This is a genomic window from Pseudomonas sp. DWP2-2 (assembly GCF_049897065.1).
GTDB classification, from domain to species: Bacteria; Pseudomonadota; Gammaproteobacteria; order Pseudomonadales; family Pseudomonadaceae; genus Aquipseudomonas; species Aquipseudomonas paracarnis.
In genome coordinates, this window is sequence record NZ_JAFCVN010000003.1 from 228,197 (window position 1) to 343,539 (window position 115,343).

Annotated in this window: 100 protein-coding genes, 2 tRNA genes and 4 pseudogenes (2 of these 106 running past the window's edge); 58 read left to right on the plus strand and 48 right to left on the minus strand. The window is 59.7% G+C overall.

Annotated elements, in window-relative coordinates; all coding sequences use genetic code 11:
• A protein-coding gene (locus ACP7CZ_RS08530; protein WP_198790446.1) for a B12-binding domain-containing radical SAM protein crosses the window boundary here: on the plus strand, nt 1-229 show its end. The gene continues 1,574 nt to the left of window position 1, outside the view; only the last 229 of its 1,803 coding nucleotides appear in the window; its start codon lies beyond the left edge, outside the window; it ends in the stop codon at nt 227-229.
• 634 nt (nt 230-863) lie between these two features.
• Here the strand turns inward: ACP7CZ_RS08530 and ACP7CZ_RS08535 are convergent.
• Nucleotides 864-939 (minus strand) — tRNA-Thr (locus tag ACP7CZ_RS08535).
• Nucleotides 940-1,267: 328 nt separating this feature from the next.
• On the opposite strand from ACP7CZ_RS08535, the gene bcsQ reads away from it, so the two are divergent.
• Nucleotides 1,268-2,164: a cellulose biosynthesis protein BcsQ gene (gene bcsQ / locus ACP7CZ_RS08540; RefSeq protein ID WP_054896622.1), complete on the plus strand. Its 897-nt coding sequence runs from the start codon at nt 1,268-1,270 to the stop codon at nt 2,162-2,164.
• A gap of 241 nt (nt 2,165-2,405) precedes the next feature.
• On the opposite strand, the gene ACP7CZ_RS08545 is transcribed toward bcsQ, so the two are convergent.
• The 5 genes from ACP7CZ_RS08545 to ACP7CZ_RS08565 form a co-directional block, all read right to left on the minus strand.
• Nucleotides 2,406-3,593 (minus strand): methyltransferase, encoded by a 1,188-nt coding sequence (locus tag ACP7CZ_RS08545; RefSeq protein ID WP_294172853.1) that lies wholly within the window; start codon nt 3,591-3,593, stop codon nt 2,406-2,408.
• Nucleotides 3,574-4,263, minus strand: a complete 690-nt coding sequence (locus tag ACP7CZ_RS08550) for an ABC transporter permease (RefSeq protein ID WP_032803763.1) — start codon at nt 4,261-4,263, stop codon at nt 3,574-3,576. Before ACP7CZ_RS08550 ends, ACP7CZ_RS08545 begins: the two co-directional genes overlap by 20 nt.
• Before the next feature lie 38 nt (nt 4,264-4,301).
• Nucleotides 4,302-4,997, minus strand: coding sequence for an ABC transporter permease (locus tag ACP7CZ_RS08555; protein ID WP_005783890.1), 696 nt, complete (start codon nt 4,995-4,997; stop codon nt 4,302-4,304).
• Between the two features lie 74 nt (nt 4,998-5,071).
• Nucleotides 5,072-5,824 carry an ABC transporter substrate-binding protein gene (locus ACP7CZ_RS08560; protein WP_014716503.1) on the minus strand — a complete coding sequence of 251 codons (753 nt, stop codon included), beginning with the start codon at nt 5,822-5,824 and terminating at the stop codon, nt 5,072-5,074.
• 13 nt (nt 5,825-5,837) lie between these two features.
• A complete protein-coding gene (locus ACP7CZ_RS08565) occupies nt 5,838-6,611 on the minus strand; it encodes an ABC transporter ATP-binding protein (RefSeq protein ID WP_010213906.1) in 774 nt (257 codons plus the stop codon).
• 555 nt (nt 6,612-7,166) lie between these two features.
• On the opposite strand from ACP7CZ_RS08565, the gene gabP reads away from it, so the two are divergent.
• The gene (gene gabP, locus ACP7CZ_RS08570) at nt 7,167-8,558 is read left to right on the plus strand and encodes a GABA permease (protein WP_034125525.1); all 1,392 of its coding nucleotides are present in this window, start codon (nt 7,167-7,169) and stop codon (nt 8,556-8,558) included.
• A gap of 311 nt (nt 8,559-8,869) precedes the next feature.
• On the opposite strand, the gene ACP7CZ_RS08575 is transcribed toward gabP, so the two are convergent.
• Nucleotides 8,870-9,283, minus strand: a complete 414-nt coding sequence (locus ACP7CZ_RS08575; protein WP_034125526.1) for a hypothetical protein — start codon at nt 9,281-9,283, stop codon at nt 8,870-8,872.
• A 158-nt stretch (nt 9,284-9,441) separates the two neighbouring features.
• On the opposite strand from ACP7CZ_RS08575, the gene ACP7CZ_RS08580 reads away from it, so the two are divergent.
• Complete coding sequence (locus ACP7CZ_RS08580; protein WP_054919524.1) at nt 9,442-10,407, plus strand: arsenic resistance protein; 966 nt, start codon at nt 9,442-9,444, stop codon at nt 10,405-10,407.
• 87 nt (nt 10,408-10,494) lie between these two features.
• On the plus strand, nt 10,495-12,102 hold the full coding sequence (locus ACP7CZ_RS08585; protein ID WP_054919522.1) for an ArnT family glycosyltransferase: 1,608 nt from the start codon (nt 10,495-10,497) through the stop codon (nt 12,100-12,102).
• 36 nt (nt 12,103-12,138) lie between these two features.
• On the opposite strand, the gene ACP7CZ_RS08590 is transcribed toward ACP7CZ_RS08585, so the two are convergent.
• The 5 genes from ACP7CZ_RS08590 to ACP7CZ_RS08610 all read right to left on the minus strand — a co-directional run bounded on the left by ACP7CZ_RS08590 (nt 12,139) and on the right by ACP7CZ_RS08610 (nt 16,711).
• Entirely contained in the window at nt 12,139-12,810 is a 672-nt protein-coding gene (locus ACP7CZ_RS08590) for a hypothetical protein (protein ID WP_034125529.1), read from the minus strand.
• 172 nt (nt 12,811-12,982) lie between these two features.
• Nucleotides 12,983-13,058: transfer RNA gene (locus ACP7CZ_RS08595), tRNA-Phe, on the minus strand.
• Between the two features lie 103 nt (nt 13,059-13,161).
• Nucleotides 13,162-13,434, minus strand: coding sequence for an oxidative damage protection protein (locus tag ACP7CZ_RS08600; protein WP_034125530.1), 273 nt, complete (start codon nt 13,432-13,434; stop codon nt 13,162-13,164).
• Nucleotides 13,431-14,498: an A/G-specific adenine glycosylase gene (gene mutY, locus ACP7CZ_RS08605; protein WP_034125531.1), complete on the minus strand. Its 1,068-nt coding sequence runs from the start codon at nt 14,496-14,498 to the stop codon at nt 13,431-13,433. The genes ACP7CZ_RS08600 and mutY overlap by 4 nt, the downstream gene beginning before the upstream one ends.
• Nucleotides 14,495-16,711: an AsmA family protein gene (locus tag ACP7CZ_RS08610; RefSeq protein WP_072445788.1), complete on the minus strand. Its 2,217-nt coding sequence runs from the start codon at nt 16,709-16,711 to the stop codon at nt 14,495-14,497. Before ACP7CZ_RS08610 ends, mutY begins: the two co-directional genes overlap by 4 nt.
• 326 nt (nt 16,712-17,037) lie before the next feature.
• Between ACP7CZ_RS08610 and ACP7CZ_RS08615 the strand changes: the two genes are divergently transcribed.
• From ACP7CZ_RS08615 to ACP7CZ_RS08645, 7 genes are all read left to right on the plus strand, one after another.
• Complete coding sequence (locus ACP7CZ_RS08615; RefSeq protein WP_019819976.1) at nt 17,038-18,699, plus strand: OFA family MFS transporter; 1,662 nt, start codon at nt 17,038-17,040, stop codon at nt 18,697-18,699.
• A gap of 276 nt (nt 18,700-18,975) precedes the next feature.
• Complete coding sequence (gene hisB, locus ACP7CZ_RS08620) at nt 18,976-19,572, plus strand: imidazoleglycerol-phosphate dehydratase HisB (protein WP_003187781.1); 597 nt, start codon at nt 18,976-18,978, stop codon at nt 19,570-19,572.
• Nucleotides 19,572-20,210 carry an imidazole glycerol phosphate synthase subunit HisH gene (gene hisH, locus ACP7CZ_RS08625; protein WP_054897551.1) on the plus strand — a complete coding sequence of 213 codons (639 nt, stop codon included), beginning with the start codon at nt 19,572-19,574 and terminating at the stop codon, nt 20,208-20,210. The genes hisB and hisH overlap by 1 nt, the downstream gene beginning before the upstream one ends.
• Nucleotides 20,211-20,468, plus strand: coding sequence for a DUF2164 domain-containing protein (locus ACP7CZ_RS08630; protein ID WP_032894032.1), 258 nt, complete (start codon nt 20,211-20,213; stop codon nt 20,466-20,468). It begins immediately after the preceding gene.
• 39 nt (nt 20,469-20,507) lie between these two features.
• Nucleotides 20,508-21,245 (plus strand): 1-(5-phosphoribosyl)-5-[(5-phosphoribosylamino)methylideneamino]imidazole-4-carboxamide isomerase, encoded by a 738-nt coding sequence (gene hisA, locus ACP7CZ_RS08635; protein WP_032894030.1) that lies wholly within the window; start codon nt 20,508-20,510, stop codon nt 21,243-21,245.
• 9 nt (nt 21,246-21,254) lie between these two features.
• Nucleotides 21,255-22,025: an imidazole glycerol phosphate synthase subunit HisF gene (gene hisF, locus ACP7CZ_RS08640; RefSeq protein ID WP_003187786.1), complete on the plus strand. Its 771-nt coding sequence runs from the start codon at nt 21,255-21,257 to the stop codon at nt 22,023-22,025.
• Between the two features lie 66 nt (nt 22,026-22,091).
• Nucleotides 22,092-22,847: a substrate-binding periplasmic protein gene (locus ACP7CZ_RS08645; protein ID WP_294172803.1), complete on the plus strand. Its 756-nt coding sequence runs from the start codon at nt 22,092-22,094 to the stop codon at nt 22,845-22,847.
• Between the two features lie 110 nt (nt 22,848-22,957).
• Here the strand turns inward: ACP7CZ_RS08645 and ACP7CZ_RS08650 are convergent, their stop codons facing one another.
• The 4 genes from ACP7CZ_RS08650 to gpmI form a co-directional block, all read right to left on the minus strand.
• Complete coding sequence (locus ACP7CZ_RS08650) at nt 22,958-23,731, minus strand: divergent polysaccharide deacetylase family protein (RefSeq protein WP_054897548.1); 774 nt, start codon at nt 23,729-23,731, stop codon at nt 22,958-22,960.
• Between the two features lie 2 nt (nt 23,732-23,733).
• Nucleotides 23,734-25,047: a S41 family peptidase gene (locus ACP7CZ_RS08655; protein ID WP_034125537.1), complete on the minus strand. Its 1,314-nt coding sequence runs from the start codon at nt 25,045-25,047 to the stop codon at nt 23,734-23,736.
• A 30-nt stretch (nt 25,048-25,077) separates the two neighbouring features.
• Nucleotides 25,078-26,373: a murein hydrolase activator EnvC family protein gene (locus tag ACP7CZ_RS08660; RefSeq protein ID WP_294172795.1), complete on the minus strand. Its 1,296-nt coding sequence runs from the start codon at nt 26,371-26,373 to the stop codon at nt 25,078-25,080.
• Nucleotides 26,374-26,631: 258 nt separating this feature from the next.
• Nucleotides 26,632-28,158: a 2,3-bisphosphoglycerate-independent phosphoglycerate mutase gene (gene gpmI / locus ACP7CZ_RS08665; protein ID WP_262020031.1), complete on the minus strand. Its 1,527-nt coding sequence runs from the start codon at nt 28,156-28,158 to the stop codon at nt 26,632-26,634.
• 151 nt (nt 28,159-28,309) lie between these two features.
• Here gpmI and ACP7CZ_RS08670 point away from each other — a divergent pair, with 151 nt between their 5' ends.
• Genes ACP7CZ_RS08670 through secB form a run of 3 tightly spaced genes read left to right on the plus strand, consistent with a single transcriptional unit; the run spans nt 28,310 to nt 29,500 of the window.
• Entirely contained in the window at nt 28,310-28,723 is a 414-nt protein-coding gene (locus ACP7CZ_RS08670; protein ID WP_032901811.1) for a rhodanese-like domain-containing protein, read from the plus strand.
• Between the two features lies 1 nt (nt 28,724).
• Nucleotides 28,725-28,979, plus strand: coding sequence for a glutaredoxin 3 (gene grxC, locus ACP7CZ_RS08675; RefSeq protein ID WP_003171118.1), 255 nt, complete (start codon nt 28,725-28,727; stop codon nt 28,977-28,979).
• A gap of 41 nt (nt 28,980-29,020) precedes the next feature.
• Nucleotides 29,021-29,500 (plus strand): protein-export chaperone SecB, encoded by a 480-nt coding sequence (gene secB, locus ACP7CZ_RS08680; protein ID WP_032894017.1) that lies wholly within the window; start codon nt 29,021-29,023, stop codon nt 29,498-29,500.
• A 158-nt stretch (nt 29,501-29,658) separates the two neighbouring features.
• Here secB and ACP7CZ_RS08685 read toward each other — a convergent pair whose 3' ends face one another.
• Entirely contained in the window at nt 29,659-30,114 is a 456-nt protein-coding gene (locus ACP7CZ_RS08685) for a tRNA (cytidine(34)-2'-O)-methyltransferase (RefSeq protein ID WP_003171120.1), read from the minus strand.
• Here ACP7CZ_RS08685 and ACP7CZ_RS08690 point away from each other — a divergent pair.
• Complete coding sequence (locus tag ACP7CZ_RS08690; RefSeq protein ID WP_127880503.1) at nt 30,113-30,553, plus strand: hypothetical protein; 441 nt, start codon at nt 30,113-30,115, stop codon at nt 30,551-30,553. The genes ACP7CZ_RS08685 and ACP7CZ_RS08690 overlap by 2 nt on opposite strands.
• 445 nt (nt 30,554-30,998) lie before the next feature.
• Here the strand turns inward: ACP7CZ_RS08690 and ntrC are convergent, their stop codons facing one another.
• From ntrC to ACP7CZ_RS08725, 7 genes are all read right to left on the minus strand, one after another.
• Entirely contained in the window at nt 30,999-32,435 is a 1,437-nt protein-coding gene (gene ntrC, locus ACP7CZ_RS08695; protein ID WP_003187806.1) for a nitrogen regulation protein NR(I), read from the minus strand.
• Nucleotides 32,432-33,517: a nitrogen regulation protein NR(II) gene (gene glnL, locus ACP7CZ_RS08700; RefSeq protein WP_014716523.1), complete on the minus strand. Its 1,086-nt coding sequence runs from the start codon at nt 33,515-33,517 to the stop codon at nt 32,432-32,434. The genes ntrC and glnL overlap by 4 nt, the downstream gene beginning before the upstream one ends.
• Before the next feature lie 385 nt (nt 33,518-33,902).
• The gene (locus ACP7CZ_RS08705) at nt 33,903-34,439 is read right to left on the minus strand and encodes a chorismate mutase (protein WP_294172706.1); all 537 of its coding nucleotides are present in this window, start codon (nt 34,437-34,439) and stop codon (nt 33,903-33,905) included.
• 275 nt (nt 34,440-34,714) lie between these two features.
• Nucleotides 34,715-35,884 (minus strand): DNA cytosine methyltransferase, encoded by a 1,170-nt coding sequence (locus ACP7CZ_RS08710; protein ID WP_294172703.1) that lies wholly within the window; start codon nt 35,882-35,884, stop codon nt 34,715-34,717.
• 10 nt (nt 35,885-35,894) lie between these two features.
• A complete protein-coding gene (locus tag ACP7CZ_RS08715; protein WP_294172701.1) occupies nt 35,895-37,490 on the minus strand; it encodes a DUF262 domain-containing protein in 1,596 nt (531 codons plus the stop codon).
• Nucleotides 37,487-38,461, minus strand: coding sequence for a hypothetical protein (locus tag ACP7CZ_RS08720; protein WP_294172699.1), 975 nt, complete (start codon nt 38,459-38,461; stop codon nt 37,487-37,489). The genes ACP7CZ_RS08715 and ACP7CZ_RS08720 overlap by 4 nt, the downstream gene beginning before the upstream one ends.
• 1 nt (nt 38,462) lies before the next feature.
• Nucleotides 38,463-39,761: an AAA family ATPase gene (locus ACP7CZ_RS08725; protein ID WP_294172697.1), complete on the minus strand. Its 1,299-nt coding sequence runs from the start codon at nt 39,759-39,761 to the stop codon at nt 38,463-38,465.
• Nucleotides 39,762-40,792: 1,031 nt separating this feature from the next.
• Here ACP7CZ_RS08725 and ACP7CZ_RS08730 point away from each other — a divergent pair.
• Complete coding sequence (locus ACP7CZ_RS08730; RefSeq protein WP_294172694.1) at nt 40,793-41,029, plus strand: DUF6124 family protein; 237 nt, start codon at nt 40,793-40,795, stop codon at nt 41,027-41,029.
• 73 nt (nt 41,030-41,102) lie between these two features.
• Here ACP7CZ_RS08730 and glnA read toward each other — a convergent pair whose 3' ends face one another.
• On the minus strand, nt 41,103-42,509 hold the full coding sequence (gene glnA / locus ACP7CZ_RS08735) for a type I glutamate--ammonia ligase (protein ID WP_003187811.1): 1,407 nt from the start codon (nt 42,507-42,509) through the stop codon (nt 41,103-41,105).
• A 334-nt stretch (nt 42,510-42,843) separates the two neighbouring features.
• On the opposite strand from glnA, the gene thiI reads away from it, so the two are divergent.
• Together thiI and typA are read left to right on the plus strand one after the other, a co-directional pair.
• Nucleotides 42,844-44,298, plus strand: coding sequence for a tRNA uracil 4-sulfurtransferase ThiI (gene thiI / locus ACP7CZ_RS08740; protein ID WP_054897542.1), 1,455 nt, complete (start codon nt 42,844-42,846; stop codon nt 44,296-44,298).
• Between the two features lie 139 nt (nt 44,299-44,437).
• On the plus strand, nt 44,438-46,258 hold the full coding sequence (gene typA, locus ACP7CZ_RS08745) for a translational GTPase TypA (RefSeq protein ID WP_014716526.1): 1,821 nt from the start codon (nt 44,438-44,440) through the stop codon (nt 46,256-46,258).
• Between the two features lie 197 nt (nt 46,259-46,455).
• Here typA and ACP7CZ_RS08750 read toward each other — a convergent pair whose 3' ends face one another.
• Entirely contained in the window at nt 46,456-46,890 is a 435-nt protein-coding gene (locus ACP7CZ_RS08750; RefSeq protein WP_054897541.1) for a YkgJ family cysteine cluster protein, read from the minus strand.
• Between the two features lie 237 nt (nt 46,891-47,127).
• Here ACP7CZ_RS08750 and ACP7CZ_RS08755 point away from each other — a divergent pair, with 237 nt between their 5' ends.
• From ACP7CZ_RS08755 to ACP7CZ_RS08770, 4 genes are all read left to right on the plus strand, one after another.
• Nucleotides 47,128-49,578 (plus strand): glycogen/starch/alpha-glucan phosphorylase, encoded by a 2,451-nt coding sequence (locus tag ACP7CZ_RS08755; RefSeq protein WP_034125542.1) that lies wholly within the window; start codon nt 47,128-47,130, stop codon nt 49,576-49,578.
• 229 nt (nt 49,579-49,807) lie between these two features.
• Nucleotides 49,808-50,818, plus strand: a complete 1,011-nt coding sequence (locus ACP7CZ_RS08760) for a class 1 fructose-bisphosphatase (RefSeq protein ID WP_003187818.1) — start codon at nt 49,808-49,810, stop codon at nt 50,816-50,818.
• Nucleotides 50,819-50,994: 176 nt separating this feature from the next.
• Nucleotides 50,995-51,249, plus strand: coding sequence for a hypothetical protein (locus tag ACP7CZ_RS08765; RefSeq protein ID WP_003187823.1), 255 nt, complete (start codon nt 50,995-50,997; stop codon nt 51,247-51,249).
• Nucleotides 51,250-51,279: 30 nt separating this feature from the next.
• Entirely contained in the window at nt 51,280-51,849 is a 570-nt protein-coding gene (locus tag ACP7CZ_RS08770) for a lipocalin family protein (RefSeq protein ID WP_034117302.1), read from the plus strand.
• A gap of 125 nt (nt 51,850-51,974) precedes the next feature.
• Here the strand turns inward: ACP7CZ_RS08770 and ACP7CZ_RS08775 are convergent, their stop codons facing one another.
• Nucleotides 51,975-53,339: a formimidoylglutamate deiminase gene (locus ACP7CZ_RS08775; protein ID WP_054897540.1), complete on the minus strand. Its 1,365-nt coding sequence runs from the start codon at nt 53,337-53,339 to the stop codon at nt 51,975-51,977.
• A 147-nt stretch (nt 53,340-53,486) separates the two neighbouring features.
• On the opposite strand from ACP7CZ_RS08775, the gene hutC reads away from it, so the two are divergent.
• From hutC to ACP7CZ_RS08880, 21 genes and pseudogenes are all read left to right on the plus strand, one after another.
• Entirely contained in the window at nt 53,487-54,197 is a 711-nt protein-coding gene (gene hutC / locus ACP7CZ_RS08780) for a histidine utilization repressor (RefSeq protein WP_230182974.1), read from the plus strand.
• Nucleotides 54,194-54,754, plus strand: coding sequence for a HutD/Ves family protein (locus tag ACP7CZ_RS08785; protein WP_294172632.1), 561 nt, complete (start codon nt 54,194-54,196; stop codon nt 54,752-54,754). The genes hutC and ACP7CZ_RS08785 overlap by 4 nt, the downstream gene beginning before the upstream one ends.
• A gap of 388 nt (nt 54,755-55,142) precedes the next feature.
• The gene (gene hutU / locus ACP7CZ_RS08790; RefSeq protein WP_054897538.1) at nt 55,143-56,813 is read left to right on the plus strand and encodes a urocanate hydratase; all 1,671 of its coding nucleotides are present in this window, start codon (nt 55,143-55,145) and stop codon (nt 56,811-56,813) included.
• A gap of 177 nt (nt 56,814-56,990) precedes the next feature.
• A complete protein-coding gene (locus ACP7CZ_RS08795) occupies nt 56,991-58,436 on the plus strand; it encodes a purine-cytosine permease family protein (RefSeq protein WP_034125547.1) in 1,446 nt (481 codons plus the stop codon).
• Between the two features lie 69 nt (nt 58,437-58,505).
• Nucleotides 58,506-59,471 carry an ABC transporter substrate-binding protein gene (locus ACP7CZ_RS08800; protein WP_054897537.1) on the plus strand — a complete coding sequence of 322 codons (966 nt, stop codon included), beginning with the start codon at nt 58,506-58,508 and terminating at the stop codon, nt 59,469-59,471.
• A 71-nt stretch (nt 59,472-59,542) separates the two neighbouring features.
• Entirely contained in the window at nt 59,543-60,394 is an 852-nt protein-coding gene (locus ACP7CZ_RS08805) for an ABC transporter permease (RefSeq protein ID WP_003187838.1), read from the plus strand.
• Nucleotides 60,391-61,215, plus strand: a complete 825-nt coding sequence (locus ACP7CZ_RS08810) for a quaternary amine ABC transporter ATP-binding protein (protein WP_054897536.1) — start codon at nt 60,391-60,393, stop codon at nt 61,213-61,215. Before ACP7CZ_RS08805 ends, ACP7CZ_RS08810 begins: the two co-directional genes overlap by 4 nt.
• 148 nt (nt 61,216-61,363) lie before the next feature.
• Nucleotides 61,364-62,872 carry a histidine ammonia-lyase gene (gene hutH, locus ACP7CZ_RS08815; RefSeq protein ID WP_054897558.1) on the plus strand — a complete coding sequence of 503 codons (1,509 nt, stop codon included), beginning with the start codon at nt 61,364-61,366 and terminating at the stop codon, nt 62,870-62,872.
• A 26-nt stretch (nt 62,873-62,898) separates the two neighbouring features.
• On the plus strand, nt 62,899-64,437 hold the full coding sequence (hutH, locus tag ACP7CZ_RS08820) for a histidine ammonia-lyase (RefSeq protein ID WP_089042090.1): 1,539 nt from the start codon (nt 62,899-62,901) through the stop codon (nt 64,435-64,437).
• A 164-nt stretch (nt 64,438-64,601) separates the two neighbouring features.
• On the plus strand, nt 64,602-66,011 hold the full coding sequence (locus tag ACP7CZ_RS08825) for an amino acid permease (protein ID WP_034125549.1): 1,410 nt from the start codon (nt 64,602-64,604) through the stop codon (nt 66,009-66,011).
• 15 nt (nt 66,012-66,026) lie between these two features.
• Entirely contained in the window at nt 66,027-67,232 is a 1,206-nt protein-coding gene (gene hutI, locus ACP7CZ_RS08830; RefSeq protein ID WP_294172608.1) for an imidazolonepropionase, read from the plus strand.
• A 12-nt stretch (nt 67,233-67,244) separates the two neighbouring features.
• Complete coding sequence (gene hutG / locus ACP7CZ_RS08835) at nt 67,245-68,045, plus strand: N-formylglutamate deformylase (protein WP_186526753.1); 801 nt, start codon at nt 67,245-67,247, stop codon at nt 68,043-68,045.
• Nucleotides 68,046-68,183: 138 nt separating this feature from the next.
• A pseudogene (locus tag ACP7CZ_RS08840) lies at nt 68,184-68,303 on the plus strand (alpha/beta hydrolase); the annotation flags it as partial.
• 103 nt (nt 68,304-68,406) lie between these two features.
• Complete coding sequence (pip, locus tag ACP7CZ_RS08845) at nt 68,407-69,378, plus strand: prolyl aminopeptidase (RefSeq protein ID WP_034125552.1); 972 nt, start codon at nt 68,407-68,409, stop codon at nt 69,376-69,378.
• Nucleotides 69,375-69,812 carry a D-aminoacyl-tRNA deacylase gene (dtd, locus tag ACP7CZ_RS08850; protein ID WP_034125553.1) on the plus strand — a complete coding sequence of 146 codons (438 nt, stop codon included), beginning with the start codon at nt 69,375-69,377 and terminating at the stop codon, nt 69,810-69,812. The genes pip and dtd overlap by 4 nt, the downstream gene beginning before the upstream one ends.
• A 267-nt stretch (nt 69,813-70,079) precedes the next feature.
• Nucleotides 70,080-71,816: a glucan biosynthesis protein G gene (locus ACP7CZ_RS08855; protein WP_034125862.1), complete on the plus strand. Its 1,737-nt coding sequence runs from the start codon at nt 70,080-70,082 to the stop codon at nt 71,814-71,816.
• Nucleotides 71,809-74,387, plus strand: a pseudogene (gene mdoH, locus ACP7CZ_RS08860) (glucans biosynthesis glucosyltransferase MdoH); the annotation flags it as partial. The gene ACP7CZ_RS08855 and the pseudogene mdoH, both read left to right, overlap by 8 nt.
• A 179-nt stretch (nt 74,388-74,566) precedes the next feature.
• On the plus strand, nt 74,567-75,367 hold the full coding sequence (locus tag ACP7CZ_RS08865) for a transporter substrate-binding domain-containing protein (protein ID WP_034125555.1): 801 nt from the start codon (nt 74,567-74,569) through the stop codon (nt 75,365-75,367).
• 219 nt (nt 75,368-75,586) lie between these two features.
• On the plus strand, nt 75,587-76,384 hold the full coding sequence (locus ACP7CZ_RS08870; RefSeq protein WP_032901820.1) for a transporter substrate-binding domain-containing protein: 798 nt from the start codon (nt 75,587-75,589) through the stop codon (nt 76,382-76,384).
• A gap of 130 nt (nt 76,385-76,514) precedes the next feature.
• Complete coding sequence (locus ACP7CZ_RS08875; protein WP_054897532.1) at nt 76,515-77,474, plus strand: amino acid ABC transporter permease; 960 nt, start codon at nt 76,515-76,517, stop codon at nt 77,472-77,474.
• Nucleotides 77,467-78,201: an amino acid ABC transporter ATP-binding protein gene (locus tag ACP7CZ_RS08880; protein WP_034125863.1), complete on the plus strand. Its 735-nt coding sequence runs from the start codon at nt 77,467-77,469 to the stop codon at nt 78,199-78,201. Before ACP7CZ_RS08875 ends, ACP7CZ_RS08880 begins: the two co-directional genes overlap by 8 nt.
• A gap of 109 nt (nt 78,202-78,310) precedes the next feature.
• On the opposite strand, the gene ACP7CZ_RS08885 is transcribed toward ACP7CZ_RS08880, so the two are convergent.
• The 12 genes and pseudogenes from ACP7CZ_RS08885 to ubiE form a co-directional block, all read right to left on the minus strand.
• Nucleotides 78,311-80,218 (minus strand): methyl-accepting chemotaxis protein, encoded by a 1,908-nt coding sequence (locus ACP7CZ_RS08885; protein WP_198861721.1) that lies wholly within the window; start codon nt 80,216-80,218, stop codon nt 78,311-78,313.
• Nucleotides 80,219-80,353: 135 nt separating this feature from the next.
• Complete coding sequence (locus tag ACP7CZ_RS08890) at nt 80,354-81,226, minus strand: methyl-accepting chemotaxis protein (protein WP_370694792.1); 873 nt, start codon at nt 81,224-81,226, stop codon at nt 80,354-80,356.
• Nucleotides 81,212-82,270: pseudogene (locus ACP7CZ_RS08895) on the minus strand (methyl-accepting chemotaxis protein); the annotation flags it as partial. The pseudogene ACP7CZ_RS08895 and the gene ACP7CZ_RS08890, both read right to left, overlap by 15 nt.
• A 223-nt stretch (nt 82,271-82,493) precedes the next feature.
• Nucleotides 82,494-83,201 (minus strand): 16S rRNA (uracil(1498)-N(3))-methyltransferase, encoded by a 708-nt coding sequence (locus ACP7CZ_RS08900; protein WP_054897530.1) that lies wholly within the window; start codon nt 83,199-83,201, stop codon nt 82,494-82,496.
• The gene (gene tatC / locus ACP7CZ_RS08905; RefSeq protein ID WP_034125559.1) at nt 83,198-83,989 is read right to left on the minus strand and encodes a twin-arginine translocase subunit TatC; all 792 of its coding nucleotides are present in this window, start codon (nt 83,987-83,989) and stop codon (nt 83,198-83,200) included. Before tatC ends, ACP7CZ_RS08900 begins: the two co-directional genes overlap by 4 nt.
• The gene (gene tatB, locus ACP7CZ_RS08910; RefSeq protein WP_054897529.1) at nt 83,986-84,393 is read right to left on the minus strand and encodes a Sec-independent protein translocase protein TatB; all 408 of its coding nucleotides are present in this window, start codon (nt 84,391-84,393) and stop codon (nt 83,986-83,988) included. The genes tatC and tatB overlap by 4 nt, the downstream gene beginning before the upstream one ends.
• A gap of 10 nt (nt 84,394-84,403) precedes the next feature.
• Entirely contained in the window at nt 84,404-84,682 is a 279-nt protein-coding gene (locus ACP7CZ_RS08915) for a twin-arginine translocase TatA/TatE family subunit (RefSeq protein ID WP_003187877.1), read from the minus strand.
• A 26-nt stretch (nt 84,683-84,708) separates the two neighbouring features.
• The gene (locus ACP7CZ_RS08920; RefSeq protein WP_003187881.1) at nt 84,709-85,041 is read right to left on the minus strand and encodes a phosphoribosyl-ATP diphosphatase; all 333 of its coding nucleotides are present in this window, start codon (nt 85,039-85,041) and stop codon (nt 84,709-84,711) included.
• A 2-nt stretch (nt 85,042-85,043) separates the two neighbouring features.
• Nucleotides 85,044-85,436 (minus strand): phosphoribosyl-AMP cyclohydrolase, encoded by a 393-nt coding sequence (hisI, locus tag ACP7CZ_RS08925; RefSeq protein WP_003187884.1) that lies wholly within the window; start codon nt 85,434-85,436, stop codon nt 85,044-85,046.
• A 41-nt stretch (nt 85,437-85,477) separates the two neighbouring features.
• Complete coding sequence (ubiB, locus tag ACP7CZ_RS08930; RefSeq protein WP_019820016.1) at nt 85,478-87,082, minus strand: ubiquinone biosynthesis regulatory protein kinase UbiB; 1,605 nt, start codon at nt 87,080-87,082, stop codon at nt 85,478-85,480.
• Nucleotides 87,079-87,702 carry a ubiquinone biosynthesis accessory factor UbiJ gene (locus tag ACP7CZ_RS08935; RefSeq protein WP_034125561.1) on the minus strand — a complete coding sequence of 208 codons (624 nt, stop codon included), beginning with the start codon at nt 87,700-87,702 and terminating at the stop codon, nt 87,079-87,081. The genes ubiB and ACP7CZ_RS08935 overlap by 4 nt, the downstream gene beginning before the upstream one ends.
• Entirely contained in the window at nt 87,702-88,472 is a 771-nt protein-coding gene (gene ubiE / locus ACP7CZ_RS08940) for a bifunctional demethylmenaquinone methyltransferase/2-methoxy-6-polyprenyl-1,4-benzoquinol methylase UbiE (RefSeq protein WP_003171186.1), read from the minus strand. Before ubiE ends, ACP7CZ_RS08935 begins: the two co-directional genes overlap by 1 nt.
• 145 nt (nt 88,473-88,617) lie before the next feature.
• On the opposite strand from ubiE, the gene ACP7CZ_RS08945 reads away from it, so the two are divergent.
• The 3 genes from ACP7CZ_RS08945 to ACP7CZ_RS08955 all read left to right on the plus strand — a co-directional run bounded on the left by ACP7CZ_RS08945 (nt 88,618) and on the right by ACP7CZ_RS08955 (nt 90,368).
• The gene (locus tag ACP7CZ_RS08945; protein WP_034125562.1) at nt 88,618-88,893 is read left to right on the plus strand and encodes a polyhydroxyalkanoic acid system family protein; all 276 of its coding nucleotides are present in this window, start codon (nt 88,618-88,620) and stop codon (nt 88,891-88,893) included.
• A gap of 104 nt (nt 88,894-88,997) precedes the next feature.
• Complete coding sequence (locus tag ACP7CZ_RS08950; protein ID WP_032893974.1) at nt 88,998-89,420, plus strand: phasin family protein; 423 nt, start codon at nt 88,998-89,000, stop codon at nt 89,418-89,420.
• Between the two features lie 12 nt (nt 89,421-89,432).
• Nucleotides 89,433-90,368 (plus strand): phasin family protein, encoded by a 936-nt coding sequence (locus ACP7CZ_RS08955; RefSeq protein ID WP_044270701.1) that lies wholly within the window; start codon nt 89,433-89,435, stop codon nt 90,366-90,368.
• 173 nt (nt 90,369-90,541) lie between these two features.
• Here the strand turns inward: ACP7CZ_RS08955 and ACP7CZ_RS08960 are convergent, their stop codons facing one another.
• The 8 genes from ACP7CZ_RS08960 to ACP7CZ_RS08995 all read right to left on the minus strand — a co-directional run bounded on the left by ACP7CZ_RS08960 (nt 90,542) and on the right by ACP7CZ_RS08995 (nt 100,647).
• A complete protein-coding gene (locus tag ACP7CZ_RS08960; protein ID WP_294183852.1) occupies nt 90,542-91,162 on the minus strand; it encodes a TetR/AcrR family transcriptional regulator in 621 nt (206 codons plus the stop codon).
• A gap of 28 nt (nt 91,163-91,190) precedes the next feature.
• Nucleotides 91,191-92,870: a class II poly(R)-hydroxyalkanoic acid synthase gene (phaC, locus tag ACP7CZ_RS08965; protein ID WP_294183854.1), complete on the minus strand. Its 1,680-nt coding sequence runs from the start codon at nt 92,868-92,870 to the stop codon at nt 91,191-91,193.
• 249 nt (nt 92,871-93,119) lie between these two features.
• A complete protein-coding gene (locus ACP7CZ_RS08970) occupies nt 93,120-93,497 on the minus strand; it encodes a gamma-butyrobetaine hydroxylase-like domain-containing protein (RefSeq protein WP_054919456.1) in 378 nt (125 codons plus the stop codon).
• 160 nt (nt 93,498-93,657) lie between these two features.
• Nucleotides 93,658-94,995 (minus strand): ATP-dependent protease ATPase subunit HslU, encoded by a 1,338-nt coding sequence (gene hslU / locus ACP7CZ_RS08975; RefSeq protein WP_259038128.1) that lies wholly within the window; start codon nt 94,993-94,995, stop codon nt 93,658-93,660.
• Nucleotides 94,996-95,032: 37 nt separating this feature from the next.
• A complete protein-coding gene (gene hslV, locus ACP7CZ_RS08980; RefSeq protein WP_003171209.1) occupies nt 95,033-95,563 on the minus strand; it encodes an ATP-dependent protease subunit HslV in 531 nt (176 codons plus the stop codon).
• Between the two features lie 220 nt (nt 95,564-95,783).
• Complete coding sequence (locus ACP7CZ_RS08985) at nt 95,784-96,485, minus strand: SPOR domain-containing protein (protein WP_003187899.1); 702 nt, start codon at nt 96,483-96,485, stop codon at nt 95,784-95,786.
• A gap of 1 nt (nt 96,486) precedes the next feature.
• Nucleotides 96,487-98,223 (minus strand): arginine--tRNA ligase, encoded by a 1,737-nt coding sequence (gene argS, locus ACP7CZ_RS08990; RefSeq protein WP_014716573.1) that lies wholly within the window; start codon nt 98,221-98,223, stop codon nt 96,487-96,489.
• Nucleotides 98,224-98,427: 204 nt separating this feature from the next.
• A complete protein-coding gene (locus ACP7CZ_RS08995) occupies nt 98,428-100,647 on the minus strand; it encodes a primosomal protein N' (RefSeq protein WP_034125571.1) in 2,220 nt (739 codons plus the stop codon).
• 338 nt (nt 100,648-100,985) lie between these two features.
• Here ACP7CZ_RS08995 and rpmE point away from each other — a divergent pair, with 338 nt between their 5' ends.
• The 3 genes from rpmE (at nt 100,986) to ACP7CZ_RS09010 (ending at nt 103,491) form a co-directional block, all read left to right on the plus strand.
• A complete protein-coding gene (rpmE, locus tag ACP7CZ_RS09000) occupies nt 100,986-101,219 on the plus strand; it encodes a 50S ribosomal protein L31 (protein WP_005784030.1) in 234 nt (77 codons plus the stop codon).
• A 14-nt stretch (nt 101,220-101,233) separates the two neighbouring features.
• On the plus strand, nt 101,234-102,040 hold the full coding sequence (locus tag ACP7CZ_RS09005; RefSeq protein ID WP_197900279.1) for a thermonuclease family protein: 807 nt from the start codon (nt 101,234-101,236) through the stop codon (nt 102,038-102,040).
• A 182-nt stretch (nt 102,041-102,222) separates the two neighbouring features.
• Nucleotides 102,223-103,491 carry a malic enzyme-like NAD(P)-binding protein gene (locus ACP7CZ_RS09010; protein WP_005784034.1) on the plus strand — a complete coding sequence of 423 codons (1,269 nt, stop codon included), beginning with the start codon at nt 102,223-102,225 and terminating at the stop codon, nt 103,489-103,491.
• 212 nt (nt 103,492-103,703) lie between these two features.
• On the opposite strand, the gene ACP7CZ_RS09015 is transcribed toward ACP7CZ_RS09010, so the two are convergent.
• Nucleotides 103,704-106,166: a penicillin-binding protein 1A gene (locus ACP7CZ_RS09015; RefSeq protein WP_371262626.1), complete on the minus strand. Its 2,463-nt coding sequence runs from the start codon at nt 106,164-106,166 to the stop codon at nt 103,704-103,706.
• Between the two features lie 233 nt (nt 106,167-106,399).
• On the opposite strand from ACP7CZ_RS09015, the gene pilM reads away from it, so the two are divergent.
• The 8 genes and pseudogenes from pilM to gltB form a co-directional block, all read left to right on the plus strand.
• Nucleotides 106,400-107,056, plus strand: coding sequence for a type IV pilus biogenesis protein PilM (gene pilM, locus ACP7CZ_RS09020; RefSeq protein ID WP_034125864.1), 657 nt, complete (start codon nt 106,400-106,402; stop codon nt 107,054-107,056).
• Nucleotides 107,053-107,604, plus strand: coding sequence for a PilN domain-containing protein (locus ACP7CZ_RS09025; RefSeq protein ID WP_127880489.1), 552 nt, complete (start codon nt 107,053-107,055; stop codon nt 107,602-107,604). The genes pilM and ACP7CZ_RS09025 overlap by 4 nt, the downstream gene beginning before the upstream one ends.
• Entirely contained in the window at nt 107,601-108,572 is a 972-nt protein-coding gene (locus ACP7CZ_RS09030) for a pilus assembly protein PilP (RefSeq protein ID WP_294183907.1), read from the plus strand. The genes ACP7CZ_RS09025 and ACP7CZ_RS09030 overlap by 4 nt, the downstream gene beginning before the upstream one ends.
• A 138-nt stretch (nt 108,573-108,710) precedes the next feature.
• A pseudogene (locus ACP7CZ_RS09035) lies at nt 108,711-109,967 on the plus strand (type IV pilus secretin PilQ); the annotation flags it as partial.
• A 4-nt stretch (nt 109,968-109,971) separates the two neighbouring features.
• Entirely contained in the window at nt 109,972-110,490 is a 519-nt protein-coding gene (gene aroK, locus ACP7CZ_RS09040; protein ID WP_003187914.1) for a shikimate kinase AroK, read from the plus strand.
• A gap of 126 nt (nt 110,491-110,616) precedes the next feature.
• Nucleotides 110,617-111,717: a 3-dehydroquinate synthase gene (gene aroB, locus ACP7CZ_RS09045; protein WP_034125577.1), complete on the plus strand. Its 1,101-nt coding sequence runs from the start codon at nt 110,617-110,619 to the stop codon at nt 111,715-111,717.
• Between the two features lie 9 nt (nt 111,718-111,726).
• Nucleotides 111,727-113,304 (plus strand): SPOR domain-containing protein, encoded by a 1,578-nt coding sequence (locus ACP7CZ_RS09050; RefSeq protein ID WP_054896205.1) that lies wholly within the window; start codon nt 111,727-111,729, stop codon nt 113,302-113,304.
• Between the two features lie 352 nt (nt 113,305-113,656).
• Nucleotides 113,657-115,343 carry the start of a glutamate synthase large subunit gene (gene gltB, locus ACP7CZ_RS09055; protein ID WP_294183916.1) on the plus strand. Its footprint extends 2,759 nt past the window's final position, so 1,687 of the gene's 4,446 nt are visible here — the first part of the coding sequence; it begins with the start codon at nt 113,657-113,659; the stop codon falls past the right edge of the window.

Here is a 115,343-nt window from a genome sequence, read left to right on the forward strand (position 1 = left end):
CCCGTTTATCGTGACCCCGATTCCGGGCACCGAGATGTGGGCATACCAACAGCAGTATGTGGTCCGTCACTACGACAATGGCTGGTCTCACGAAAAAGCCACCATGGCCACCGAGCAATGGAGTGCCGAGGACATCGAAAAAGCCCGTATGGAATTGCTGGTACGCGCCAATGGTGCTGATCGGGTGCGGGAAATGGTGCGGCGCGGAACGTGGCCAGTGGATGTCTGATTTTTTACACAGCCCTACTCGTTCAATGACTTCGAGCGAGTAGCCAAACAACCTCACACGTCAATTGAGCCACTTACACCATCAGCCTGCTTCTGACCGGTTTTTGACCTTCATCTATAGGTTGAATTTTCCTAAGCGAAGAGTGAGCAAATGCGCGGTCAGTAGCCAGTAATAGCGCGTCGATTCAGCATGCTGGTTCACGTGACGGTTTAGAAACCATGCGAGATGCTTTCGCTGCCAGGTCCATGGATTATCTTCGTGCAAGCGATTAGAGATCTCCGCTTGAATGGTCTTTGCTTGGCGTAGGTGACGTTCGCGAATGGCATGCGACCCGGTGAGAAGATCCGCCAGGAACAGCGCCATGTCGAATGTTTTGCTCGTGCTCGATCATCGTTATAAGCCGATACCACGTCGAGACGACCATGCCCCAGTTCGTCGCTGATTTGTGTGCAGGCCTGCTGATGAAGGATGGGCGGGCAGGGCGGACGATTGCCCGTGAAAATCGAGGTGGTTTTCGGCTGGTATCCATAAGATTTTGGCGGAATCCGACGGAATGTCAAAACGAAAAAACCCGCCAGAAGGCGGGTTTTTCGGGGGTTCCAGAGATTTTGAAAGCTTTCTTTGGAACCTTGTATGGTGCCGGCACCAGGAGTCGAACCCGGGACCTACTGATTACAAGTCAGTTGCTCTACCAACTGAGCTATACCGGCGTGTTAGGGCGACGATTATAGCGATTGGAAAGGTTCTGTAAACCCCTGAATTCTGACTATTTTTGCAAAGTCTGAGGTTTCTTGCGATCAGGCTGTCTTGGGCACGTTTTCACAGGTTGCAAGCCTGTGGAAAACACACGCTGAAAAAGCCATTAAATTGACTATCTACCGTCCATCTAAAAACCCGAGCATAAAAACAGCAAAATAATGACACTTCAAACCCTTTGTCACAGAATGCCCCCAACAAGGGCGCCTATAAAAAGACCTGCGGCAAGTGCCCGCACTTGCTGACCTTCACGTCTTTAAGCTGCGTCGTGAGGAGCAGGCTATGAGCCTAAGCAAAGAAATTCTGGCGTTGTTTGGCAAAGACGTTACCCATGATGCCGACGGCATCAATGCAAGAATGCACTTTTTCGGCAGTGTTCCTGACGAAAGTATTTACCAACAGCCCCTCAATGCCCCGGAGCTGCGCCCTAAAATAGTGGCGTTGGTGTCTATCAATGGCGGTGTGGGCCGCAGCACGCTGGTCACGGCCTTGAGCAGTGGGTTGCAGCGCCTGGGCGAGTCGGTGGTGGCGCTGGACCTGGACCCGCAGAATGCCTTGCATCATCACTTTGGGGTCAGTTCCACCTTGCCCGGAATCGGCCGCACCAGTCTGGAGCATGGGCAATGGGCGCCCTTGCAGCAGTTGGGCTTTGCCGGTTGCCAGGTGATGACGTTCGGCGATATCGATATCCAGCAGCAGGAAAGCCTCGAGCGCTGGCTCAAGCAGGAGCCCGGTTGGCTGGCGCAGCGTCTTGGGTGCCTGGGGCTCAGCGAGCGGCACACGGTGATCATCGATACGCCCGCGGGTAATAACGTCTATTTCCATCAAGCGTTGAGCGTTGCCGATGTGGTGCTGGTCATCGTGCAGGCGGACGCTGCTTGCCTTGGGACCCTGGATCATCTGGACCTGCTGCTCGCTCCGCACCTTGAGGGCGAGCGCCCGCCGGTTGTGCAGGTGGTGATTAACCAGGTGGATGAGAGCAACCCCTTCAGCCTGGACATGGTCGAGGCGTTCAAGCATCGCTTGGGCAAAGAGCCGTTGGAAGTTCATCGCGATATGGCCATCAATGAGGCGTTGGCCTACTCATCCGACCCACTGGATAACGTGGCGAAACGGCTGGCCAGTGATGATATCAACGAGGTTTGCCTGTGGCTGAAGGCGCCAAAACAGACCGCATAAAGCGCCCGTTATTCGCGTGGCGCCAGATGCTTATGCACAATCGGTTGGTAACGGGTGTCACGAAACAGCCATTTTGTGCAGCAGTTCTCAGCACGCGGCAACTGCCTGTTTTGTGTGCACTTTATTTTGTGAACAAAAAATAACCAGGCCAGCTTTGGGTGTGAAGTGCCGATATCTAGGGCCTCTGCAAAGTATTCATCAACAGAGTTATCCACAGGGCGTTTGTAGGATTTTTTGCCCTTTATTCGCGCTCGGCCAGCACCATCAGGTTGCGAGGGGTCAACGATGGTTCGCAGAAGCTGCCGACCTCGACGTTGTAGCCCTGTTCCACCATGAACAGTGCCCGGTCCAATACCAACCACAGTTCCAATGGGCGTCGAAACAAGCCTCTCACTAACTCAAGGTTGCGCACCTCTGCCAGGCGTTGCCAGCCGTGGGCTTCCAGGGCTGGCCAGTTCTGCTCGCCTGTGGATAAGCCCTTGAGGCTTGCCAGTTCCTGGCAATAGTCGGCAAAGGGTTTATCCAGCCAACTGGCGGGCAGGGAAGGTGTTGGCAGGTAGTCGTCGCAGCCACGCAGTTGCCGTTGCAGTTGGTCAAAGCCCAGGCGGCGGGCCATGGAGGTGTCCCGTTGTTGGCGTACACGGTTGCCGGCGGTGACGGTTTCGCTCAGTGGCAGGCCCAGGTCCTCAATCGACAGTTGCAGCAGTGAGGCGCGCCCGGCGGCGGAGAGGGCTTGATAACGGTCGGCGGTGATGCGGTTGTAGCAGCAGGGCGCCAGGGCCAGTTGTTTGCAGCCGGCGGCGCTGGCCAGTTGTAGCAGGCGCACATGCAGGTCGCCGCAGGCATGCAGGGCGACCGGCGTGTGTTCGGGCTGGATCGCGACATCCGCCATCACGTCTTGCAGATGATGGGTTGCGGGCAGGCCGTGGCGATCACTCAAGGCTTGGCCGGAGGCGATCAGGGCGGGGTCGTATTCCAGGCAGGTCAGCTGTTGGCCGGGTTGCAGCAGGCGGCGGCCTAGGTGGCCTTTGCCGGCGCACCAGTCCAGCCAGTGGGCAGGCGTTTGGGTAAAGGTCAGCGCGGCGCCGAAGGCTTCGATCTGTTGCCATTTGCGCCCTGGCACGTCGACATTCAAACGATGGCGAGCGGGCTCAAGGGTGTGCGTGGGTAACTTATCCACAGTAGCGAGGCGCAGCGCGTGAGCGGCCAGCTGTGGAAAAGGTGTGGGCGCGGGCAGGTCGTGGGGTTGGTTGTGACTGGCTTCAGCTTCGGCCAGCGAACGCTTGCGCAGCCACTGGGATAACTCGGGATGCTCGGTTTCCCAGGGCAACTGCAACTGAGTAAAGGGCCGTGGTCGCCACAGCCCTTGGTGTTCGGTCAGGAACGCATCCAGTGCCTGGAAGCGTGCCTCAACGTCCTTGGCATGCATCGACGCGCAGCCATTTTTCCAGCAGTTTGAAGCCGCGCACCAGCACGTAGGCCATCAGCAGGTAGAACAACCCTGCGGCGAAGAAAATCTCCACCGGCAGGTAAGTGCGGGCAATGATGGTGCGCGCCATGCCGGTCAGTTCCAGCAGGGTCACGGTACTGGCCAAGGCGCTGGCCTTGAGCATCAGGATCACTTCGTTGCTGTAGGCCGGCAGGCCGATGCGCGAGGCGCGTGGCAGGATGATGTAGAACAGCGTCTTGGGCTTTGACATGCCCAGGGCCCGCGCCGCTTCGATCTCGCCCGGCGGAATGGCCTGGATCGCACCGCGCAGGATCTCGGCAATGTAGGCGGCGGTGTGCAGGGTCATGGTGGCGGTGGCGCACCAGAACGGGTCTCGCAGGTACGGCCACATGAAGCTGTTGCGCACGGCGTCGAATTGCGCCAGGCCGTAATACACCAGGAACAACTGCACCAGCAGCGGCGTGCCACGGAAGAAGAAAATGTAGCCGTAGGGCAGGGCGCTCACGTACCAGCGGCGCGAAGAGCGGGCGATGCCCAGAGGGATCGCCAGCAGCAGGCCGGCGATCACGGCGATTGCCACCAGCTCCAGGGTCAGGGTTGCGCCCTGGGCCAACTTCGGCAGCCACTTGATGATCACTGCCCAGTTCAGGCCCAGGTCAAAGTGCGATAGCCAGCTGTAGTCGCCGCTCATTGGGTGCTCCTTGCAAAGCCGCGGGCGGCGCGTTTTTCCAGGAAGTGCATGCTGGTCATCGCCAGTACTGTCAGGCCCAGGTACATGAAGGCGGCGACCATGAAGAAGGTGAAGGGTTGCTTGGTCACGGTCACGCCGATCTGCGCGTGGCGCATGATTTCTTCCAGACCGATCACCGACACCAGCGCGGTGTCTTTCATCAGGATCATGAACAGGTTACCCAGGCCCGGCAGGGCGATGCGCCACATCTGCGGCATGATCAGCCGGGTGAAAATCCGAAACTTCGACAGCCCCAACGCCACACCGGCTTCGCGGTGGCCCTTGGGAATGGCGAGGATCGCGCCGCGGAACACTTCCGTTGCATAGGCGCCGAAGCACAGGCCCAGGGCGATGACGCCGGCGGCGAAGGCACTCAGCGACAGGTCGGGGTTGCCGAAGAACTCACCGAGCGCACGCATCAGGTTGACGGTGCCAAAGTAAATCAGCAGCACCCACAGTAATTCGGGAATACCGCGAACGATGGTCGAATACGCACCGCCCAGCCATTGCAGTGGCTTGTACGGGGAGGTCTTGGCCAAGGCGCCGGCAAGGCCGAGCACCAGCCCCAGGCACAGGGCCGTGAGCGCCAGTTTGACGGTCATCAGCGCGCCGGCGGCAAGGGCCGGGCCGAATCCGTAGAGATCGAAATTCATGGTGTTTTCATATCGCGGCAGGCATTGCTAAAAGCCAGCGCGCTCGCAGGAGCGCGCCGGGCAGGCCGTTCAGATCATTCGATGCTGAACGGGAAGTACTTGTCGTTGATCTTCTTGTAGGTGCCGTCTGCCTTGATCTCTGCCAGGGCTTTGTTCAGGCGCTCGCGCAGCGGGTCGCCTTTGCGTACGGCGATACCAATCTTGTCGCTTTCTACCACCGGGTCGCCTTTGAATTCATAGGCCGAACCGTCTTTGCTCTTGAGCCATTCGTACTGCACGTACTTGTCAGCCAGGATGCCGTCGAGGCGACCGGAGGTCAGGTCGAGGTAGGCGTTTTCCTGCGTGTCGTAGAGCTTGGCTTCGGTGTCCGGCAGCTTGTCTTCCAGATAGGTACCGGCCAGCGTTGCGCGCTGTGCACCGATCACCTTGCCTTTGAGGTAAGTGGCGTCGGTCTTGAAATCCGCAGTGGCTTTGGGCGCAATGAACTGCAGCTTGTTGGAATAGTACGGGTCGGTGAAGTCCACCGCCTGCTTGCGCTCGTCGGTGATCGACAGCGAAGACACCAGGAAGTCGAACTTCTTGGCGTTCAGGGCAGGGATGATGCCGTCCCAGTCGGACACATACACTTCGCACTTCTCGACTTTCATCTTGGCGCACAGGGCGTCGCCGATGTCCTTGTCGAAGCCGACAACGTTACCGCTGGCGTCTTTATTGTTGAACGGCGGGTAGGCCGCTTCGATCCCCATCTTCAAGGTTTCTGCCATGGCCGTGGCGCTGAATGCCATCGAGACGGCCGCGGCCAGAAGGAATTTCTTATAGGTCTGCATGCATGTTGCTCCGTTAGCGGTTGCTGGACATGAATTGTTTGCAGCGCGCCGAAAGCGGGTTTTCAAATACCTGCTGTGGCGATCCTTGCTCTTCGACCAGGCCCTGGTGCAAAAACACCACTTCGCTGGATACCTGGCGGGCGAAGCCCATTTCGTGGGTGACCAGCAGCATGGTGCGGCCTTCTTCGGCCAGCGCGCGGATCACATTAAGTACTTCCTGGACCATTTCCGGGTCAAGCGCCGACGTCGGTTCGTCGAACAGGATGACTTTAGGCTGCATCGCCAGGGTACGCGCAATCGCTGCGCGTTGTTGTTGGCCGCCAGAGAGTTGCGCAGGGTAGGCGTGGCGCTTGTCGGCGATACCAACCTTGGCCAGCAGGGCCTCGGCCACTTCTATCGCTTCGGCCTTGCTCTGGCCGAGCACGCGCCGAGGAGCCTCGATGATGTTGTCGAGGATGCTCATGTGCGGCCACAGGTTAAAGTTTTGAAACACAAACCCGATTTCGCTGCGCAGGCGGTTGATCTGCTTGCCGTCGGCGGCCATCAGTTCGCCGTTTTTCGCGGCCTTTAGCTTGAGTTCTTCGCCGGCCACCAGTATCTGGCCCTGGTGCGGGTTTTCCAGCAGGTTGATGCAGCGCAGGAAAGTGGACTTGCCGGAACCGGAGGAACCCAGGATCGAGATCACATCGCCGTCGCGAGCGGTCAGCGAGATACCTTTGAGTACCTCAAGCTCACCATAGCGTTTATGCAAGTTGCGGATTTCAAGCGCGGGCGTGGCCTCGGCCATGTGCGGTCCTCATTGTGTTCGTTGCGATCTTCGCTGTTGGGCCGCCTTCCTGGCGAGGCGCCAAGCTAGCATAGCGTTTGGATGACAGCCAACAGCGCTGCGGACGGTTAACCGGTGGTCTGCGGCAGGGTGTCGCATCGGCGCAGCAGTGTGTCGCGCCATCAACAACCTACAGACGTTTGACCCGGAAAGATCCACAGGCTTCGCGTAAAAAAGGGCGCGATGGTGCCAGCTTTGGCCGGGTGTTGGAAGGGTTAACCGGGCAAACGGTCCATATCAGCCCGGTTATGGGGCGTCACGTACTTTTTGTGTGTGTTTTTGGTGCGTCGCAATGCCATGAATGTGAGTCGCACGGTAACGCTATAGCGGAATGCCATTGTTCTCAATGACTTGCGATGAGTAGTGAATTGTCCTACAGCCCCCGCCAACTGTGGTTCTGAAATATTTTGGCGCAAATCTTGCGTAAAAAATAAAGAACGCCCTGTTGGATTCTTTTCACGAGAAAGGCTGCAAGCCGGGCGAACCGTTTTCGCAATTCCTCGCAAAGGTGTGTCAATGAGTAGTACGCAAAGCTCCAATGACCTCGAACAGGGGCTCAAACCGCGTCACGTCACCATGCTGTCGATTGCCGGTGTCATCGGCGCCGGTTTGTTTGTCGGCTCCGGCCATGCGATCGCTGCTGCCGGCCCGGCTGTGCTGTTGGCCTATGCAGCCGCCGGTACGCTGGTAGTCCTGGTGATGCGCATGCTGGCCGAGATGGCCGTTGCGTCACCGGATACCGGTTCGTTCTCTACCTATGCCGACCGGGCAATCGGCCACTGGGCCGGTTTCACCATTGGCTGGCTCTACTGGTGGTTCTGGGTGCTGGTGATTCCACTGGAAGCCAACGCGGCGGCGACCATCCTGCACGCCTGGTTCCCCGACGTGGCGATCTGGGTGTTCACCCTGGTCATTACCTTGCTGCTCACCGCAACCAACTTGTTCAGCGTGAAGAACTACGGCGAGTTCGAGTTCTGGTTTGCGCTGATCAAGGTCGTGGCGATCGTGGGCTTTGTGATCCTCGGCCTGGCCGCGATCTTCGGCTTCTTGCCCACCAGCCAGGTCAGCGGTGTTTCGCACCTGTTCGATACCCAAGGGTTCATGCCCAACGGCATGGGTGCCGTATTGGCGGCGATCCTGACCACCATGTTCTCGTTCATGGGCACCGAGATTGTCACCATCGCCGCAGCCGAATCGAAGAACCCGGGCCAGCAAATCACCAAGGCCACCAACTCGGTGATCTGGCGGATTGGTTTGTTCTACCTGTTGTCGATCTTCATCGTGGTGTCCCTGGTGCCTTGGAACGATCCGACCCTGGCTGCCGTAGGTTCCTACCAGACCGTGCTGGAGCGCATGGGTATCCCGAACGCCAAGCTGATTGTCGACCTGGTGGTGCTGGTTGCCGTGACCAGTTGCCTCAACTCGGCGCTGTACACCGCGTCGCGCATGCTGTTCTCCCTGGGCCGTCGCGGTGACGCACCGGCCGTGGCCAAGCGCACCAACAAGAGCGGCACGCCTTACTGGGCGGTGTTGCTGTCTACCGGCGCCGCGTTCCTGGCGGTATTCGCCAACTACGTCGCTCCGGCGGCGGTGTTCGAATTCCTGCTGGCCAGCTCCGGCGCCATTGCGTTGCTGGTGTACCTGGTGATTGCCGTGTCGCAACTGCGCATGCGCCAGAAGCGTGCGGCAGCGGGCGAGAAGATCGTCTTCAAGATGTGGCTGTTCCCAGGCCTGACGTACGCGGTAATGGTGTTTATCGTCGGTACGTTGACCATCATGCTGTTCCAGGAAGCGCACCGGGTCGAGATCATCGCCACCGGGGTTCTGAGCTTGCTGGTGGTATTGGCGGGGTTGGTGGTGGCGAGCCGTCGCAAGGCCCAAAGAGTAGGGGCTGCGGCGCTTAACTGACGAGAGACGGTGGTAGCGCACCGCGCAACAATGTGGGAGCCGGGCTTGCCCGCGATGACGGACTGCCAGTCGATATATTCGTCGACTGACACACCGCCATCTCAAGCAAGCCCTAACGCCAGTCAGTTAAGACAGAATCGGTAACTGTGGCGAGGGAGCTTGCTCCCGCTGGGGCGCGAAGCGGCCCCAAAAATGGGACTGCTACGCAGTCCAGCGGGAGCAAGCTCCCTCGCCACAAGTCACTGGTTGTCTGCTCGAGCTCTTAACTGACTGGCATTAGGGCAAGCCCGCTCCCACATTTTTATTTTGTGTCAGTCGGGGGCGTTGGCCAGCGCCTGGGACGCCGCCACGTAATCGGCCTGGAACTGCGGCGACTCAATCCACGCTAACGCCGCGGCTTCGTCATCGCTGTCCGTCGCCCACTGCCGATACTCGATCAGCGCCGCCAGGATAAAGTCGGTCGCTTCTTCTTCGCCTTCCTGCTCCAGCACCAGCGCCAGCAACGGGTGCGCCAGGAACACCGCACACAGCGCCTGCTGGCTGATCTCGCCAGCGGCACGCATTTCGACGAACAGTTCAGTCAAATCCACCGACTCAAGGTCGATGCGGCTGTCGTCGCCAGCAAAAGCATCCGGCTTGTGCGCCACGGCGCGCTGGGTGCGGTTTTGCTTGGCCTTGGCTTTTGCCCGGTGGGCGCGTTTTTGCTGCTTGTTTGGCGAGGCCATGGGCTCAACGTCCTTGGGGGTCTGGTCTGGAGGGTGTATTGAAGCGCAGGTTGGGGTAAATCCCAAGGGTTTCTCGGGCGGCAATGATTGCTGTAGTGCTCGACCTTATCTGCGCGGGTACTTAGGCTGACAGTCTATTGACCCACCAGAGCCCGCCCATGACCCGTGACACCCTGGAACACCATCAGGTCCCGATCTACTTTGTTGCCGTCTTTGTTGCCGTCACGTTTGGCCTGTTCTGGCCCTTGTCGGCGCAGGGCTTCAGCCTTTGGGTGACACCTGCCATCGCCGTGCTGATGTATGCGATGTTTTTGCAGATACCCTTTCTTGAGCTGCGCCAAGGCTTGGGCAACAAGCGATTCATGGCGGCCTTGCTGCTGGCCAATTTCATTCTGGTGCCTTTGCTGGTGTGGGGGTTGACCCGCGGCCTGGTGGAGCGTCCGGCGTTGCTGGTGGGCGCTCTGCTGGTGTTGCTAACGCCCTGTATCGACTACGTGGTGGTGTTTACCCATATCGGCAAGGGCGATTCGCGTTCGATGCTGGCGGCAACCCCGCTGTTGCTTTTGCTGCAACTGCTGCTGTTGCCGGTATACCTGGGGCTGATGTTGGGCGAGCAATCCAGCGTGGTGGTAGCGGCGGGGCCATTTGTAGAGGCGTTCGTGGGCTTGATTGTGGTGCCGATGCTTCTGGCTGTCCTCACCAGCGCGCTTGCGCGGCGTTCGAGCGCTATCGGTCTTTGGAGCAGCGCCTGGGCGTGGTTGCCGGTGCCGGCGATGGCGCTGGTGTTGTTTGTCGTGCTCGCTTCGCACATCACTGCGGTGGTGCGAGATATCAATTTGTTGTTGCCGGTCATTCCAATCTACGTGGCCTTTGTACTGTTGGCACCGTTGATGGGCATTGGGGCTGCGCGGCTGTTCGCACTGCCAGCGGTGACGGCGCGGGCGGTGACGTTCAGTGCGTCGACGCGTAATTCGCTGGTGGTTTTGCCATTGGCGCTGGCCCTGCCGGAGGATGTGCGCGGTTTGGCCGCAACGGTGGTGATCCTGCAGACCCTGATCGAGCTGGTTGCCGAGTTGGCCTACGTTCGCCTGATCCCGGCAGTGGTGTGGCCCACCAGTCGGTAACCACGTGAATGTTCAGGTCTGTTCAGGCGCCATTCAGGGGCGCGTTCGGCACCATACGCCAGCGCTTCCCACCTGACAGGTCAACCGATGGATCACCGCAACCGTTTTCGCCTGGAGTCACTGGGTATTTTCCTGGTCGCTCTCTTGTTGTTCACAGTAGGTATCTGGGATCAGCAGCCCCAGGGTTTTGACGGGCGTTGGGCGCTGTTCATGCAGGAAATGTATCGCCATGGCGCGAGTCTTTTCCCCACCACCTACGGCCAGCCCTATGCGGATTACCCCGGCACCGCGACCTTCTTCAGTTATCTATTCGCCCGCTTGTTTGACGCGCCGAACCACTTGGCGAATGTGCTGCCCACAGCGCTCGCGTCGGCGGGGGTGATCGCGCTGATGTATCGCCTGCTGGCACCCTACAGCCGTGCCTGGTCGCTGCTGACGGTGCTGCTCACGCTGCTCACCGCCCAGTTACTCGAAAAGTCGCGCTCGGTGTGCCTGGATCAGATGGTCGCGTTGTTATGCGTGGGCAGTTTCTATCTGCTGCACACCGGCGAACGCCTCGGGTCACGGCTGAGGCAACTGGCGGTGTTCCCGCTGTTCATCCTGGGTTTTGCCATACGTGGGCCGCTGGGGTTGATTGAAGTCTGCGGGGTGGTGTGTGTGTATTGGGCATTGGGCAAGCCGGGAGAGCGTGTCCGGCAGGTGCTGATCCACGGCGTTGCCGGCCTGGTGTTGCTCGCAGCGTGCTGGTGGCTGCTGATGAAGCTTGCGCGGTTCAGTGGTGGCGCTGCGTTTGCCGATGAAGTCTTCAAGATGCAAGTCGGTGGGCGTCTGGATGAGTCGGGTGAGCCGTTTTACTTTTACTTCCAACTGAGCTTGTACCGCTACTTCCCGGTGGTTCCGCTGGCGTTTGCGACCCTGTTTGCGTTGCGCCATCGCTGGCCCGAGCGTTGGGGCAATGAGCACCTGCAATTGCTGGTGCGGTTCGGGGGCTGCGGCTTGATGATTCTGCTCGGCCTGTCGGTACCGCACTTCAAGCGCGCTTATTACATTCTGCCGATGGTGCCGATGTTTGCGGCTGTCGCTGCCTATGGGCTGCTGCATGCGCAAGGCTGGCTGGTGGGCGTGCGTCGTGGCTACGAATGGCTGGTCGCGGCGCTGCCGGCGTTGTGCGTGGTTGTGTTGTTTGTGTGTCGACACGCCTGGCACAAGCAGGGCTACTGGCCGGAGATTTCCTTGCCGTTGATGATCGGCGTGCTGGTGGTGCTGCAAGCCGCAGCGTTGATTGCCTGGCAGCGAGCATGGCGGTTGGTGTGGCTCAGTCTGATCGCGCTGGTGGCGCAATGGCTGTTGCTTGTGACAGTGATAGAGCCGGCCAAGGACCTGCAATTCGACACCCGGCGGTTTGTCAGCCAGGTGGAGGCGTTGCGCCAGACGCAGCCAGGTCCCTTGGTGTTTGTCGATCTGGCCCGGGATACCTGGGCGGTGCGCTACATGATGAACCTGGATCACGATGAACAGCCGCTGTTTGTCGGGCGTCACGAGCTTGAGAAGTTGGCGGCGCTGCCCCGGCCCTCCTGGGTGATCGTGTCGCGCAAGGAGACCGCGCTGTTGAAGGGGTCGCCGGTGGAGCACCTGGCGCCGAGCTATCAAGGGCGCTTGAATGACAACCCGTTGATGGTGTTCTTGCTCAAGTAAGGAGGCCCTTGAGCCAAGGGCCTGTCGAGCAGATGATTATTTGCAGCGGAAGCTTTCAGGCATCGTGACCGTGTAATTGCGCTGCACGCGGTCCTGGAAATTCAGGTTCTGCAAACCCTGCTGCACCAGGAAGGCTTCGACCTTGGCGGCTTGGCAGTCGTCGTTATAGGACGACGCCCTTAGCAGGTAGACAGCGCGCCTGCTCACTTCATCACGAGCGGTGACCCGGAAGGTGGTGAGCGTGGTGTAGCCGGTGCGCTCCGAGGTCCCTACCGGGCCGTAGGAGGTGTTTGGAGTGCTGGTGCAGGTCAGTTGGTCGGTCTTTTTCTTGTTCTTCTTGCATTGAGTGGTGGTGCTTTTTGCCACCTGCCCGTATTCGGTGGCGGTATAGCGATACGTCACCTGCTTGCTGTCGACGTCCAGGGTGACGGTCATTTTGATCGGCGCGTGGTTCTTGGGCAGGGTGGTGTCGGTGAAGACATTGCGAAAGCCCTGGTCCTGCATGGCGCGGACCATGTCACGCAGGTAGTAGCGAGCATTGAGTGAGTTTTCATCACTTCCGCCAGTGGAGGTCACCAGCACGGTTGCCTGCCGGTCGAAGTGATAGTCGGGATCAGGCGTCGCGTTGATCGCTACGTCCAGCTGCGTGGCACACCCACTGAGCAGGGCGGTCAGTAGTAACAGGGTGCAAAGCAAGAAGCGGGTCATGAAAAAACCTTACAACTGAGATTTGGGTAAAGGCTGAACGATTGAGTCCAGCCAAAAATAACCCTCAATCGTCCTGCTGCGACATCGTGTCCGTAAATGCGTGAGTCGCATTAAATCGCAGGCAATAAAAAACCCCAAGGAACGCATTGTTCCTTGGGGTTTCTCGGTATTTTGGTGCCCAGAGACGGAATCGAACCGCCGACACGGGGATTTTCAATCCCCTGCTCTACCGACTGAGCTATCTGGGCAACGGGGCGCATTAAACGGGTTTTTCAGGGGGTCGTCAAGCAAGTTTTCAAAAAATATTTAATTATTACCGTCGCTTACGTGCAGACCCTGGTTTTTGATCAATTATTGAGCAGGCGGCACGTAGCCGTCGGCCTTGGCGTATTCCTCGCCGGAAAAGAACTTGTCCATTTCGCCGGCCAGGTATTTACGGTCTTCGGCGTTCATCATGTTCAGGCGTTTTTCGTTGATCAGCAGGGTCTGGTGTTTCAACCAGTCGCCCCAGGCTTTGGCGGAGACGTGCTCGTAGATGTCCTGGCCCTTGGCACCTGGGTACGGAGGGCGCTCCAGGGCTGGCAGTTCTTCTTTGTACTTGCGGCACATGATGGTGCGGGTCATGACGAAACTCCTGCGTTCAATACGTCGGCCGCGCGCTTCAGCAGTTTTTTCACCGGGGCGGCAAGGCCCAGGCGCGGCGGGGTGGCGAGGTTATACCAGAGCCAGTCGGCCTCGGCCACGTGATGGGCGGTTTCCTCGACCTGGACCAGCCAGGGTTCGATGGCCAGTTGGAAGTGGCTGAAAGTGTGGACCAGCCCGGGCAGTTCCTGATGCTTGCCCAGCGCCAGCGCGTGCTGGTTGGCGAGGTGATCCAGGTCTTGCAGGTCGTCCAGCTCCGGCAAGCTCCACAAGCCGCCCCACAAGCCCGTAGACGGGCGACGGTAAAGCAGGATCGCGCCCTCTGCGTTGGCCAGCATGGGCATCAGCGTGCGCTTTTGCGGGATGGTCTTGCGCGGCTTCGGGATCGGGTAGCGTGTTTCCAGGCCCAGCATGTGGGCTTCGCAGCCTTTTTCCAGCGGGCACAGCAGGCAGCTGGGTTTGCTGCGGGTGCACAGGGTGGCGCCCATGTCCATCATGGCCTGGGTGTAGGCGTTGACGCGCTCAAAGGGTGTGAAGCGCTCTGCGGTGGCCCACAGCTGTTTGGCGACCTTGGGCTCGCCCGGGTAACCCTCTTGCGCGGTAAAGCGCGCCAGCACGCGTTTGACGTTGCCGTCGAGGATCGGCGCGCGCAGGCCCATGCTCAGGCTGGCAATCGCGCCAGCGGTGGACAGGCCGATGCCCGGCAGCTCGGTGAGCTTTTCCACGTCGCGGGGGAATTCGCCGCCGTGTTCGGCCACCACGATCCTGGCGGTCTTCTGCAGGTTGCGCGCCCGGGTGTAGTAGCCCAGGCCCGTCCACAGGTGCAGCACTTCATCTTCCGGCGCAGCGGCCAGGGCTTCGACGGTCGGCAGGGACGCCATGAACCGGTCGAAGTAGTTGAGCACGGTGCTGACCTGGGTCTGTTGCAGCATGATCTCCGACACCCACACCCGGTAAGGGGTGATGTCCTGTTGCCAAGGCAGGTCGTGGCGGCCATGGCGGTCGTACCAGTCCAGCACCGCTTGTGAAAACTGCTCGTTTCTCATCGGTTGAACAGGCCTTTCAATGCGTCTTTGAGCTTGGGGTTAACCTTGTCGAGTTTCTCTTCCAGCTTCTCGTTGAGGCGGTTGCCGGCAGCCTTGAGGGCGACCTGGCCCAGGCCGTCCTTGTCCAGGCGGCAGGCCTTGGCGCCAAGCTCAAGCGGGCCTCGGCAGCGCAGGGGCACCTCAATGCCCTGGAAGTTGGCGCCGACCTGGCAGGCTGGGTCCGGCACGTCACGCTTGTCGCCTTCGACGATGATGCCGACGCGGTAGTCCATGCCCAGCACGCGTAAATCCACATCGCCGTTGCCGTTGAGCGTCAGGCCAGGGATACGTACTTTCAGGTCGGGGTTGCTGGCCACGCCGTTACGGAACGTGAGGTTGCCGCGCAGTTCCTGGAAGGGCGTGTCCTTGCCGCCTGGTGTGGCGCTCAGGGTCTTGCGGTTGAGCAGGGCGATGCCGGTGCACAGTTGCTGCTCGATGTTGGCATTGAGCAGCACACCGTTGTTGATCACGATGCTGGCGGTGCCGTTGAGGCTGTCGATCAAGGCCTTCTGGCTATTGCCACGGCCGTTGAGGTTACTGTCGAGGGTGAGCTGGCCTTTGACCGGCGGGTTTTTCCCTTGGGCCTGCAGGATGCGCTCAACGGGCACCTGCTTGATGTGGCTTTGCAGGGCCAGCACTGGCGTGTCCTGGCGTACGTCGAGTGTGCCGTTGGCCTGGAACGTGCCGTTGTAGAGACCGCCGCTGAGGGTGTCGAGCTTGAGTTGCCCGTCAATGCCAGAGGCTTTGAGCACCGCGTTCTGAATGGGCAACTGGCTCAGGGTCAGTTCGCCAAAGGCCAGGTCTGCATTCACGTCCAGGCTGCGCAGGCGCGTCAGCGGCAGCAGTTTGTCGTTGCTCCAGGCACCTTTGGTTGGCGCCTCCGGCAATGGTGTACTGCCGCCTGCCGCCATGGCGCCGGCTTCGCTGCTCTGTACTTCGGCCTGGCGTGCGGCGGTTGCGCCTTTGGCGGCTTCGGATTTGGCCGGCAGGTAATTGTCGGCATTGAAGGTATCGCCCTTGAGCTGCACACGCAGTGACTGCTTGGCGAAGTCATCCACGGCGATGCGGCCGGTGAAGGTGCTGGCATCGAGCTTCAGGTTCAAGTTTTCCAGGGCGACGCTGGTGGGCGTGCCCTTGAGGCGGCTCACCAGTTCGACCTTGCTCAGGCTGCCTGGGGCCATGGCAGGCAGTGGGTGGCCGACGCTCTCAAGAAACTTGGCCAGGTCAAACTGGGCAACCGACAGGGCGCCGCTGATCTGCGGGGTTTTGTCCAGGTCATTGGCCTTCAGTTCCCCCAAGGCGCGCAGTTGGTTGGCCGCCAGTTTCAGGTTGGTCCATTCGGCGACGTTGGCCGCCAGGTCCACCAGCAGTTGGCCCTGGGTGGAGAAGCTCACGGTCTTGCCTTGCAACGGCTCACCGGTAGCCTCGCCACTCAAGCGCATGTCTTCGAACTGATAACGCTTGAGCGCGCGCTGGATGCGCAAGTTGCCGTTCAGCTCAGTCTTGACCCGCATCAGCGGCTGGTTGCTGCCCAGGAACGCCGTGAGTTTCAGCGGGATGCTGGCGCCTTCGTGGATGGCACCGGCACTCAACTGGATACTTTCGGCACTCAATTGCTTACCGGTCTGTTCATCGGTGTATTCGACGCGGGCGTTGTTGATGGTCAGGCTGTCGATGTCCAGGCGGATCGGCTGCGGCGGTTTTTCCGGCTTGGTTTCAGCCACCGGTTCGACCGGCGCGGGAGCGGGGGCACCGGCGGTTTCGTCGGGCAGGTTCTTGCCGATGTCTTCCCAGTTGCCGTGGCCTTGCTTATCGCGGTTCAGGCGCAGGTTCAGGCCCTCGACACGCACATCGCTCATCTGCACTTCGCGGCGCAGCAGCGGCAGTACGCGCACCGAGAGGCCGAGCATCTGCAAGTCGGCAAACGGTTGAGTCGGTGCGGTCAGGGTTGCGACGCTGGCTTCATGAAGCTCCAGGCCCAGCCAGGGGAACAGGCTCCAGCCGATATCGCCATTGAGCGTCAGCTCGATGTGGGCCTTGTCGCGGGCTATCTGGCGAATTTCTTCTTTGTAGTCGTTGGGATCGAAAAGGTGGGTCAGGGCAAAGCCGAGCGCCACAATGATCAGCAACAGCCCGAGAAGTACCAGACCCAGGATTTTGCCGAACGCTTTCATGGGCGAGTCCTTGTATGTCGATTTCAAAATTTAGCCGCAGAGTATAACGCCCGAAGGCCGGCGTCAGTTCACGGATCGTTACATTGTATCCACCGGTGCGGAAATGGGATTTTGACGTCAAGAAAATACAGATAATCGAAAAAAGGTAGTGGCAGTTTGATTTTTCCGTCATCCACTGGTGCTAATCTCTGCACGTTCGTCCGCCTTCTGCGACTTAACGTCGCGCCTAAAAGGGAGCTTCACTCAACAAAACGGCCACGCTTTGCGTGCAAGGCCGAGGGAGAGAGCGCCTGACGGACGCATACCAATAACTGGGGGAAACACCAATGAGCACTAGCACTGTGGCCGGCAATGCCGCCGCACAGCCTGCGTTCCTGTCCAAGGAGCGCATCATCGCCAAGCCGGGCTTCAACCGCTGGCTGGTTCCACCGGCCGCACTGGCCATCCACTTGTGCATCGGCATGGCCTACGGCTTCTCGGTGTTCTGGCTGCCCTTGTCCAAGGCGCTGGGCATCACCGCACCTGTGGCCTGCGCGCCGGACATGAGCTTTATCGCCCAAGTCTTTTCGTCCCAATGCGACTGGCCCATCTCCATGCTGGGCTGGATCTATACCCTGTTCTTCATCTTCCTGGGCTGCTCCGCAGCAATCTGGGGCGGTTGGCTGGAACACGCCGGGCCGCGTAAGGCTGGTGTTGTCTCGGCGCTGTGCTGGTGTGGTGGCCTGCTGATCTCGGCCTTGGGTATCTATACCCACCAGATCTGGCTGATGTGGATCGGCTCCGGGGTCATTGGCGGTATTGGCCTGGGCCTGGGCTATATCTCGCCCGTCTCGACCTTGATCAAGTGGTTCCCGGACAAGCGCGGCATGGCCACTGGCATGGCGATCATGGGCTTTGGCGGCGGCGCGATGGTGGGTGCACCTTTGGCCGCGGCGCTGATGGGCCATTTCTCTTCACCGACCAGCGTCGGTGTATGGCAGAGCTTTGTGGTCATGGCGGCGATTTACTTCGTGTTCATGATCGGTGGTGCACTGCTGTATCGCGTGCCGCCAACCGGCTGGAAGCCTGAGGGTTGGACTGCTCCGGCGAAAAAAGCCAGCAATGCGATGATCACTCACCGCCATGTGCATGTGAATGTCGCGTGGAAAACCCCGCAGTTCCGCCTGGTATGGCTGGTGCTGTGCCTGAACGTGTCGGCCGGTATCGGCATCCTGGGCATGGCTTCGCCACTGCTGCAGGAAGTGTTCGGCGGCAAGTTGCTGGGTGTTGATGTGCCATTTGGTCAATTGGATGCGGGTCAGTTGGCCTCCATTGCAGCCATTGCCGCTGGTTTTACCGGCCTGTTGAGCCTGTTCAACATCGGTGGCCGGTTCTTCTGGGCGTCGTTCTCCGACTACCTGGGGCGTAAAAACACCTATTTTGTGTTCTTCGCCCTGGGCTTTGCCCTGTACGCGCTGATCCCGAACCTGGGGCACCTGGGTAACGTGGCGCTGTTCGTGGCCGCGTTCTGCATCATTCTGTCGATGTACGGCGGTGGTTTTGCCACGGTTCCGGCCTACCTGGCGGACCTGTTCGGCACTCAGATGGTTGGCGCGATCCACGGTCGCCTGTTGACCGCCTGGGCCGCAGCGGGCGTATTGGGCCCGGTGCTGGTGAACTACCTGCGTGAATACCAGTTGAGCATCGGCGTTGAACGCGCCGCGGCCTACGACATCACCTTGTACATCCTCGCCGGCCTGCTGGTGCTGGGCTTCATCTGCAACCTGCTGGTGCGCCCGGTGGCCGACAAGTACTTCATGACTGATGCAGAACTTGCCGCCGAACAGGCGCTGGGCCATGACAAAGGTGCCGATGCCACCACCGTGCTGGAGTGGAAGGCCTCCGCCGCCAGCAAGCCGCTGGCGATTGCTGCGTGGCTGGTAGTGGGTATTCCACTGGCGTGGGGGGTGTGGGTGACCCTGCAGAAGACGGCGGTACTGTTCCACTGACACCGCAATAAGGGTGGGCCCGGCTCCTGTGGGGCCGGGCTTGTGTGGGAGCTGGCTTGCCTGCGATAGCATCACTGCGGTGTAACTGATACCCCGAGGTGTCTGCATCGCAGGCAAGCCAGCTCCCACATAAGCCCATGCTCACATGTATGCACATGTCTATCCCCGACATTCCTCGCTCCAACTCGTCAGTCTTATCCCCTTCGTTGTTTCTGTTTAGCGCCTGCGCCCCTATAATGGCTGCCTTTTTCGCCCAATGATTTTGCGGAGCTGGTGATGGCCGAACGTAAGGCATCTGTCGAGCGCGACACTCTGGAAACCCAGATCAAAGCCTCGATCAACCTGGATGGCACCGGAAAGGCCCGATTTGATATCGGTGTACCTTTTCTTGAGCACATGCTGGACCAGATCGCCCGTCACGGGCTGATCGACCTGGATATCGTCGGCAAAGGCGACCTGCATATCGACGACCACCACATGGTGGAAGACGTGGGCATCACCCTCGGCCAGGCGTTTGCCAAGGCCATCGGCGACAAAAAAGGCATCCGTCGCTACGGCCATGCCTATGTCCCGTTGGATGAAGCGCTGTCCCGTGTGGTCATCGACTTCTCCGGTCGCCCGGGTTTGCAGATGCACGTGCCGTACACCCGCGCTAACGTGGGCCGTGGCTTTGACGTCGACCTGTTCCAGGAATTCTTCCAGGGCTTTGTCAACCACGCACTGGTCAGCCTGCACATCGACAACCTGCGCGGCACCAACACTCACCACCAGATCGAAACCGTGTTCAAGGCTTTCGGCCGCGCACTGCGCATGGCCGTGGAAGTCGATGAGCGCATGGGCGGGCAAATGCCGTCGACCAAGGGCGTCCTGTAATGCAGACGGTCGCGGTTATCGATTACGGCATGGGTAACCTGCACTCGGTGGCCAAGGCCCTTGAGCATGTAGGCGCCGGCAAGGTGCTGATCACCAGCGATGCCAACGTGATTCGCGAAGCCGACCGTGTGGTGTTCCCCGGCGTCGGCGCGATTCGCGATTGCATGGCCGAGATCCGTCGCCTGGGCTTTGATAGCCTGGTGCGCGAAGTCAGCCAGGACCGCCCCTTCCTCGGTATCTGCGTGGGCATGCAAGCCTTGCTCGACAGCAGTGAAGAGAACGGCGGTGTCGACTGCATTGGCCTGTTTCCAGGGCAGGTGAAGTTCTTCGGCAAAGACCTGCATGAAGATGGCGAGCACCTCAAAGTCCCGCACATGGGCTGGAACGAAGTGCGCCGCACCGTCGACCACCCGCTGTGGCACGACATCCCGGACATGGCGCGTTTCTACTTCGTGCACAGCTACTACATCGCCGCCGGTAACCCGCGCCAGGTGGTGGGTGGCGGGCATTACGGCGTCGATTTTGCCGCCGCACTGGCCGATGGTTCGCGCTTTGCCGTGCAGTTTCACCCGGAGAAAAGCCATACCCATGGCCTGCAATTGCTGCAGAATTTCGCCGCGTGGGATGGTCGCTGGTAAATGGCGAGGAAGCCGAAGCCGCCGATCTTGAACCTCGCGCCCGAGCAGGAACGTGAGGCTACCGACAAGATCAAGCGGTTCATGGAAGACCGCTTCGAGCTCAAGCTGGGCTCGTTCGAGGTCGCCGAAATTCTTGAGTTGTTCACCACCGAAGTGGCGCCGCATTATTACAACAGGGCGATTTTCGACACGCAGACGCTCCTTAAAGAAAGGTTCGAAAGCATCGAAAGCGACTTGTGGTCGCTTGAGAAACCCTGATTTCCCAAGCATTGCTGAATATCGAATAAGGTTTGCCAGATGCTGATTATCCCCGCTATCGATCTCAAGGACGGCGCTTGTGTCCGCCTGCGCCAAGGCCGCATGGAAGATTCCACCGTGTTCTCCGATGACCCGGTGAGCATGGCTGCCAAATGGGTAGAAGGGGGCTGCCGTCGTCTGCATCTGGTGGACCTGAACGGCGCCTTCGAAGGCCAGCCGGTCAATGGCGAGGTGGTCACCGCCATCGCCAAGCGCTACCCGACCCTGCCGATCCAGATCGGCGGCGGTATCCGCTCCCTGGAAACCATCGAGCACTACGTGAAAGCGGGCGTGAGCTACGTGATCATCGGCACCAAGGCCGTGAAAGACCCAGCCTTCGTCGCCGAAGCCTGCCGCGCGTTCCCTGGCAAGGTGATCGTCGGCCTGGATGCCAAGGACGGCTTCGTCGCCACCGACGGCTGGGCTGAAATCAGCACCGTGCAAGTGATCGACCTGGCCAAGCAGTTCGAAGCCGATGGCGTGTCCGCCATCGTTTATACCGACATCGCCAAAGACGGCATGATGCAGGGCTGCAACGTACCTTTCACCGCAGCCCTGGCAGCGGCCACCAAGATTCCGGTGATCGCTTCCGGCGGCATCCACAACCTGGGCGACATCAAGTCGCTGCTGGACGCCAAGGCGCCTGGGATCATCGGCGCCATCACCGGCCGTGCGATCTATGAAGGCACTCTGGACGTCGCCGAAGCCCAGGCTTACTGCGACGCCTACAACGGCTGAGGACTGACCATGGCGCTGGCCAAACGCATCATCCCTTGCCTGGACGTCGACAACGGTCGCGTGGTCAAGGGCGTCAAGTTCGAGAACATCCGTGACGCCGGCGACCCGGTGGAAATTGCCCGTCGCTACGATGAGCAAGGTGCCGACGAGATTACCTTTCTCGACATCACCGCCAGCGTCGATGGCCGCGATACCACGCTGCATACCGTCGAGCGCATGGCCAGCCAGGTGTTTATCCCGCTGACCGTGGGTGGCGGCGTGCGCACAGTGCAAGACATCCGCAACCTGCTCAATGCCGGTGCGGACAAGGTCTCGATCAACACCGCCGCGGTGTTCAACCCCGAGTTTGTCGGCGAAGCCGCGCAGCACTTCGGTTCGCAATGCATCGTGGTGGCTATCGACGCCAAGAAGGTCTCCGGCCCGGGCGAAACCCCGCGCTGGGAGATCTTCACCCACGGCGGGCGCAAGCCTACCGGGCTGGACGCGGTGGAGTGGGCGATGAAGATGGAAGGCCTGGGCGCCGGTGAAATCCTGCTGACCAGCATGGACCAGGACGGCATGAAAAACGGCTTCGACCTGGGCGTCACCCGCGCCATCAGCGATGCACTGGGCATCCCGGTGATCGCGTCGGGCGGCGTCGGCAACCTGCAACACCTGGCCGATGGCGTGCTTGAAGGCCACGCCAGCGCGGTGCTGGCGGCGAGTATTTTCCACTTTGGCGAATACACCGTGCCCGAGGCCAAGGCCTACATGGCAGCGCGCGGTATCGTCGTGCGCTAAACGCTGCTGGACACCATGGCAGGCTCGCGGCACTCTCTGCGCTTGCCATGGATTCCGGTAGCCTTCATGTTCAAACACCTGCTGCTCGCCCTCGCCAGTTCCTCCATGCTCATGGTGGCTCCGGCACACGCCGAACAACCGTCTGACGCCTCCCTGGTGTTGCTGACGGAAAATTTCCCGCCCTACAACATGGCGAAAAACGGCAAGAACTTCGCCAAGGACGAGAACATCGAAGGCATTGCCGTGGACATCGTGCGCGAAACCTTCAAGCGCGCTGGCATTTCCTACAACCTCACTCTGCGTTTTCCTTGGGAGCGAATCTACAAGCTCGCCCTGGAACAGCCAGGTTACGGCGTGTTTGTAATGGCGCGGTTGCCAGATCGTGAAGCCTTGTTCAAATGGGTCGGCCCTATCGGCCCGGACGATTGGGTGTTGCTGGCCAAGGCAGACAGCAAGATCGAGTTGGAAAATCTGGAGCAAGCGCGCCGCTACAAGATTGGCGCCTACAAAGGCGATGCCATTGCCGAAAGCCTGGACAAGCAGGGGCTCAAGCCGATAGTCGCCCTGCGTGACCAGGATAATGCGCAAAAGCTTATGGAACGCCAGGTCGACCTTTGGGCCACAGGCGACCCCGCTGGGCGTTACCTGGCGCGGCAGGTGGGGGTGAACGGGCTCAAGACGGTATTGCGCTTCAACAGTGCGCAGCTTTACCTGGCGTTGAACAAAGACGTGTCGGATGAGGTGGTGGCCAGGCTCCAGGCCGCATTGGATGAGTTACGCAACAGCGGCCGTATAGACGAAATCATGGCGCAATATCTGTAAGTGAGCTGTTGTGGCGAGGGAGCTTGCTCCCGCTGGGCTGCGTAGCGGCCCTAAAATCGTGGGAGCGCTTCGCGCTTCAGCGGGAGCAAGCTCCCTCGCCACAGTGACTGTCAGCGATAGATGCCGTTTTTGCCGTGGGCACTCATCGCCCGATTACTGCGCACGCTGATCATCAACTTGATATCGATCCACTCCACGCCCTGCGCCTTGAGCTTGGGCAATTCGCGCTCCAGTACCGCCAGCGTCTGTGGGTAAGGATGCCCGATCATGACTGCCGAACCCTGCTTGTGCGCCAGTTTGATCGCGGTCTGCAGTTGCGTGGTAATCGCCGCCTCGGTGCGTTCGTCATCGAGAAATACATCCCGCGACACATGGGCCAAACCGATCTTCTGCGCCTCGGCGGCGGCGACGGTTTGCGCACTGGTGCGGCTGTCGACGAAGAACTTGTGACGCCGTTGCAACTCACCCATCAGCCAGGCCATCGCTGCCGGTTGTGCGGTCATGCGGCTGCCCATGTGGTTGTTGATGCCGGCGGTGTAGGGCACGGCTTCAAATGCCGCGTCCAGGCGTTTGCCCAGTTCTTCGATGGACAGCTCCGGGTGCCAGGCGAATGGGCCGGTGGCCGGGTCCATGGGCATGTGCAGGATCACGATCTTGCCAGCCTTGTGGGCCTCACGGGCAAATTCGGCGGCGTGGGGCGTGTCCGGCATGATGGCGGCGGTCACCGGGCCGGGTAGCGCAAGCACGCGACGATCCCGAGGCAGGTTTTGCCCCAGGTCGTCGATGATAAGCGTCAGGTAGGCTTTGTGCGGTTCGCTGGCAGTGGCCGCTTGAGCGACCCCCGCCAGGCTGCACAGCACAGCGAAGATCAGGGCAAGACGCATGATCAACGGCTGCGGGTGATGCTCAAGCCCTTGAGCAGGCTGAGCGCCTGGGCCAGTTGGTAGTCATCGTCCTGCGGCATCGGCTTGGCCTTGGCGCGGCTGCCGGTTGGCTGGTCGGCACCGCCGTTGCCATTGCCCAGGTGGCCTTGCAGGTCGGCCTCTTTGTAGTATTCGCCATCGATCTCGTTGGTGATCTTGGCGCGGCGTACTTCGATGTCCGGCACAATGCCCTGGGCCTGGATCGAGCGGCCGTTCGGCGTGTAATACAGCGCCGTGGTGATCTTCAGTGCACGGTCGTTGTTCAGCGGCAATACGGTCTGCACCGAGCCTTTGCCGAAGCTGGTGGTGCCCATCAGCACACCGCGCTTGAGGTCTTGCAGGGCGCCGGCGACGATTTCCGAGGCCGAGGCGCTGCCGCCGTTGATCAATACCGCCAGTGGCACGTTCTCGCTGAGGTCGTTGCCGGTGGCCGAGAAGCGCAACTCGGAGTTGGCGATACGGCCCTTGGTGTAGACGATCAGGCCCTTGGTGACGAAGTGGTCGACCACCTCGACCGCCGACTGCAACACGCCGCCTGGGTTGTTGCGCAGGTCAAGCACGATGCCGTTGAGCTTCTTGCCGTTGTCCTTGCGCAGCTTGGCCAGGGCCTTGGCCACTTCGTCGCCGGTCTTGACCTGGAACTGGGTGATACGGATATAGCCGTAGCCCGACTCCAGCAGCTGGCTTTTCACGCTCTTGACCGTGATGGTCGCACGGGCCAGGGTCACGTCAAACGGGTTGCCGCCGTCGCGTACCAGGGTCAGGGTGATCTTCTGGCCGAGCTTGCCGCGCATCTTGTCGACGGCTTCGGTCATGGTCTGGCCACGGGTCGGCTGGCCGTTGATCTTCACGATCAGGTCGCCGGCCTGGATGCCGGCCTTGGACGCCGGGGTGTCGTCGATAGGCGAGACCACTTTTATCTGGCCGTCTTCGGAGCCCACTTCGATGCCCAGGCCGCCGAACTCACCGCTGGTGCTTTCCTGCAGCTCGGCGAAATCTTCCGGGCCCAGGTAAGCGGAGTGCGGGTCGAGGTTGCTGAGCATGCCCTTGATGGCATTTTCCAGCAGGGCCTTGTCGTCTACGGGTTCGACATACGCTGCCTTGATCCGGTCCATGACCTCGGCAAAGGTGCGCAGCTCGTCCAGCGGCAATGGCGCCTTGGTCGTCGCAGCCATGGCAGGTGCAGCCGGTGCGGCCTGGTCGGCAAAAGCCAGAGGCGCGCCGATCACCAGGGCGATCGTCAGGGCCAGCGAAGTGAGGCGGGACAAATGCAGCATGTCGAACGAACTCCTAATGTAGATGCGACCCTATCCTTGGGACCGGCACCATTGTGCAGGGTCGCTCGGGCGGCCCTGCTGACGAATAGCGAAGTACAGCGCCGGGGTGTCCTGGCCGCCACTGTTACCGACAGTGGAGATGGATTCACCGGCTTTTACAACATCACCTGCCGACTTGAGTAGTGTCTGATTGTGGCCGTAAAGGCTCAAATAGCCATTACCGTGGTCAAGAATCACCAGCAAGCCGGCGCCCCGCAACCAATCGGCGAACACCACGCGCCCACCGTGCACCGCGTGGACCTGGCTGCCGGCAGAGGCGCTGATCATCACGCCATCCCACTTGGCGCGGGTGTCATCGCCACGGGTTTCCCCAAAGCGTGCCAGTAATCGACCATCAACCGGCCATGGAAGTTTGCCTCGTGCTGAAGCAAAAGGGCCGCCGAACGACTCGCCGCTGCTGGAAACCAACGGGCCAGGCGCTGCACGCGCCGGTTTGCGCGGGGTCGGAGCGTCGGTGGTGGCAGCCAGTTCGGCCTCACGCTGACGCTTTTTTTCGGCTTCCTGCTGGGCGATCAGCGCTTTTTGCCGCGCTTCTTCGGCCTCGCGTGCCTGGCGGGCCAGGGTTTCTTCAATGGTCTTGAGGACTTTGGCCAGGTCGGCCTGGTCTTGCTCGCGGGCCTGCAACTTGGCGTCGCGGGCTTTTACGTCGCTGTTGAGCTTGGCCAGGGCCTGCTGGCGTTCCTTGCGTACTTTATCGAGCTGGTCGCGCTGGGTGTCGAGGGCAGTTTTCTGGTCGAGCAACTGCGATTGCTGGTCGGCGATTTCCTGTTCGACATTGGCCAATTGGCGCAGGGTTTCGTTAAACCCCTTCAATTGCGCCAGGCGCGCCTGGCTCAGGTAGTCGTAATAGGTGAGGGTACGGGCGAATTTTTCCGGGTTCTGCTGGTTGAGCAGCAGCTTGAGGTATTCCTGGCGGCCGCTCTGGTACGCGGCACGGGCCTGGATCGCGATCAGGCGTTGCTGTTCAACGCGTGCGCTCTGGAGTTTTTTTTTCTCAGCGTCGAGTCGCTCCAGTTCCGACTCGCTCTTCTTTAGTTCTTTTTGCAGCTCCTGGACCTGCTTCTCCAGCTTGCCCATTTCGGTTTCCGTGCCGCGCAGGTCTTTCTGCACCCCGGATTTTTCTTCCTGGAGCTTGCCGAGCAGCTTTTTCAGCTCGGTAATGTCCTGACGCGTAGCGTCCAACTGTTGTTGGGTTTGTGCGCGCTCATCGGCAAACGCCGGTTGGAGCAGGCAGACAAGAGCAAGGGTTATCAAGGCGCGAAGCATAGAGGCGGGCGACACCAGGGGAAAAGGACGGCCTAGTATGCCCGCCAAGCGCTGCAAAAAAAACGCCCAATTGGGGCGGTAGGGCAAGATAGCCGCCGAGTGGCGATGGTATGGCAAAAAGACATCTATCAAACACCACAAAACCAATGTGGGAGCGGGCTTGCCCGCGATTGCGGTGGGTCAGCGACATAGATGTCGACTGATTAGCCGCTATCGCGGGCAAGCCCGCTCCCACACTGTTTTGTGGCGTACTTTGGATCAGACCAGGATCGAGGTCCCGGTCATCTCCTTCGGCTGTTCCAACCCCATCAGCTTGAGCATGGTGGGCGCCACATCCGCCAGCACGCCACCTTCACGCACTTTCAGGTTACGTTTGCCGACGTAGATGAACGGCACCGGTTCGGTGGTGTGCGCGGTGTGCGCCTGGCCGGTGGATTCGTCGGACATCTGTTCGCAGTTGCCATGGTCGGCGGTGATCAGCGCTTCGCCGCCGACTTTTTCCAGCGCGTCGACGATGCGACCAACACATTTATCCAGGCATTCCACGGCCTTGACCGCCGCTTCCAGGTTGCCGCTGTGGCCAACCATGTCGCCGTTGGCGTAGTTGACGACGATCACGTCATAACGCTGGTGATCAATGGCGTCGACGATCTTGTCGGTGACTTCCGGTGCGCTCATTTCCGGCTGCAAGTCGTAGGTAGCGACTTTTGGCGACGGGATCAGGATGCGCTCTTCGCCGGGGAACGGCTCCTCGCGGCCACCGGAGAAGAAGAACGTCACGTGGGCGTATTTCTCGGTTTCGGCGATGCGCAGTTGGGTCTTGCCGTTCTTGGCCAGGTAGTCGCCCAGCACGTTCTCCAGGCTGCCCGGGGCGAACGCCGACGGGGCCGGGATGTTGGCGGCGTATTGGGTGAGCATGACGAACTCGACCTTCGGCTGGCGCGCGCGTTCGAAGTCCTTGAAGCCTTCATCGACGAACACATGGCTCAGTTCACGGGCGCGGTCGGCGCGGAAGTTCATGAACACCACGGCGTCGCCGTCTTCGACTTTCACCGGCTCGCCGATGGTGGTGGCTTTGACGAATTCATCGCTTTCACCGCGGGCGTAGGCCGCTTCCAGACCTTCCTGGGCGGTGGCCGCGTTGAATTCGGCCTGGCCGTCGACGATCAGGTTGTAGGCCTGGGCGACACGGTCCCAGCGGTTGTCGCGGTCCATGGCGAAGTAACGGCCCACCAGGCTGGCAATACGGCCCTTGCCCAGGGCGGCGAAGGTGGTATCCAGCAGTTCGATGGAGGATTGCGCGCTTTTAGGCGGCGTGTCGCGGCCGTCGAGGAAGGCGTGCAGATAGATTTTGTCAGCGCCGCGCTTGAACGCCAGTTCGGCCATGGCGACCAAGTGATCCTGATGGCTGTGTACGCCGCCGTCCGACAACAGGCCCATGAAGTGCACGGCCTTGCCGGCGGCAACGGCTTTATCGACCGCGGCGCAGATGGTCGGGTTTTCGAAGAACTCGCCATCGCGGATCGCCTTGGTGACACGAGTGAAGTCCTGGTACACCACTCGTCCGGCACCTAGGTTCATGTGGCCGACTTCCGAGTTGCCCATCTGGCCGTCCGGCAGGCCCACGTCCATGCCGGAACCTGAGATCAGGCCGTTGGGCACGGTGGCGGTCAGGCGGTCCAGTACCGGCTTGTTGGCCGAGTACACCGCGTTGTCGTGGTGGCTTTCACTGTGTCCGAAGCCATCGAGAATTATCAGGACCAAAGGTTTAGGCGTGGTAGTCATAGATCCTCTCGCGGCGCTAATAAAGGAAGACAATTGAAAAGGGAGTGGCAGTTTAAAGCGAAGTTCCAACCACGTCACCGCTTTACGGGGGTTGGCCCCCCCTGGCGGCTGTGTATACTTACCGCCATTTTAACGCCCTGGAACCTCCTTGATGGTTGATCACCTGATTGCATTTGCCACTGCCCACTACCTGCTTGTGGGCGCCTTCGTCATCCTGCTGGCGCTGCTGATCGCTCACGAACTGAGCCGCGGTGGTCGCAGCCTGAGCACGTCGGAGCTGACCGCGCTGGTCAACAAGGATGAGGCCGTGGTCGTCGATATTCGCCCGGCCAAGGATTATGCCGCCGGCCATATCGTTGGCGCCCTGAACATTCCCCAGGACAAGCTGATTGCGCGTCTGGGCGAACTGGAAAAGCACAAGGCCAAGACCATCATCCTGGTCGATGCCCAGGGCCAGCACTCCGGCACCCACGCCCGTGAGATGCTCAAGTCCGGCTTCACCGCCGCCAAGCTGTCGGGTGGTATCAGCAGCTGGCGTGGCGATAACCTGCCGTTGGTGAAGTGATATGAGCCAGGTTGTCGTGTATTCCAGCGATTGGTGCCCTTACTGCATGCGGGCCAAGGCCTTGCTTGAGAAAAAGGGTGTTGCCTTTGAAGAGATCAAGGTCGATGGCAAGCCCCAGGTGCGCGCCGAAATGGCCCAGAAGGCTGGCCGCACGTCGGTCCCGCAGATCTGGATCGGCACCCGGCATATCGGTGGTTGCGACGACCTGTTCGCTCTGGAGCGCGCCGGTAAACTTGATGCGCTGCTGTCCGCCTGACGCCTAAACCCTCAAGAACCCAAGATAAAGAAGGATCTGCGATGACTGATCAACAGAACACCGAAGCAGCAGAAGCTCAAGGCCCACAGTTCTCGCTGCAGCGGATCTACGTGCGTGACCTGTCGTTCGAAGCGCCAAAAAGCCCGGCCATCTTCCGTCAGGAGTGGACCCCAAGCGTTGCGCTGGACCTGAACACCCGTCAGAAATCCCTGGAAGGTGACTTCCACGAAGTCGTGCTGACCCTGTCGGTCACCGTCAAGAATGGTGAAGAAGTCGCTTTCATCGCTGAAGTGCAACAGGCCGGTATCTTCCTGATCCAGGGCCTGGACGAAGCGTCCATGAGCCACACCCTGGGTGCGTTCTGCCCGAACATCCTGTTCCCGTATGCCCGTGAGACCCTGGACAGTCTGGTCACCCGTGGCTCGTTCCCGGCCCTGATGCTGGCCCCGGTGAACTTCGATGCCCTGTACGCCCAAGAGCTGCAGCGCATGCAACAGGAAGGCGCGCCAACCGTTCAGTAATTTGCTGAGCGATGCCGTTCTAAATGTGGGAGCGGGCTTGTGTGGGAGCTGGCTTACCTGCGATAGCATCACTGCGGTGTGACTGACACACCGAGGTGCCTGCATCGCGGGCAAGCCCGGCTCCCACACAAGCCCGCTCCCACATTTGTTATGCGGTGTTATTTAAAGCCCAGTTGGCGCCAGCCTTCATAGACGGCAACGGCTACGGTGTTCGACAGGTTCAGGCTGCGGCAGCCTTCACGCATCGGCAAGCGCAGGCGATGGCCATCGGGCAATGCGTCAAGCACCTCGGCCGGCAGGCCTCGGCTCTCCGGGCCGAACAGGAACGCGTCGCCCTCGGCAAAGCTGGCATCATGAAACGGCCGCGAGCCCTTGGTGGTGAACGCGAACAGCCGAGGGTGGCCCAGGCTCTCCAGGCAACTGGCCAGGTCGGCATGGCGCTTGAGGGTGGCGTACTCGTGGTAGTCCAGCCCGGCCCGGCGCAGGCGCTTGTCGTCCATGTCAAAGCCCAACGGCTCGATCAAATGCAGGTGGCAGCCACTGTTGGCGCACAGCCTGATAACGTTGCCGGTATTCGGCGGAATTTCTGGTTGAAAAAGGATGACGTGAAACATGCACGGCTCCGAAGGCAAAGATGCGCTGCATTCTACCCCCGAAGACGACCCGAGACCGAAGCTATTGCCGAGGGTGTTGGGCTCATTGGCGATTGTCGGCTTGATGATTGGCTTGATGATCGGTCGCTTGACCACCCCCGAGCCGCTTGAGCTGCAACAGGTAGAACCTGCGGCGGATGGTTTGGTGGTGTGGTTCAACGACGAACCCAAGCTGCACGGCGAGCATATCGACGGCACCGTGGCGCTGCTGTTTGACGCGCAAGGCAAGGCTGCCAACGGGCAGCTCAAGGTCAATGACAAGGACGTGAATTGGCGCATACGCAAGACCGACGCTGGCCTGCTGCTGAACCTGGTGGCGGCTCGGCCGTTGCGTGGGGAGTGGAGCGGTGCAGAGGTCGATGGCCGCTGGCGGCTGGAGATCCATCTCCAAGAGCAATAAAAGAGGGAGTTCCCGGCCTGCCTGTACCAGGGCTCCCAAAACGGGGTGAAGCCTAAGGCTTCGGTGTTAAAGAGGGGATTCTCGGCCTGCCTGTACCAAGGTCCCCGAAACTGGGTAGTACTGGGGTTATTGCAGGGGGCGTGCCAAAACTTGCAATTGCTGCTGGAAAAAAATGCCAAAAAGCGCAAAGCCCCGGAATACGGGGCTTTGTTTGTTTCTGCTACCAAGAAATTTGTAGCGAAAGCGATATGTGAGTTTTCTGGTCTGTGCTCAATGCCGGTTCATCGTGCATTGAAGCGGTGCACAGTCTGCAGGCATTGCACAAAACCAATGTGGGAGCTGGCTTGCCTGCGATGACGGCGTGTCAGCCCTATACAGGGTGGCTGACACACCGTCATCGCGGGCAAGCCCGGCTCCCACACTGGGCCTTCAGCGGTCTTGGGGTTCAGGCCTCATCACCCTCATCATCATCCCCACCATCCACCTTCATCCCCAATTCCTTGATCTTGCGCGTCAGGGTATTGCGCCCCCAACCCAGCAGCACGGCCGCATCGCGACGACGGCCGGCAGTGTGCTTCAGGGCAGTCTCGATCATGATCCGCTCGAACGCCGGCACGGCGCTGTCCAGCAGGTTCGACTGGCCGCGTGCCAGGGCCTGGTCAGCCCATTGGCGCAGCGCCTGTTCCCAGTTGGTCACGGGGGCCGAGTCCTGCGGCAGGCTCAGCAGTTCCGGCGGCAGGTCGCTGATGTGCACTTCACGCCCGGAGGCCATCACCGTGATCCAGCGGCAGGTGTTCTCCAGCTGGCGCACGTTGCCGGGCCACGGCAGGTTCTTGAGGTATTCCTCGGTCTCGCTTTTGAGCAGCTTGGGCTCCACCGCCAGCTCCAGAGCGGCGCGGCTGAGGAAGTGGCGGGCGAGGGTGGGGATATCTTCGCGACGGTCCGACATGCGCGGGATGTGGATGCGGATCACGTTGAGGCGGTGGAACAAGTCCTCACGGAATTTACCCGCATGCACCAGTGTTTCCAGGTTCTGGTGGGTGGCCGCGATGATGCGCACATCCACCTTCACCGGCGTATGCCCGCCCACACGGTAGAACTCGCCGTCAGCCAGCACGCGCAGCAAGCGAGTCTGAGTATCGGCCGGCATGTCGCCGATCTCATCGAGGAACAGCGTGCCGCCGTCCGCCTGTTCAAAGCGCCCGCGACGCAGGTTGGCTGCGCCGGTGAACGCGCCTTTCTCATGGCCGAACAGCTCGGACTCCATCAAATCCTTGGGGATCGCCGCCATGTTCAGCGCGATAAACGGCGACGCCGCCCGTGGACTGTGGCGGTGCAGGGCGTGGGCCACCAGTTCTTTACCGGTCCCCGATTCGCCGTTGATCAGCACAGTGATGTTGGAGTGGCTCAAGCGCCCGATGGCGCGAAACACTTCCTGCATCGCCGGCGCTTCCCCGATGATTTCCGGGGTGCGGGTCAGGGTGGGCGGGGCTTCCTGGTTCTGTTGTTCCTGGGCGTGCTGGTTGGCGCGCTTGACCAGCGCCACCGCCTCATCCACGTCAAATGGCTTGGGCAGGTATTCAAAGGCACCGCCCTGGTAGGACGCGACAGCGCTGTCCAGGTCCGAGTGGGCGGTCATGATGATCACCGGCAAGCGCGGGTGCTGCTCGCGAATGCGCGCCAGCAAGTCCAGGCCGCTGGCCCCAGGCATGCGGATGTCGGAAATGATCACGTCTGGCTGCTGGCGTGCCAGGCGGCTCATCACCCCATCGGCGCTGTCGAAGCTCTGGGTGGTCATGCCTTCCTGTTGCAAGGCTTTTTCGAGGACCCAGCGGATAGAACGGTCGTCGTCGACGATCCAGACAGTTTCACTACGGCTCATGTCGTGGGGGCTCCTTGTTCCAATGGCAGGAAGATCGAGAACGTGGTGTGGCCGGGGTGGCTCTCACATTCGATCAGGCCCTGATGCTGGCTGATGATGTTCTGGGTAATGGCCAGGCCCAGCCCGGTACCGTCCGGGCGGCCGCTGACCATGGGGAAAAAGATGGTTTCCTGCAGCTCCGCAGGAATGCCGGGGCCGTTGTCGATGATCTCGACCTTGGTCACCAGCCGATGGCGCACATGGCCGATGGTGAACTGGCGCAGGGCGCGGGTGCGCAGGCTGATGCGGCCCAGGCGCAGCTCGTTCTGGCTGCTGATGGCCTGCATGGCGTTGCGCACGATGTTGAGCACCGCCTGGATCATCTGTTCGCGGTCGATCAACACGTCGGGAATACTTGGGTCGTAGTCGCGCACCAAGGTGATGCAGCCTTGGCTTTCGGCCTCGACCAGTTGGCAGACGCGCTCCAGCACCTCATGCACATTGGTCATCGCCAGGGAGGGCAGCTTGTTGGAGCCGAGCATGCGGTCTACCAGGTTACGCAGGCGGTCGGCTTCTTCGATGATGACGTTGGTGTAGTCCTTGAGGTGCTCGTCCGGCAGCTCACGGGACAACAACTGTGCCGCGCCGCGAATACCGCCCAGTGGGTTCTTGATCTCATGGGCGAGGCCGCGCACCAGCATCTTGCTGGTTTCCTGCTTGGACAACTGCGCTTCCTCCTTGGTGATGCGCAGCAGGCGGTCGCGGGGGTGGACTTCGAGCAGCAGCAGGGTCGCGCCATTGCTCAGGATTGGGGTCACGGCGTAGTCGACGGTCAACGTTTGCCCGGTCAGCGCGGTGAGCATCGCTTCGCGCTTGGTGAACGGGTGTGCCTGCTCCACGGCCTGGCGCAACGAACTCAAGGCTTCGGCCGACTCAGTGAACAATTCGCTGATGAACTGCCCATGGCTGCGCTGGCCGCTGATCGCCAGGAGCATCTCCGCCGCCGGGTTCATGTACTCAAGGCGCAGGTCGGCATTGAGCAGGATGGTCGCGGTGGTCAGGTTGTCGAGTAACAAACGGTGCAGTGCATCGCTGATGGTCATCGGGACCTCTTTTGGAGCAAGGCGCGGGCTTGAGGCACACGCTGATACAAGGAAAATGCAAAAACCAAACCAAGGCTCCGAAAAGAAGCGTTAAAGCCCTGAAATAGGGGTTTGTGGCGCGAAACTGTGGCGTTCTGCCAGTTTGATCGGGAAGATTCGAACCAAAATGGGCTGTGGCTGGGGTGAGGGTGCAACCTATCGCACCAATATAGTGCGGTTTTGTGAAGGTTGTTCAGGAAGCTGCCAGAGATGGCCCTGAATGCATACAGCCCAAATGTGGGAGGGGGCTTGCTCCCGATAACGGTGGGTCAGTCAAACCAATGTCGACGGACACGCCGCTATCGGGAGCAAGCCCCCTCCCACATTTTTATCGGGTTCGCAGTCATTAGCCTTTATAGATGCAGAGTTCGGCGGTGGCGCGGATCATTGCCAGTTGGCGCAGCGGATCGTTCAAAGGCTCATGCACCGATTCGGCCAGCCACTGTGGGCACTGCGGGTCGGTGCGCTGTGGGGTGAAGTCGGCCAGTTGTTGCAGCAGGCGTTTTTGCAGCTCATCCAACTGCGGGCGAATCTGCTTCACCAGGTCGGGGCGTGGGTCGTCCGGTGCCTTGCCCTGAAACTGCCAGTCGGACAGGTGGGTGTATTGCACCAGTTTGTTCGCCTCGATCTGCGCGGAGAAAAACTGCTCGGCGGCAGCGGGGTCAAGCTTGTACCTCGGGGCTTGGGCGACGACGCTGGCGATCACTTCCTGCTCGCGTTTTTTGTCTTCGACGGGCTTGTGGCTGTCCCATTTGCTCAAGGCCACTTGGTCGGCAATCTCCAGGCGCTCGGCGATGCTGTTGAGCAACGGCTCAAGTATGGGCGGCGCGGCAATCGCACTGGCGCTGACAAATAACAGAGCGAATACAAATCCACGTTTCAATGGTGATTTCCTTGTAGGAGGGTAGCAGGTGTGAAGCAGTTTAATCACCAGACAAAAAAGACCTCCGCAAGCACATAACAGCACAATGTTGTACTAATTCTCTTTGAATGATTGAGTGTAAGGTCTCTGAGACTATCTGTTTTTTGGTACATGTACTATTCGTTATATTACTCCTCAGGCGGCATGAGCCGTTTTTTTTGGGGGAGCGAGTTTACTGAATCGCCCCGGATTCTCTACATTTCCTAAGAGGGGAGCGTTTCAGTGCCTACGTCTATCTAACTCAATTTGAGCGCAGAATACTTCCACACAGCCGCCAGGGGGGTGAGCAGTGAATCATCGAGAAACTGCACCACAGGTACGGCGACACCATCTCCTATGACCTTCGCGGCATGTGTTTTTGCGGACGGGAGCGAATATTCGTCCGGCAACCCCATCAAACGAGCAGACTCTCTCGCGGTCATATGCCTTGTTTTTATCGTTTCACCCTCAATAAAAATCAGCATTTGCCTTGAAGACCCGCCATCGGAAGCCCGCAAGCACCCTGCAATACCATCAAGTCTGACCTCCGTGAAGGATCTCATTCGTCCTTCATGCGGGCGCATGCGCCTAAATAAAGTTCCCACAACTACGGAATCCGTACTGGAGACTTTTCTGATTTTACCGATGTTGATGAGTGACATGGCTGCCAGAAGTTTCTGAGTCTGCTCAGGTGTATGCCAAACAGAAACATCAGGCTCTAAAATATCAGACAGAGTCAACGCTACGAGCGGAGGGGGAGGTAAACGCCACCAAAAATGGCGTTGCCGTAACGCTTCGGGAAGATTGTCCAATGCGCTAATCAAATCATCGGGGTGCCAAATTTCAACCGGATCAGGAGATAGTAATTGAGTAGGTACTTCAATATCGTCTCGAACTGCGACCAGAAAAATTCGTGGCCGACTCTGCGGCAGAAAGTGAATGGCATCAGCTACGACTACACCAAAATGATATCCACCAAACCCAAAACTCTCGGCGACAGTTTTAAAATCCTGTCCATTTCGGGATTTCAGAAGTCCTCTCACATTTTCCAATACAACAATTTTCGGATGAGTGCCGGAAATGTACTTCTTTTGAATGATTTCCCACCAGGCCGTAAATACAGAGGATGATGCACCTAGTAGTCCTTCACCCATACCCGCTGAGCTGAAATTTTGGCAAGGGGTGCTGGCCCATGCAAGATCTAGGTTGTCAGGGACGATATTAGGAGAAACTGATCTAATATCCCCATGGATAAGATCATCAGTTCCCCAATTTTCTGAGTAACATTTAACTTTTATAGAGTCGAAATCATTTGCGAGTACGCACTTCCAGTTATTACCAAGCCCTGCTCTGGCCATACCTCCGCCTGCAAAAAACTCTGCCCATTGAAGGCACGGCTCTTGGGCAGGGAAGGTTAAGTTGGTCAAAGCTATCGTCTCAGTGAGTTTTGGTGCCGGATTCTATCACAAAATTTGCCAAATTAGCTGATGGCTTAATCAGATTTTCCAGTTCCCAATTAAACATGAGTGCTTCTCTGCTTCTTGCGAATTCAGCGTATTGTCCGCTTAGATATAGTTCGTAGATTTTTGGAGTCACAAAGTGAGCCAGTGATTCATTTTCGCCCATAAGGTGGATATCAAAATTTTTGGCTGGTGTGTCTCCCAGTAAAAAATAAAATCCTGGGCGGCGTTCATGCCTGATAAATTCTTTAGGTCGAATAGGTATAAGTCTTTTCTCACTGCCCTTATAAGACTTGATCTTATGCGCTTCAAGTTTCGCAGCCAAAGCAAGTACCCAAGTTTTTATTCTGCCAGCATTGAGATTTACTTTAATGCCTTCGAGAGGGAGGAGGGCAGGCCCTTGATTTAGCGACCAGCCCAAACTACCTGTTTGAAGATACCTATTTAAGTCTGTAAGTGCTCGTTGAGAGTTTCGGGCTGTAGTGCCAAAAGCATTCGTGTAGGCAGAGATATAAAACCAGCTCGTCAGCATATCTGGAGAGCAATTCGGGTTATCAAGAAAAGATCGAGCGATTCCAAGCATCTGGAGCCGATAGGGGAAGGCAGCAGGGGAGTCGATATTTAAATGAGTGTTAGCAAACTCAGCGAGCCGCTCGATAGCTTCAAAGATTTCCGAAACAGAGCCATCGTTTATATTTTTTGCTAATTTATCAGTTTCTTTCGAATATATTTCGTATCCTAGTTTCAGCTTTAAAAGCATTAATACAAATTCAGTATCTATTTCCTTCCATTTCGACGCCTCGTCAAAATATTTCTCATTATAAAGCTCAAGGCTTCCCAATAAGTCAAATTTGTCAGTGTAGCTCAAAGCATTTAACATATGAGCTTCAGACATAACCGTCCCGCGGCTGTTGATTCGCTCAAAGCTTTTAGTAACTAAAGCCTGATCATCGGATTCCAACGGGATGACTGGGATCTTATAATCTTTGAAAGCGCTTACCACAGCATCACACCTATCCACCAAACCCTCCATGTGAGCAGGGATTAGGCGCTGGAAGCGTAAAAGTTCTTTGCTTTTGAATACTAAATCCAATGGCATATACATGTAGTTTTTTCTGACGAGCTCATCGGCGCTGAGCTCGTCGCGAAATAGAAACATGTTTTCTACGTTGTCTGCGGACAAATCGCAGTACATTAAAAAATCGCTAACGCTGTTTTCGCTTGTATATTTATTGCTGATTTTGTCAGTAGGATGAAGGAGCATGCAGTAGAGGGTAGATAGCCTCTGCAATCCATCCATTAGATAGATATTTGAGGAGGATGATGGCGCTTTCTCAACAAGGAATGGCCCAATATGATCGTATGTATTTATGTTGTCGAGCCGAGTATTCCAAACTAGGAGCGCGCCAATCGGAAGGCCTTCATAAATACTGCACAACAGTTCTCGTTGCTGTTGCCTTTTCCAAACTAAACTCCGCTGAAATCTAGGGATTTTAAGAATCCCCTCATAAATATCTTTTAAGAGAGCGGACAGAAAGGATACTCTCGGTTCCATTGTGAATTTAAAACTCATACCGGCCTCCCCAGTAGGCTTGCGAGATGATTAAGTTTAGATCCGAATTCATCAAGTGTCGAATTTTTCTGATAGACTTTATAGATGTCTTCGTGTGCTCCAACGCAAGAAAACGTTTTATGCGCAAAGCGCTTTCCAAATCCTTGCGTCAGCTCAGCAAGAGTTTCCGGAGGCAAATTATTATAAAGTTCGGAAGCTTTCTCATCGGCGGAGAGACCATCTTTCATATTGAGATGTGAAATTTGGTCTTCATTCATTGAGTAAATTGCCTTTGCTCGTTCATTCAAAGGCCCTCGATGAGTCAGTATATATATATCTTCATTTATATAGTTTTCAATCGATCGTTTTTTTAAGCAGTGATAAGTTAGTGAGTTCTGCTCGCAAACATCAATTATTTCTTGAGTGGCTTTTCCCACTGTGCCAGGTTGAGGCGCATCACTGTCAAACATTGTCCAGCTTAGCAAGCGGAACCCTTTTTCCCCTCCTCTCAACTCTAGTATTTTTTTTAGTTCCCCAATACCCCCGCCGAGAACTTCTATGTGTCCTTTACTGATCAATACATCAATTCTATCTCGATATTTTTCCGGGAGCAGTGTTTTAAGGAATAACAGGTCGTTTCTCGAATTTTCTAGGGCAAGTTTAATGCTTTGGTCAATTAGAGAGAAGGCATCATTAAGAGTGACTTTAACGATTTCGTCCCAGCTGCTTTCTTCGGTATCAGTAACATTTACAATGAGTGTTGATGGATATGTTTTCTTTATATTGAATCTTGCACTCAGCTGAATGGAGTGCCTCAAAAGCATTGACCATCGGTCTTTGTGTGCTTTGGATAGTGATGCAATCCAATTTTCAGCGACTTGCAGATCATCAAACTCTATAAATATCCTACCATCTTCATATCGGTGAATGAAAAGCATCAATAAAAGTTCGTTGTCTTCGTTAAGCAGGGCGGATGAGATATTGAAGAACACTTTACTCTCCTTTATTGTTATCTCGAACATCCATTAATGTCTTCGCTTGCTCGTATATTTCCTGGAACACTTCATCGGGGAAATTTTTCAAGATATATCCGCTTTCATCAAATTCAACTTTCCTTAAAAGGCTCCCTTCCTCGGAAGCTCCTTTAGAAACCCAGTATGTACATAGGTCATCTAATGAAAGATCGCCCGCTGCCAATGCGGTTTGAATTGCTAAAAGCAGACTTTCGGAATGCGTTTCAATGATGAAGCTAGCACGTTTATTTTTTTTGATACACTTAACAAGGAAGTTCGCTAGTGTTACGACCGCTCGTGGATGAAGGTGTAATTCTGGTTGCTCTAGCATTATGATAGGATTAATTCCAAGCTCGCCAGTAGCTGCTTGCGCGCATAAAGTAACAACTGGTAACGCTTGAGAAATGCCTTCGCCAGAGTCAAGAATTGGAATTCGAATGGAAGAGTTGCTCGCGGTGTCATTTACGGAGATCGTCTCGAGCTTACAAACAGTTTTATCGTTGCTTGAACTTTGTGAAAGAAGATTTATATCAATCGCTCTGCCGCAAGTTTCTACGAGCCATTCGTTTATATCATCAAGTGCTGGACTTTTTACTCGAGACATTTTCCAAATGGTTTCAGCCGTGCCTGAACCGTCGTACTTTATGCCTGCTAGGATACTGGAGTTAACCGCAAACTCTCTAGGAGGTTGAGTCCTGATAGAATTCAGCCAGAATACAGACCTAGAGAATTCTTTTAGCTTCCTATCTAATGATTTGTGAACAATAGGGTTTTCGCTGTCGTCGCTTCGGAGGGTAAAGTTGTCCAGTAACACTGTCTCAAGTTTTTTTTCTTTTAGCTGGTATCGTAATTCTTCTGGTTCAAAATCATCGCTTATTTGGTAATCGAATGATTCCAGTACTGTCTTGTTTAACTCTTGGATTGTTATGGCGGAAATGCTTTCTTCGTCTTCGCCTACTTGTGTGAGGTCAAAATTAATCGACTCGCCATCCTCCCACTCAAGTCCAAAAGACATTTTGTTTCCTGCCGCGTGCGAAAGATTATTGAAAGCGGCACCTCTCAGGCAGGGTGAGGTATAATCAAGATAACTTTTTATCAATGTTTGACGTTTGTTTTCTGAAAAGCTCGCAGCCAGCATTGGCATCAGTCTTATGGCGGCACTTTTGCCGGAGTTGTTATATCCGAATAATATAGTTAATGGTTTGATGTCTATCGATTGTGGAGACTTAAACGCTTTATATCCGGTAAAGCTGACCGTGCTAACTTTGACGTCGTCCATGTTTTCCCCCATGTCCAATATGATTTTCATCAAGATAATACTAGAATTGTTGTTTTTAGCCAAGCTTCGCATTCAGGTGTTGTTAGGGTGAGATTTTCACCTGGCCAGCGACGCACTGGGCTGGATATCCAGAATAAAAACAAATTTTATATAGCTTAATATATTTACCTTTTGGAGTTGATTGGGTTTAAGGCTCCTAACTAACTTTCAAATACACTTGTTAAACTCGTAATATTTCCTAATAGCAGATCCTAGCCAGTTTGAGCTACGCTCGGTCTGTAGCGACCCCAAACATAGAGCTTCGCGAGCGCCTGACGTCAGTTGCTAGGACGAGGATCGGAAGAAGCTAGCAGATCCGCTCAGCCAAGCTGTCCATTTCCAGAGCTTCGTATCAAGCGTCCGCTTGGGGCATTGCGTCTTCTCGATGCATCTATCGGCCCGATAACGGCAACTGATCTGCTGTCATGTAAGAATTATGGCTCAGCAATAATTATTCCTGAGGTGTTATTTTGAATAATCGTGACAGGGCTTTTCCCTGCGCCGTAAAGCAGCTGCGAGATTTTTCTAGCGTGACAATTTGATTTTCTCGAGTTCGTATGCAGTGAAATTCAGTTCGCTGAGGTTTATTGCTGAACGGCTGCTCATTAAGTCTCGATCAGAAAATATGGATAGAAGCCAGGCTGCTCCGCTATCGACTTTATGAAGTTAGCTCCTACAGTGGTCGTGTAGGGGGTAAGGCAGAGGCTACCTTAACTTGCGCGGTTGCCTACAGGTGGGCCAGAATCCGCCGGCTTGTACGGCTGGCATTTCGTCTTTAAGGTTGCTCGGTCGCTGCTCATCAGCGATCAGGTTTAGTAGCCTGGATTCGAATTGTAGGTCGTGCATTCTCCATCACGCTTGATGGCGGTTGTGCGCAGGGCATCTTCGGATGCGCCGGGCTTCTACATTCACCGGTCTACTAACCTGCGCACAGCTGCCTCCACTTCGTTTAGTAGCGAAATGAAAGCGGCCTCATTTGAGGAATGTAGAAAATGTTCAAGCCAACCCCGAATCCACCGCCCTGTGTCTTCACCATCGCCGCTGATATCGACGATGAGGCGCTGATGATCAACAGCTTCGAAACCTTCTCCTCGGTCAGTACCTTGTTGCTGGACCTTTCCGAAGACCTGGATGGAAAGCACCGCGATATCGCACTGGCCATTCACCAACTGAGCGCCATGGGGACGTTGATGGTCAGCCGCATGCTCGACCGCCAAGCGGCCATCTGACAATTCGCAGGCAAAAAAAAGACCTCCCGGAGGAGGTCCTTTTCATCACGCCACGTTAAGCAGCGCTACCGGATCAGCAGCTGTAGTACAGCTCGTATTCCAGTGGGTGTACGAAGGTGCGCACCTTGATTTCTTCTTCGCTTTTCAGGGCGATGTAAGCGTCGATGAAGTCGTCGCTGAACACGCCGCCTTTGGTCAGGAACGCACGGCCCTTGTCCAGCTCTTCCAGGGCTTCTTTCAGGCTGCCGCACACTTGTGGGATCTCTTTGGCCTCTTCAGGCGGCAGGTCGTACAAGTTTTTGTCGGCGGCGTCGCCAGGGTGGATCTTGTTCTGGATACCGTCCAGGCCGGCCATCATCAGGGCGGCGAAGGCCAGGTAAGGGTTGGCAGCCGGGTCTGGGAAGCGCGCTTCGATACGACGGCCTTTAGGGCTGTTGACGTAAGGAATACGGATCGAGGCGGAGCGGTTGCGTGCCGAGTAGGCCAGCATCACCGGCGCTTCAAAACCTGGGACCAGACGCTTGTAGGAGTTGGTCGACGGGTTGGTGAAGCCGTTCAGCGCTTTGCCGTGCTTGATGATGCCGCCGATGAAGTACAGGGCGGTATCGGACAGGCCGGCATAGCCTTCGCCAGCGAAGGTGTTCTTGCCGTCTTTGGAAATCGATACGTGAACGTGCATGCCCGAGCCGTTATCGCCGTACAGCGGCTTAGGCATGAAGGTAGCGGTGCGGCCATAGGCATCAGCAACGTTGTGCACGCAGTATTTCAGGGTTTGAACTTCGTCAGCCTTCTTCACCAGCGTGTTGAATTTCACGCCGATTTCGTTCTGGCCGGCAGTCGCCACTTCGTGGTGGTGAACTTCAACGGTCTGGCCCATTTCTTCCAGTGCGTTGCACATGGAGGTACGGATTTCATGGTCGAAGTCGAACGGTGGTACTGGGAAGTAGCCGCCTTTCACGCCTGGACGGTGGCCTTTGTTGCCGCCTTCCACGTCCTGGTCGGACATCCACGAGCCTTGCTCGGAGAAAATCTTGAACATGGAGCCGGAGATGTCGGATTTGAACTTCACCGAGTCGAAGATGAAGAACTCTGGCTCAGGGCCGAAGAATGCGGTGTCGCCGATACCGGTGGACTTCAGGTATTCCTCGGCACGGTGGGCGATGGCGCGTGGGTCGCGGTCATAGCCTTGCATGGTCGAAGGCTCGATGATGTCGCACACCAGGATCAGGGTTGGCTCTTCGGTGAACGGGTCGAGTACGGCTGTGCTGTCGTCTGGCAGCAGGATCATGTCGGAGGCTTCGATGCCTTTCCAGCCGGCGATGGAGGAACCGTCGAACATCTTGCCGACTTCGAAGAAGTCATCTTCCAGCGCATCGCGAGCCGGCATGGTCACGTGGTGCTGAGTGCCTTTTGTGTCCGTGAAGCGCAGATCAATCCATTTAACGTCATGATCTTTGATGAGTTGAACCGACTTCGACATGGTGTCCTCCGGGTGGCTTCGGGCTTGGGTAGTGGAGTTAGCCCTTAGAATTTGGGTGATGCCGGCGCGGATACTCCGCCAAGGCAACCTGCCTCACAAGAGAGCAAATTGCATGCCAGTGCGCCAACATGGCCGTTTTGCCTCAAAATGGCCCCTATAACGGTGCAATCGGCTAAAACGGCATAAATCGCGCACTGCAATGTAGCGTTTATTTGTGTAAATGACCCGTTTTGGTGCATTGCGCATGCAATGCATATTAACTGGTTAAACCTTGAGCGATTTCCGCTATAATCCGCGCCCCCCTTTTTCAGCAGGCCCGGCGCGCGCTGTTTCCATGAAATTAATCGTTAAAGTCTTCCCCGAGATCACCATCAAAAGCCGACCGGTACGGACGCGTTTCATTCGTCAGTTGGCCAAGAACATCCGTGCCGTGCTCCGTGACCTGGACCCGGCTGTGGTGGTGAACGGCGTGTGGGACAACCTCGAGCTGGAAACCCGCATTACCGACGCCAAAGCCTTGAAGGACATGACCGAGCGCCTGAGCTGCATGCCGGGCATCGCGCATTTTCTGCAGGTGGATGAGTACCCGCTGGGCGACTTCGACGACATCACCGAAAAGTGCAAGCAGCACTACGGCAGTGCGCTTGAAGGCAAGATTTTTTCGGTGCGTTGCAAGCGTGCCGGCAAGCACCCGTTCAGCTCCATGGATGTCGAGAAATACGTCGGCAGCAAGCTGCGTCGCGAGTGCGGTGCCGCTGGAATTTCCCTGAAAGCGCCACAAATTGAAGTGCGCATGGAAATTCGCGACCAACGGTTGTTTGTGATCCACAGCCAGCACAACAGCATCGGCGGCTACCCGCTGGGTGCCCTGGAACAGACCCTGGTATTGATGTCCGGCGGTTTCGATTCCACGGTGGCGGCCTACCAGATCATGCGCCGCGGCCTGATGAGCCACTTCTGCTTCTTCAACCTGGGCGGGCGTGCCCATGAATTGGGCGTGATGGAAGTCGCGCACTTTATCTGGAAGAAGTACGGCAGCTCCCAGCGCGTGCTATTTGTAAGCGTACCGTTCGAGGAAGTGCTGGGCGAAATTCTCGGCAAAGTCGATAACAGTCATATGGGCGTAGTATTGAAGCGTATGATGTTGCGCGCTGCGTCCCGAATCGCCGATCAATTGCAGATCGACGCCCTGGTGACCGGCGAAGCGATTTCCCAGGTTTCCAGCCAGACGCTGCCGAACCTGTCGATCATTGATTGCGTGACCGAGAAGCTGGTGCTGCGCCCGCTGATCGCCAGCCACAAGCAGGACATCATCGACCTGGCCGAGCAAATCGGCACCGCCGACTTTGCCAAGCATATGCCTGAATACTGCGGGGTCATTTCGGTGAACCCCAAGACCCACGCCAAGCGTCACCGCGTGGAGCATGAAGAAAAAGAATTCGACATGGCGATTCTGGAGCGTGCGCTCGAGAACGCCAAGCTGGTGCCAATCGATCGAGTGATCGACGAATTGGGCCAGGATGTGCAGATCGAAGAAGTCAGCGAAGCCCTGGCCGGCCAGATCGTCGTCGACATCCGTCACCCGGATGCCGCCGACGACGAGCCGCTGGAGATTCCTGGCATCGACGTACAAACGCTGCCGTTCTATGCATTGAACGCGCGTTTCAAGGAACTGGATGACAGCCGTCAGTACCTGCTGTATTGCGACAAAGGCGTGATGAGTCGCCTGCATGCCCACCATTTGCTCAGTGAGGGGCATGCCAATGTGCGCGTTTATCGACCGAGCTAAGAGCCCGGGGCTGTTTGCCTGTGGCCTGCGTCACCGGCCCCCCGACTCTGCCGTCAAGCTGTAACGGCAAGGCCTGACTCTACTGTTAATCGCTGCCACGACCTGTCAGCACACCGAATCCTCTGATCGAGATACACAAGTGATCGAAAATCTACGTAACATCGCCATCATTGCTCACGTTGACCATGGTAAAACCACCCTGGTAGACAAACTCCTGCGTCAATCCGGCACCCTGGAGCGCAACGAGCTCAACGACGAGCGCGTGATGGACTCCAACGACCAGGAAAAAGAGCGCGGTATTACCATCCTGGCAAAAAACACCGCTATCAACTGGAACGGCTACCACATCAACATCGTGGATACCCCGGGCCACGCCGACTTCGGCGGCGAAGTAGAGCGCGTAATGTCGATGGTTGACTCCGTTCTGCTGCTGGTTGACGCTCAAGACGGCCCTATGCCGCAAACCCGTTTCGTGACCAAGAAGGCTTTCGAAGCCGGCCTGCGTCCGATCGTGTGCATCAACAAGGTTGACCGTCCAGGCGCGCGTCCGGACTGGGTTCTGGACCAGATCTTCGATCTGTTCGACAACCTGGGTGCCACCGAAGAACAGCTGGACTTCCAAGTCATCTACGCTTCGGCCCTGAACGGTATTGCTGGTCTTGACCACACCGACATGGCTGAAGACATGACTCCGCTGTACCAGTCGATCGTCGACAACGTACCAGCACCGAAAGTCGACCGTGAAGGCCCGTTCCAGATGCAAATCTCGGCACTGGACTACAACAGCTTCCTGGGTGTTATCGGCGTTGGCCGTATCGCTCGTGGTAGCGTCAAGCCGAACACCCCGGTTGTCGCTATCGGCGCTGACGGCAAGAAGCGTAACGGTCGTATCCTGAAGCTGATGGGTCACCACGGCCTGCACCGCATCGACGTTGAAGAAGCTTTCGCTGGCGACATCGTATGCGTGAGCGGTATGGACTCGCTGTTCATCTCCGACACCCTGTGCCAGCCGGACAACGTCGAGGCGATGAAGCCTCTGACCGTTGACGAGCCAACCGTTTCCATGACCTTCCAGGTAAACGACTCGCCTTTCTGCGGTAAAGAAGGCAAGTTCGTGACCTCCCGTAACATCAAGGAGCGTCTGGACAAGGAGCTGCTGTACAACGTTGCTCTGCGCGTTGAAGAAGGCGACTCGGCTGACAAGTTCAAGGTCTCCGGCCGTGGTGAGCTGCACCTCTCGGTACTGATCGAAACCATGCGTCGCGAAGGCTTCGAAATGGGTGTTGGTCGTCCGGAAGTGATCATCCGTCAGGTTGACGGCGTGAAGCAGGAACCGTTCGAAAACGTCACCATCGACACCCCGGAAGAGTCCCAGGGCAAGGTCATGGAAGAGATGGGCCTGCGTAAGGGCGACCTGACCAACATGGTGCCGGATGGCAAAGGCCGTGTGCGTCTGGAATACAACATCCCTGCTCGTGGTCTGATCGGTTTCCGTAACCAGTTCCTGACCCTGACCAACGGTGCTGGCATCCTGACCTCGATCTTCGATCGCTACGACACCATGAAGTCCGGCGACATGTCCGGCCGTCAGAACGGTGTTCTGGTATCGGTAGAAACCGGCAAGGCGCTGACCTACTCCCTGGAAACCCTCCAGGCGCGTGGCAAGCTGTTCGTTGAACACGGTCAAGAGATCTACAACGGCCAGATCGTTGGTCTGAACAGCCGCGACAACGACATGGGCGTGAACCCAACCAAAGGCAAGAAGCTCGACAACATGCGTGCTTCGGGCAAAGACGAAACCATCGCTCTGGTTCCACCTGTTCGCTTCACCCTGGAACAGGCCCTGGAATTCATCCAGGACGACGAGCTGTGCGAAGTCACGCCTAAGTCGATCCGCCTGCGTAAGAAGATCCTGGACGAAGGCGAGCGTACCCGCGCTGCCAAGAAAGCCAAGAACTGAGTTAACTCAGGCTGAATGAAAAACGCCCCCGGTCGAAAGGCCGGGGGCGTTTTTTTATGCCTGCAGTTTGTGTGTTGTGATCGTTCCCACGCTCCGCGTGGGAACGCCGCTTGGGAGGCTCCGCGTCCTGCTTTCAAGAGCGGACGCAGAGCGTCCACAGCTGCATTCCCACGCGGAGCGTGGGAACGATCAAAAACTTAGAACTTGTCGAGGGTCTTGAAGTTCGTCTCGCGCACCACTTCCTTGGGCTTGTAGGCACAGTACCCCGGCCGCGGCCCGATTTTCGGGTGGTTGCGGCACGTATCCGGGCGCTTGTCATAAATAGTGCAAAAGCGCGTCTTACGATCCAGGTACAGGCAGTCGTTGTTGCTCATGCGCTGCAGGGTAAAAATTTCGGACTTGTTGTTGTACCGCTCGACGATGCCTTCTTTCTGCAAACGCTTGGCGATGTTCTTCGGCGGCTCGCCGCGCTCGAACTCATCGACGATGCCAATGCGGATCAGGTCCTTGATCTTCACCTCCACCGGCAGCGTGCAGCAGCTGGACACGCAGCCGCCGCACATATGGGCGGAGTATTTCTGCCAGGTCTCTAGACGGTCGAGTTCCGCGGCGGCGATCAGTTGAGGCTTCATCAAGGTTCCAAGGTGGGGCGTTATCCGGGCGCGCGATCATACCGGGATTGGTGGTTTTTTGAACAATATTTTGCAGCTTTCAGCTCAAAGGTTTAGCCAGTGCCTGATCGGGCACGACCCCTGCATCAAATTCAGCCATAGGCCAATGAGTTAAAAAACTGCCGAACCAGCACGTCTACCGTCTGTCAGACCGACTAGGCTCTAGCAACTCCTTCAATCTCGCCCGAGGTCGCACCGATGTCTCAGGAACCGCTTGCACGAGAAGCAGAGGTAGCCGCATTCCGCGATGCTGTCTTGACCAAACTCACCTACGCGGTGGGCAAGGACCCGGATCACGCCTTCGACCATGACTGGTTCGAAGCCATTGCCCTGGCCGCCCGCGACCAGATGGTCGACCACTGGATGGACCACACGCGGCGTATTTATCGCAAAGGCCAGAAGCGTGTTTATTACCTGTCCCTGGAATTTCTCATCGGCCGCTTGCTCTACGACAGCCTGAGCAACCTGGGTGTGCTGGAGATCGCGCGCGAAGCGCTGTCGGAGCTGGGCGTGGATCTGGAGCGCATCCGCCTGCTGGAGCCCGACGCGGCGCTCGGCAACGGTGGCCTGGGCCGGCTGGCGGCGTGCTTTATGGAAAGCATGTCGACCCTCGGCATTGCTGGCCACGGCTATGGCATTCGTTATGAACACGGCCTGTTCCGCCAGGCCATTGTCGACGGTTGGCAGCAGGAACAGACCGAACGCTGGCTGGATTTCGGTAACCCTTGGGAATTCGAGCGCGCCGAAGTGATTTACCCGATTGGCTTTGGCGGCAGCGTCGAAACCGTTGCGGACGCCTCCGGCAAGATGATCCAGGTATGGTCGCCCAACGAAACCGTACGTGCTGTTGCCTATGACACGCCGGTCGTCGGTTGGCGCGGCGCCAGCGTCAACACCCTGCGCCTATGGCGTGCGCGGGCTGTAGAAGACCTGCATCTGGAGCGCTTCAACGCCGGTGACCACTTGGGCGCCGTCGCCGAGGTGGCCCGTGCCGAAAGCATCTCCCGAGTGCTTTACCCGGCCGACAGCACCGAAGCAGGGCAGGAGCTGCGCCTGCGCCAGGAATATTTCTTCGTCTCCGCGTCCCTGCAGGATTTGCTGCGCCGCCACAAGAACATGCACGGTTCGGTGCTCAGCCTGGGCGAGCACGCCGCCATCCAGCTCAACGACACCCACCCGTCCATCGCCGTGGCCGAGTTGATGCGCCAACTGGTCGACCTGCACGATGTACCGTGGGAAGCCGCGTGGGATGTCACCGTCGAGACCCTTTCGTACACCAACCACACCTTGCTGCCCGAGGCACTGGAAACCTGGCCTGTCGGTTTGATGGAGCGCATGCTGCCGCGGCACATGCAGATCATCTACCTGATCAACGCCCAGCACATCGACTCGCTGCGTGCCAAAGGCATCCACGACTTTGATGTCTTGCGCGCTGTGTCGCTGATCGAAGAAGACAACGGCCGCCGCGTGCGCATGGGCAACCTGGCATTCCTGGGCTCCCATAGCGTCAACGGCGTGTCCGGTTTGCATACCCAGCTAATGCGCAGCACGGTGTTCTCCGAACTGCACAAGCTCTACCCCGAGCGCATCAACAACAAAACCAACGGCATTACCTTCCGTCGCTGGTTGTACCAGGCCAACCCCAAGTTGACCGATATGCTGGTGGAAGCCCTGGGCCCGGATATTCTGGACCAGCCCGAGCAGCGTCTTATCGAGTTGGAACCCTTTGCCGAGAAACCGGCCTTCCGCAAAGCGTTCGCTGAACAGCGCCTGCACAGCAAGCGCGCACTGGCGCAGATCATCCATGAGCGCCTGGGCATTGCGATCAACCCGGCGGCGATGTTCGACGTGCAGGTCAAGCGCATCCATGAATACAAGCGCCAACTGCTCAACCTGCTGCACACTGTGGCGCTGTACCAGGCGATCCGTGCCGAGCCGGGCATCGATTGGGTGCCGCGGGTGAAGATCTTCGCGGGTAAGGCAGCGGCCAGTTATCACCAGGCCAAGCTGATCATCAAGCTGACCAACGACATCGCCCGCACCGTCAACAACGACCCGACCGTACGCGGCCTGCTCAAGGTGGTGTTCCTGCCCAACTACAACGTCAGCCTGGCGGAAAGCATCATTCCGGCAGCGGATTTGTCGGAGCAGATTTCCACGGCCGGCTTTGAGGCGTCGGGTACCAGCAACATGAAGTTCGGCCTCAACGGCGCGCTGACCATTGGCACCATGGACGGCGCCAACGTGGAGATGCACGAGCGGGTCGGCGCCGAGCACATGTTTATCTTTGGCCTCAGCGCCCAGCAGGTAGAAGCCCGCAAGCACGCCGGCGAGTTCAGCGCCGGGCCGGACATCGCCGCGTCCCATCGCTTGAACGACGTGCTGCAAGCGATCCGTGGTGGGGTATTTTCGCCGGATGACCCGGGCCGCTATGTGGGCCTGATCGATGGGCTGATCGACTACGATCGCTTCCTGGTGTGTGCCGACTTTGACGCCTACTGGGACGCGCAGGCGCGGGTCGAGGCGCATTGGCACGACTCCAAGGCCTGGTGGCGCTCGGCGGTGCTCAACACGGCGCGCATGGGGTGGTTCAGCTCTGACCGCACCATCCGCGAGTACGCCACCGAGATCTGGAAAGCCCTCGACTAACTGATACCCCTGTAGGAGCGAGCTTGCTCGCGAAGAGCTCCAACGATAACGCGTGCTTGCTGAATGAACGCGGCGCGTGTGAGTTTTTCGCGAGCAAGCTCGCTCCTACAGAGGGCTATTGCGTTGGGTCGTGAACTCTATTGGCGTTAAATCCTCTGATTAGAGGAAATCAGCCCCGACTCGCGCTAAACTGCGCGGGTTTTTAGCCCCCCATTCTCCGGAGCCGTCCATGTCCCGCGTTACCTTGAGTCGCTATTTGATCGAGCAGACCCGCAGCAACAACACGCCTGCCGATCTGCGCTTCCTTATCGAAGTGGTGGCGCGTGCTTGCAAGGAAATCAGCCACGCCGTTTCCAAAGGCGCACTGGGCGGTGTCCTGGGCAGCATGGGCACTGAAAACGTGCAGGGCGAAGTGCAGAAGAAACTGGACGTTCTGTCCAACGAAATCCTGCTCGAAGCCAACGAATGGGGCGGCCACCTGGCCGGCATGGCGTCCGAAGAAATGGACAATGCCTACCAGATCCCAGGCAAATACCCGAAAGGCGCATACCTGCTGGTATTCGACCCACTGGACGGTTCGTCCAACATCGACATCAACGCACCGGTCGGCACCATCTTCTCGGTACTGCGTTGCCCCAACGAATACCTGAGCCAGAACGAAGCCCTGAACGAAAAGGCCTTCCTGCAGCCAGGCACCGAGCAGGTTGCTGCCGGCTATGCGATCTACGGCCCACAGACCATGCTGGTGCTGACCCTGGGCGACGGCGTCAAGGGCTTCACCCTGGACCGTGAAATGGGCAGCTTCGTGCTGACCCACGAAGACATTTCGATTCCTGCTTCTACCCAGGAATTTGCCATCAACATGTCCAACCAGCGCCACTGGGAAGAACCGGTGAAGCGCTACGTCAACGAGCTGATGGAAGGCGAAGAAGGCCCGCTGAAGAAGAACTTCAACATGCGCTGGGTGGCCGCGATGGTTGCCGACGTACACCGCATCCTGACCCGTGGTGGGCTGTTCATGTACCCACGCGACAGCCGCGAGCCGTCCAAGCCAGGCAAGCTGCGCCTGATGTACGAAGCCAACCCGATGTCGTTTTTGGTTGAACAGGCAGGCGGTGCGTCCACCGACGGCCACCAGCGCATCCTCGACATTCAGCCTGAAGGCCTGCACCAGCGTGTGGCGGTATTCCTGGGTTCGAAGGAAGAAGTTGAGCGCGTGACGGCCTATCACAAGAAGTAAGCCGTAACGAGCGGTGAGCCGCTGTATTGTGAGATGGATCACCGTTAAAGAAGCCCCGAAACGTTTCAGCGTTTTCGGGGCTTTTTTGTTTTCGCTCGTCGGGAACCAGACACCCCTTTTCCCTTCTAAGCTTCTGGCAGATACCCCAGCTGCTTTGTCTCTCCAGGAGCTTTTCCATGTCTATACGCCGTCTCGCCCTGCTGGCTTTTTGCGTGCTCTTAGCCGCTTGCAGCAAGGTCACCCAAGAAAACTACCAAAAGCTCTCGGCCGGCATGGCCAAGGCCGAGGTGGAGTCGTTGCTGGGCAAGCCAACCGATTGTTCCGGCGCACTGGGCATGTCCAGCTGCACCTGGGGCGATAAAAACAGCTTTATCAGCGTGCAGTACGCCGGTGACAAAGTTCTGATGTTTTCCGGGCAAGGCCTGAAGTAAACCGGGGCGCGAGCCTGCGGGAGAAGAAGAATGATGCGTTTTGTTTTGTTCCTTTGCGCCAGCCTGTTTTTGGCGGGCTGCGCCAGCCATTCTGGCGATGATCTGCAACCCAAGACTGCGAGCAACGTCAACCTCAAGCGTTACCAGGGCACCTGGTATGAGTTGGCCCGGTTGCCGATGTACTTCCAGCGCAACTGTGCGCAATCCGAAGCCCGCTACACCTTGCTGCCTGATGGTGACATGTCGGTTTTCAACCGCTGCCTGACGCCTGAGTGGAAGTGGCAAGAGGCCAAAGGCACGGCAACGCCGCAGGTGCCAGGCAAGACCGACAAACTGTGGGTGGAATTCAATAACTGGTTTACATCGCTGTTGCCGGGCGTTGCCAAGGGCGACTACTGGGTGCTGTATGTCAGCGATGACTACAAGACCGCCATCGTCGGCAGCCCGAGCCGTCGCTATATGTGGATCCTGTCGCGCACGCCGACGGTGAGTGCCGATACCCGCGAAGACCTGCTGAGCAGGGCGCGACAGCAAGGCTATGACACCACGCGGTTGATCTGGCGCACGTCGGATAAGCAGATGGCGAAGACGTCTCAGTAATTTGCGGCCCCTCAATCAAATGTGGGAGCTGGCTTGCCTGCGATAGCATCAACCCGGTGTAACTGAAGCACCGAGGTGTCTGTATCGCAGGCAAGCCAGCTCCCGCAGTTGTTATGGGTTGGTCGTCAGTTCAGCAAGTCCTTCAGGACCTGGGTGAATGCCCGGCTGCTGTCTTCTTCGCCAGCATGATGCCCATCTCGCACCACCCATTTGCCATTGACCAGTACATCGCGCACTTGCCGATCACCACCGGCAAAAAGCCAGCGGTTGAGAATCCCATCCTCACTGGCCGTCGCCAAGTACGGGTCGCTACCGTCCAGCACTATCCAGTCCGCACGCTTGCCCACTTGCAGTCGACCAATCGGCTGGCCCAGCGCTTGTGCGCCACCGTCCAGCGCAGCATCGAACAGCGTGCGACCCACCATCGGCTGATCGCTGCGATACAGGCGGTTGCGCCGTTGATCGCGCAGGCGCTGGCCGTATTCCAGCCAACGCAGTTCTTCCACCACGCTCAGTGACACATGGCTGTCGGAACCGATGCCCATGCGGCCGCCCTGAGCGAGGAAGTCCACCGCCGGAAAAATCCCATCGCCCAGGTTGGCTTCGGTGGTCAGGCACAAACCGGCAATCGCTCGGCTGTTGGCCATGCGCGTGACTTCGTCGGCATCGGCATGGGTGGCATGCACCAGGCACCAGCGATCATCCACCTCGACATTGTCATACAGCCACTGCAACGGGCGCTTGCCGCTCCAGGCCAGGCAGTCGTCGACTTCTTTTTGCTGTTCGGCGATGTGGATATGCACGGGGCAGTTTTTGTCACTGGCGCCCAGCACGGTATGGATTTGTTCGGGGGTTACGGCGCGCAGGGAGTGGAAGCACAGGCCCAGTTGCTGCGCCGGTTGTGCCGCCAGAATGGGCTGCAGGCGTGCTTGCAGGTCCAGGTAGTGTTCCGTGCTGTTGATAAACCGTCGCTGGCCTTCATTCGGCGCTTGGCCACCAAAACCCGCGTGGGTGTAGAGCACCGGCAGCAAGGTCAGGCCGATCCCGCTGCTGGCGGCCGCCTGGCTGATCTGGCGGGACAGCTCCGTACGGTCGGCATAGGGCTGGCCGCTGACATCGTGGTGCACGTAATGAAACTCGGCCACCGAGGTGTAGCCGGCCTTGAGCATTTCGATATACAGCTGACGGGCGATGACCTGTAACTGCTCGGGGTTGATCTTGCCGACCATGCGGTACATCAAGTCGCGCCAGGTCCAGAAACTGTCGTTGGGGTTGCCGGCCACTTCGGCCAAGCCCGCCATGGCGCGTTGGAAGGCATGGGAGTGCAGGTTCGGCATGCCCGCCAACACCGGGCCCCTGAGCCGTTCCGCGCCTTCTGCACTGGCATTGGGCTCAACCTTTGTCAGCAGGCCATCGGCGCCGACTTCAAGACGTACATCATTGGCCCATCCATTAGGCAGCAGTGCGCGTTCGGCAAAGAAAGCGGACATGATCAAGGCACCCCGGTCGTGTGTTTATTTGTATATACATATACAGACGTTTGCCTGCTCGGTAAACTCCGGCAATCTATGCATCTTTTTCCCCTGCAAGGATTCCCTGTGCCGACTCCGCCCGCCAACTCTTCGCTGGCTGCCCACATGGACGAAAGTCCGGCGCCCTTGTATGCCCGCGTCAAACAGATGATCAGCCAGCAGATCCTCAACGGCAACTGGCCGCCCCATTACCGCGTGCCGTCGGAAAGCGAGCTGGTCAGCGAGTTGGGCTTCAGCCGCATGACCATCAACCGTGCCCTGCGCGAGCTGACCGCCGAAGGCTTGTTGGTGCGTATGCAGGGTGTGGGTACGTTTGTTGCCGAGCCGAAAAGCCAGTCGGCCCTGTTTGAAGTGCACAACATCGCCGATGAAATCGCCTCCCGCGGGCATCGGCACACTTGCCAGGTCATCACCCTGGGCGAAGAAGCTGCTGGTTCCGAGCGCGCCGTCGCCTTGGAAATGCGCGAAGGCGGGCGGGTGTTCCACTCGTTGATCGTGCATTACGAGAACGACATTCCTGTGCAAATCGAAGACCGTTTCGTCAACGCTCTGGTCGCGCCGGAATACCTGCAGCAGGACTTCACCCAGCAAACCCCGTATGCCTATTTGAACCAGGTCGCGCCGTTGACTGAGGGTGAGCATGTGGTTGAGGCGATTCTCGCCGATGCCGCCGAGTGCAAGTTGTTGCAGATCGAGCCGAGCGAGCCGTGCCTGTTGATTCGCCGACGCACCTGGTCGGGTCGCCAGCCGGTGACTGCGGCGCGGTTGATCCACCCCGGTTCCCGTCACAGCCTCGAAGGACGCTTCAGTAAATGAGTGAGATCAACGTCTGGCGCGCCGCCGACTACGTGCGCATGCCGTGGAAGAACGGCGGCGGCAGTACCGAAGAAATCAGTCGCGACGCCGGCACCGGCCTGGAGGGCTTTGGCTGGCGTTTGTCGATTGCCGATATCGCCGAGTCGGGTGGGTTTTCCACCTTCGCCGGTTACCAGCGCGTGATTACGGTGATCAAAGGCGCCGGCATGGTGCTGACCGTAGACGGTGAGGAGCAGCGCGGGTTGTTACCGTTGCAGCCGTTCGCGTTCAAGGGCGAAAGCCAGGTGTCATGCCGTTTGATCACCGGGCCGATTCGCGACTTCAATCTGATCTATTCGCCCGAGCGTTACCATGCACGCTTGCAGTGGATGGATGGCGTGCAGCAGTTTTTCAGTACTGCGCAGACGGTGCTGGTTTTCAGCGTGGCGGACGAAGTGAAGGTGCTGGGCGAGAAGCTCGGCTACCACGATTGCCTGCAAGTGGACGGTAACACTGAACTGCTGGAAATATCGGTCACAGGCCGCTGCTGCATCATCGAACTGACCGCACGCGGTTAAAAACTGTGGGAGCGGGCTTGCCTGCGATAGCGGTGTATCAGCCTAGGATGTGCTGATTGACACACCGCTATCGCAGGCAAGCCAGCTCCCACATTTGTTTGTGCGCTGTTCCCAAGACCGCGCACCAATTTGTTACCGAACGCCCCAGCGTGACGCAAAGCCACGCTGTCGTGACAAATCCTCTTTGCGGTAAAACGCCTCCGTAAGAAATTTCATCAAGCCTCCAAGCCTTGATTATCAAAGCTTACGCGCGCCTTGGAAAAAATCTGTAAGGCTCATTTCAAAAGTTGGCCGCTCGATTGCATATGCTTGTACATACAAGTAAAGATGTGTGCGTAAGACTTCGCACCATCCATGTTCGCGCATCGATCGCCGAGGAGTCCTAGCTGTGACCAAGCCTACAAAATACCGTGACGTCGAAATCCGCGCCGCCCGCGGTAACAAGCTCACCGCCAAAAGCTGGCTGACCGAAGCGCCGCTGCGCATGCTGATGAACAACCTCGACCCGCAAGTGGCCGAGAATCCCAAAGAATTGGTGGTGTACGGCGGTATCGGCCGTGCGGCGCGCAACTGGGAGTGCTACGACCAGATCGTCGAGAGCCTCACCAATCTGAACGACGACGAAACCCTGCTGGTGCAATCCGGTAAGCCGGTCGGCGTGTTCAAGACCCACAGCAACGCCCCGCGCGTGTTGATTGCCAACTCCAACCTGGTACCGCACTGGGCCAGTTGGGAGCATTTCAACGAACTGGATGCCAAGGGCCTGGCCATGTACGGCCAGATGACCGCCGGCAGCTGGATCTACATCGGCAGCCAGGGCATCGTTCAAGGCACCTACGAAACCTTCGTGGAAGCCGGCCGCCAGCATTACAACAGCGACCTGACCGGTCGCTGGGTGCTCACCGCCGGCCTCGGCGGCATGGGCGGCGCGCAGCCACTGGCCGCGACCCTGGCCGGCGCCTGCTCGCTGAACATCGAGTGCCAGCAAGTCAGCATCGACTTCCGCCTGAGCAGCCGCTACGTCGACGAGCAGGCCACCGACCTCGACGACGCCCTGGCGCGTATCGCCAAGTACACCAAGGAAGGCAAGGCCATCTCCATCGCCCTGCTGGGCAACGCCGCAGAGATCCTGCCGGAACTGGTCAAGCGCGGCGTGCGCCCGGACATGGTCACCGACCAGACCAGCGCCCACGACCCACTCAACGGCTACCTGCCGGCCGGCTGGACCTGGGACGAATACCGCGCTCGCGCCAAGACCGAGCCGGCCGCCGTGATCAAGGCCGCCAAGCAGTCGATGGCCGTCCACGTCAAAGCCATGCTCGAATTCCAGAAGCAAGGCATCCCGACCTTCGACTACGGCAACAACATCCGCCAGATGGCCCAGGAAGAGGGCGTGGAAAACGCGTTCGACTTCCCAGGTTTCGTACCGGCTTACATCCGCCCACTGTTCTGCCGTGGCATCGGCCCGTTCCGTTGGGCGGCGCTGTCCGGCGACCCGCAAGACATCTACAAGACCGACGCCAAAGTCAAAGAACTGATCCCGGACGATGCCCACCTGCACAACTGGCTGGACATGGCCCGCGAGCGCATCAGCTTCCAGGGCCTGCCGGCACGTATCTGCTGGGTCGGCCTGGGCCAGCGTGCCAAGTTGGGCCTGGCGTTCAACGAAATGGTGCGCAGCGGCGAGCTGTCCGCGCCGGTCGTGATCGGCCGTGATCACCTGGACTCCGGCTCGGTCGCCAGCCCGAACCGCGAAACCGAAGCCATGCAGGACGGCTCCGACGCTGTGTCCGACTGGCCACTGCTCAACGCCTTGCTCAACACCGCGAGCGGCGCCACCTGGGTCTCGCTGCACCACGGTGGCGGCGTGGGCATGGGCTTCTCCCAGCACTCGGGGATGGTGATTGTCTGCGACGGTACTGACGAAGCGGCCGAGCGGATTGCCCGCGTGCTGCACAACGACCCGGCGACCGGGGTGATGCGTCATGCGGATGCGGGTTACCAGATCGCTGTCGACTGCGCCAAGGAACAAGGCCTGAACCTGCCGATGATCAAGTAACTCAATGTGGGGTGGGCTTGTGTGGCGAGCAAGCTTGCTTGCGCTGGGGTGCGAAGCAGCCCCAAAAAGCCGGCTCCAGCTTCGCTGTCGAACGGGAGCAAGCTCCCTCGCCACAGCAAGCCAGCGCCCACAGAAGAGCAAGATGCATACAAAACAATCCATCAGAGGTTGAACAACATGGCTGCAAACGACACCACCCCGTTGATCGAGAAACGTTCGATCGACTACATCCCGGAAGCGGAAAGACATGGTCGTCTATTCAGTCAATTCACCCTGTGGATGGGTGCCAACCTGCAGATCACTGCGATTGTTACCGGGGCGTTGGCCGTGGTGCTGGGCGGTGATGTGTTCTGGTCGTTGATCGGCTTGCTCATCGGTCAATTGATCGGCGGTGGCGTCATGGCGCTGCATGCGGCGCAAGGGCCCAAGCTTGGCCTGCCGCAGATGATTTCCAGCCGGGTGCAGTTCGGCGTGTATGGGGCGGCCATTCCGATTGTGCTGGTGTGCTTGATGTACTTGGGTTTCACCGCCACCGGTACCGTGTTGTCGGGCCAGGCGCTGGGCCAGTTGTTCGGGGTCAGCGACAGCGTCGGCATCCTGATCTTCGCCAGTGTCATCGTGCTGGTCACGGTGCTGGGTTACCGAGTGATCCACTTCATCGGCCGGGTTGCCAGCCTGATTGGCGTGGTTGCCTTTGTGTACCTGTTCAGCCGCCTGATGAGCCAGACCGACGTTGGCGCGCTCCTGCAGATCCGCCACTTCAGCTGGAGCAGTTTCCTGCTGGCCGTGTCGCTGGCGGCCTCTTGGCAGATTGCGTTCGGCCCTTACGTGGCGGATTACTCGCGTTACCTGCCGAGCCACACGTCATCGGTTAAAACCTTTCTCGCTGCTGGCGCAGGCTCAGTCATCGGGGCCCAAGTGGCGATGGTCCTCGGCGTGTTTGCCGCGGCCATGTCCAACGGGCAGTTTGCCGGTCACGAGGTGGCGTACATCGTTGGCTTGAGCGGCACGGGGGCCACCGCTGCGTTGCTGTATTTCAGCATCGCGTTCGGCAAGGTCACCATCTCGACGCTCAATTCCTACGGCAGCTTCATGTGCATCGCCACTATCATCAGCGGCTTTCGTGGGCGTCTGGAGGTCACGCGTCTGCAGCGTCTGGTGTTCGTGTTGATGATCGTCGGCACGGCCACGCTGATCGCGTTGCTCGGCCAACATTCGTTCCTCGGTGCATTCAAGTCGTTCATCCTGTTCCTGTTGGCGTTCTTTACGCCCTGGAGCGCGATCAACCTGGTGGATTACTACTGCATCACCCGCGAGCGTTATGACGTGCCGGCGCTGGCCGACCCGAACGGTCGCTACGGCCGCTGGAACCTGCTGGGCATCAGCGTCTATGTGTTCGGCGTACTGGTGCAGTTGCCGTTCATCTCCACCAAGTTCTACACCGGTCCCCTGGTGGCCGCGCTGGGTGATGTGGATATCTCCTGGATCATCGGCCTGGTACTGCCGGCGGCCCTGTATTACGTGTGTGCGAAAAAATGGCACGGCACGGTACCCGATCACCTGATCCTGCCAAAAGAGCAGGGCGCTTCACCCATAACAAACGAGCTGGCTGCACAAGCCTGATGGGACGTGGACAGGGCAGGACGCCTACTGACTGCCGTAATCCATTTCAAGATTGGGAGCGTCACAACAATGACTATGAATAAGACCTTGCTGGCTACTTTGTTCGCGGCCGGCGTGCTGGCAAGTGCCGGCGCCCAGGCGGCCGGTTGGTGCGAGTCGGGTAAACCGGTGAAATTCGCCGGCCTGAATTGGGAAAGCGGCATGTTGCTCACCGACATCCTGCAAACCGTGCTCGAAAAAGGCTACGACTGCAAAACCGACAGCTTGCCGGGCAATTCCATCACCATGGAAAACGCCCTGGGCAGCAACGATATTCAAGTTTTCGCCGAGGAGTGGGTAGGCCGCAGCGAGGTCTGGAACAAAGCCGAGAAGGCCGGCAAAGTCGTCGGCGTCGGGGCTCCGGTGGTCGGCGCGGTCGAAGGCTGGTACGTGCCGCGCTATGTGATCGAAGGCGACGCCAAGCGCAAGCTGGAAGCCAAGGCGCCGGACCTGAAAAACATCGCCGACCTGGCCAAGTACGCCTCGGTGTTCAAGGACCAGGAAGAGCCGTCCAAGGGCCGTTTCTACAACTGCCCGGCCGGCTGGACCTGCGAGCTGGACAACAGCGAAATGCTCAAGAGCTACGGCCTGGAAAGCACCTATACCAACTTCCGCCCGGGCACCGGCCCGGCGCTGGATGCGGCGGTACTGTCGAGCTACAAGCGCGGCGAGCCGATCCTGTTCTACTACTGGTCACCGACACCGCTGATGGGCCAGGTCGATCTGGTCAAGCTGGAAGAAAAGCCCGGCGTGGACAAAACCGTGAGCATCAAGGTCGGCCTCTCCAAGTCTTTCCACGAGCAAGCCCCGGAACTGGTGGCCGTGCTGGAAAAGGTCAACCTGCCCATCGACCTGCTGAACCAGAACCTGGGCCGCATGGCCAAGGAGCGGATCGAGTCGCCGAAACTGGCGAAAATATTCCTCAAGGAACATCCTGAAGTCTGGCACGCCTGGGTGAGCGAAGACGCAGCCAAGAAAATCGACGCGGCCTTGTAGGTCAAGTGTGCACGGCTACCCTCAAGGGTGGCCGGGCGGCTGGCCACAACCCACTGGATCGAGAGCACGATATGTTTCCTGAGAGCTTTACCTTTTCCATCGCCGACTGGGTCAACGGTTGGGTGGACGCACTGGTCACCAACTACGGCGATGTGTTCCGGCACATCTCCGATACGCTGCTGTGGGCCATCGTCAACCTGGAAGGCCTGCTGCGCGCAGCGCCCTGGTGGCTGATGCTGGCCATCGTCGGGGGCATCGCCTGGCACGCCACACGCAAGGTGGTGACCACGGCGGTGATCGTCGGTTTGCTGTTCCTGGTGGGCGCCGTTGGCCTGTGGGACAAGCTGATGCAAACCCTGGCATTGATGATGGTGGCCACGGTGATTTCGGTGTTGATCGGCATCCCCCTGGGTATCTTGTCGGCGCGCAGTAATCGCCTGCGTTCGGTGCTGATGCCGCTGCTGGACATCATGCAAACCATGCCCAGCTTCGTGTATCTGATCCCGGTGCTGATGCTGTTCGGCCTGGGCAAGGTCCCGGCGATTTTCGCTACGGTGATCTACGCCGCGCCGCCGCTGATTCGCCTGACAGACCTGGGTATTCGCCAGGTCGATGGCGAGGTCATGGAAGCCATCAACGCCTTCGGCGCCAACCGCTGGCAGCAACTGTTCGGCGTGCAATTGCCGCTGGCGCTGCCAAGCATCATGGCCGGGATCAACCAGACCACCATGATGGCGCTGTCGATGGTGGTGATCGCCTCGATGATCGGTGCCCGTGGCTTGGGTGAAGACGTACTCGTCGGCATCCAGACCCTCAACGTCGGCCGCGGCCTTGAAGCCGGGCTGGCGATCGTGATTCTCGCAGTGGTCATCGACCGCATTACCCAGGCTTATGGCCGCCCACGGCATGAGGCGAGCAAATGACGACTGTCAGCAAAATCGAAGTCAAAAACGTCTTCAAGATTTTCGGCGCACGCGCCCAGGATGCGCTGGCCATGGTCGGCCAGGGCAAGACCAAAGACCAGGTACTGGCCGAGACCGGTTGCGTGGTCGGCGTCAATGACCTGTCCCTGAGCATCGGCACCGGTGAGATCTTTGTGATCATGGGCTTGTCGGGTTCGGGCAAATCCACCCTGGTGCGCCACTTCAACCGCCTGATCGACCCCACCAGCGGCGCGATCCTGGTGGATGGCGAAGACATCCTGCAACTGGACATGGCAGCCCTGCGCCAATTCCGTCGGCACAAGATCAGCATGGTGTTCCAGAGCTTCGGCCTGCTGCCGCACAAGAGCGTGCTCGACAACGTTGCCTACGGCCTGAAAGTGCGTGGCGAAACCAAGCAGGTCTGCGCCGAACGTGCGTTGCACTGGATCGAAACCGTGGGCCTCAAAGGCTACGAAAACAAATACCCGCACCAGCTGTCCGGTGGCATGCGCCAGCGCGTGGGCCTGGCCCGCGCCTTGGCGGCCGACACCGACATCATCCTGATGGACGAAGCCTTCAGCGCCCTCGACCCGTTGATCCGCGCCGAGATGCAGGACCAATTGCTCGAGCTGCAAAAGACCCTGCACAAGACCATCGTGTTTATCACCCACGATCTCGACGAGGCCGTGCGCATCGGCAACCGCATTGCGATCCTCAAGGACGGCAAGCTGATCCAGGTCGGCACGCCGCGAGAGATTCTGCACTCGCCGGCGGATGAGTATGTGGACCGCTTTGTTCAGCGGCGGGCGGCGGTGGTCTGATCCGGGCTTGAACGTTCTCACGCTCCGCGTGGGAACGCATTTCGTGACGCTCCGCGTCACTTGGGGGGACGCAGAGCGTCCCAGGCGGCGTACCCACGCAGAGCGTGGGAACGATCAATGCTGCCTAAGAATTGAAGAAGGTATGAAGATGTCCCAGGCAACCAAAATCATCATCGCCGACACCCCCATGCGCTGGCAGGACGTCACCGCCGTCGCCCGCCACGGCGCCATGCTCGAACTGTCGGGCCACGCCTGGGCGCGTGTCGACAATGCCCAGGCCATCGTGCAGCGCATCGTCACCAGCGGCGAGCGTGCCTATGGTGTCAACACCGGCCTGGGCGCGCTGTGCAACGTCTCGCTCAAGACCGAGCAACTGAGCCAACTGTCGCGCAATACGCTGTTGAGCCACGCCTGCGGCGTCGGCCCGGTGCTCAGCGACGAGCAGACCCGTGCGATCATCTGCGCGGCGATCATCAACTACAGCCACGGCAAATCCGGCCTGCATCCGCAGGTGGTGCACGCGCTGCTGGCGCTGCTCAACCACGGCATCACCCCGCAAGTACCGTCCCAAGGCTCGGTGGGGTATCTGACCCACATGGCCCATATCGGCGTGGCCCTGCTGGGCGTTGGTAATGTGAGTTATCGCGGCCAGATCGTCACGGCGCAACACGCGTTGCAGGCTGAAGGCTTGCAGCCGGTGGTGCTCGGCGCCAAAGACGGCCTGTGCCTGGTCAATGGCACGCCGTGCATGACCGGCCTGAGCTGCCTGGCCCTGGCCGACGCGCATCACTTGCTGCAGTGGGCCGACGTGATCGGTGCCATGAGCTTCGAAGCCCAGCGCGGCCAGATTGACGCCTTTGACGAAGCCATCATCGCCCTCAAGCCGCACCCGGGCATGCAGCACGTAGGTATCAACCTGCGTGCCCTGCTCGACGGCAGTGAGGTGATTGCCAGCAGCAAAGGTATTCGCACCCAGGACGCCTTGAGCATTCGCTCGATTCCGCAGATTCACGGCGCGGCCCGCGACCAGGTAGAACACGCCACGCGCCAGATCGAGACCGAACTCAACAGCGCCACCGACAACCCGCTGGTGCTGGGCACGCCGGATAATTACCGCGTGGTGTCCCAGGCCAACCCTCACGGGCAGTCCGTCGCGTTGGCGGCCGACATGCTCGCCATCGCCATGGCCGAGATCGGTTCGGTGGCCGAGCGTCGCCTGGATCGCCTGGTCAACCCGCATGTCAGCGGCCTGCCAGCCTTCCTGGTGAGCAACCCGGGCGTCAACTCCGGAATGATGATCGTGCAGTACGTCGCCGCGTCCCTGTGCGGGCAAAACCGTCAGCTGGCGCAACCGGCGGTGCTCGACAACTTCGTCACCTCGGGCCTGCAGGAAGACCACTTGAGCATGGGCACCAACGCCGCGCTCAAGTTGCACCAGGTGCTGGCCAACGTCACCCAGATTCTTGCCATCGAGTACCTGCTGGCGGCCCAGGCTTTCGAGTTTCTCAAGGACCAGCGCTTCGGCGCCGGTACCGACCGCGCCTGGCGTTTGCTGCGCGAAGTGGTCCCTGCGTATGAACAGGACCGCTGGCTGGCGCCGGATATTGCCGCCGCTGCCCAATTGCTTAAAGACACTGCTTTACCGAATTTGCACTGAACACCTAAGAACAATTCACAAGGAGTATGAATGTGACTGCGCTAAACCTGATTCCAGGCCAACTGAGCCTCGCCCAACTGCGTGCCATCTACCAGCAGCCAGTAACCCTCAGCCTGGATGACAGCGCCTCGGCCCAGATCGAAGCCAGCGTTGCCTGCGTGGAGCAGATTCTCGCCGAGAACCGCACCGCCTACGGCATCAACACCGGTTTTGGCCTGTTGGCATCGACCCGCATCGCCAGCGAAGACCTGGAAAACCTCCAGCGTTCCCTGGTGCTGTCCCACGCCGCCGGCGTCGGTGAGCCGATCAGCGATGCACTGGTGCGACTGGTCATGGTGCTCAAGGTCAACAGCCTGAGCCGTGGCTTCTCCGGGATTCGTCGCCAGGTGATCGACGCGCTGATCGCGCTGATCAACGCCGAGGTGTACCCGCACATTCCGCTCAAGGGGTCAGTGGGTGCTTCCGGTGACCTGGCGCCGCTGGCGCACATGTCCCTGGTACTGCTTGGCGAAGGCAAGGCGCGTTACAAGGGCGAATGGCTGGAAGCCACCGAGGCACTGAAAATCGCCGGCCTCACGCCGCTGACCCTGGCCGCCAAAGAAGGCCTGGCGCTGCTCAACGGCACCCAGGTGTCCACGGCCTATGCCCTGCGTGGCCTGTTCGAAGGCGAAGACCTGTTCGCCGCTGCCCTCGCTTGCGGCGGCCTCACTGTGGAAGCGGTACTGGGTTCGCGTTCGCCGTTCGATGCGCGTATTCATGCGGCGCGTGGCCAGCGTGGCCAGATCGACTCGGCAGCGGCCTATCGTGACCTGCTCGGTGAGAGCAGCCAGGTGTCCCAATCGCACCAGAACTGCGACAAGGTTCAAGACCCGTATTCCCTGCGTTGCCAGCCACAGGTCATGGGCGCGTGCCTGACTCAATTGCGCCAGGCCGCCGAGGTGCTGGTGGTAGAGGCCAACGCAGTGTCGGATAACCCGCTGGTCTTTGCCGCCGAAGGCGATGTGATTTCCGGTGGCAACTTCCACGCTGAACCCGTGGCCATGGCCGCCGACAACATGGCGCTGGCCATTGCCGAAATCGGCTCCCTGAGCGAGCGTCGGATCTCGTTGATGATGGACAAGCATATGTCGCAACTGCCGCCGTTTCTGGTGGGCAATGGCGGGGTGAACTCCGGCTTCATGATCGCCCAGGTGACCGCTGCCGCACTCGCCAGCGAGAACAAGGCGCTGGCCCATCCCCATAGCGTCGACAGCTTGCCGACTTCGGCCAACCAGGAAGACCACGTGTCCATGGCCCCGGCTGCGGGCAAGCGTTTGTGGGAAATGGCCGAGAACACCCGGGGCATCCTCGCGGTGGAATGGCTCGCGGCGTGCCAGGGCCTGGACCTGCGCGACGGCCTGAAGACCTCGCCCAAGCTGGAAAAAGCCCGTGGCATCCTGCGCGACAAGGTGGCGTTCTATGACAAGGACCGCTTCTTCGCCCCGGACATCAACGCCGCCAGCGAACTGCTCGCCAGCCGCTGCCTGAATGAGCTGGTGCCGGCCAAGTTGCTGCCAAGCCTCTGACCGGGACTCGGTCTGTGCCTGATCATTCCCACGCTCCGCGTGGGAATGCATCCTGTGACGCTCTGCGTCACCGCTCTAAAAGCGGACGCGGAGCGTCCAGGTCGGAGTTCCCACGCCGAGCGTGGGAACGATCTTCTCCTCATAAGAATAATTAGGGACGAGAAATGCACCAGCCAGAAAAAGGTTTGAAACGCGGGCTCAACGCCCGACATATTCGCTTCATGGCCCTCGGTTCCGCGATCGGCACCGGGCTGTTCTATGGCTCTGCCTCCGCCATCCAGATGGCCGGTCCTGCCGTGCTGCTGGCCTACCTGATCGGCGGCGCTGCTGTATTCATGGTGATGCGCGCCCTCGGTGAGATGGCCGTGCACAACCCGGTGTCTGGCTCCTTCGGCCACTACGCCAGCACCTACCTGGGGCCCATGGCCGGGTTTATCCTTGGCTGGACCTACGCCTTTGAAATGATCATCGTCTGCCTCGCCGACGTCACCGCGTTCGGCATCTACATGGGCTTCTGGTTTCCCGAAGTGGCCCGTTGGGTCTGGGTGCTGGGCATCGTATTCCTGATCGGCGGCCTGAACCTGTGCAACGTCAAAGTCTTTGGCGAGATGGAGTTCTGGCTGTCGTTGCTCAAGGTCGGTGCCATTGTGGCGATGATCCTCGGCGGTTTTGGCATCATGCTGTTTGGTATTCACTCGGCAGGCGAAACCCAGGCCAGTGGCTTGAGCAATCTGTGGGCCCACGGCGGCTTCATGCCCAACGGCATCGGTGGGCTGATCGCCTCGTTTGCGGTGGTGATGTTTGCCTTTGGTGGCATCGAAATCATCGGCATCACCGCCGGTGAAGCCAAGGACCCACAGCGGGTGATCCCCAAGGCGATCAACGCGGTGCCGCTGCGTATCCTGCTGTTCTACGTGCTCACCCTGTTCGTGTTGATGGCCATCTACCCGTGGCCGCAGATCGGCAGCCAGGGCAGCCCGTTCGTGCAGATCTTCAGCAACCTGGGGATTGGCTCGGCGGCGACCATCCTCAACATCGTGGTGATCTCGGCGGCGGTGTCGGCGATCAACAGCGACATTTTCGGCGCCGGGCGCATGATGTACGGCCTGGCTCAACAAGGGCAGGCGCCCAAGGGCTTCGCGCAATTGTCCAAACAAGGCGTGCCATGGATGACCGTGGTGGTCATGGGCGCCGCCTTGCTCGGCGGTGTGGTACTCAACTACCTGATCCCGGAAAACGTGTTCTTGCTGATCGCCTCGATTGCCACCTTCGCCACCGTGTGGGTATGGCTGATGATCCTGTTTACCCAGGTCGCCATGCGCCGCTCGATGACCAAGGCGCAGATCGCCGAACTGAAATTCCCGGTGCCGTTCTGGCCTTATGCGCCGGCGGCGGCCATTGTGTTCATGCTGTTTGTGTTTGGTGTACTCGGTTACTTCCCGGATACCCAGGCGGCGTTGATGGTAGGCGCCGTGTGGATCGTGCTGCTGATCATCGCCTACTGGCTGTGGGTCAAGCCTGCCGCCGGGCAAACGGCCAAGGTCGATTACGACCCGGTTTTGTCTCATCGATAACTTAGGGAGGCGTTGATGAAAACGCTTTGGCAACACTGCCACGTCGCAACCATGGCCAACGGCAAATACTCGATCATCGAGGATGCCGCCATGGTGACTGCCGGCTCGCTCATCGAGTGGGTCGGCCCCCGCAGCCAGGCGCCAACCGCGGATTACGCCCAGGTGCATGACCTGCAAGGCGCGTGGGTCACTCCCGGGCTGATCGATTGCCACACCCATACGGTGTTCGGTGGCAATCGCAGCGGCGAATTCGAGCAGCGCCTCGAAGGTGTCAGCTACGCCGAGATCGCGGCCAAGGGCGGCGGCATTGCCAGCACTGTGCGCGCAACCCGTGCGGCGAGCGAAGATGAGCTGTTCTTGTGCGCTGAAAAGCGCCTGCGCAGTTTGCTGCGTGACGGCGTGACCACGGTGGAGATCAAGTCCGGCTACGGCCTGGACCTGGCCAACGAACGCAAGATGCTGCGCGTGGCTCGGCGCCTGGGTGAAGCGCTGCCGGTCAGCGTGCGCGCCACGTGCCTGGCCGCCCACGCGTTGCCGCCGGAGTACAAGGACCGCGCCGACGATTACATCGAGCACATCTGCAGCCAGATGCTGCCGGCCCTGGCCGCCGAGGGGTTGGTGGATGCGGTCGATGCCTTCTGTGAATACCTGGCATTTTCCCCCGAGCAGGTTGAGCGGGTATTCAAGGTCGCCCAGCAACTTGGCTTGCCGGTGAAGCTGCACGCCGAGCAACTCTCGTCGTTGCATGGCTCAAGCCTGGCGGCGCGCTACCGCGCGTTGTCGGCCGACCACCTGGAATTCATGACTGAAGAAGACGCCATCGCCATGGCTGCGGCCGGTACCGTCGCCGTGCTATTGCCGGGCGCGTTCTACTTCCTGCGTGAAACCCAGTTGCCGCCCATGGACGCCCTGCGCAAACACGGCGTGAAGATCGCCATCGCCAGCGACCTCAACCCCGGCACTTCACCGGCGCTGTCGGTGCGGCTGATGCTGAACATGGCCTGCACCCTGTTCCGCATGACCCCGGAAGAAGCCCTGGCCGGCGCCACGCAACACGCGGCCACCGCGTTGGGCCTGGGCGATACCCATGGTTCCCTGGAAGTGGGCAAGGTCGCGGATTTTGTCGCCTGGCAGATCGATCGCCCCGCCGACCTGGCCTACTGGTTGGGTGGCGAACTGGATAAACGCGTCGTGCGCCACGGCGTCGACGTCACTGTTTGAGAGGATGCAGTTGTGGATAAGGTTCTGACATTCAAACAAGGCCGCGTGCCGCTGCTGATCAGCATGCCCCACGCCGGCCTGCGGCTCACCCCAGCGGTGGAGGCCGGGTTGATACCCGAGGCGCAAAGCCTGCCGGATACCGATTGGCATATCCCGCTGTTGTATGACTTTGCCGAAGAGCTGGGCGCCAGCACCCTGGCGGCGGAGTACTCGCGGTTTGTCATCGACCTCAACCGGCCCTCCGACAACACGCCGCTGTATGCCGGTGCTACTACCGGCCTGTACCCAGAGACGCTGTTCGATGGCGTGCCGTTGTTCCGTGAAGGGCAAACGCCCTCCGAGGAGGAGCGGGCCAGTTACCTGCAAAAAATCTGGGGTCCGTACCACCGTCAACTGCAGGAAGAACTGGCACGCCTCAAGGCCGAGTTCGGCTACGCGCTGCTGTTCGACGCGCACTCGATCCGCTCGGTGATCCCGCACCTGTTTGACGGCAAATTGCCGGACTTCAATTTGGGTACCTTCAACGGCGCTGCGTGCGACCCGCAGCTGGCCAGCCAGCTGGAAGCCATCTGCGCTCAGCATCCGCAATATACCCATGTGCTGAACGGGCGCTTCAAGGGCGGCCATATCACCCGTCACTACGGCAACCCGGCGCAGGATATTCATGCGGTGCAGCTGGAGTTGTGCCAGAGCACCTATATGGAGGAGTTCGAGCCGTTCCGTTATCGCCATGATTTGGCCGAGCCGACGCAGGTGGTGTTGAGGCAGTTGCTGGAAGGGCTGTTGGCTTGGGGGCAGAAGCACTACCGGTAATTGTTGGTGCTGCTGCAATAGCTTTCGCGAGCAAGCCCGCTTGACCGCGCTCTATCATGAGAATGCGCTCGAAATGTGGGAGCTGGCTTGCCTGCGATAACGGGGGTTCAGCAACACTTTTATCAACTGACACACCGCCATCCCGGCAAAGGGCTGGCCCACGGTTGTTTGCGGGCACGCGGCCAGGTGCCGGAGGTGGATCGGCTGTATGACTATCTGCTTGGTTACCTGAGGCGCGAACTGCTGACACAGGTCTAAGTGCTCAAGGACATGCTCATTGCACAATTCGGGTTTATGATGCCAGACGGCAAAATAATAGACGTCCCCCCAGGGATGAACCCGACACCCTACGGAGCACGCAATGCAGACTTGGTACCCGCAGATCAAACCCTACGCCCGGCACGATCTGGCTGTCGATGACACCCACACCCTGTACGTCGATGAAAGTGGCTCCCCCGAAGGCTTGCCTGTCGTGTTCATCCATGGAGGCCCCGGCTCCGGTTGCGACGCCCAGAGCCGCTGCTATTTCGACCCGAACCTCTACCATATTGTCACCTTCGACCAGCGTGGCTGCGGCCGCTCTACGCCAAGGGCCAGTCTCGAGAACAACACCACCTGGGATCTGGTCGCCGACCTTGAGCGCATCCGCGAGCACCTGGGCATCGACAAATGGGTGCTGTTCGGCGGCTCCTGGGGTTCGACCCTGGCCCTGGCCTACGCGCAAACCCACCCCGAGCGCGTGCATGGCCTGATCGTGCGCGGCATCTTCCTCGCCCGCCCGCAGGATATTCGCTGGTTCTACCAGGAGGGCGCGAGCCGCCTGTTCCCGGACTACTGGCAGGACTATGTGGCACCCATCCCGGTGGAAGAGCGCCACGATATGATTGCCGCTTACCACAAGCGCCTGACCGGCAACGACCAGATCGCCCAGATGCATGCGGCCAAAGCCTGGTCGGGCTGGGAAGGCCGTATGTTGGGCCTGTGCCCGAGCCCGCAGCATGTGGAACGGTTTTCCGAGCCGCAGCGCGCCTTGTCCATCGCACGTATCGAATGCCATTACTTCACCAACAACTCCTTCCTGGAACCCAACCAGCTGATTCGCGATATGCACAAGATCGCCCATCTGCCTGGCGTCATCATCCATGGCCGCTACGATATGATCTGCACGCTGGATAACGCTTGGGAGCTGCATCAGGCCTGGCCCAACAGCGAGTTGCAGGTGATCCGCGAAGCAGGGCACGCGGCGTCCGAGCCGGGCATCACCGACGCACTGGTGCGTGCGACCGGCGAAATGGCCCGGCGCCTGCTCGACCTGCCGCCTGAAGAAGCATGAAGGGCTTGTTGCAGCGGGTGCGTGGCGCCCGGGTTGAGGTCGCAGGGGAGGTGATAGGCTCGATTGACCAGGGTTTGCTGGTGCTGGTGGCCGTCGAGCCTTCAGATACGCCCGAAAGCGCCGACAAACTGCTGCACAAGCTGCTTAACTATCGGGTGTTCAGTGACGAGGAGGGCAAGATGAACCTGTCCCTCAAGGACATCGGCGGCGGTTTGCTGCTGGTGTCGCAGTTCACCCTGGCGGCGGATACCAAAAGCGGGCTACGGCCCAGCTTCTCCACAGCGGCTCCTCCGGCCCTGGGAGCGGCGCTTTTTGAGCACTTGTTGTTACAAGCGCAACAATTGCATGGCAAGGTGGCGTCGGGGCGTTTTGGCGCGGATATGCAGGTGCACTTGGTCAATGATGGCCCTGTGACCTTCCTCTTACAGACATGAATGTATGAAAAACGACGTTAATGCCTAAAAACGCAGGGTTTCGCTACAAATACTTCACTGTCCCTGATGCGTTGTCTCGCGGGCTACTAGATAATCGCGCGCTACGGGGATCAGCGTTGTTTGGTCCATTTTTGACTTAGGTAGAGCCTTGTCCGACAACCGCATGGGGAATCATTTCGCCCCAGAGGAGTCGGAACATTGCTCGCCAACCTGGCATATAGATAGCTGGCCGTTGGTTTTTTGATCTGTTTTCGGCGAGGGTTGCTCGTGATTGTTAGTCCCTGTAATGCACCAAAATTGTCTGCCAAACGGTTACGAAACGCACTGGTGACGGGCTCTGCCCTGTTTTGCCTGTTCGGCGCGGGTCAACTGTGGGCGTTCAGTCTGGATGATGTGTCGGCCAAGGCAAAAGAGCTGGCTGGGCAGAAATACGAAGCTCCGCGCAGCAATTTGCCGAACGAATTCCGCGAAATGAAATTCGCTGACTACCAGAAGATTCGTTTCCGCAATGAAAAAGCCGAGTGGGCCGATCAGAACACCCCGTTCAAGCTGTCCTTCTATCACCAGGGGATGCATTTCGACACCCCGGTGAAAATCAACGAAGTCACCGCCGACAGCGTGCATGAAATCAAGTACGACCCGACGCGTTTCGATTTCGGCGACGTGAAATTTGATCCTAAAGCCACCGAACAGCTGGGTTACGCCGGTTTCCGTGTGCTTTTCCCGATCAACAAGGCCGACAAGCAAGACGAAATCATGACCATGCTCGGCGCCAGCTATTTCCGCGTCGTGGGCAAGGATCAGGTGTACGGCTTGTCTGCCCGTGGCATGGCGATCGACACCGCGTTGCCGTCTGGCGAAGAATTCCCGCGTTTCACCGAGTTCTGGATCGAGCGTCCAAAGCCGGGTGACAAGCACCTGGTGATTTTCGCGCTGCTGGATTCGCCACGCGCCACTGGCGCTTATCGCCTGATCCTGCGTCCTGGCACCGACACCGTAGTGGACGTCAAATCCCAGATGTTCCTGCGTGACAAGGTCAGCAAGCTGGGCGTTGCGCCGTTGACCTCGATGTTCCTGTTCGGCGCCAACCAGCCGTCCAAGGTCCTCAACTACCGCCGCGAGCTCCACGATTCCAGCGGCCTGTCGATTCACGCCGGCAATGGCGAGTGGATCTGGCGTCCGCTGAACAACCCTAAACACCTGTCGGTCAGCAACTTCAGCGTCGAGAACCCGCGTGGGTTCGGCCTGCTGCAACGTGGCCGCAACTTCAGCCACTACGAAGACCTGGACGACAACTACGACAAGCGCCCAAGCGCCTGGATCGAGCCTGAAGGTGACTGGGGCAAAGGCTCTGTCGACCTGGTCGAGATCCCGACCGCCGATGAAACCAACGACAACATCGTGGCGTTCTGGAGCCCGGCCGAACTGCCGGAAGTCGGCAAGCCGCTGGACGTGGCCTACCGCCTGCACTGGACACTGGACGACGCGGCCTTCCATTCGCCGGACAGTGCCTGGGTCAAGCAGACCCTGCGCTCCACGGGTGATGTGAAGCAATCGAACCTGATCCGTCAGCCGGATGGCAGCGTGGCCTACCTGGTGGACTTCGAGGGCCCGTCCCTGAAGAAACTGCTGCCGGACGCCCCGGTGCGTAGCCAGGTGAGTGTGGGTGATAACGCTGAACTGGTTGAAAACAGCGTGCGCTACAACGAACACACCAAAGGCTGGCGCCTGACCCTGCGTATGAAGATCAAGGACGCAAGCAAGCCGACCGAAATGCGTGCGGCACTGGTGCAGGATATCGTGCAGCCTGAGGCTGAGTCGGTTTCCAACCATGTGCTCAAGGCCGATAAAGTCTTGGCCAAGCAGCATGAGAAACAGGCCAAGAAAGACGCCAAGGACAAGGAAGCCAAACAGCCTGAGGCTGCCCCAGCCACGCCGGAGCCGATCAAGACCGAGCAAGTCCTGACCGAAACCTGGAGCTATCAGTTGCCTGCCGATGAGTAATTCTCAAGTCAAGCCAGAGACTCTGTCCGAGTACCTGGCGCATCTACCCATGACGGCTGAGCAGCGCGCCGAGCTGGCGGGCTGCAAGTCCTTCAGCGAGCTGCACGAACGTCTGTCGTCCAAGACCTTCGACGCACCGACCGACGCTGCCCAAGCGTCGGTTGGCCGTCGCTTGACCCTCAACAGCGCCGAAGAGCTGCAAGACGCCGAGATGCTGGCGCTCGATGCCAGCGGTCGTGTGTGCCTCAAGGCCACGCCGCCGATCCGTCGGACCAAAGTGGTGCCCGAGCCTTGGCGCACCAATATCCTGGTGCGCGGTTGGCGCCGGATGACCGGGCGCACCAACCCGCCCAAGCCACCGAAAGACGAGCGGGTACTGCCGGCTGCGCGCTGGCGTACCGTGGGCTCGATCCGTCGTTACATCCTGTTGGTGCTGATGCTGGGCCAGACCATCGTGGCCGGCTGGTACATGAAAGGCATCATGCCGTACCAAGGCTGGTCGCTGGTCGACTTCGACGAGATCCGCAACCAGACCCTGCTGCAAACCGCTACCCAGGTACTGCCTTACGCGCTGCAAACCAGCATCCTGATCATGTTCGGGATTCTGTTCTGCTGGGTGTCGGCCGGTTTCTGGACTGCGCTCATGGGCTTCCTGGAGCTGCTGACCGGTCACGATAAATACCGTATCTCCGGTAAAAGTGCCGGTGACGAGCCGATTCCAAAGGATGCGCGCACCGCCCTGGTGATGCCGATCTGTAACGAAGACGTGCCGCGTGTATTCGCCGGTTTGCGTGCGACGTTCGAATCGGTGGCCGCAACCGGTGACCTGGACCGCTTCGATTTCTTCGTGCTCAGCGACAGTAACGACGCCGACATCTGCATCGCCGAACAGCAAGCCTGGCTCGACGTATGCCGCGAAGCGGGTGGTTTCGGCAAGATCTTCTATCGCCGTCGTCGCCGTCGCGTAAAGCGCAAGAGCGGCAACCTCGACGACTTCTGCCGTCGTTGGGGCGGTGACTACAAGTACATGGTCGTTCTTGACGCTGACTCTGTGATGAGCGGCGAGTGCCTGACCAGCCTGGTGCGCCTGATGGAAGCCACGCCGGATGCCGGGATTATCCAGACCGCGCCGCGTGCGTCGGGCATGGACACCCTGTATGCGCGTATGCAGCAGTTCGCCACTCGCGTCTATGGCCCGTTGTTTACCGCCGGCCTGCACTTCTGGCAGTTGGGTGAATCCCACTACTGGGGCCACAACGCCATTATCCGTATGAAGCCGTTTATCGAGCACTGCGCCCTGGCGCCGCTGCCCGGTAAAGGCGCGTTTGCCGGTGCGATCCTCTCCCACGACTTCGTTGAAGCCGCGCTGATGCGCCGTGCCGGCTGGGGCGTGTGGATTGCGTACGACCTGCCGGGCAGCTACGAAGAACTGCCGCCGAACCTGCTGGACGAACTCAAGCGTGACCGTCGCTGGTGCCACGGTAACCTGATGAACTTCCGCCTGTTCCTGGTCAAAGGCATGCACCCGGTGCACCGTGCGGTGTTCCTCACCGGCGTGATGTCCTACCTGTCGGCGCCGTTGTGGTTCTTCTTCCTGGTGTTGTCCACGGCCTTGCTGGCGGTGAACACCCTGATGGAACCGCAATACTTCATGGCGCCGCGCCAGTTGTACCCGCTGTGGCCACAATGGCACCCGGACAAGGCGGTGGCGCTGTTCTCCACCACCATCGTGCTGTTGTTCCTGCCTAAACTGCTCAGCATCATCTTGATCTGGGCCAAGGGCGCCAAAGAGTTCGGTGGCAAGTTCAAGGTGACCCTGTCGATGCTGCTGGAGATGTTGTTCTCCATGCTGCTGGCGCCAGTGCGGATGATCTTCCACACCCGTTTCGTCCTCGCCGCCTTCCTCGGCTGGGCCGCAACCTGGAACTCGCCGCAACGTGACGATGACTCCACGCCATGGAGCGAAGCGGTCAAGCGCCACGGTCCGCAAACCGTGCTGGGCTTCCTGTGGGCGCTGCTGGTGGTGTGGCTGAACCCGAGCTTCCTGTGGTGGCTGGTGCCGATTGTCGGCTCGCTGATGCTGTCGATCCCGGTGTCGGTGATTTCCAGCCGGGTCAAGCTGGGCCTCAAGTCCCGCGACGAGAGCCTGTTCCTGATCCCTGAGGAATACAACCCGCCGCAAGCCTTGCTGTCGACCGAGAAGTACACCCACGAAAACCGTTGGCACGCCCTCAACGACGGCTTTGTGCGTTCGGTGGTAGACCCACAGCAGAACGCCTTGGCCTGCGCCTTGGCGACCTCGCGGCACCGTGAGGCCGAGCCCATCGAATACCTGCGCATGGAACGGGTTCGCCACGCGTTGAAAGTCGGCCCGGCCGGCCTCAACAACAGCGAACGCCTGGCCTTGCTCAGCGACCCGGTGGCCCTGGCTCGCCTGCATGAGCAGGTGTGGAGCGAAGGCCACGTCGAGTGGCTAGGCGCTTGGCGTGCCTCGATCAAGGCCGATCCGCACGCGCCGTTGCTGCCCCTGCAACCACAGTCGTCCCAGGCCCAACCGGCCTGATTCAGGCACCCCCGAAGGCTCACTTCGGGGGTGTTTCAAACGTTGGTCCTACAGCGTTTTTCGCTTCTTCCTTTTTGTCGCTAACTCCTTGTTATTTCGAAACAAAAGACCTTTGCTCGAGGCGTATTGCCGTGCCCGCGGCTGGGTTAGGATCGCCCCCCAAATTGGACTCGCCACGGGGGCATTCATGATCAAAAGGTATTGTTTGGCATTGCTGATGGGCTTTTTCCTGGGGGGGCACGCAGGCTTGCTTTACGCGGGCGCGCTGGACAACGCTGTGCGCCGTGGCGTGCTTAAGGTCGGTACAACCCCCAATAACGTCCCTTTCGAAATGCTCGATAAGCAGGGGCGCATCGTCGGCTTTGAAATTGACTTGCTCCATACCATGAGCCGCGCACTTGGCGTAGAGCTTGAATTGGTGGCAGTGCCTTACACGGATCTGTTGCCGGGGCTGACGACGAACAAGTTTGATCTGATTGGCAGCGGCATGACGGTCACTCAAGAGCGCAACCTCAAACTCAACTTCAGTGATTCATTTGTCGTGGTGGGCCAGACGGTGCTGCTGCACCCACGCATGGCGGGGAAGGTCTCCAGTATTGAAGAACTGGACGACGCCAGTTACCGCGTGGTTACCACCCAAGGCACCACCGGTGAAGCCGCAGCACAGCGCTTTCTTGTATCTGCGCGGCTCAGCAGTGTGCCCAACCCGGAAGAAGGCGTGCGGCAGGTCGTTGAAGGCAAGGCCGATGCTTTTATCCATGATGCGCCCTACAACCTGATCGCGATGAGTCGGCCACAGAACAGTACATTGTTGGCACTTGAGCAACCCTTCACCTTTGAGCCCTTGGCGTTCGGCCTGAAAAAAGGGGATTACGACAGCCTCAATTGGATCAACCATTTTCTCAACCAGATCGCCCAGGACGGCACCTACGATCGCCTGCATGACAAGTGGTTCAGGGATACGGCCTGGATAGCCGAGATCGACTGATCGTCATAACTGCTTACACATCAATCCCTGATCGAGAGGCCGCGCTGAAGCGTCTGCGCCTGTGTTTGGCCGGGTCGCTGTCAGGGTTTTCCGACACACGCCGATAACATTTACCGGTGAAACCTTTGTGGCGGACAACGAGTGGGTTAGGATCGCACCCCGAAATGGCGCAGCCCTCTTGTGCGCCAACCTTATAAGAATCGTTCAGGGGTCTTGATGATGAAAAAGTATCTTTCGATGCTGATGCTCGGCGTCACCGCGCTGGTCGCTGCCACTGCGGCCCAGGCCGGCGCCATTGATGAGGCGGTCAAGCGCGGCACGTTGAAAGTTGGCATGGACCCCACCTACATGCCGTTCGAAATGACCGACAAGCGCGGTGAAATCATCGGTTTCGAAGTCGACATCCTCAAGGCTATGGCCAAGTCCATGGGCGTCAAGCTGGAGCTGGTGTCCACCGGTTACGACGGCATCATCCCGGCCTTCCTGACCGGCAAGTTCGATATGATCGGCAGCGGCATGACCCTGACCCAGGAACGCAACCTGCGCCTGAATTTCAGCGAACCCTTCATCGTGGTCGGCCAGACGTTGCTGATCCGCAAGGAATTGGAAGGCACCATCAAGTCCTACAAAGACCTGAACGACGAGAAATACCGCCTGACCTCCAAGCTCGGCACCACCGGTGAGATGGTTGCCAAGAAGCTGATCTCCAAGGCCAAGTACCACGGCTACGACAACGAGCAGGAAGGCGTGCTCGACGTGGTCAACGGCAAGGCTGATGCGTTCGTCTACGACGCACCGTACAACGTGGTGGCCGAAAAGAAGGTCGGTAACGGCAAGCTGGTGTTCCTGGAAGAACCCTTCACCTTTGAACCCCTGGCGTTCGGTTTGAAGAAAGGCGATTACGACAGCATCAACTTCATCAACAACTTCCTGCACCAGATCCGTAACGACGGCACCTACGATCGCATCCATGACAAGTGGTTCAAGAGCTCCGAGTGGCTCAAGGACATGGAATAAGGCCTGACACCGAGTTGCCTGCATCGCAGGCAAGCCAGCTCCCACATTTGACTGTATTCACACATCAATCTGTGGGAGCGGGCTTGCCCGCGATGGCGGCCTATCAGGCGACACCTATGCGGAAAGTGAAATGAAACATAAAAAAGCCCAATGGCCCTGGCACCTGCTGACGGTGGTGGTGCTGGTCGGCCTGGCGGGTGCCTTGTACTACGCCACGTCGTTGATGTCCTACGAATGGCGCTGGAACCGCGTCCCCCAATACTTCGCCTATCAAGCCGAGACCTCCCAGCGCGCCGCGGATATTTCCACCGTGGTCGAGTTGGTGCGCAAAGGCGATACGGCCGAAGTCACCCTGCGCAACGACGCCGGAGTCGAGCAAAAGCTCACAGTCGCCGATAACAGTCTGCAAGTGGCGCGCGGCGACGATGTGGCTGAAGGCGATGTGGTCGGCGTGACCCGGCAATGGGCATTGGGACCATTGATGTGGGGCTTGTGGACCACGCTGTGGCTGTCGGTGGTGTCCGGCATCCTGGGTTTGGCGATTGGCTTGGCGACCGGGCTGTGCAGGCTGTCGAAAAATCCCACCTTGCGCGATCTGTCGACAATCTATGTCGAGCTGGTGCGGGGCACGCCGCTGCTGGTGCAGATCTTCATTTTCTATTTCTTTATCGGCACGGTGCTCAACCTGTCCCGGGAGTTTGCCGGGATTGCCGCGCTGTCGTTGTTCACGGGTGCCTACGTGGCCGAAATCGTGCGCGCCGGCGTGCAGTCCATCACCCGTGGCCAGGATGAAGCGGCGCGTTCCCTGGGCTTGAGCGCCAGCCAGTCGATGCGCCACGTGGTACTGCCGCAGGCCTTCAAGCGTGTGCTGCCGCCCCTGGCCGGGCAATTTATCAGCCTGGTCAAGGACACGTCCCTGGTGTCGGTGATCGCGATTACCGAGTTGCTCAAGAGCGGCCGCGAAGTGATCACCACCTCCTTCTCGCCGTTTGAAATCCTGTTTTGTGTGGCGGGCTTGTACCTGCTGATCAACCTGCCGCTGTCGAAGATGGCCAGCCGGCTTGAGCGGAGGCTTGCCCAAAGTGATTGAAGTACGCGATCTGGTAAAAGTCTTCGATACCCGTGGGCAACTGGTGCGCGCGGTGGATCACGTCACCACCCAAGTGGCCAAGGGCGAGGTGCTGGTGGTGATCGGTCCTTCGGGGTCCGGCAAGTCCACCTTCTTGCGCTGCCTGAATGGGTTGGAGGCGTTCGATTCGGGTTCGGTGAGCATCGACGGCCTGCAACTGGCCGACCCTAAGACCGACGTGAATGCCTACCGCCGTGAAGTCGGCATGGTGTTCCAGCACTTCAACCTGTTCCCCCACATGACCGTGCTGGAAAACCTGTGCCTGGCGCAAAAGGTCGTGCGCAAGCGCGGCAAGCAAGAGCGCGAGGCCAAGGCCCTGGCGCTGTTGGAAAAGGTCGGTATTGCGCAGAAGGCCCACGAGTTTCCATCGCGCCTGTCTGGCGGCCAGCAGCAGCGAGTCGCCATTGCCCGAGCCCTGGCCATGGAGCCCAAGGTGATGCTGTTTGACGAGCCCACCTCGGCCCTCGACCCGGAAATGGTCGGTGAAGTGCTCGACGTGATGAAGACCCTGGCCCTGGAAGGCATGACCATGGTGTGCGTCACCCACGAGATGGGCTTTGCCCGGGAAGTGGCAGACCGGGTGTTGTTTTTCGATCACGGCAAACTGCTGGAAGACGCCGCCCCGGCCGAGTTCTTCAATGCGCCAAAAGACCCGCGTGCCCAGGCCTTCCTGCGCCAAGTCCTGTAGAAATATTTGCCTCTGTGGCGAGCGAGCTTGCTCGCGCTGGAGTGCGAAGCGCTCCCAAGATTTTGGGGCCGCTGTGCAGCCCAGCGGGAGCAAGCTCCCTCGCCACAGGTCAAAGCTTGAATTTGTCGACCAGCGTCTGCAAGTCCAGGCTCAATCTTGTCAACTGAACACTCGCGGCCGCCGTTTCCTCGCTGGCGGCGGCGGTTTGTTCCGACACGTCCCGCACCTTCAACACACTGCGGTTGATCTCCTCGGCCACAGCGCTTTGCTGTTCCGCTGCGGCGGCGATCTGCGGGTTCATTTCCTGGATGATCGACACCGTGCGGGCAATGGCGCTCAGAGCGTCGCCGGCGTCGCGGGTCAGGGCGACGCTGTTGTCGGTCAGGTTGCGGCTGCTGTCCATGATGTCTGCCACCTGCTGAGTGCCATTGTGCAGGCCGAGGATCAGCCCTTCGATCTCCTCGGCCGATTCCTGAGTGCGTTGGGCCAGGCTGCGCACTTCGTCGGCGACCACCGCAAAGCCTTGGCCGGCAGTGCCCGCACGTGCCGCTTCAATGGCGGCGTTCAGGGCCAGCAGGTTGGTCTGCTGAGAAACAGACTTGATCACGTCCAGCACACTGGCGATCTTCTGGCTCTCCTGTTGCAGCGCGAGCATCGCACGGCCTGACAGCGCCATTTCACTGGCCAGGTTGCCAATCTGCTCCACGGCCTGGGTGACCACCTGCTCACCGGCGCCGGCCTGATGGTCGGCTTCTTGGGCCGCCACCGAGGCGCGTTCGGCGTGGCGCGCCACTTCCTGGGCAGTGGCGAGCATTTCATTCATTGCCGTCGCCACCTGGTCGGTTTCATCTTTCTGCTCGTTGAGCCCGCTGCGGGTCTGCTCGGTGACGGTGGATAACTGCGTGGCCGCTCCGGCGATCTGCCGGGCGCTGTCACCGATACTGCTGATCAGGCTACGCAGGCTGCGGGTCATTTGCCCGATGCTTTGCTGCAACTGGCCGAGTTCGTCGCGACGGTCGACCGCCATGTCATGGCTGAGGTCGCCCTCGGCAACACGGTGGGCGGCGCCGAGAATTTCTCGCAGTGGCGCCGCAATCTGCCGGGCGATCCACCAGGCGGCCAGCGTGCCCAGTGCCAGGGCGGCCACTGTCACGCTGATCAGCAACGTACGGGTTTGGTCCGCCTCGTTGTTGCGCCTGGCGTTCTGGCTCTGGCTCAGCAGATTGCTCTTGTCCCGCAGCTCGTTGAGTTGCTGTTCGAAGCTGTTTTGCACGGTTTCGGTATCGAGCTGGGCTTGCTCGAGCTTTAGCAGTTGTTCACGGTAGTTGGCCAAATCGGTCTTGAGCAGCGTCGAGTCCACCGGGAGCGCGGTGACGGAAGCCAGCGCGGCCTGCAGTTCATCAAGCGACTGGTCGAACGCATCGGCGTAGGCCTTTAAGGTAACGGCCGCCCAGGCGGGGCTCTGCGCTCGATCTTCGGCTTGCTCCATGGCCTGGCGCAGGTTCTCGATGGCGTCGAGGGCCTTCTCGTCATTTTGATCGGGCAAGTCACTGGCCAGTTGAGCGAGGGTGTCACTGGCCTGCAGGGCGGACTTCTTGAGCGCCGGACGGATCTGCTCGCGCGCGGCCAGCAACGGTGGCAACTGTACGAGCGCGGCTTTCGAGCCCGACACCAACAGAGCCGCTTCTTCCAGCCATTGTCGGTCGGTGGCGGCTCGCAAGCGGCTCGAAAGGCCGGTCAGATACTGGTCGATCTGTTCAATCCTTTGGTTCATCTTGTCCAGGCTGTTGCTGTCCATCAGCGTGCGGTACACGATGCGGTCGGCGCGCATGGCCTCGGCTTCGACAGCCAGATGGCCCAGGACCGTCAGGCTGTCGGATCGGTAAAGCACGGCGCTCAAGGCTTGCCAGCCGGTGGCTGCAATCAGGAAACTGAGGATCAGCACTTGGCCAAAACCCAGGGCTAGCTTGAGGCGGACGCTGGCATTGACCAGCATGCGGGTCAGCCGAAGAAACATGGTGAACCTCCGAATCAGAGAAAGCGTTTCGCGACACATGAAACGCTAATTCGATTCGGGACCGTGGAGGGCTGATAACTGTGTAGGAGATTTCACAAGTTGCGGCGGCTTTGGTAAGCCGCCGTGTAGGGTAATTCAGACTCGGAAGCGCCCGACGAGGGTCTGCAGGTAGATCCCCAGGCGCGCCAGTTCGGCACTGGAGGACGCAGTTTCTTCGCTGGCCGACGAGGTTTGCTCGGAGATGTCGCGCACATTCAGCACGCTGCGGTTGATCTCTTCAGCCACGGCGCTTTGTTGCTCGGCGGCGGTGGCGATCTGTGAGTTCATGGCCTGGATGGTCGACACGGTACGGGTGATATTGCCCAGCGCGTGGCCGGCCCGGCGCGTCAGCTCAACACTGCTCTCGGTCAGCCCGCGGCTGTTGTCCATGATGGTTGCCACCTGCTGGGTGCCACTTTGCAGGCCGACGATCAGCTCTTCGATCTCTTCAGTGGACTTCTGCGTGCGCTGGGCCAGGCTGCGCACCTCGTCGGCCACCACGGCAAAGCCGCGCCCGGCCTCACCGGCACGCGCCGCCTCAATGGCGGCGTTAAGGGCCAGCAGGTTGGTTTGCTGGGCCACGGATTTGATCACGTCGAGCACACTGCCGATCTTGTCGCTTTCGCGCTTGAGTTCACCCATGGCCACCGTGGAATTACCCACTTCGGTGGCCAAGCGCTCGATCTGGGCGATGGCTTCACCCACCACCTGGTCGCCTTCACGGGCTTGCTGGTCGGCAGCCACGGCGGCTTCCGAGGCCTCTTCGGCATTGCGCGCCACTTCCTGCACGGTGGCCGCCATTTCGTTCATGGCGGTGGCCACCTGGTCGGTCTCGACCTTCTGGCTGTTGACCCCGGCGCTGGTTTGTTCGGTCACGGCTGACAACTGCTCAGCGGCGCTGGCGATCTGGGTGACCCCGTCGCTGATCCCGCCGATCAACTCGCGCAGGCCCACGGTCATGCTTTGCATGGCACGCTGTAATTGACCCAGTTCGTCCTGGCGGCCCGATTCCAGGTTGTGGCTCAGATCGCCGGAGGCCACACGCTCGGCGACTTCGAGGGTCTGGTTCAGCGGGATGACGATCTGGCGGGTGATGGCCCAGGCCGCGAAGACGCCGACGATCAGCGCCAGTACGGTGGCAAGCAGCAACAGGTATTTGGCCTGCGCGGCATCTGCGTCACGCACGGCGGTCTGGGAGACGGTGAGTTTTTCACTGTGGCCCAGCAGGATGTCGCCTTGGGCGATCATGGTTTTCAGCGCTGCTGCGCTGGCGACCTGGGAATCGCGATACTGGCTGACGGCAGCGCGGTAGGCTTGCAGTGAAGCCCCGGCTTCTTGCAGGTTGGCCTGGTATTGCGCAGGCAACTGGCCTTGCAGTTCGGTGATTTTTTTCAGGGCGTTGTCGATGGCATCCAGGGCCGGTTGCTCGGCTTCGACCTTGCCGCTGTAGGTGTAGCCGCGTACCTGGAAGCGCGATTGCTGGATCAGCTTGCTCTGCTCGACCACGCTGTTGAACTGGGCGACGCTGTCACCTTGCAGCAGGGCTTTTTCGATTTCGTTGATCTTGGCGACGGCATTGTCGGCGGTGTCTCCGAGCTTGCTGCGGGCGCCCTCACGTTTGAGGCCCGCCTGGACCATGGCGGCGAAGGCCTTTTTGTATTGGTTCAAGGCTTCCTGCTGTTGCTCGACCAGGGCTTTGTCGTCAGGTTGCTCGATCAGCTCGGCGGCGGTCTTCAGGCCGCTGTCGAGGTGGGCGAGCAGGCCGTCGACCTTGTCCGTGCCTTGCTCGCCACGGCGCATATCGAAGTCCAGGCGTGCCAGGCGCAGGTCTTTGGTCAGGCCATTGAGGCTGGAAATAAAGCCCAGCTTGTCGCCGCGACTGATCACATCGCCCAGTCCGGTCCAGCCGGTAAAGGTGATCAACAACGTCAGGAGCAACACCAGGCCAAAGCCCACGCTCAGCTTGCGGTTGACGCTTACATTCCCCAACTTCTCGGCTAACCAACGATACATGCTGCGAACTCCCCTGGAACAAGGCTTGGACTTATTCAAAGGCTATCGGCAACGCACGGGGATACTTGATCGTTCCCACGCTCTGGCGATCATTCCCACGCTCTGGTGATCGTTCCCACGCTCTGCGTGGGAATGAATGGCGTGACGCTCTGCGTCACAAGGGTGGACGCAGAGCGTCCTGAGCGGCATTCCCACGCAGAGCATGGGAACGATCAGTCGGGGGTTAGAACAGGCGGGCGAGCAGGGCCGTTACGGCGGTTTCGACGCGTAAAATACGTGCACCCAGTTGCACCGGCTGTAAACCAGCCTTGGCCAGCAGGTCCACTTCATAGGGAATCCAGCCGCCTTCCGGGCCGATCGCGAGGGTCACCGGTTCCTCGAGGGCTCGGGGGCAGGCCGGGTAATCGCCCGGATGGCCGATCAGGCCCAAGGTGCCAGCCGCCATGGCCGGCAGACGATCTTCCACAAACGGCTTGAAGCGTTTCTCGATAATGATCTCGGGCAGCACCGTGTCCCGCGCTTGTTCCAGGCCGAGAATCAGTTGCTCGCGCACCGCTTCCGGCTCCAGGAACGGGGTTTGCCAGAAGCTTTTTTCCACGCGGTAGCTGTTGACCAGTACCACCTTGGGCACGCCCATGGCCGCCACGGTTTGCAGCACCCGGCGCAGCATCTTCGGGCGGGGCAGGGCCAGCAGCAAGGTCAGGGGTAGTTTGCTCGGTGGCGGTTGGTCGAAGCTCACTTGCAGTTCGGCTTCAGTGGCTTCCAGGCGCAGCAGTTGGGCATTGCCCATCAGCCCGCCAATGCGGCCCACACGCAGGGTGTCACCGACGGCGGCGCGGTGAACCTCCTGCATATGCACCAGGCGACGATCACGCAGCACTACGCGGTCGGCCGCGATAAAGTCGGCCTCTTCGAGCAGCAGCAGGTTCACGGCTGGGTCGCTGGCGGTTGGTCGTCGTCGGCAGGCGCGTCATCCGGGTGTTCGCCACGCTTGCTGATCAGGCCGCTGAACAGGATGCCCACTTCGAACAGCATCCACATCGGCACGGCCAGCAAGGTCTGGGAGAAGATGTCCGGTGGCGTGAGGATCATGCCGACCACGAAGCAGCCGATGATCACGTACGGGCGGATCTTTTTCAGGTACTTGACGTCGACCACGCCGATCCACACCAGCAACACTACCGCTACCGGAATTTCGAATGCCACGCCAAAGGCGAAGAACAGCGTCATCACGAAATCGAGGTAGCTGGTGATATCGGTCATCATCTCCACGCCGGCCGGGGTGGCGGCAGCGAAGAACTTGAAGATCAGCGGGAACACCAGGAAGTAGGCGAAGGCCATGCCGGTGTAGAAGAGCAAGATGCTCGACACCAGCAATGGCACAGCGATGCGCTTCTCGTGCTTGTACAGGCCCGGCGCGATAAAGCCCCAGATCTGATGCAGGATCACCGGGATCGCCAGGAACAGTGAGACCATCATGGTCAGCTTCAAGGGGGTCAGGAACGGCGACGACACATCGGTGGCGATCATCGTCGCGCCGGCCGGCAGGTACTGGCGCAGGGGCGTCGAGACGAAGGTGTAGATCTGCTGGGTAAAGGCGAACAGCCCGGCAAAGATGATGAAGATCGCCGCCACGCAACGCAGCAGGCGGGTTCGCAACTCGGTGAGGTGCGAGACCAGCGGCATGTGCTGGTCGTTTTCCGGTTTATCAGCGCTCATGGGGCTCGCGGCGGCAATGTAGGGTCATGGGGCGCGGGCGACGCGACGGGCGTCGGCGCAGGCGTCGGTGGGGCGGGCGCTGCCGGTGTGGCGTCGGCCACAGGGGCTGGCGCGATGCTGTGCTCGGCCACCGGCGTTACCGGCTTGGCCGGCTCTTGCACCGGGGAAAGAATCTTGCGGGCTTCCTGCTCCAACGAGAGGATGTGCTCGTTGTGCAATTGCCGACGGATTTCGTCGGCACCGATTTCCCGTTCAACTTCCTGTTTGATCGCGTTGAAACTGCGCTTGAGGCGCCCGATCCACAAGCCGGCGGTGCGTGCGGCACCGGGCAGGCGTTCCGGCCCCAGTACCAGCAGGGCCACCAGGCCGACGAGCAGCAGTTCAGAGAAGCTGATACCAAACATTAGTCAGTGCTCACGAGTCTTTGCGGGTCGGCTCTTGGACCTTTTCAGCCTGCACGTCGAAGGTACGGCGCTCGGTGATCGGCTGGGTGGCCTGCGGGTGAACAGGCTGGGCCGGTGGCACCGGATTGGCGCTTGGCTCGGCCGGCTTTTCATCATCGTTCATGGCTTTGCGAAAGCCCTTGATCGACTCGCCCACATCGGTGCCCAGGTTCTTGAGCTTCTTGGTGCCGAACACCAATACCACTACCACCAGAATGACGATCCAGTGTTTCCAGTCAAAAATGCCCATGCTTCAAATCCTCAAGTCTCAGTTATTCAGGCGGACGGGCGCGAGGCCTTCTCGGCGTGCCCGGACAAGCCGAAGCGACGGTCCAGTTCATCCAGCACGGCCTGTGGGTGCTGCCCCAGTTGGGCGAGCATCACCAGGCTATGGAACCACAAGTCTGCGGTCTCATAGATTACATCGCTGTAATCACCGCTGATTTGCGCGTCCTTGGCCGCAATGATGGTCTCGACGGATTCTTCGCCGAGTTTTTCCAGAATCTTGTTCAGGCCCTTGTGGTACAGGCTGGCGACGTAGGAGCTGTCGGCATCCGCGCCTTTGCGGTCTTCCAGCACCTGGGCCACACGGTTCAGGGTATCGCTCATGTTCAGTGTCCTGCTGGGTAGATGGCGTGCGGGTCTTTGAGCACCGGCTCCACAACCTTCCATTCGCCATTCTCGAACACGCGATAGAAGCAACTGTGGCGGCCAGTGTGGCAGGCAATGCCGCCGATCTGCTCGACCTTGAGGATTACCACGTCGGCATCGCAGTCCAGGCGCAGCTCGTGCAGGGTCTGCACGTGCCCGGATTCTTCGCCCTTGCGCCACAGTTTGCCACGCGAACGTGACCAGTAGATGGCGCGCTGCTCGGCGGCGGTGAGGCTCAGGGCCTCGCGGTTCATCCAGGCCATCATCAGCACGCGCCCGGTCTTGTAGTCCTGGGCAATGGCCGGCACCAGGCCGTCACTGTCCCACTTGATCTCATCCAGCCAGTCTTTCATGTTCGGCTCCGGCAATTTGCGACAGTGTATAACCGGATGGGCTATCGACGCACGATCAGATAAACGCCCACGGCGACCATGATGCCCGCTGGCCAGTGGCCTAGTTGGTTCAATGGCCCACCAATCGCCAGCATCACGCCGCCCACCAGGTGCGCGGCGCCGAGCAGGCGCAGGAACCAGTCGTCCTTGCGCTTGCGCCACGGTGGCTCAGGGTCCTTGGCATGGGGCTGGGACATGCGCTCCAGCAGGTCGCGGGTCATGTTGGCCAGGTGCGGCAGTTGCTCGAACTGGCTGTGCAGGTTGCCCAGCATGGTTTTCGGGCTCATGCGCTCGCGCATCCAGCGTTCCAGGAAGGGTTGCGCAGTGTTCCACAAGTCGAGGTCCGGGTAGAGCTGGCGGCCCAGGCCTTCGATGTTCAGCAGGGTCTTCTGCAACAGCACCAGTTGCGGCTGCACTTCCATATTGAAGCGCCGCGCGGTCTGGAACAGGCGCATCAGCACTTGGCCGAACGAAATATCCTTTAACGGTTTTTCGAAGATCGGCTCGCACACGGTGCGGATCGCCGCTTCGAATTCGTTGAGTTTGGTTTCCGCTGGCACCCAACCCGAATCAATGTGCAACTGCGCCACACGGCGATAGTCGCGCTTGAAGAAGGCAAACAGGTTGCGCGCCAGGTAATCCTGGTCTTCCGGGGTGAGGCTGCCGACGATACCGCAGTCGATGGCGATGTACTGCGGGCTCCACGGGTTGACGGTGCTGACGAAGATGTTGCCCGGGTGCATGTCGGCGTGGAAGAAACTGTCGCGGAACACTTGGGTGAAGAAAATCTCCACACCGCGTTCTGCCAACATCTTCATGTCGGTGCGCTGGTCGGCCAGGGTCGCGAGGTCGGTAACCTGCACGCCGTAGATGCGCTCCATCACCAGCACTTTTGGCCGGCACCAGTCCCAATACACCTGCGGCACATACAGCAGTTGCGAGCCTTCGAAGTTGCGTCGCAATTGGCTGGCATTGGCCGCTTCGCGCAGCAGGTCGAGTTCGTCGTAGATGGTTTTTTCGTAGTCGGCGACCACGTCCACCGGGTGCAGCAGGCGCGCATCGGCGGAGAAGCGTTCGGCGGCGCGGGCGAGGATAAACAGCCATGCCAGGTCCTGGCCGATGATCGGCTTGAGGCCTGGGCGAATGACTTTCACCACCACTTCTTCGCCGGTCTTGAGCTGCGCGGCGTGAACCTGCGCGACCGAGGCCGAGGCCAGGGGCTCGACGTCGAAGCGGCTGAACACCTCGCTGATCTTCTGGCCCAGCTGTTCTTCGATCAGCGCCATCGACTGCTGCGAATCGAACGGCGGCACGCGGTCCTGCAGCAGCATCAGCTCGTCGGCGATGTCTTCGGGCAACAGGTCGCGGCGGGTGGAGAGGATCTGCCCGAACTTGATGAAGATAGGCCCCAAATCCTGCAACGCCAAGCGCAGGCTGGCGCCACGGCTCAACGGCGACGGCTTGCGGGGCAACCAGCGCCACGGCAGCACATAACGCACCGCTAGCAGGAACCACGGCAAGGGCAGGGCAAACAGCAGGTCATCAAGACGGTAGCGGATTACGACGCGCTGGATACGAAACAAACGGCGGACGGCGAGCAGCTTCATGCGTTATCGCTTGGATCAAGGGAACGGCTCAAGCGCTCGAAGCGGGCCTCGAGGCGTTCCAGGTCGATTTTGGCCTTGTCGAGCTCGCGAAAGCGCGCTTGCGCTTCCCGTTGCCCGACCAGGGTGCGCGATTCTTCGCTCAGGTATTCGGCAAGGTTCTGGTTGAGGCTGGCGAACCCTTGCTGGTACCAGCGCGAGCGGCTGCGCAGGTGCCCGCTGATCAACTGGGTGGCGACGGGGCCGATCCAGCGCGACAGTTCATATTCCCAGTCCAGCTCCAGGTCTTGCAGCACGGCGGCCAAGTCCATCAGCACCGCACTGTCGCCTTCCAGCTCCACCTCGGGGCTGTGGAGGATGGCGGTCTTGTTGCGGCTCAGCGCCAGGTGCAACAGGCTGGAGGCCGGCGCACGCAAGGTGCAGTCGGCTTCAGCGGCCCATTGGGTGGCGAGCAGCAGGCCTTCATCGCTGGGCAGGATAAACAGCTGCACGGCGGGGCTGCGGCAATCAACGGCAATGACTTTGCCGGTCAGGTGCGCGAGCCGCGCCAGGGCGGTGCTGTCCAGGCGCAGTACACGGTTGAGACCGTGCTCAACGCTGGCGAGAAGACCTTGCAGCAGCATCAGGGCTTGATGCCGCGGTGCAGGGCGACGATGCCGGACGTCATGTTGTGGTAGGTCACGCGGTCGAAACCGGCCTCCACCATCATCGACTTCAGGGTTTCCTGATCCGGGTGCATGCGGATCGACTCGGCCAGGTAGCGGTAGCTCTCGGCGTCGTTGGTGATCAGCTTGCCCATCAGTGGCATGAAGGCGAACGAATAGGTGTCGTAGACCTTGGACATCAGCGCGTTGGTCGGCTTGGAGAATTCCAGCACCAGCAGGCGGCCACCCGGCTTGAGTACGCGCAGCATCGAGCGGATCGCGTCTTCCTTGTGAGTCACGTTACGCAGGCCGAACGCGATGGTCACGCAGTCGAAATGGTTGTCGGGGAACGGCAGCTTCTCGGCATCGGCCTGGACGAACTCGATATTGCCGGCCACGCCTTTGTCGAGCAGTCGGTCGCGGCCAACCTTGAGCATCGAGCCGTTGATATCGGCCAATACCACCTGGCCGGTGGGGCCAACCAGCTTGGAGAACTTGGCCGCCAGGTCGCCTGTGCCACCGGCGATGTCCAGCACCCGGTTGCCGGTGCGTACGCCCGACAACTCGATGGTGAAGCGCTTCCACAGGCGGTGCATGCCGCCGGAGAGCACGTCGTTCATCAGGTCGTACTTGGCTGCCACGGAGTGGAACACCTCAGCGACTTTTTCCGCCTTTTGGCTTTCCGGGACGTTCTTGAAGCCGAAGTGAGTGGTGGGTTCGGCATCGCTGCCTTTGCGCTGATCAGTCATATCGCTGTCACCAAAAGAGAATGCGGGACATGATAATCCCCAAGGCCTGCTTTGTCTTGGCAAGGCTGCAGGTAAGATAGGCGCTCATCGAGACCTTTTGCCGCATGGCGGGCGTTCTGAGTCGTTATAAAGAGGAGTCATTGCAATGGCCCGTATTACCGTTGAGCGTGAACATACCCTGGGAAAAGAACAGGCGCGGGCCAAGGCGGAGCAATTGGCGCGCAAACTCGAGGATAAATATGGGGTGGAGTCTTCGTGGGCTGGCGACACCCTGAAGCTCAAGCGCTCCGGGGTTAAAGGCACGGTATTGGTGGCCGATGATTCGCTGCGCATTGATGTGGAACTTGGCCTGCTGATGTCGGCCATGAGTGGCACGATCAAGTCCGAAATCGAAAAGGCCCTGGATAAGGCCCTGGCTTGATACGGCTGTGCTTAGGGTGCCGATTCTAATTTTAAACCTTACTTTGTGCCCAAGCCCTCAACTCTTGCGGGCCGTCCGCCACCCAATTCTGTGTGAGGTGCACCATGGCCAAAGTTATTTTGAAGAAAAAAATCGACGTTCAGACTACCCCTCTGAGTGAGGTTAAAAGCTATGCCCGCAAGATCTGGCTGGCGGGTCTTGGTGCCTACGCCAAGGTCGGCAGCGAGGGCGGCGAGTACTTCAAGGAACTCGTTAGAAGCGGTCAACGTGTTGAAAGTAAAGGTAAAAAAGTTGTAGTTGAACAACTTGATGCCGCCAACAGTCAGATTGACCAAGTAAAGAGTAACGTCTCCGGCGTCAAAGGCCTGGTTGAAGTTCAACTGGATAAAGTTGAAAAAGCTTTTGATACTCGTGTCGCCAGTGCCTTGAATCGGATCGGCATTGCGTCTAAACATGACGTGGAGACACTCTCTGCTAAGCTCGAAGAGCTGACGGCATTGCTCGAACGTGTCGCGCGTAAACACTAAGGAGACATCGGGATGGCTGTTAAAAAGACTACTCAGAAAGAAGGCAGCTCGTGGGTCGGGAAAGTTGAAGAATATTCCCGCAAAATCTGGCTCGCTGGTTTAGGCGTGTACTCGAAGATCGACAGTGACGGCAGCAAACTCTTCGAGACCCTGGTTAAAGACGGCGAGAAAGCCGAGAAGTTGACCAAGAGCACGGTTGGTAAAAAAGTCGACGCTGCCAAGGCGAGCGCGGGTTCCGCCAAGTCGAGCATTTCGGATACCTGGGGCAAGTTGGAAGAGACTTTCGACAAACGCCTCAACAGTGCTATTTCGCGACTGGGCGTACCGAGCAAGGCGGAGTTGAAGGCGCTGCACAGCAAGGTCGATACCTTGACCAAGCAAATCGAAAAACTCACCGGCGCCAAAGCGGCTCCCGCCAAGACCGCCGCCGCCAAGCCTGCAGCAAAACCGGCGGCCAAACCAGCAGCTAAAACCGCAGCTGCAAAACCCGCCGCCAAAACTGCCGCCAAGCCTCTGGTTAAAGCCGCCGCCAAACCGGCTGCAAAACCTGCTGCAAAAGCGCCAGCCAAAGCTGCTGCAAAACCTGCGGCCAAGCCAGCGGCTAAAACCGCTGCCGCCAAACCTGCCGCCAAGCCTGCCGCTAAGCCTGTGGCCGCTAAAACCGCCGCCAAACCAGCGGCGAAACCGGCTGCCAAACCTGCGGCTAAAACCGCTGCGGCTAAACCTGCTGCCAAGCCCGCCGCTGCGAAACCAGCGGCCAAACCTGCCGCGGCCAAAAAGCCTGCGGTAGCGAAAAAACCGGCAGCCGCCAAGCCCGCCGCAACGGCCAAGCCAGCCACGGCGCCAGCACCGGCCGCTTCTACCGCTAATTCGGTGTCCGCACCGACGCATGCGGCAGCTACCCCGACTGCAACGCCGGCCACCCCGACGCCATCCAGTCAGTCCTGATTTCTATGGGACACAAAAAAACGCCCGGTCTGCGAAGATCGGGCGTTTTTTATGAAGATCCAAGAAACGCCGCATTTCCAATGTGGGAGCGGGCTTGCTCGCGAAGGCGGTGTGTCAGTTGATGCATGTGCAAGCTGATACTCCGCCTTCGCGAGCAAGCCCGCTCCCACACTTCAATCCAGGTCATCCAGATATTTGAGTGCGAACCGCTCGGTCGCCTGCCGCGCCGTTGGCAGCAGATGCGGCGCCACCAGCATCATGATCTGGTACACCACCACCCGCACCTCACCTTCACGGTCCAGGATCCGCTGGTAATCCAGCGAAAACAGCAAAGTCAGGGTGATCTGCTCCACCAGTTGCCCCAACGCCTGGGTATCGCTGACCAGTTGCCCTGCCGCCTTCAGCCGAGCAAGCAATGACGCCAAGGTGCGCTTGAGCGCCGTGAGCAGGTGACGGATCCCCTTGGCCAGCTTGGGCAAGCGCCCGGCCAGGTTCGACAGGTCCTGGAACAGAAACCGGTAGTGGGCCATGCGCTCGACAATCAGGTGCAGGAACAGCCAGTAATCCTCGGCCTCCAGTTGCGCATCGACGGGAGGGTCCAGCAGTGGCGCCAGCTCAGATTGAAAACGCTCGAACAGCCCGAGCACCAGGGGCTCTTTGCCATGGAAGTGGTAGTAGAGGTTGCCGGGGCTGATCCCCATTTCATTGGCCACCTCCATGGTCGATACGTTCGGTTCGCCCTTGTGGTTGAACAACTGCAGGGCGCATTCAAGGATACGGTCGCGGGTCTTCATCCAGTCTTCTTAAAGTTGATTGCTGAGCTCAGCGCACGCGCACGTAAGTACCCGGCGCCGCTTCCATCGGTGGGTAATTCTGGTTGCCCAGGGCGGTGAGGGTTTCGCGTTGTACGCCGGAGCGTTTTTGTACCCACTCCAGCCATTGTGGCCACCAACTGCCTTCGACGTGCTGGGCGTCGTAATACCAGGCCCGTGGGTCGCTGCTCAGCTTGAGGTTCTCGACATAGTTGGCCTTGGGGTTGCCCGGTGGGTTGAGGATGCTCTGGATATGCCCGCTGCTGGACAGTACAAACTCGACCTTGCCGCCGAACAACTGCGCTGATTTGTAGCAGGACTGCCACGGCGTGATGTGGTCGTTGGTGCCGGCCAGGGAATAGATATCGGCGGTGACCTGCTTGAGGTCGATGGGCGTGCCGCACACTTCCAGGGCGTTGGCGCGTACCAGTGGGTTGTTCTTGAACAGTTCGATCAGGTCGCCATGGAACGCGGCCGGCAAGCGTGTGGTGTCGTTGTTCCAGAACAGGATGTCGAACACCGGCGGCTCGTTGCCCAGCAGGTAGTTGTTGACCCAATAGTTCCAGATCAGATCGTTGGGGCGCATCCAGGCGAAGACCTTGGCCATGTCGCGGCCTTCCAGCACGCCGGCCTGATAGGAGTGGCGCTTGGCCGCTTCCAGAGTCTGTTCATCCACAAACAGCGCCACCTGGGTGTCCAGAGTGGTATCCAGCACGCTCACTAGCAGCGTCAGGGCGTTGACCTTCTTCTCGCCCAGCGCCGCGTAGTGGCCCAACAGTGCGGTGCAGGTGATGCCGCCGGAGCAGGCACCGAGCATATTCACATCCTTGCTGCCCGTAATCGCCGTGACCACATCCACTGCTTCCTTGAGCGCCTCGATATAAGTCGACAGGCCCCATTCGCGTTGGGCCTTGGTGGGGTTGCGCCAACTGACGATAAAGGTCTGCTGGCCATTGCGCAGGCAGAAGCGCGCCAGGCTTTTATCCGGGCACAGGTCGAAGACGTAGAATTTGTTGATCTGCGGCGGCACCACCAGCAGCGGGCGCTCATGCACCTGCTCGGTAATGGGCTTGTACTGGATCAGCTCCAGCACATCGTTGCGAAACACCACCGCGCCTTCGCTGGTGCCCAGGGTCTTGCCGACTTCAAAGGCGCCCATGTTGACCTGGCTGGGCATACCGCCGTTGTGCACCATGTCCTTGGCCAGGTGGGAAAGGCCGTCGAGCAGGCTTTTGCCGCCGGTTTCAAAGAAGCGTTTGACCGCCGCCGGGTTGGCCGCGCTGTTGGTGGGGGCCATGGCTTCGGTCATCAGGTTGATCACGAAGTGGCCGCGGCTGATGTCTTGTGCCGACAGGTTGCTGTCGTCGATCCAGTCGTGAAGCTCCTTGCGCCACGCCAGGTAAGTCTGCAAATAACGTTTGTAGAGCGGGTTCTGGCTCCAGGCTGGGTCGTTGAAGCGACGGTCGTCGCCCTCGGGCACCAGCGCGGATTTGCCGAACATCACATTCTTCAATTCAACGCCAAAGTGGGCGACGTGCTTGACGCTGTGCAACGGTTGCTTGATGGCTTGGGTCAGCACCATCTTGGCCGAGGCCAATAAATCCTTTTTGCGTAACGCGATGATCGGGTTCAACCCCAGGGTGTTTTCCGAGGCCTGGCGTTTCAAGTCATCGTTATTCTTGTTACTCATCTACGACGCTCCATTGTCCGAAAGACGAGTACCGGCGATTGCTGCGCACCCAATTTCGATACACGACACCAGCCTGGTACTGCGACTCGGGTGACCGTTGATACCGCATCGTCAAATGCAGGGAACTTGCCAGCTCCATTGGTTACCCGAGTTTATTTTTTTTCGCAAGCGGGCCAATCGTTGGCCACGCGACAGGGCATTCAAGCAGATGAAATTAGAAAATGCGCTCTAAACAGCAAGATCCCTGTGCTAGAGCATCAGCCGCACGACCGACTCACTCGGATCGCGGGTTTTTCCAGCGGCTTTGAGCTCGTCCAGGTAGTCGGCCCATAGAGCGTCCTGACGTACGGCCAGCTGATAGAGATAGTCCCAGGTGAACAGTCCGCTGTCATGACCGTCGTCGAAGGTCAATTTCAGTGCGTACTGGCCGGCGGGTTCCAGCTTGATCAACCGGACGTTGAGCTTGCCGAATTGCAGGATGGGTTTGCCGTGGCCCTGGACCTCGGCAGAAGGGGAGTGCACTCGCAGGAATTCGGCGGGCAACTGGTAGGTTTCGTCCGGCCCGTAGGTCAGGCCGAGGGTGTTGGAGGTTTTGTGCAGGTTTACTGCGGTAGGAAATTTCGACATTGGAGATAACCCTGAAGGAACCGGCCCAAAATGTGGAAGGGACCAACGTGGGAGCCGGGCTTGCCCGCGATGCAGGCACCTCGGTGTTTCAGGAACACTGAAGTGATGCTATCGCAGGCAAGCCAGCTCCCACACAAGCCACTCCCACATTGAGTGAGGCTTACAGGATATAACGAGACAAGTCTTCGTTCTGCGCCAATTCGCCCAGGTGACCGTTCACATACTCGGCATCGATCTTGATCGCTTCGCCATTCTGCGCACCGGCCATGTCGCCGGCGCTGAAAGACACTTCCTCAAGCAGGCGCTCAAGCAAGGTATGCAGGCGACGGGCACCGATGTTCTCGGTCTTCTCGTTGACCTGCCAGGCGATCTCCGCCAGACGCTTGATACCGTCAGCCTGGAATTCGATACCCAGCCCTTCGGTTTTCAGCAGCTCGCGGTACTGCTCGGTGAGCGAGGCATGCGGTTCGCTGAGGATGCGCTCGAAGTCGCCCGGCGTCAGTGCCTTGAGCTCCACCCGAATCGGCAGGCGGCCTTGCAGCTCGGGCACCAGGTCGCTCGGCTTGCTCAGGTGGAAGGCACCGGAGGCGATAAACAGGATGTGGTCAGTCTTGACCATGCCCAGCTTGGTGTTGACCGTGCACCCTTCGATCAGCGGCAACAGGTCGCGCTGTACACCCTCGCGGGACACATCGACGCCACCGGAGTTGCCGCGCTTGGCCACTTTGTCGATCTCATCGATAAACACGATGCCGTGCTGCTCGACCGCTTCCAGGGCCTTGGCCTTGAGTTCTTCCTCGTTGACCAGGCGCCCGGCTTCTTCGTCGCGCACCAGCTTCAGTGCTTCTTTCACCTTGAGCTTGCGGCTTTTCTTCTTGCCCTTGCCCATGTTGGCGAACAGGTTCTGCAACTGGCTGGTCATTTCTTCCATGCCAGGCGGGGCAGAGATATCCACGCCGGACACTTCGGCCACTTCGATCTCGATTTCCTTGTCATCCAGCTGGCCTTCACGCAGGCGCTTGCGGAACAGCTGACGGGTGTTGGAATCCGATGAAGGTGCGGCGTCTTCGTTGAAACCCATGCGTGCCGGTGGCAGCAGGGCGTCGAGGATGCGCTCTTCAGCGGCGTCTTCGGCGCGATGGCTGACCTTGGTCACTTCCTGTTCGCGCAGCATCTTCAGGGCGGCGTCAGCCAGGTCACGAATGATCGACTCGACATCGCGGCCCACATAACCGACTTCAGTGAATTTGGTCGCTTCGACCTTGATGAACGGGGCATTGGCCAATTTGGCCAGGCGACGGGCGATCTCGGTTTTGCCGACGCCGGTAGGGCCGATCATCAGGATGTTCTTGGGCGTTACTTCAACGCGCAGTTCTTCCGGCAGTTGCATCCGGCGCCAGCGGTTACGCAGCGCAATGGCAACGGCGCGCTTGGCATCGTCCTGGCCGATGATATGGCGGTTGAGTTCATGGACGATTTCGCGGGGAGTCATGGACATAGTGTTTGGCGGCCTCAAGCCTGAATAAGCCCAGGGCTTATTCGGCGAGGTCCTGCTCCTCAATGGTCTGATTGTGGTTGGTGAACACGCAGATATCGCCAGCGATACCCAGGGCGGTCTCGACGATTTCACGGGCTGACAGGTCGGTTTTCTTCAGCAGCGCGCTGGCCGCAGCCTGGGCGTAGCCGCCACCTGAACCCATGGCGATCAGGCCATGCTCGGGTTCAACCACGTCGCCGTTGCCGGTGATGATCAGGGAAGCGTCTTTGTTCGCAACCGCGAGCATGGCCTCCAGGCGGCTGAGGGAGCGGTCGGTGCGCCATTCTTTGGCAAGTTCGACAGCGGCGCGCACCAGGTGGCCCTGGTGTTTCTCAAGCTGGCCTTCGAAACGCTCGAACAGGGTAAAGGCGTCGGCGGTTGCGCCTGCGAAGCCGGCAAGCACCTGGCCGTGGTACAGGCGGCGCACTTTCTTGGCGTTGCCTTTCATCACGGTGTTGCCCAGGGAAACCTGGCCGTCGCCGCCCATGACAACTTTGCCGTGGCGACGTACTGAAACGATGGTGGTCAAGGGGAGAGTCTCCACGCAGCGGGGCGAAAATGCCCTGATGGAAACTCATATGGGGGGTGGCGAGGGGGATTTCAACCGTAGGAAGGCAGGGCAGACGAGTGGTGATCGTTCCCACGCTCCGCGTGGTAATGCCGCCTTGACGCTCTGCGCCTGCTCTGTGACGCAGAGCGTCAAGGGACACGTTCCCACGCGGAGCGTGGGAACGATCAGTGAGTATGAGTCAGCGGCTCTGGCGTTGTTGTAACAACAGGTTGCTAAACCCGGCGCCGGCCAATTGCTTTTGCGCCACGGTCAGCTGTTCGCGGTTGCTGAACGGCCCCACCAATACGCGATACCAGGTCGCGTCCTTCACCGTGCCGGACTCAACCGATACCGATTGGCCCAACAGAATGATCTGTGCGCGTACACGGTCCGCATCCGCCTGTTTCGGGAACGAGCCCGCTTGCAGGAAGAACTTGGTCACCGGCGCAGCCTTGGTGGCTGCCACTGGCGGTGCTGGCGGCGGCGTGATACCGGCCAGCGCGGCCTGGGCGCGCGCCGTGTCGATTTTTGCCGCTTCCGCTGGGGTTACCGGCGTGGTCGGCACTTGTGGCGTCGGCAGGGTTTTTTCCGGCACGGCGTCAGGCGGCACGATCACTTCCGATTCCGGCAGCAGCGTGTAGAAGTCGTACTTGGGCTTTACCGGTGCGGTCGGGCTCGGCGCGGTCTTGTTGGCTTCGGCGATTTTCGTGGCCTTTTGCTGCTCCTGTTTGACGCGCTTGACGTCATCGCCCTGACCGGGCTCCAGCTTCATCAGAAACACGATAAATGCGCCGACCGTAAGGCCGATGGCCATCCACAGCCAACCCGGAATCGGTTGCTTCGCCGGGGCCTGGTAGCGGCTGGCGCCGCGCTTGGGTGCAGGTTTTTTCTTGGCAGCCAACTTACATACGCTCCAGAGTTTCCAGGCCCAAGAGTTCCAGGCCTTGCTTGAGGGTGCGTCCAGCCAATGCGGCAAGGCGCAGGCGACTTTGTTTCTGGGCTTCGTCGTCGGCGGTCAGGATCGGGCAGTTCTCGTAGAAACTGGAGAACAGGCCGGCCACTTCGTACAAATAGGTGCACAGGATGTGCGGCGTGCCTTTTTCGCCAACGCTGTTGAGCACCTCGCCAAATTGCGCGAGCTTGGCCGCCAGTTCCTGTTCGTGGGCGGCGTCCAGCGCGATCTGGCCTTCGACTTCGCTGAAGTCCTTGCCCAGCTTGCGGAATACCCCGGCCACGCGAGTGTAGGCGTACAGCAGGTACGGCGCGGTGTTGCCTTCGAAGTTGAGCATCAGGTCGAAGTTGAAGCTGTAGTCGCTGGTGCGGTGCTTGGACAGATCGGCGTATTTCACCGCGCCAATGCCCACCACGCGGGCGATGTTGCGCAGGTCGGCCTCGGCCAGCTCCGGGTTCTTTTCCTTCACCAGGTTGTAGGCACGTTCCTGGGCTTCGGTCAGCAGGTCGATCAGCTTCACGGTGCCGCCGTCGCGGGTCTTGAAGGGGCGGCCATCGGCGCCGTTCATGGTGCCAAAGCCCATGTGCTCCATGTGCATCGGGTGGGTGACGAAACCGGCGCGACGCGCCACTTCGAACACCTGCTGGAAGTGCAGGGCCTGGCGCTGGTCGACGAAGTACAGCGCACGGTCAGCCTTGAGCACGCCACTGCGGTAACGCACGGCGGCCAGGTCAGTGGTGGCGTAGAGGTAGCCGCCATCGGCCTTGACGATGATCACCGGCAGCGGCTCGCCGTCGGCGGTCTTGAATTCTTCGAGGAACACGCACTGGGCGCCGTTGCTTTCGACCAGCAGGCCCTTGGCCTTGAGGTCGTTGACCACGTTGATCAGGTCGTCGTTGTAGGCGCTTTCGCCCATCACGTCGGCCATGGTCAGTTTCACATTGAGCAGCTCGTAGATTTCCTGGCAATGAGACAGGGAAATTTCACGGAAGCGGTTCCACAGCGCCAGGCATTCTTCGTCGCCGGCTTGCAGCTTGACCACCAGGCCGCGGGCGCGGTCAGCGAACTCTTCGGATTCATCGAAACGCTTTTTGGCAGCACGGTAGAAATTTTCCAGGTCGGCCAGCTCGTTGCTGGTGATCGGGTTTTCCTGCAGATAGGCCATCAGCATGCCGAACTGGGTACCCCAGTCGCCCACGTGGTTCTGGCGGATCACGGTGTCGCCGAGGAATTCCAGCACCCGTGCCACGCCATCGCCAATGATAGTGGAGCGCAGGTGGCCCACGTGCATTTCCTTGGCCAGGTTCGGTGCCGACAGGTCGATGACCACGCGCTGGCTGTCGCCGGCCTTGCGTGCACCGATGCGCGCATCGGCCAGGGCGGCATCCAGGCGTGACGCCAGGGCCTGGGTGTTCTGGAAGAAGTTGATAAAGCCTGGGCCGGCGATTTCGGCCTTGGTGACACTGGCGTCAGCCGGCAGGGCTGCGATGATTTTTTCTGCCAGGTCACGCGGCTTCATGCCGGCCGGCTTGGACAGCATCATCGCGATGTTGCTGGCGAAGTCGCCATGGGTCTTGTCGCGGGTGTTCTCCACCTGGATCGCCGGCGACAGGCCTTCAGGCAACACACCTTCGTGGACGAGTTGGGTGAGGGCTTGTTGGATCAGCTGGCGAATGGTGTCTTTCATGGTGTTCTCTTTCGACCGCAAGCGGCGGCGCGCGATGCGCAGGTGGAAAAACTGGGCATTATCCGTGGCGAGGGCGGGCTTGCCAACCGTTCAGACTATATGGCGGACCTGCGGGCCTCTTCGCGGGCAAGCCCGCTCCCACATTTAAGGGTATTCACATTTCATAATGTGGGAGCTGGCTTGCCTGCGATGACGTAATTACCCTCAATACAAATCTACCGGGTCTACATCCAACGACCATCGCACCTGCCGACCGCTGGGCAGTTGCTCCAGCTCAAGCATCCAGCGACTTAATAGCCGATGCAGCGGGGCGCGGGAGGTTGCCTGCAAGAGTAGCTGAGCGCGATAACGTCCGGCGCGCCGCTCCATGGGCGCTGGCACCGGGCCGAGTAGTTCGATGCCACTGAGGGCCAGTTCGCCCAATAAACGTTCGGCGGCGCTGCAGGCCTCATCAAGAAAGCCTTCGGCCTGCCCGGGTTTGTGGGCTTCGGCACGCAGCAGCGCCAGGTGCGCAAAGGGCGGGAGGCCGGCGGCGCGGCGTTCGCTCAAGGCCTGTTCGGCGAAGGCAAAGTAGCCTTGTTCCGTCAGTTGAATCAGCAGCGGGTGGTCGGCCAGGTGCGTCTGGATAATCACCCTGCCTGGCTCTTCGGCCCGACCGGCGCGTCCTGCCACCTGCACGATCAACTGCGCCATGCGTTCGCTGGCGCGAAAATCCCCGGAGAACAACCCGCCATCGGCATCCAGGATCGACACCAGGGTCACCCGTGGGAAGTGATGCCCCTTGGCAAGCATCTGCGTGCCCACCAGGATGCACGGTTGGCCTTTGTGGATGGTGGCGAACAGTTGGTTCATGGCGTCTTTGCGCGACGTGCTGTCGCGGTCCACCCGTAGCACCGGGTAGTCCGGGAACAGAATGCCGAGGCGTTCTTCGGCGCGCTCGGTGCCGGCGCCCACGGGCCGCAGGTCCACCTTGCCGCACTGCGGGCAATGGCGCGGTACCCGTTCCACATGGCCGCAGTGATGGCAGCGTAACTCGCCGTGGCGCTGATGCACCGTCATGCGCGCATCGCAGCGCTCGCACCCGGACATCCAGCCGCAGTCATGGCACAGCAACGTCGGGGCAAAGCCGCGGCGGTTGAGAAATACCAATACTTGCTGGCCGGCGGCCAGGGTCTGGCCAATGGCCTGTTGCATCGGGCCGGAAATACCGCTGTCCAGCGGGCGGCTTTTCACGTCCAGGCGCAGGAAGCGCGGTTGTTTGGCGCCGCCAGCACGCTCGTTCAGGCGCAGCAGCCCGTAACGGCCGGTGTAGGCGTTGTGCAGGCTTTCCAGGGACGGCGTGGCCGAGCCCAGCACAATCGGGATGTCTTCCTGGCGGGCGCGTACCAGCGCGAGGTCGCGGGCGTGGTAGCGCAAACCTTCCTGCTGTTTATAGGAGCCATCGTGCTCCTCGTCGACGATGATCAGCCCGGGGTTTTTCATCGGCGTGAACAGTGCTGAGCGCGTGCCGATAATAATGTCGGCCTCGCCATCCCGCGCCGCCAGCCACGACTCCAGGCGTTCACGGTCATTGACTGCCGAGTGCACCAGGGCGATCCGGGCATTGAAGCGTTGCTCGAAACGCGCCACGGTCTGCGGGCCCAGGTTGATCTCGGGGATCAGCACCAGTGCCTGCTTGCCCGCCTGCAGGGTTTCGCGGATCAGCTGCAAATAGACTTCGGTCTTGCCGCTGCCAGTGACGCCGGCCAGCAGGAATGCATGGAAACTGTCGAAACCGGCGCGAATCGCCTCATACGCGGCGCGTTGCTCGGGGTTCAGCGGCAACTCCGGCTGGGCCAGCCAGTGTTCGTGGCGCGGGTCCGGAGCGTGTTTGCGGATTTCCACCTGCACCAAGCCCTTGGCCAGCAACAGGTCGAGGCTGTCTTTGCTCAGCATCAGCTTGCTTAATAGCTGATGGGCCACGCCGTGTGGGTGCTGTGCCAAGGTGGCCAGGGCCTCACGCTGGCGCGGGGCGCGGGCGATGCGCGGGTCGTCGAGGCGTGCGCCCGGCACCATCGACCAGAAACGCTCCTGGCGCGCTTCGGCCAGTTCGCCCTGGCGCAGCAGCACCGGCAGCGCCCAGCTCAAGGTATCGCCCAGGCTGTGTTGGTAATACTGCGCGGTCCACAGGCACAGCTTGAACAGCGCGGGCGGCAGCGGTGGTGTGGCGTCGAGCAGGGCAATTGCCGGCTTGAGCTTTTCGGCAGGCACTTCGCTGTGGTCGGTGACTTCCACCAGAATGCCGATCATTTCCCGGCGTCCGAACGGCACGCGCACGCGCATGCCCGGTTGCAACTGCGCACGCGACACGCCGGGCGGGGCCCGGTAATCGAACAGGCGGCGCAGGGGCGAGGGCAGGGCTAGGCGCAAAATGGCGTCGGGCACGCGAGGATTCTCATCAATAAAGGCAAGCGGTGGCGCAGGGGCGCGAGCCTAGCAGACCGGGGGTGTCCCGTCTCCAGTACTGGAATCGGATCTTGTGGGAGCTGGCTTGCCTGCGAAAGCGCTAGTGCAGTAACAGATGCAGTGACTGACACACCGCCTTCGCGGGCAAGCCCGGCTCCCACATTGACGGCGGTGTGTGAGGAATATCTGATGAAAGGAAGTTTTCGACCATTCCCGCCGCTTGCGTGATTAAAAAGGTCTGGTAGAATCCGCGGCCTAATTACGTGCGGTATTCGACAATAGTGTCGAGTGGCGGCACGCTAGCCCGAGGAAGTGCCATGAAAGCCGATATCCATCCAGCGTACGAAACCATCGAAGTCACCTGCAGCTGCGGCAACAAGTTCGAAACTCGTTCGAACCTGTGCAAGCCACTGGGTACTGACGTATGCAACGAGTGCCACCCGTTCTACACCGGTAAGCAGAAAACTCTGGACACCGGCGGCCGCGTACAGCGCTTCGCAGATCGCTTTGGTGCTTTCGGCAAGAAGCCTGCTGCTACTCCAGCAGAGTAAGGTTCAAGAGCCTTATGGGCTTTTACCCGCTGTTGAAAAAGGCGTCCCTTGTGGGCGCCTTTTTTGTGCCTGGGATTTGGCTGGCGACCGCTCAGGCCAACCCCTTCTGCCCCGCCCCGGCGGCCATCGTGCGTGTGGAGGTACAGCGTGTGGTGGATGGCGACACGGTGCGCCTCAAGGACGGTCGCAGCGTGCGCATGATCGGCCTCAACGCGCCGGAAACCGGCAAGAAGGGTCGCCCTGACGAGCCATTCGCTGTCGCCGCCCGTCAGCGCCTGCAGGCGTTGGTCAAGGCCAGCGATGGGCGTGTCGGCCTGGTGGCGGGGCGCGAAGGCAAAGATCATTACGGGCGCACCCTGGCTCACCTCTACGGCGCCAATGGCGAGAATCTGGAGGCGCAACTGCTGGCCGAGGGTTTGGGGTACCAAGTGGGCGTCGCGCCGAATGTCGACCTGATGGCCTGCCAGCAGGCGGCCGAAAACAGCGCCCGCCAGGCACGGCTTGGCCTGTGGCGCCAATCACCGGTGCAAAGCGTGGCGAATCTCAAGCGCTCCGGGTTTGCCCTGGTGGCCGGTCGGGTCAGCAACATCGAGCGTAATCGCGGTGGAATCTGGATTGAGCTGCAGGGTTCACTGGTATTGCGTATTGCGCCCGAGCTGATCAGCCAGTTCGATACGGCCATGCTCGATGGTCTGCAAGGCCGCACCATTGAGGCGCGCGGTTGGGTGCAGGATCGAGCCCGCCGTGGCGGCCTGAAAAAAGGCCAAGCGCGCTGGCTGTTGCCAATAACCGACCCCGGCATGCTGAAATCGGCGCTTTGAATAAAAAATTGTAGACATTTTTTATTTCGATTGTGAACAGTTGAGCCCTTGTATCCCGTGGCTCTTGGCCAAAAGTCGTAGCCCAGGGCCCTTGACACCTGTGACTGCCCAGTCTTGTAGGGACTTTACGACACGCGTATCCTCGGCGGTCCGTCGACCAACAGTAAAAGCGGAATGCCGATATGTCTGATTTGAAAACTGCCGCTCTCGAATACCATGCCCATCCTCGTCCAGGAAAGCTGAGTGTAGAGCTCACCAAAGCCACTGCCACTGCCCGCGACCTGTCGCTGGCCTACAGCCCTGGTGTTGCCGAACCCGTACGTGAAATCGCCCGTGACCCAGAGCTGGCGTACAAGTACACCGGCAAAGGCAACCTGGTTGCAGTGATTTCCGATGGCACCGCGATTCTGGGCCTGGGTAACCTCGGCCCATTGGCTTCCAAGCCAGTCATGGAAGGCAAGGGCGTGCTGTTCAAGCGCTTTGCCGGCATCGACGTTTTCGACATCGAAGTCGATTCCGAAAGCCCGCAGGCGTTCATCGACACCGTCAAGCGCATTTCCATCACGTTCGGTGGCATCAACCTGGAAGACATCAAGGCGCCTGAGTGCTTCGAGATCGAAAAGGCCCTGATCGAGCAGTGCGACATTCCGGTATTCCACGATGACCAGCACGGCACCGCGATCGTTACCGCGGCCGGCATGATCAACGCCTTGGAAATTGCTGGCAAAACCCTGGGCGAGGCGAAAATCGTCTGCCTGGGCGCCGGTGCCGCGGCCATTTCCTGCATGAAGCTGATCATCAGCATGGGCGCCAAGCTGGAAAACATCTACATGGTCGACAGCAAGGGCGTGATTCAGTCCGAGCGTACCGACCTGAACCAGTACAAGGCGATGTTTGCCCATCCGTCCTCCAAGCGCACCCTGGCTGACGCCCTCGACGGTGCCGACGTGTTCGTTGGCCTGTCCGGCCCGAACCTGCTGAGCGCTGAAGGCCTCAAATCCATGGCGCCGAACCCTATCGTGTTCGCCTGCTCCAACCCGGATCCGGAAATCTCTCCTGAGCTGGCCCACGCCACTCGCAGCGACGTGATCATGGCCACCGGCCGTTCGGACTACCCGAACCAGGTCAACAACGTATTGGGCTTCCCGTTCATCTTCCGTGGTGCCCTGGACGTTCGCGCCAAGCGCATCAACGAAGAAATGAAAGTGGCCGCTGCCAACGCCCTGCGTGAACTGGCCAAACTGCCGGTACCTCAGGACGTGTGCGACGCCTACGGTGGTGCCAAGCTGGAATTCGGTCGTGAGTACATCATTCCGAAACCAATGGACAAGCGCCTGATCACCCTGATCTCCGATGCCGTGGCCAAGGCCGCTATCGAGACTGGTGTGGCTACCCTGCCGTATCCAAAGAACTACCCGCTGCAAAGCGTGGATGATGTGTTCAACGGCTAAGCCGTTGTAGACACACCCGCAAAAAAAGCCCCGACTGAGTGATCAGTCGGGGCTTTTTTGTGGCTGATGTCCCGTGGCTGATCTTTCCCACGCTCTGCGTGGGAATGCCCACCTGGACGCTCCGCGTCTGCTTTTGAGGTCGTGACGCAGAGCGTCACAGGATGCATTCCCACGCGGAGCGTGGGAACGATCGGCCGATCAGCGTGATCAGGTCAGAACAAATCGATCGGCGCGCCTTCATCCGCCGGCAGTGGGCTGCCCGGCACTGCGCCATTGCCCAGCTCATTGACCGATGGCGGTGTGTCTTCGCTCTTGAACAGCTCGAAGTACGCATTCGGCGTGCTCGGTGAAGCTGCGCGGCCACTGATCGGGTCGATGCGCAGGCTGAGGATGCCTTCTGGCTCTGGCTGGGTGTGCAGCGGCTTGTCCTTGAGCGCTGCGCCCATGTAGCTCATCCAGATCGGCAGGGCGACGGTGCCACCAAACTCGCGGCGGCCCAGGCTTTCAGGCTGGTCATAGCCGGTCCACACGGTGGTCACGTAGTCGCCGTTGTAGCCGGAGAACCACGCGTCCTTGGACTCGTTGGTGGTACCGGTCTTGCCAGCGATATCCGCACGACCCAGAGCCAGTGCGCGGCGGCCGGTGCCCTTCTTGATCACGTCTTGCAGGATGCTGTTGAGGATGTAGGTAGTGCGGCCGTCCACGATGCGCTCGGCAACCGCTGGCGCTTGCGGTTCGGCCGGTGCGCCGGCGTTTGCGGCCGACGGTGTGCCTGGCGTCGCCTCGATGGTGATACCGCCGTTGCTCGGTACCGCAAGCCCGTCGGTCGCGGCCACACCATTGACCACGTCGCCGGGTACCCGTGGCGGGTTGGCGGTGAACAGGGTGTCGCCATTGCGGCTTTCGATCTTGTCGATCAGGTAAGGCGCGATCTTGTAGCCGCCGTTGGCAAAGGTGCTCCAGCCGGTGGCGATTTCCATCGGCGTGAGGGTCGCGGTACCCAGGGCCAGGGACAGGTTTGGCGGCAGGTCCGACTTGGCGAAGCCAAAGCGCGTCATGTAGTCGATGGTCTTGCCTACGCCCATCGCCTGCAACAGGCGGATCGACACCAGGTTGCGTGACTTGTACAGCGCCTCGCGGATACGGATCGGGCCGAGGAACGTGTTGGTGTCATTCTTCGGGCGCCAGACCTTGTCCAGATATTCATCGACGAACACGATTGGCGCGTCGTTGACCAGGCTGGCGGCGGTGTAGCCGTTGTCCAGCGCGGCACTGTAGACAAACGGCTTGAAACTGGAGCCCGGCTGGCGCTTGGCCTGGGTAGCGCGGTTGTAGTTGCTCTGCTCGAAGGCAAAGCCGCCGACCAGTGCGCGGATCGCACCGTTCTGCGGGTCCAGGGACACCAGAGCGCCCTGGGCGAGCGGCACCTGGCTGAATTTGAGGCTGTCATCCTTTTGGCGTTGCACGCGGATCAAATCACCCACCTGGGCCACGTCGGATGGCTGCTTGGGCATCGGGCCCATGCTGTTGGTGTTCAGGAACGGGCGTGCCCACTTCATGCTGTCCCAGGCTACATGGGCTTCGCCAGAGCGGGTCAGCACTTGGATGCCGTCCTTGGTTACCTGGGTGACGATGGCCGGGTCCAGGCCGCTGATCGAACGCTGTTTGCCCAATTCGGTGGTCCAGGCACTCAGGGTCTTGCCCGGCAGGCGCGACTCGGGGCCACGGTAGCCGTGACGCTGGTCATAAGTGATCAGGCCTTCATGTACCGAATGGTTGGCGATTTCCTGCAAGTTGCTCGGCACCGTCGTGGTGACGCGGAAACCTTCGGTGTAGGCCTCGCTGCCATAACGGCCAACCATCTCGGCGCGGGCCATTTCGGCGATATAGGGTGCATTCACTTCTGGGGTCGGCACGTGATAGCTGGCGTTCAGCGGCTCGGCGACGGCACTTTCATAAGCGGCCTGGTCGATCTTGCCCAGTTTGTACATGCGGCCCAGGATCCAGTCACGGCGTTCTTTACTGCGCGCCGGGTTGGCCAGCGGGTTGAAGCGCGACGGTGCCTTGGGCAGGCCGGCGATCATCGCCATTTGCGCCAGGCTGGCGTCACGAATCGACTTGCCATAGTAGACCTGGGACGCGGCCTCGATGCCGTAAGCGCGGTTGCCCAAGTAGATCTTGTTGACGTACAGCTCGAGGATTTCATCCTTGGTCAACTGGCGTTCGATCTGCAGCGCCAGCAGGATTTCGGTGGCCTTGCGGGAAAAGCTGCGTTCGCTGGTGAGGAAGAAGTTCTTCGCCACCTGCATGGTGATGGTGCTGCCACCCGATTGAATGTGTCCACTTTTTACCAATTGCGTGGCTGCACGCACCAGGCTGCTGGGGTCTACGCCGTAGTGGTTGGCGAAATTATCGTCTTCGGCAGACAGCAAAGCGCTGATGAAATTGGGTGGAATGTCGGCGAAACGGATCGGTGTGCGGCGCATTTCGCCGAACTCCGCGATCAGTTTTTCATCGCTGCTGTAGACCCGCAAAGGAATCTGCAACTGGATACTTCTGAGGGCCTCTACGGAGGGCAAACCCGGACTAAGGTAGAGGTAGGCTCCGCTGAGTACGAGCAGCAGCCCGCAAACGATGGCGACAATGGAGTACCCGAAAAACTTCAGCAGACGAATCAAGGCTTTTGGATTTCCAGAGAAAAGAATGAGTTACGCGTCGGGGCATGCATGGCAAACGATGGATCGACCCGGGCAGCAGATAAAAAGCGGGAAAAAACGCTGGGCATTAAAGCATTTTTCGGCTTGGGGCGTCATTCGCGAGCCTTGAACAAGCCGACCGAATGCAAGGTGCCTGGCAGCAATCAGGCGAGATGACAGCCGGTATGACAGGGAAAGTTTTGGGGAGTTTTATGGGAAAGGGATTTTTCAGGCGAAAAGTCGACACGGTGTTGGGTGTCGATATCAATGACAGCGGCATCAAGCTGATCGAACTGGGCCGTTCATCAGGCGGTTTCAGCGTCCAGGGCTACGTTATGCAAATGCTGCCGCCCCAGGCGGTGGTGGACGGCACCTTGCTGGACCTTGAGGGTGTGGGCCGTATGCTGCAACAGGCACTGTCGCGCCTGGGTACCTCGGCCCGGTACGCCGCCGTGGCGGTTGCGGGCCCGTCGGTAATTACCCGGCTGATTGACATGGACGCCGGCCTCAGTGATGAGGAAATGGCCTGGAAGATCCAGATGGAAGCCGACCAGTTCATCCCCTATCCATTGGACGAGGTGGCCATCGACTTTCAGGTTCAAGGGCCATCGGCTCAAGGCCCGCAGTGGGTAGAGGTGATGCTGGCGGCGTGCCTGCGTGAGCAGGTCGAAGCGCGCGAGGCGGTTTTGGCCCTGGCGGGGCTGGTGCCGCGGGTGGTCGATGTAGAAGGGTTTGCATTGGAGCGCGCTTGCCTTCAGGATTTTGCCAGCTTCACGCCGGGTCATAGAGTCGATGGTGCACAATGGGCCTTGGATGCCCAAGGGATGGGAGTGGCTTGCGGGCTGGCCCTTAGGAGTTTCGCTGGATGACACGAATCAATCTTTTGCCTTGGCGCCAGGCCCTCGCGGAGCGCAGGCGCAAATACCTGTTGGTGCTATTGCTGGCGTTTGCCTGCGTGGCGCTCGCGGCATTGTGGTTGGCTGATCAAGTGATCGACCAGGCGATAGACCGGCAGGTAAGCCGCAACAGCCGCCTGGAAGAGCACATCGCTACCCAGGACTCGCGGATCAGGACCATCGACGACTTGCAGGCGCGAAGCCAGCAACTGGCCGAACGCATGAAGGTGGTTCAGGACCTGCACGATGCCCGCTCCTCCGGGGCCCGATTGTTCGAGCAATTGGCTCGCTCGGTGCCCGAAGGTGTCCATCTGCATGAGGTGGTTGCCAACGGCGACACCATCAGCATTCGCGGCACGGCAGAAAGCAACCAGGATATCGCCCGTTTGATGCAGCAACTCAAGCCAATCCACGGCTCCAGTTCGACCCGTCTGCAGCGCGTGCAAACCGAAGGTGCACGCGGCGAAAGTGAATTCCAGCTGATGGTGCGCCAGGGAGAGTCCAGCGAGGCGCAACCATGAGCCTGCCCAGGCTCGATTTTTCCACGCTCTCTTACAACGCTGCCAAATGGTCCCTGCCGGGCAAGGTGCTGCTTGGCTGTGCGCTGGCCGGCCTGGTGCTGGTGCTGGGCGAGGTTTCGCATGGGGGGCCGCAGCGGGAGCGATTGCACGGGCTTGAGGCGCGGGAGCAGGCGCTGCAGCAGCAACTCACAGAAAAGACCGGCCTGGCCGCGAGCCTTGAGCTGCGTACCCGGCAAGTCCGGAGCATGGAAGACAATCTTGCCAGCCTTCTAGGGCAATTGCCCGGCGAGTCCGAGGTGCCTGTCGTGCTGGAAGACATCGCCCGGCTGGCGGCTGTTCATGGGGTGTGGGTCGAAGGCATCACCGTGCTGGATGAAGCGCCTCGGCAGCTTTATATCGAACAACCCATGCAGATAAGCGCCTCCGGGGTTTATCACGACCTGGCGACGTTTGTCAGTGCCTTGGGTGGGTTGCCACGGGTCGTTACCGTGCAGGATATTGCGCTCGGGCATCAGGGCGCCTTGTTGCGTCTGAACATGCTCGCCAAGACCTATCGCAGCAACCTGCAAAACGGCAAGGCCCGTCAGGTGCCCGACCCAGGGCCGCAATTTGTCTACGAACCCTCGTCCTTGCGCGACCCGTTCACGCCGCCCGCCTTGCAGGCACCGCACGTTCCGGGCCGCCCGGCCCTTGCCCCGGATTTCACCCGGCCACGGGGACTGTTGGAGGGTATGCGCCTTGATCAGTTCGAAATGGTCGGTACGTTGTCCCGTGGTGCGCAGGCCTTTGCCTTGTTGCGGGCTGGGGCCAGGGTGTATCGGCTGGCGGTGGGTGATTACCTGGGGCCGGACCATGGCCAGGTCACGGCCATTCAAGACGCTGCTGTCGAGCTGGTGGAGCTGTTTCCCGATGGACAGGGCGCCTGGCTGGAACGCCCGCGAACCCTTGTGCTGAACGTCAACTCATAACGGAATCAAACAATGAAAAGGACCTTCTCGTCCTTCGGTGTGGCGCTATGGATAGCGTTCACGGCACCGATGGCTGCTGCTGTGCCCAATCGCCTGGACCTTATCCAACTGCCGCCGCCCGACAGTGCCCAGCCGGTCAGCTATACAGGCGCCAAGCTGACCCTGAATTTCCAGGACATCGACCTGCGCGCGGTCTTGCAGCAAATTGCCGATGTCGCCGGGCTCAACCTGGTGACCAGCGATGAGGTGCAGGGCTCGATCACTCTGCGGCTCAAGGATGTGCCCTGGGACCAGGCTCTGGACCTGGTACTGCAAACCAAGGGCTTGGACAAGCGAGTCAAGGCGGGCGTGTTGCTGGTGGCGCCCGCCGATGAATTGGCTGCTCGCGAGCTGTTGATGCTGGAGTCGCGCAAGCAGATGGCCGAGCTGGCTCCCTTGCGTCGGGAGCTGCTGCAGGTCAATTACGCCAAGGCCGCCGACCTGGCCAAGCTGTTTCAGTCGGTGACCGGCTTTGAGGGCGCCACCGATGAGCGCGGTTCGGTGGCGGTGGATGACCGCACCAACAACATCATCGCCTACCAGACTGGCGAGCGGCTCGAAGAGCTGCGGCGCATCGTGGCGCAACTGGATATCCCGGTACGCCAGGTCATGATCGAGGCGCGGATTGTGGAGGCCAATGTCGACTACGACAAAAGCCTGGGTGTGCGCTGGGGTGGGCGGCTCACCCGCGGCAATAGCGGCGTTGGCGGTATTGGCAAGCCGCTGGCGGAGGGTGCCGAGCCGCCGCAAAACCCACCCAGTTCACCCTTTGTCGACTTGGGGTCGCTGGCCGGAACCTCGGGCCTGGGGATCGCCTATATCACCGACAACCTGTTGCTGGACCTTGAGCTGACCGCCATGGAAAAAACCGGCAACGGTGAGATCGTCTCGCAGCCCAAGGTCGTCACCTCCGACAAAGAGACTGCACGCATCCTCAAAGGCACCGAGATTCCTTATCAGGAATCCACCTCCCAGGGTGCCACCTCGGTGTCGTTCAAAGAGGCCTCGCTGTCGCTTGAAGTCACGCCGCAAATCACTCCCGACGACCATGTGATCATGGCGGTCAAGGTCACCAAGGATGAGCCCGACTACCTGAACCGACTCAATGACGTGCCGCCGATCAAGAAAAACGAGGTCAACGCCAAGGTTCTGGTCAGGGATGGCGAGACCATCGTCATTGGCGGGGTTTTCTCCAACACCCAAAGCAAAGTGGTAGATAAAGTGCCATTTTTGGGCGATGTGCCGTATCTTGGCCGCCTTTTCCGGCGCGATGTGCTGGCGGAGAAAAAATCCGAGCTGCTGGTATTCCTGACTCCGCGTATCATGAATAACCAGGCGATTGCTGTGAGTCGTTGATTCTGTGCGAAATTTGATTCTTGTAGGGCCGATGGGGGCTGGAAAAAGCACCATCGGCCGTTTGCTGGCCAAAGAGCTGCGCCTGCCGTTCAAAGATTCCGACAAGGAAATTGAATTGCGCACGGGTGCCAATATCCCATGGATCTTCGATAAAGAAGGCGAGCTGGGCTTTCGTGACCGCGAGCAGGCGATGATTGCCGAGCTGTGCGGCTGCGATGGCGTGGTATTGGCGACCGGCGGTGGCGCCGTCATGCGCGATGAAAACCGTCGGGCGCTGCATGCCGGTGGTCGGGTGGTGTATTTGCACGCGTCGGTCGAACAGCAGGTGGGCCGTACCGCCCGTGATCGCAATCGCCCGTTGCTGCGCACCGCCGACCCGGCGAAAACCCTGCGGGACCTGCTGGCGCTGCGCGATCCGCTGTATCGGGAAATCGCCGATCTGGTGGTGGAAACCGATGAGCGGCCACCTCGGATGGTCGTACTTGACATCCTTGAGCGCCTGCAACGGTTGCCACCCCGTTAAAGCCTGGCCCGAAATGCGCTATTCTCGGCGGCGCGCCATGACCTTATAAGGTATGGCGTAGAGCCACCAGGCGGTGTCGAGAGGTCGACAGTGCCGGTCGTCAATACATCTTCAACGCGGGGACACATGCAGACACTTAAGGTCGATCTAGGCGAGCGCAGCTACCCGATCCACATTGGCGCAGGTCTGTTGGACCAGCCCGAACTGCTTGCGCCGCATATTGCCGGCCGACAGGTGGCAATCATCTCCAACGAAACGGTCGCGCCGCTGTACCTTGAGCGTCTGAGCCGCAGCCTGGCGGCGTACTCGGTGATCTCCGTGGTGTTGCCTGACGGCGAAGCCCACAAAAACTGGGAAACCCTGCAACTGATCTTTGATGGCCTGCTGACTGCGCGCCATGACCGTCGAACCACTGTGGTCGCCCTGGGCGGCGGTGTGATTGGCGACATGGCCGGGTTTGCCGCGGCCTGCTACCAGCGCGGCGTGGATTTCATCCAGGTGCCGACCACCTTGCTGTCCCAGGTCGATTCGTCGGTGGGGGGCAAGACCGGCATCAACCACCCGCTGGGCAAGAACATGGTCGGCGCGTTCTACCAGCCTCAGGCTGTGCTGATCGACACCGCTACCCTCAACACCTTGCCGCCGCGCGAGCTGTCGGCGGGCCTGGCGGAAGTCATCAAGTACGGCCTGATTTGCGATGAGCCGTTCCTGACCTGGCTGGAAGAACACATGGACGCCTTGCGCGCCCTCGATCAGGTAGCCCTGACCGAAGCGATTTCCCGCTCCTGCGCGGCCAAGGCGCTGGTGGTCAACGCCGACGAGCGTGAGTCCGGCGTGCGGGCCACGCTGAACCTGGGCCACACCTTCGGCCATGCGATCGAAACGCACATGGGCTATGGTGTGTGGTTGCATGGGGAAGCCGTAGCGGCTGGCACCGTGATGGCATTGGATATGTCGCAGCGCCTGGGCTGGATCAGCGCCCAAGAGCGCGATCGCGGTATCCGCCTGTTCCAGCGTGCCGGTTTGCCGGTTGTTCCGCCCACGGAGATGACCGAGGCGGATTTCCTTGAACATATGGCGATAGACAAGAAAGTGATCGACGGTCGACTTCGACTGGTACTGCTGCGCCACATCGGCGAAGCCGTGGTGACCGACGATTATCCAAAAGAGATTCTACAGGCCACGCTGGGAGCGGATTACCGCGCCCTGGCCCAGCTCAAAGGTTAATAAGACCCGATGACTAGTTTGCATGCCGACGAGGCGTTCCTCGGCCATTATCACTTGAGCCACGACCCCTTCGCACCACGGGTGCCGGGTTTCAAGTTCTTCCCCGCCCAGCGCAAGCCGGTACTTGGGCAGTTGCATCACCTTGCGCGCTACAGCCAGTTGCTGCTGGTGGTGACCGGCCCTCTGGGCAGCGGCAAGACCTTGCTGCGCCAGGCGCTGGTGGCCAGCACCAACAAACAATCGGTGCAGAGCGTGGTGGTATCTGCCCGCGGTGCCGGTGATGCGGCTGGCGTACTGCGCGAGGTGGCGCAAGCGTTGAACGTCTCCAACGCCGAGCCGAACGCGATTCTCAAGCAGGTGGTGCAATTGGGCCTGACCGGCCAGGAAGTCTACCTGCTGGTAGACGACGCCGAGCAGCTCGACGAATCGGCCCTGGAAGCCTTGCTGGCGCTGGCAGCGGGTACGCCGGAAGGTCGCCCGCATGTGTTCCTGTTCGGTGAGTCGTCGTTGATCGCCGATCTGGAGCAGATCAGCGGTGAGCAGGAGCTGTTTCACGTCATCGAGTTGCAGCCGTACGAAGAGGAAGAAACCCGCGAATACCTTGCACAACGTCTTGAAGGCGCAGGGGCGGGTATCGAACTTTTCACCGCTGCGCAGATCTCTGATATTCACGAAAGCTCCGATGGCTGGCCTGGAAACATCAACCAGGTTGCCCGCGATGCCATGATCGAAGCCATGATTGCCAGCCGCTCTGCGGTCAAGCGTCCAAAGATGGGGTTCACTATGCCTAAGAAGCACGTATTGGCTATTTCCGCCGTTGTCGTGGTCGCTGTTGCCGCCGCCTGGTTGATCCCGGGCCGCAACAAAGCACCGACAACCACTGGCGCGCCAACCGAACAGGCGCAGTTGCCACTGGGCAAGCCCACGCCAAACGTCGAATTTGCCAACTCCGGCCAACCGACCAACCTGCCGATGGTCGGCCAACCTGTGATGCGCGGCCCTCTGGCAGAAGAAGCCGGTGGCATCTCCGAAGGCGACGACGGTGTGCCGGTGGAAGGCTCCAGCGCCACGCCGCCGACCGTGACCACCACCGCGCCACCTGCAGGCGTACCGGCCGGTGTGCCAGCGACGCCGGTTGCTCCGGTCGCCAAGCCGACTCCGACGCCGGCGCCCACCGTTGCTACCGCCAAGCCTGCTCCGGTGACCAAGCCTGTCGCACCAGCGCCAGCCGCCAAACCAGCCCCTGCCGCCAAGCCAGCGGAAAAACCAGCCGCCACCGTTGCCAAGGCCGGCGCTGCTGGCAGCAGCTGGTACAGCAGCCAGCCTACCGGTAACTTTGTGGTGCAGATCCTCGGCACCAGCTCCGAAGCCAATGCCCAGGCATTCGTCAAAGAGCAGGGCGGCCAGTACCGTTATTTCAAGAAAGTGCTCAACGGCAAGCCTCTCTACGTGATCACCTACGGTAGCTTCCCAAGCCGCGCCGCAGCCGATTCTGCCATCAAGGCCTTGCCAGCGAAGGTTCAGGCTGGTAAACCTTGGCCTCGCACTGTTGCCAGCGTTCAACAAGAACTGGCAGCAACTCGCTGAAGATCCGGCGGCCTTACCCAGGCCGCCCTCCCGGCACCTCAAAAAAATCCGCAAGTGCGTGCAGTCTCCCGAGACCGCGCGCTTTGTGGTGTCTGCGTCACAGTGGCTTTTGAGTCGTAGCGGTCAGAATTAAAAAAGTTTTGACTAGCACAGCATATCGCTTTAAACCTTTCATAAATGCGACATAGATTTGCGACATTTCGTCGCTAAATTTGTGAGCGTCTGTGTCGGTGTGTACAATGACCTCCCTTTTGCCCCCGCTAAGCCGGCGTACGTTCGGCGTGGAAGGTAACCGGTTGAATTGAAAAGAAATTTGCCTCGGTAAAAGAGGCAGCCTGGTGAGAAAGTGTCTATGAAAGCAGGTCTGTACCAACCCGATGAATTCAAGGATAACTGCGGTTTCGGCCTGATAGCCCACATGCAGGGCGAACCCAGTCATACCCTTTTGCAAACGGCCATCGAGGCCCTGACCTGCATGACCCACCGCGGTGGGATCAACGCCGACGGCAAGACCGGTGACGGCTGTGGCTTGCTGATTCGAAAGCCCGACCAGTTCCTGCGCGCTGTCGCCAAAGAGCAATTCGCGGTCGAACTGCCCAAGCAGTACGCCGTGGGCATGGTGTTTTTCAACCAGGACCCGGTAAAAGCCGAAGCCGCTCGCGAGAACATGAACCGCGAGATCGCCGCCGCCGGCCTGCAAATTGTCGGATGGCGCAAAGTGCCCATCGACACCAGCGTACTCGGCCGCCTGGCCCTGGAGCGCCTGCCGCAGATCGAACAAGTATTCATCGCAGGCGATGGCCTGAGCGACCAGGACATGGCGATCAAGCTGTTCACGTCCCGTCGTCGTTCGTCGGTGCTCAACGCCGCCGACACCGACCATTACATCTGCAGCTTTTCCCACAAGACCATCATTTATAAAGGCCTGATGATGCCGGCGGACCTCACCGCCTTCTATCCAGACCTTAGCGATGAGCGCCTGCAAACCGCAATCTGCGTGTTCCACCAGCGCTTTTCCACCAATACCCTGCCGAAATGGCCGCTGGCCCAGCCATTCCGCTTCCTCGCCCACAACGGCGAGATCAATACCATCACTGGCAACCGCAACTGGGCCCAGGCCCGTCGCACCAAGTTCGCCAACGATTTGATGGACCTCGAAGAGCTCGGCCCGCTGGTCAATCGCGTGGGTTCCGACTCCTCCAGCATGGACAACATGCTCGAACTGATGGTCACCGGCGGCATCGACCTGTTCCGTGGCGTGCGCATGATCATTCCGCCAGCGTGGCAGAACGTCGAGACGATGGACCCGGACCTGCGTGCGTTCTACGAGTACAACTCGATGCACATGGAACCGTGGGACGGCCCGGCCGGCGTGGTCATGACCGACGGCCGCTATGCGGTGTGCCTGCTCGACCGTAACGGCCTGCGCCCGGCGCGTTGGGTGACCACCACCAACGGTTTCATCACCCTCGCCTCGGAAATCGGCGTGTGGGACTACAAGCCTGAAGACGTGATCGCCAAAGGCCGTGTGGGCCCTGGCCAGATCCTGGCCGTGGACACCGAGACCGGGCAGATCCTCGACACCGACGCCATCGACAATCGCTTGAAGTCCCGTCACCCGTACAAGCAATGGCTGCGCAAGAACGCCCTGCGCATCCAGGCGACCATGGAAGACAACGACCACGGTTCGGCTTTCTATGACGTCGACCAGCTCAAGCAGTACATGAAGATGTACCAGGTCACGTTCGAAGAGCGCGACCAGGTGCTGCGTCCGCTCGGTGAGCAAGGCTACGAGGCCGTCGGCTCCATGGGCGATGACACGCCAATGGCCGTGCTGTCCCAGCGCGTGCGCACGCCGTACGACTATTTCCGCCAGCAGTTCGCCCAGGTGACCAACCCGCCGATCGACCCGCTGCGTGAAGCCATCGTGATGTCCCTGGAAGTGTGCCTCGGTGCCGAGCGCAACATCTTCCAGGAATCGCCTGAGCATGCCTCCCGTGTGATCCTCAGCTCGCCGGTCATTTCCCCGGCCAAGTGGC

Coding starts and splice junctions, on each gene's coding strand:
- bcsQ (WP_054896622.1), top strand. CDS start 1,268: ATGAGCCTAAGCAAAGAAATTCTGGCGTTGTTTGGCAAAGACGTTACC.
- ACP7CZ_RS08545 (WP_294172853.1), bottom strand. CDS start 3,593: ATGCATGCCAAGGACGTTGAGGCACGCTTCCAGGCACTGGATGCGTTC.
- ACP7CZ_RS08555 (WP_005783890.1), bottom strand. CDS start 4,997: ATGAATTTCGATCTCTACGGATTCGGCCCGGCCCTTGCCGCCGGCGCG.
- ACP7CZ_RS08560 (WP_014716503.1), bottom strand. CDS start 5,824: ATGCAGACCTATAAGAAATTCCTTCTGGCCGCGGCCGTCTCGATGGCA.
- ACP7CZ_RS08565 (WP_010213906.1), bottom strand. CDS start 6,611: ATGGCCGAGGCCACGCCCGCGCTTGAAATCCGCAACTTGCATAAACGC.
- gabP (WP_034125525.1), top strand. CDS start 7,167: ATGAGTAGTACGCAAAGCTCCAATGACCTCGAACAGGGGCTCAAACCG.
- ACP7CZ_RS08575 (WP_034125526.1), bottom strand. CDS start 9,283: ATGGCCTCGCCAAACAAGCAGCAAAAACGCGCCCACCGGGCAAAAGCC.
- ACP7CZ_RS08580 (WP_054919524.1), top strand. CDS start 9,442: ATGACCCGTGACACCCTGGAACACCATCAGGTCCCGATCTACTTTGTT.
- ACP7CZ_RS08585 (WP_054919522.1), top strand. CDS start 10,495: ATGGATCACCGCAACCGTTTTCGCCTGGAGTCACTGGGTATTTTCCTG.
- ACP7CZ_RS08590 (WP_034125529.1), bottom strand. CDS start 12,810: ATGACCCGCTTCTTGCTTTGCACCCTGTTACTACTGACCGCCCTGCTC.
- ACP7CZ_RS08600 (WP_034125530.1), bottom strand. CDS start 13,434: ATGACCCGCACCATCATGTGCCGCAAGTACAAAGAAGAACTGCCAGCC.
- mutY (WP_034125531.1), bottom strand. CDS start 14,498: ATGAGAAACGAGCAGTTTTCACAAGCGGTGCTGGACTGGTACGACCGC.
- ACP7CZ_RS08610 (WP_072445788.1), bottom strand. CDS start 16,711: ATGAAAGCGTTCGGCAAAATCCTGGGTCTGGTACTTCTCGGGCTGTTG.
- ACP7CZ_RS08615 (WP_019819976.1), top strand. CDS start 17,038: ATGAGCACTAGCACTGTGGCCGGCAATGCCGCCGCACAGCCTGCGTTC.
- hisB (WP_003187781.1), top strand. CDS start 18,976: ATGGCCGAACGTAAGGCATCTGTCGAGCGCGACACTCTGGAAACCCAG.
- hisH (WP_054897551.1), top strand. CDS start 19,572: ATGCAGACGGTCGCGGTTATCGATTACGGCATGGGTAACCTGCACTCG.
- ACP7CZ_RS08630 (WP_032894032.1), top strand. CDS start 20,211: ATGGCGAGGAAGCCGAAGCCGCCGATCTTGAACCTCGCGCCCGAGCAG.
- hisA (WP_032894030.1), top strand. CDS start 20,508: ATGCTGATTATCCCCGCTATCGATCTCAAGGACGGCGCTTGTGTCCGC.
- hisF (WP_003187786.1), top strand. CDS start 21,255: ATGGCGCTGGCCAAACGCATCATCCCTTGCCTGGACGTCGACAACGGT.
- ACP7CZ_RS08645 (WP_294172803.1), top strand. CDS start 22,092: ATGTTCAAACACCTGCTGCTCGCCCTCGCCAGTTCCTCCATGCTCATG.
- ACP7CZ_RS08650 (WP_054897548.1), bottom strand. CDS start 23,731: ATGCGTCTTGCCCTGATCTTCGCTGTGCTGTGCAGCCTGGCGGGGGTC.
- ACP7CZ_RS08655 (WP_034125537.1), bottom strand. CDS start 25,047: ATGCTGCATTTGTCCCGCCTCACTTCGCTGGCCCTGACGATCGCCCTG.
- ACP7CZ_RS08660 (WP_294172795.1), bottom strand. CDS start 26,373: ATGCTTCGCGCCTTGATAACCCTTGCTCTTGTCTGCCTGCTCCAACCG.
- gpmI (WP_262020031.1), bottom strand. CDS start 28,158: ATGACTACCACGCCTAAACCTTTGGTCCTGATAATTCTCGATGGCTTC.
- ACP7CZ_RS08670 (WP_032901811.1), top strand. CDS start 28,310: ATGGTTGATCACCTGATTGCATTTGCCACTGCCCACTACCTGCTTGTG.
- grxC (WP_003171118.1), top strand. CDS start 28,725: ATGAGCCAGGTTGTCGTGTATTCCAGCGATTGGTGCCCTTACTGCATG.
- secB (WP_032894017.1), top strand. CDS start 29,021: ATGACTGATCAACAGAACACCGAAGCAGCAGAAGCTCAAGGCCCACAG.
- ACP7CZ_RS08690 (WP_127880503.1), top strand. CDS start 30,113: ATGCACGGCTCCGAAGGCAAAGATGCGCTGCATTCTACCCCCGAAGAC.
- ACP7CZ_RS08685 (WP_003171120.1), bottom strand. CDS start 30,114: ATGTTTCACGTCATCCTTTTTCAACCAGAAATTCCGCCGAATACCGGC.
- ntrC (WP_003187806.1), bottom strand. CDS start 32,435: ATGAGCCGTAGTGAAACTGTCTGGATCGTCGACGACGACCGTTCTATC.
- glnL (WP_014716523.1), bottom strand. CDS start 33,517: ATGACCATCAGCGATGCACTGCACCGTTTGTTACTCGACAACCTGACC.
- ACP7CZ_RS08715 (WP_294172701.1), bottom strand. CDS start 37,490: ATGAGTTTTAAATTCACAATGGAACCGAGAGTATCCTTTCTGTCCGCT.
- ACP7CZ_RS08725 (WP_294172697.1), bottom strand. CDS start 39,761: ATGGACGACGTCAAAGTTAGCACGGTCAGCTTTACCGGATATAAAGCG.
- ACP7CZ_RS08730 (WP_294172694.1), top strand. CDS start 40,793: ATGTTCAAGCCAACCCCGAATCCACCGCCCTGTGTCTTCACCATCGCC.
- glnA (WP_003187811.1), bottom strand. CDS start 42,509: ATGTCGAAGTCGGTTCAACTCATCAAAGATCATGACGTTAAATGGATT.
- thiI (WP_054897542.1), top strand. CDS start 42,844: ATGAAATTAATCGTTAAAGTCTTCCCCGAGATCACCATCAAAAGCCGA.
- ACP7CZ_RS08750 (WP_054897541.1), bottom strand. CDS start 46,890: ATGAAGCCTCAACTGATCGCCGCCGCGGAACTCGACCGTCTAGAGACC.
- ACP7CZ_RS08755 (WP_034125542.1), top strand. CDS start 47,128: ATGTCTCAGGAACCGCTTGCACGAGAAGCAGAGGTAGCCGCATTCCGC.
- ACP7CZ_RS08760 (WP_003187818.1), top strand. CDS start 49,808: ATGTCCCGCGTTACCTTGAGTCGCTATTTGATCGAGCAGACCCGCAGC.
- ACP7CZ_RS08765 (WP_003187823.1), top strand. CDS start 50,995: ATGTCTATACGCCGTCTCGCCCTGCTGGCTTTTTGCGTGCTCTTAGCC.
- ACP7CZ_RS08770 (WP_034117302.1), top strand. CDS start 51,280: ATGATGCGTTTTGTTTTGTTCCTTTGCGCCAGCCTGTTTTTGGCGGGC.
- ACP7CZ_RS08775 (WP_054897540.1), bottom strand. CDS start 53,339: ATGTCCGCTTTCTTTGCCGAACGCGCACTGCTGCCTAATGGATGGGCC.
- hutC (WP_230182974.1), top strand. CDS start 53,487: ATGGACGAAAGTCCGGCGCCCTTGTATGCCCGCGTCAAACAGATGATC.
- ACP7CZ_RS08785 (WP_294172632.1), top strand. CDS start 54,194: ATGAGTGAGATCAACGTCTGGCGCGCCGCCGACTACGTGCGCATGCCG.
- ACP7CZ_RS08795 (WP_034125547.1), top strand. CDS start 56,991: ATGGCTGCAAACGACACCACCCCGTTGATCGAGAAACGTTCGATCGAC.
- ACP7CZ_RS08800 (WP_054897537.1), top strand. CDS start 58,506: ATGACTATGAATAAGACCTTGCTGGCTACTTTGTTCGCGGCCGGCGTG.
- ACP7CZ_RS08805 (WP_003187838.1), top strand. CDS start 59,543: ATGTTTCCTGAGAGCTTTACCTTTTCCATCGCCGACTGGGTCAACGGT.
- ACP7CZ_RS08810 (WP_054897536.1), top strand. CDS start 60,391: ATGACGACTGTCAGCAAAATCGAAGTCAAAAACGTCTTCAAGATTTTC.
- hutH (WP_054897558.1), top strand. CDS start 61,364: ATGTCCCAGGCAACCAAAATCATCATCGCCGACACCCCCATGCGCTGG.
- hutH (WP_089042090.1), top strand. CDS start 62,899: ATGAATGTGACTGCGCTAAACCTGATTCCAGGCCAACTGAGCCTCGCC.
- ACP7CZ_RS08825 (WP_034125549.1), top strand. CDS start 64,602: ATGCACCAGCCAGAAAAAGGTTTGAAACGCGGGCTCAACGCCCGACAT.
- hutI (WP_294172608.1), top strand. CDS start 66,027: ATGAAAACGCTTTGGCAACACTGCCACGTCGCAACCATGGCCAACGGC.
- pip (WP_034125552.1), top strand. CDS start 68,407: ATGCAGACTTGGTACCCGCAGATCAAACCCTACGCCCGGCACGATCTG.
- dtd (WP_034125553.1), top strand. CDS start 69,375: ATGAAGGGCTTGTTGCAGCGGGTGCGTGGCGCCCGGGTTGAGGTCGCA.
- ACP7CZ_RS08865 (WP_034125555.1), top strand. CDS start 74,567: ATGATCAAAAGGTATTGTTTGGCATTGCTGATGGGCTTTTTCCTGGGG.
- ACP7CZ_RS08870 (WP_032901820.1), top strand. CDS start 75,587: ATGAAAAAGTATCTTTCGATGCTGATGCTCGGCGTCACCGCGCTGGTC.
- ACP7CZ_RS08875 (WP_054897532.1), top strand. CDS start 76,515: ATGAAACATAAAAAAGCCCAATGGCCCTGGCACCTGCTGACGGTGGTG.
- ACP7CZ_RS08885 (WP_198861721.1), bottom strand. CDS start 80,218: ATGTTTCTTCGGCTGACCCGCATGCTGGTCAATGCCAGCGTCCGCCTC.
- ACP7CZ_RS08890 (WP_370694792.1), bottom strand. CDS start 81,226: ATGCAAAGCATGACCGTGGGCCTGCGCGAGTTGATCGGCGGGATCAGC.
- tatC (WP_034125559.1), bottom strand. CDS start 83,989: ATGAGCGCTGATAAACCGGAAAACGACCAGCACATGCCGCTGGTCTCG.
- tatB (WP_054897529.1), bottom strand. CDS start 84,393: ATGTTTGGTATCAGCTTCTCTGAACTGCTGCTCGTCGGCCTGGTGGCC.
- ACP7CZ_RS08915 (WP_003187877.1), bottom strand. CDS start 84,682: ATGGGCATTTTTGACTGGAAACACTGGATCGTCATTCTGGTGGTAGTG.
- ACP7CZ_RS08920 (WP_003187881.1), bottom strand. CDS start 85,041: ATGAGCGATACCCTGAACCGTGTGGCCCAGGTGCTGGAAGACCGCAAA.
- hisI (WP_003187884.1), bottom strand. CDS start 85,436: ATGAAAGACTGGCTGGATGAGATCAAGTGGGACAGTGACGGCCTGGTG.
- ubiB (WP_019820016.1), bottom strand. CDS start 87,082: ATGAAGCTGCTCGCCGTCCGCCGTTTGTTTCGTATCCAGCGCGTCGTA.
- ACP7CZ_RS08935 (WP_034125561.1), bottom strand. CDS start 87,702: ATGCTGCTGCAAGGTCTTCTCGCCAGCGTTGAGCACGGTCTCAACCGT.
- ubiE (WP_003171186.1), bottom strand. CDS start 88,472: ATGACTGATCAGCGCAAAGGCAGCGATGCCGAACCCACCACTCACTTC.
- ACP7CZ_RS08945 (WP_034125562.1), top strand. CDS start 88,618: ATGGCCCGTATTACCGTTGAGCGTGAACATACCCTGGGAAAAGAACAG.
- ACP7CZ_RS08950 (WP_032893974.1), top strand. CDS start 88,998: ATGGCCAAAGTTATTTTGAAGAAAAAAATCGACGTTCAGACTACCCCT.
- ACP7CZ_RS08955 (WP_044270701.1), top strand. CDS start 89,433: ATGGCTGTTAAAAAGACTACTCAGAAAGAAGGCAGCTCGTGGGTCGGG.
- ACP7CZ_RS08960 (WP_294183852.1), bottom strand. CDS start 91,162: ATGAAGACCCGCGACCGTATCCTTGAATGCGCCCTGCAGTTGTTCAAC.
- phaC (WP_294183854.1), bottom strand. CDS start 92,870: ATGAGTAACAAGAATAACGATGACTTGAAACGCCAGGCCTCGGAAAAC.
- ACP7CZ_RS08970 (WP_054919456.1), bottom strand. CDS start 93,497: ATGTCGAAATTTCCTACCGCAGTAAACCTGCACAAAACCTCCAACACC.
- hslU (WP_259038128.1), bottom strand. CDS start 94,995: ATGTCCATGACTCCCCGCGAAATCGTCCATGAACTCAACCGCCATATC.
- argS (WP_014716573.1), bottom strand. CDS start 98,223: ATGAAAGACACCATTCGCCAGCTGATCCAACAAGCCCTCACCCAACTC.
- rpmE (WP_005784030.1), top strand. CDS start 100,986: ATGAAAGCCGATATCCATCCAGCGTACGAAACCATCGAAGTCACCTGC.
- ACP7CZ_RS09005 (WP_197900279.1), top strand. CDS start 101,234: ATGGGCTTTTACCCGCTGTTGAAAAAGGCGTCCCTTGTGGGCGCCTTT.
- ACP7CZ_RS09010 (WP_005784034.1), top strand. CDS start 102,223: ATGTCTGATTTGAAAACTGCCGCTCTCGAATACCATGCCCATCCTCGT.
- pilM (WP_034125864.1), top strand. CDS start 106,400: ATGGGAAAGGGATTTTTCAGGCGAAAAGTCGACACGGTGTTGGGTGTC.
- ACP7CZ_RS09025 (WP_127880489.1), top strand. CDS start 107,053: ATGACACGAATCAATCTTTTGCCTTGGCGCCAGGCCCTCGCGGAGCGC.
- ACP7CZ_RS09030 (WP_294183907.1), top strand. CDS start 107,601: ATGAGCCTGCCCAGGCTCGATTTTTCCACGCTCTCTTACAACGCTGCC.
- aroB (WP_034125577.1), top strand. CDS start 110,617: ATGCAGACACTTAAGGTCGATCTAGGCGAGCGCAGCTACCCGATCCAC.
- ACP7CZ_RS09050 (WP_054896205.1), top strand. CDS start 111,727: ATGACTAGTTTGCATGCCGACGAGGCGTTCCTCGGCCATTATCACTTG.